We start from the raw sequence: 83,557 nt of genomic DNA, 5'->3' as shown, positions 1-83,557 counted from the left end.
CTGCAGGGGGGACCCTGTGGGAGAGTAGGACGCCGCCGAACAATTCTTGAGAAAACCCCGTACCGGGCCGGTACGGGGTTTTCTGCATTTCAGGGTCGGCTCGGCGAGGTGTACTAGCGTGGCCCGCATGAGTAGTTATGTGATCCGGTCCGTGCGCGCCGATGAGTGGGTTGCCGCGAAGGAGCTTCGGCTCGCGGCGCTGCGGGATCCGGTGGCGCACCTCGCCTTCCTGGAGACGTACGAGGCGGCCCTGGCCAAGCCGGACTCCTTCTGGCAGGAGCGGACGGCCGGGGGCGCCGAAGGGGCGGAGGGGACGCAGCAGATCATCGCCGAGGGGCCGGACGGGCGGTGGGTGGGGACGCTGACCGTGCTGATGGAGGAGCCCGGGACGGCCGACTGGGCCGGGTTTCCGGTCGAGCGGAAGCAGGGGCACGTGGTCGGTGTGTTCGTGCGGCCCGAGGAGCGGGGGAGCGGGCTGACCGAGGTGTTGTTCGACGCCGCGCTGGAATGGGCGTGGGCCCACGGGGCGGAGCGGGTGCGACTCATCGTGCACGAGGAGAACGAGCGGGCGCAGCGGTTCTACCGGAAGGTGGGCTTCGTGCCGAGCGGGGTGGTCGTGCCGCTGGGCGGGCACTCCGAGGAACGGGAGCTGGAGTTCGTCCTCGACCGTGTGTACGACTGAAGCTCTTACAGACGCCGTTACACCGGGAGTTCCGCGTTCGGCCAGCGGGTGCGGCCCTGTTCGCGGGACCGGAGCAGGGCCAGGGTCGGCAGGCCCCGGTCCGCTCCCGTGGCCAGCAGCTCCGGGAGCTGGGGAAGCGGAGCCACGGCGGCGACGTCGTCCAGGACGAGCGTCAGTGGTGGGTCGAGGCGACCGGAGGATGACCGTTCGGCCATGCGCCGGCCGCGCTCGACCACGCTTGAGGTGAGAGCGGTGAGCAGTGGCATCGCGCCCGGGTTCGTTCTCGGGTCCTCGATGGATTCACCCACCACATAAAGCGTGCCCCCTTCGTCGACGAAGGAATCCAGGGCGAGGGCGTCAGTTCGATTGGGTGTGCAGGCCTCGCGGATGTTGACCGTGAAGAGGGCGGACAGCGCCCTGCTCGCCAACTCCTGGGCGATGTCCCGGCGTTCGGTGTGCGCGGTGAGCGCGGCTTCGAGTTCGCCGGCCGAGCCGGGGGCCGCCTTCGGGTTCGTACGGAGGGTTCGTACGGCGTCCTGGACCTGCGCGCCCTGGCACCAGCGGTGGACGTGGCGGATGGTGCGGCCGTCGATGGCGGCGGCGTGCAGGTAGCTCCGGAGGAGCGTTTCGGCTACGTCGCTGAGGGCTTGGTCGATTTTTGCCGTGGGGCGGACCGGGGTCAGGAGCGCGGCGGCCCTTGTTGTCGCCGTCTGTTTGTCCTCGCAGCCCGCTGTGGGGGACCAGTGGAGGCGGGCCGGGGTGTCGCAGAGGTGGGTGGGGTCGTAGACGTGGACCGGGCCCAGTTTGGCTCTGGCGTCTTTGGTGTCCTGCCAGATGGTGGGGTTGGAGGTGACGATCAGGGCTGGGCCTTCCGCGTCTCGTACCGCCTGAGTCGCGGACGCGTGGCGGGATTCCGGCGGGGCGTACAGCACCGCGCCTTCGGCGCGGCTTGTTTCCCAGCCGCCCACCCGTTCACTGTTCGGTGCCGTTTCCGGTAGTACTTCGATCGGTTCGAGCTCCGGTTCTGGCGCCGCCCGTGGCACCGGGACCTCGCGCATCTCGGGGGCCGGCAGCGGCTCGGGCTCCGGCGCGCTCTCCTCCCGCCGTCTCGCCCTCACCGCTCTCCAGCGGGCCACCGTCCCCAGTACGAACACCGTCAGGACGATCAGGACCATCAGCTGGCCGATGAACAGGCCCCAGAACAGGCCGTATCCGGAGAGCTGGGCCTCGGGGGCGTCCGGCCAGGCGCCGGGGATGTCGTGCGGCTGGGCGATGAGCTGGCGCATGGCCGCGGGGGTGCGGGTGAAGGTGACGCCCGCGGGCCAGGAGCCGTGGCTGAACACGGCGGCCAGGCCCGTGGCCGTCCAGACCAGCAGGGTCATGCCGAGGATGAAGGCGAGTATGCCGACCAGCAGGCCGTCGGGGATGCCCCCCTGGCTCCCCTGGCCTCTCTCGCCTCCGCGTCCGTCGTACCGGCCGTCGTATCGGCGCTCGCGTTGGTCACCCGGTCTCATGGCCTGGTTCCCCTCCCCCTACGCCACTGTCGACTCGGAGTCTCCGAGGTGCTGTTCCACGAAGGCCGCCGCGCGCTCCTCCGCCTCCAACTCGGCCGCGTGCAGGGCGTCGTCCGCCAGTTGGTGGTCGATGGACGACTCCGTCATCGCGCGGTCGGTGAAGACCAGCGGGCGTTCGGTCTCCGTGATCAGGTGTTTGACGACCTGGACGTTGCCGTTGACGTCCCAGACCGCGATGCCCGGAGTCAGGGACGGGATGATCTCCACGGCCCATCTGGGCAGGCCGAGGACCCGGCCCGTCGCTCTCGCCTCGTCCGCCTTCTGGGCGTAGATCGTCCGGGTCGACGCCATCTTCAGGATGGCCGCGGCCTCCTTCGCCGCCGCTCCGTCGACGACGTCGGACAGGTGGTGCACCACCGCCACGAACGACAGACCCAGCCGGCGCCCGAACTTCAGCAGCCGCTGGAACAGCTGCGCCACGAACGGGCTGTTGATGATGTGCCAGGCCTCCTCGACCAGGAAGATGCGCTTCTTGCGGTCGGGGCGGATCCAGGTGTGCTCCAGCCAGACGCCCACGATCGCCATCAGGATCGGCATGGCGATGGAGTTGCGGTCGATGTGGGAGAGGTCGAAGACGATCAGCGGTGCGTCGAGGTCGATGCCGACCGTCGTGGGGCCGTCGAACATGCCGCGCAGGTCACCGTCGACCAGCCGGTCCAGGACCAGCGCGACGTCCAGGCCCCACGCCCGTACGTCGTCTATGTCGACGTTCATCGCCTCGGCCGACTCCGGCTCGGGGTGCCGTAGCTGCTCGACGATGTCCATGAGGACCGGCTGGCGGTCGACGATCGTCTCGTTGACGTAGGCGTGCGCGACCTTGAGCGCGAAGCCGGAGCGTTCGTCGAGGCCGTGGCCCAGCGCGACCTCGATGATGGTGCGGAGCAGGGCGAGCTGGCCGGTCGTCGTGATCGCCGGGTCGAGCGGGTTGAGCCGGATTCCCATGTCCAGGGCGGCCGTGGGGTCCAGCCGGATGGGAGTTATACCCAGCTCCTGCGCGATCAGGTTCCATTCGCCGACGCCGTCCTCGCCCTGCGCGTCCAGGACGACGACCTGGCGGTCGCGGAAGCGCAGCTGGCGCATGACGTACGTCTTCTCCAGGGCCGACTTGCCGTTGCCGGACTCGCCGAGGACCAGCCAGTGCGGCGCCGGGAGCTGCTGGCCGTACAGCTGGAAGGGGTCGTAGATGTAGCCCTTCCCGGAGTAGACCTCGCGGCCGATGATGACGCCCGAGTCGCCGAGGCCGGGGGCGGCGGTCGGGAGGTAGACGGCCTGGGCCTGGCCCGTGGAGGTGCGTACCGGCAGGCGGGTCGTCTCGACCTTGCCGAAGAGGAAGGACGTGAAGGCGTCGGTGAGGATGGACATCGGATCCCGCATGCGGCGGCCCCTACCTTCGAATGCCGGTGGCGAACGGGAGAGTGTTCACAAAGGCGCGATGGTGCTCGCGGTCGCACCACTCCAGTTTCAGGTACGACTTTCCGGCCGAGGCCCTTATCGTGCGCTTGTCGCGGGCCAGGGCCTCGGGTGTGCGGGAGGAGACGGTGATGTAGCCGACCAGGTTCACGCCCGCCGCGCCGCTCGCGAGGTCTTCTCCTCGCTGGTCGAGGCGGGAGTGGGCGGCCACGTCACGCGGGTCCACGGTGCGGTTCATCTTGGCGGCTCGGGAGGCCTCGGCCTCGTCGTTCGTCTTTTCGGTCAGCATGCGTTCAATGGCTACCTCGGTGGGCTCGAGATCCATCGTCACTGCGACCGTTCGGATGACGTCCGGGGTGTGGACGAGGAGGGGCGCGAGGAAGTTGACGCCGACGGGCGTCATCGGCCACTCCTTCACCCAGGCCGTGGCGTGGCACCAGGGCGCGCGGGTGGAGGACTCCCTCGTCTTCGCCTGGAGGAACGTCGGCTCCATGGCGTCCAGCTCGGCCGGCCAGGCGTTGCGCTTGGTCATCGCCTGGATGTGGTCGATGGGGTGGTCCGGGTCGTACATGGAGTGGATGAGGGAGGCGAGGCGGCCCTGGCCGAGCGGCTGACGCACCCGGATGTCGGCCTCCTGGAGGCGTGAGCAGATGTCGGTCAGCTCGCGGGCCATGACGACGGCCAGGCCGGCGTCCCGGTCGAGCTTGCGGCCCGCCTGGGGTCTGGCCGCCCGCGCCATCGCCTGCGCCTCGGCGGCGAGCTCGCGCGTGTAGTGCATACAGGCGACGAGGTACGCGCGGTGCTGCTCGCTGCTCGTCGACACCATCGACTGCAACTGGTCGTACGACTGCATCAGCCAGACCGGAGCCTTCTCGTCCCCGCGTACGGCGACGTCCTTGGCGTGGGCGTCCGGGTCGGCGGGGAGGGTGCGGGCGAGCATCTGGAGCCGGGTGACGAAGCCGTCGCCGTTGGCCACGTGCTTGAGGAGGGTGCCGAAGCGGTCGACGAGGGCTTCCTGGTCCTCGGAGTCGCGCAGGCCCACGCCCGGCCCCTCGATCTCGATCGCGGCCGTGACCGTACGGCGGTCCGCGTGCAGCAGTACGGCGATCTCGTCGGGCCCGAACGGGGCGGCCAGCCAGTTGATGCGGCCGATCCCCGGAGGCGGGCCGATCTCGACCTCGCGGCCGTCGAAGCTTGTGCCAGCCTCCATGACCGGGGAGCGGTAGGTGGCCGACTGTTTGAGGGTCCGCTTGTAGCTGCGGTTGATCTCGAACCACTTGTAGAAGGTGCGGCGCTTGAACGGCACGTAGACCGCGGCCAGCGCGACCATGGGGAAGCCCATCAGCAGCACGATGCGCAGGGACAGCACCGGGACGAGGAGCCCGCACATCATGCCGAGGAACGCGCCGCCGATGATGAGCGCGATCTCGCCGGTTTCACGATTCCGGCCGACGATCGCGTTCGGCCGGGCGCGGCCGATCAGATATGTACGGCGGGGCGTGACCGGATGGGACACGTGGGACTCGGTCGTCAACGCCCTTCACCTCCCGGGCTCTTGGTACTGCTGTTGCGGGTGTTGCTGGCGTGGGGAGTGTTCACCGGGCTGCCGCTCGCGCGGGGAGCGGGGGCGGCGGAGGGGACAGCTCCGCCGCCTCCGTTCGGGGTGCGCGTGCTGTGTGCGGCGACTCCGCCGGATACGGGGTTGGCCGGGCGGGCGGCCTGGCCGCCGCCTCCTCCACCGCCGTTGTTGTCGGCGCGGGTGCTGTGGGTCTTGATGCCCTGGGCGACCAGGGTCGCCGGGGAGCTGATGACGGCGGCGGCCTTGCCTTCGGCGCCCTGCATGATGCGGTTGCTGCGGGAGCTGGCGATCTCGTCGCCGAAGCCGGGGACGAAGCGGTAGATCATCGCGCTGGCGAAGATCGCGAGCAGGATGATGGCGAGGCCGGAGACGACGGCGGAGAAGGCGTCGGGGCCGTTGTCGGAGGAGAGCGCTCCGGCGAGGCCGAGCACGATCACGATCACCGGTTTGACGAGGATGACCGCGATCATGATGCCGGCCCAGCGGCGGACGTGGCCCCACAGGTTCTTGTCGACCATGCCGGCGTAGACGACGGTGCCGAGGAGGGCGCCGACGTAGAGCAGGGCGGCTCTGATGACCAGCTCCAGCCAGAGCACTCCGGCGGCGAGGATGCTGACCAGGGACACGACGATCAGCATGATCGGGCCGCCGCCGATGTCCTCGCCCTTTTTGAGGGCGCCGGAGAAGGTGCCGAAGAAGGTGTCCGTCTGGTCGCCGGTGGTTTTCGCGAGGACCTCGGAGACGCCGTCCGTGGCCGATACGATCGTGTAGAGGATCAGGGGCGTGAAGGCGGACGCCAGGACGGTCAGCCAGAGGAAGCCGATGGCCTCGGAGATCGCGGTGGTGACGGGCACGCCTCGGACGGCTCGCTTGGCCACGGCCAGCAGCCAGAGGAGGAGCGTGAGGATGGTCGACGCGGCGAAGACGACGGCGTATTGCTGGAGGAACTTCTGGTTGGTGAAGTCGACGTTCGCGGTCTCTTTGACGGCTTCGCTGAGCTTGTCGACGGTCCAGGAGGCGGCTTCGGCGCAGCCTTTTGCGAGGGAGGAGAGGGGGTCGACGGTGCTGGTGGGGTCGAGGCTTCCGCCTGTGGAGCCGCCGGTGGTGCCGGTGTCCTGTTCGCAGAGCTCCCTGGCGCGGCCGGAGAGGAGGTCGCAGTTGCCGCCCGAGGATGACGGTGACGGGGTCGGCGTGGGGGCCGCGACAGCCCGGGTGGCCAGCATCCAGACCGCGGTCTGTACGGCGGTGAGGGCTGCGGCGACCTTGAGTACGCGGCGCGGGCTACCGGGCATATGTGAACCCTCCGTACTCCTCGACGGCCTTGGCCATCTCGTCGGCGCTGGACGCCTTGTCGTCTCCGGGAACGGGCGAGGGACCGTCCTTCTGGGAGAAGCTGTCGACCTTCCAGTCGCCGTCCGCCCAGCGGAGCTGGAGTGTCATGGTGAACCAGTCGCTGGTGACGGGGTTGGTCGACTTTTCCCCCGCCGTGCCGTACAGCCCGGTGCACCAGACCTCGGCGGTGGCCGCGGTGTCCGAGTAGCTCGTGACCTTGGTGCCGATCGGCGCGGTGCGCGAGACGTAGGTGTTGCCCCCCGTCGCGTTGCCGTTCTCGTCCAGGCCGATGTTGCTCAGGAACTGCTTGGAGTACGCCTTGTTGAACTTGTCCTCCAGGGCGGCCTGCTTGTCGGCGACGAAGACCTGCTGGACGATCTCGGTTCTCCGGGCAGGTTTGAGGATGTCGGCCGACACCAACGTCACCGCGTAGTTGGCCGCCGCGCTCTGCGCACCCTGCTGGTCCCGGGCGAAGCCCGCCTGTACCGGCTTCGTCCCGCTTGCCGCCGTAGGCGCCACCTGCGGCTGGGACCCCGCGCTGTCGCTGGTCGTCGTAGAGGAATCGTCTCCTCCACGGTTCGCGAAGGCGATGGCGGCGATCAGGAGGACGATGACGCCGACGACCGTGATCAGGCTTCTGGAGGAGGAGCGGCCTCCTCGCCGGGCGCCTCCGTAGACGTCGCCGCCGGTGCGGTCGGGCAGGCGGGTGCGGGTGTGGCCTGTGCCGCCGAAACCGTCGGAGGGCTCCTGCTCGTCACTGAAACTCATGCCGCGAACGCCCCCTCGACGTCGTGCGGAAACACGTAGGAGTACGACGGTAGCCGTGCTGGTTCCCGCGCGGGCGCGGTGTGGTGACTCGACATCAGGGAAACGCAACCTCTGCCGGTGGGCACGACGGACGGGTGGGGTTGAGGGGGCACCGGGCGCGCCCGGCCGGACTGACAGCGCGTCGGCCGGACGCGCCGCCTACACCGCCATGCCGTACACGATGGTGAACAGCGTGCCCAGTGAGCCGATGATGAAGACTCCCGTCAGGCCCGCGATGATGAGCCCCTTGCCCTGTTCCGCACTGAAGGTGTCCCGCAAGGCCGTGGCGCCGATGCGCTGCTTCGCGGCGCCCCAGATGGCGATGCCGAGGCAGAGCAGGATGGCCACCGCCATCACGACCTCGATCATCACCTTCGCCTCGTTGCCCAGGCTGCCGAAGGGTCCCCAGTCCGGAGCGATCCCGCCGATAATGGTGTTGATGTCTCCCTCGTCGGCCGCAAAGAACATGTAAGTCACCGCCCCTGGTGGGTAGTTCCGCTTCCCCTGCACTTGCGCAGAGGTCAGGCCTCATTCTCGCTGAAAAATGACGCTACCGGATGTCGACTTGGCGTCATCGGTTGGCGGATTTCGTACGAATACCTTGCCACCGCCCCGCGTCGGTCACTCGAAAGTCCCTCGAACAGACGTGGGCAGTATGCAGAGAGTCGTATGGTCACTCTGTGTATCACGGCAGGTCACGCCGGGCAATGAGGCCTGAGCGGAACCTGGGGTTCGGTCACCGTGGTCTCGGGATGAAGGCTAACCCGGGCATGACGAACGGGCCGCGGCTGGGTGCCGCGGCCCGTTGTGACGAGGCCTGGTGACGGGCCCTGGTGACGGGTCCTGGTGACTGGGGGTCAGCCCGTGAAGGCGCTCACGCCCTGGGGGGTGCCCCAGCCGGTCGGGCCGTCATAGCCGGTTCCGGCGGTGCAGAAGTAGCTCGTGGAGCAGGTGCCGTTGTTGCCGGAGGTCACGTCGTTGAGCGCCGAGGTGTGCGCGTAGGGGAACTGGGCCGGGTAGGAGCCGCTGGAGGGGGTGCCGCCGAGGGCGTAGACGCTCGCGATGATGGGCGAGGAGGCGCTGGTGCCGCCGAAGGTGTACCAGCCGGCGGTGATGCCGTAGGAGTCGTAGACCGAGACGCCGGTCGCCGGGTCCGCGACGGCCGAGACGTCCGAGATCATGCGCTTGCTGCAGCCGGTGTCGGTCTGCCAGGAGGGCTTCGCGTCGTACGACGAGCAGCCGGAGCCCGTCCCCTCCGTGCGGCTGGTGCTCCATACGCTCTCGGTCCAGCCGCGGCTGGTGGAGGAGGTCGAGAGGCTGGTGCCGCCGACGGAGGTGACGTACTTGGAGGCGGCCGGGTATTCGGCGCCGTAGGCCGAGTCGCCCGCGCTGACGGTGATGGCGATGCCCGGGTGGTTGAAGTACGAGGTGTCGTACGACGTGTCCGACGAGGACTCGGAGCCGCCGTAGCTGTTGGAGACGAACTTGGCGCCGAGGCTGACGGCCTCGTTCACGGACGTGCCGAGATTGCCCATGCTCGAGGAGGAGGCCTCGACCAGCAGGATGTGGCACTGCGGGCAGGTGGCGCTGGCCATGTCCAGGTCGAGGGAGATCTCCTCGGCCCAGCCGCTGTCGGCGGTGGGGAGGGAGGTCGTGGAGCCGGTCTGGCCGACCTTCTTGAAGCAGCCGTTGGCGGTGGTGCAGGTGGAGAGGCCGTATTGCGAGCGGTACTTCGCGAGGTCGGCCTCGGCGTTCGGGTCGTCGTACGCGTCGACGATCGCGATGGTCTCGCCGGAACCCTTGGAGGCGGCGGCGGAGGTCAGGCCGTAGGCGGCCTGGATGTCTGACGGGCCGTAGCCGGAGGGGGTGGAGGCGTCGGCGGCCTTGGGCGTTTTGCCGCTGGCCTTCGCCTCATGCTGCTGGTAGGCGGTGAGGCCGCCGGTGACGCGGAGGGAATTGCAGGCCAGGTCGCCCTTCTTCTTGGGCGTGGCACAGGGGGTCGCCGCCCAAGTCACGGCGGAGGAGGTGGACCTGGCGGTGGCTTCGGGAGCGGCGCTCGCGTGGGCCGCGGTACTGACTCCGGCGAGGACGAGCGCGGCGGTGGCCGCGGCGGCGGAGCCGATGCGGGTCCATCTGGCGCGTAGGGAACTGGTGTTCGGGATGTGGGTACGCAACGTACAGCCTCCTGAGAGTGGTTGACAGGGGCGGTGCGGGTGGAGATGCCACCGGTACGTGGTCCCCGGCAGCGGGCGGCGGCCCGCCGACGACTGTTGCTTGTTGGGTACGTGACAACAAGATGGGCTGCGGAATCCTGACTTCCGCCTTACTGAAGTGGGGCGCGGGCTTACTGATCAATGGCCGGCGGATGGCCGGGTGATGGCCGCGACTTGACTCGGCACACAGGGGGCCGACAGGTGACGCACAGGTCGGTCAGCGGGGCATCAGGCCGTGGAGCAGATGGTGGATCAGGCCCTCGATGGTGTCGCCGGCGGTGTCCGGGTCGAGCCATCCGCCGGCCGAGAACGCGGCGACGCCATGGACGGCGGCGCCCGTGAGGTGCATGAGGTGCCTGGGGTCGCCCGCGATGATCTCGCCGCGTTTCTGCGCGTCCGCGATGACCCGCTCCAGGGAGCCCACGGTCCGGTCGACCCCGTCGGTCATCTGCTCGGAGGCGTCGGGGTCGTGCTTGCGGGCGTACATCAGCTCCAGGAGCTCGGGGTTGTCCATGGCGAAGCCGAGGTAGGTCCGGGCGAGGGCGGTGAGGCGGGGCTGGAGCGGGAGTGTGGGGTCCTCGGCGGCGGCCAGTGCCTCGGCCAGTCGGTCGTAGCCCGCCAGGGCCAGCGCGTTGAGCAGGGCCTGCTTGTCCTTGAAGTGGCGGCTGGGGGCCGCGTGGCTCACACCGGTCTCGCGGGCCAGCTCGCGCAGGGACAGGGAGCCGGCGCCCTTCTCCCGCAGGGTGCGCTCCGCGCTCTGGAGCAGGGCGGCGCGCAGGTCTCCGTGGTGGTAAGGGCGGTTCTCAGGCATGTGCGCCATCGTATCCCGATGTAGGCGCCACCAGCATTGTTGTCATCGTCTCCTTTGTTGTCATTGACATCATTGTTGGCGAAGTCTACATTCGGGTCATGGCTGAGAAGAGCAATGCAACGAGCAAGTGGAACGCGACCGACCTCCCCGCCCTCACCGGCCGCACGGCCGTCGTCACCGGCGCCAACAGCGGCCTCGGCCTCAGGACGGCCGACGCGCTGGCCCGGGCGGGCGCGCACGTCGTGTTCGCCGTACGGGACGTGGAGCGGGGCCGCGCGGCGGCGGCGACGGTGAACGGCAGCACGGAGGTGCGGCGCCTGGACCTGGCGGACCTGTCCTCCGTACGGGAATTCGCGGACGCCTGGGAGGGTCCGCTGAGCCTGCTGATCAACAACGCGGGCGTGATGATGATCCCGCAGCGGCGGACGCGGGACGGCTTCGAGATGCAATTCGGCACGAACCACCTCGGCCACTTCGCCCTGACGAACCTGCTCCTGCCGTACGTCACCGACCGCGTCGTCACCGTCGCCTCGGCCGCCCACCGCTGGGGCGGCGGCGCGACGATCGACTTCGCCGACCTGAACCTGGACGCGGACTACACCCCGCGTGGCGCCTACGCCCGGTCCAAGCTGGCGAACCTGCTCTTCACCCTGGAACTCCAGCGCCGCTTGACCGAGTCCGGCTCCCCGGTCCGCGCCCTGGCCGCGCACCCCGGCTACGCGGCCACCAACCTCCAGAGCCACTCGGGGAACCCGGCGGTCCGGGCCTTCATGCAGGTCGGCAACAGGCTCTTCGCCCAGGACGACCGGGCGGGCGCCCTGCCGACCCTGTACGCGGCGACCCAGGACCTCCCCGGCGCGAGCTATGTGGGCCCGGACGGGACGGGGGAGATGCGGGGCGCGCCGACCCTGGTGGGCCGTACGGCGGCGGCCAGCGACACGGCGGTGGCGCGGCGGCTGTGGACGGTGTCGGAGGAGCTGACGGGGGCGGTCTTCCCGTCGGCGGCGGTGGAGTCGGCGGCGGGGGAGTCGGCGGGGCGGGGCTGAGGCTGCCCCGACCGCCCGCGGCTATCCCGTGACCCCGTGCCGGACAGCCGCCGCCACGCGCTTCGGGTCCTCGCAGGCCAGCAGATCGAGCAGGAGTCCCCGGATCAGGGCCAGGGCCCGTGTCGCCCGCGCCTCGGCCAGCGTTCGCGGAGTCGACGGCTGGGCCCGCACCAGGAGGTCCAGCCACTCCCTCGCCGCCTCCCCGGCGAAGCCCGCCCAGGGGCCGGGGTCGTGGCTGAGGGAGAGCAGGAAGGCCTCGTACGTCAGCCGGAGCATGGGGCGTTGCTCGGGGGCGGAGACGAAGGCCCAGAGCCGGTCGACCGATGCCTGGAAGTCGGCGGGAGGGGCATCGAGGGCCGCCGCCATCAGGGTCACCTGCTCGTGCCGGGCCCGGGCGAGGAGTTGCCGCAGCAGCTCGTCCTTGCTGCCGAAGAGGTAGAGGAGCACCCGGGGGCTGGTTCCCGTGGAGGCGGCCAGGGGGCGCAGCGACAGGCCGGTCAGGCCGTGTTCGAGGAGATAGGCGTAGCAGGCGTCGAGCAGCTCGGTACGCCTGGCCGACGGCGGCGGTGACGGTGGTGGTTGTGACGGTGACGTACTCACCGCGCTAACGTAACTGAAACGAGTGTTTCAGTCGGCGGAGGTGGTGCATATGGGCGCCCACACGTACTTCTCGCTCACCGGGCGAACGGCGCTGGTGACCGGCTCGGTGCGTGGCCTGGGGCTGGAGATGGCGCGCGGTCTGGCCGGGGCCGGTGCCAGGGTGATCCTCAACGGACGTGATCCGGCCACGCTGGACGAGGCGGCCGGGCGGCTGCGTGACGACGGGCTCGACGTCACGGCCGCCGCCTTCGACGTCACCGACCGGGAGTTGGCCCGCGGGGCGGTGACCGGCCTCGGGGACATCGACATCCTCGTGAACAACGTCGGCCACCGTGACCGGCGCGGGGTCGGCGAGATGACGCCGGAGGAGCTGTCCCGGATGCTCGACGTCCATCTGACCTCGGCGTACGCGATGAGCCAGACCGTCGCCGGCGCACTCGCCAAGCGCGGCACCGCCGGCCGGATCATCAACGTCTCCTCGGTCATCGGGCAGCTCGGCCGCACCGGCGACATCGCCTACGCCACCGCGAAGGCCGGCCTCGACGGTCTGACCCGGGCCCTCGCCGCGGACCTCGGCCCCACCGGCACGACCGTCAACTCGGTGGCGCCGGGCCCCTTCGCCACCGAGGTCAACGCGCAGCTGGCCCAGGATCCGGAGTGGGGCCGGTGGTTGCGTAGCCGTACCACCCTTGGGCGTTGGGGGCGGCCGGAGGAGATCGCGGGGATCGTGGTGTTCCTGGCGAGCGACGCGGCGTCGTTCATCACGGGGCAGACGGTCGCGGTCGACGGTGGGATGACTACGAGGCTCTGACGTCTGAGGTCTCAGAGACCTCAGAGATCTCAGCCCTCCAGTCCCTCCACTCCCTCCACTCCCTCCACGAAGTGGTCGAACTCGCCTGCCTGTACGCCGAGTACGAAGGCGTCCCACTTGCGGCGGTTTGTCGTGACGACGGTCTCGGGGTCGCTGGTCTCGCGGAGGTAGACGGGGGCTTCCCCGTCGTCCCCTTCGCCGAAGGCGATTTCGATCCAGGGGCCGGGGCCGGTGGCCTCCGGCGGGGCGGCGCGGGTCCAGGTGAGGTCGGGGGGGACGTCAGACACGGGCGGTTTCCTTCAGTGCGGCGAGGAGGGCGTCGAAGGCGGCGGGGGTGGCGGTGAGTATCGCTGCGGTGGGGTCGCTGCTTTCGGTGAGATGGATCGTTTCGGCCGTGGTGGCTATGTGCACGCAGGACTCGCCTTCACCGCAGTACGAGGACTTCTGCCAGGACATATCTGCCTCTCAGAGGGACTGGATGACGGTGTGGATGAGGGCCCGCGACTCCAACTCGATCAGGCTGAGGGCCATCAGGCGGTCGAGGACCTTGCGGTACTTGTCGAGTTGCGCCTCGGCGTTCAGCAGGGCGATGCCGTGTGACTGGTCCAGTTGCACCGTGTCGAGCTGCGGTACGGGCCCGTGGACGTAGTAGATGGGCTGGCCCGCTCCTGGGTAGCCGCCGGCGTCGAACGGGATGACGTGGATCGAGATGTTGGGGTGATCGCTCATCTTGAGCAGGTGCTTCAGCTGCTGCTTGGCGATCTCTCGTCCGCCGAACCGCATACGCAGGGCGGCCTCGTGGATGATCGCCTCGTACGGGATCGGTGTCTTCCGGAAGAGCACGGCCTGGCGCTTGATGCGGAAAGAGGCTCGGTGCTCCACCTCGGGGGGCGAGAGCTCGGGTACGACCTGGCGGAACACCTCACGGGCATGGTCCATCGTCTGGAGCAGGCCGGGGATTCCCGAGGTGTGAGCGGTGCGCAACGCGGTGCCGTGGGACTCCAGTTCGGCCAGATCCATTAGCCCCGAGGGCAGGATCTCCCGGTACTCCTCCCACCAGCCTCGCCTGCGTTCGCCGGTCATACCGGCGATGGCCTCGACGAGTTCCTTGTCGGGGCACTCGTACTGGCAGGCCATGGTGCGCACACGGTCCGCGCTCACGGCAAGGCGCCCGGTCTCCATGTTGCTGACCTGAGCCTGCTTGATACCGAGGAGCCGAGCGGCCTCCGTCGACGTCAGCCCCGCGCGCTCGCGCAGCTTGCGCAGCTCGGCGCCGAAACGGAGTTGTCGTGCCGTCGGGTTGGTCCTCACGGGCATGCCCGTCGCTCCTCCGTACTAGTCGTCACCCACACAGGTGGTAGCCGTATTTATAGCTCCGAATGGGATGAAGAATATATGGCGGACCCGCTACTTTGAGTTCGGCGCCGCAGGCCCCAGAAGCGCACCGCCCGACGGGGCGGCAAGCCACTGGGTGAACGTCCAACTCCCCTCAGTGATCGGACACTTCCATGGCCACCGTATCCCCGTCCTGGGCCTACACCCTCCACCTCCCGCACGATCCACGCGCACCGGGGATCGCCCGCGCGACTCTCCGTACGGTTCTTGCCGCCCACGACCTCTCCCCCCTGACCTCCACCGCCGAACTCCTCGCCTCCGAACTCCTCACCAACGCCCACCTGCACACCGTCGGCCCGTACGCCCTCCGGCTCCGAGCGATGGGGTCCGGCCGTCTCCGGGTCGCCGTATGGGACGCCGACCCAAGGGTCCCTCCCGGATTCGGCGCCGTGCCTCCGGACGACGCCGAATCCGGCCGCGGCCTGCACCTCGTGCGTGCCTGCGCGGAAGCGGTGGGTGTTTCCGTGCTGGGGGAGGCGGGGGCGTCGCAGAGCGGGAAGCTGTTGTGGGCCGAGTTTCAGGAGGGGGGTGGCCTGCCGCTGTCGGCTGAACCGCCGCAGGACGCCGACGGTGGGCGGCCTGAATCGGCGCTCTAGCGAAAAGGGTCCGTCAGTAAACTGACGGACCCTTATGCAAGATCGAAGTGCGGTCGAACGAAGTATTGGTTGGATCATGCTGCACCGGCGCCTCGCCCGAGACTGCGAGACCCTGCTCGCCAGCACCGAAAAACGCCCTTTGAGATCCTGTCCTCAGCTCCGAGAACATCCGATCAGGAACCTTGCTCAGCCCTCAAGCGACATCAACCGGTGGACACGTCACAATGTCCTTATGTGCGCGGAGACTTGACGCCCGGGAGCCACGAGCGGCCGGACTTCGTCACTTGGAACACTGCACCCAACCGTAGTAGAGGCGGGTGTAGATTTTGTTGCCATTTTCGTCGGTCCCCACTTGTTGATCGAAATAATGCACCTCAGCCTTCTCCACGACTCCTTTGTTGATGTTGTAGCACTGGTCCTCAAGGCCACGGAGCTCGCCATTTGCCTCGTCAGCCGTCAAATAGTTGTTACCCAGTAGTTGCGTCGAAGCCTGCGCTGCCGTCGCGGACACACCCACGAGCCCAACGACGGCCAGTGCGACCACTGCAGCCTTGCGGGCCACCCGCCGCTTGAAGAGGCTGTTCTCCGTTGTTCGGGCAGTCATCATGTACCTCCATGTTTAAGCAGGAATTGGTGCCGGACGGTTCGTCCATGGTCATGCGGACTACCGCCCAAGCCTATTGAATTGCGATCATAATACTATCCCTCGATCCTGATGGTGCCAAGAGGGCCTTTTTTACGCCCAGTTGAGGAACGTCCTGGCTGCCTCGGGTACGCCAAGCCGAGGCATGGATCGGATCTCAGTAGGGTCGGGGACTGGCGGGGTGGCTTGATGGGAGTTCGCCAGCCCGTTGGGTGGCCGGGGAAGAGGTGAGGTGTACGGCGGACGCGAACTGCCTCGCCGCATCGGATCAGCTCACGTTCAGCCAGTAGGTCGCGCCTTGGAAGTTCCGCGGGATGTTCGCACCTTGCGATTTGATGACGCTGCCGTCGCACTTCGTACCGGTCCAGGTCTGGTAGATGAAGTAGCCGTCATCGACCGCATCGTCCACGGAGAAGTTTGTGTCCTTGTCCGTGCCCGGCTGCACGGGAACGCAGTGGCTTACCGTGGTGCTGACGAGGACACTGCGCGCGTTCGACGGGATCGAACTCCCTCGGATCACGATGTTGTGCGGGGCGGCCGCCGCGGGGTATGCGGCGAGTAGAGTCGCGGCAGCGGTCAGCAGGGGCAGCGCGACACCCAGTCCGACACGCCTGTAGGTCTTCACGGCACTCATGTTTTCCCCTTGATTTCTCGACCCTCCGCGGGCCGAAGGCAATGGAATGGACTCTGAATCTCTGGAGAGCGCCACGTCTCATGTCGTCACGCAGGTGGCGCTCTCGGCCGGCCGGCCTGAGTGAAGTCCTCTGACCGAGGCGGGCAGCTCTTTGTGGGAGCGGTGCCCCGTTGAGGCGACCGCGACGAAGCCTTCCGTGCCCGACGGCCGAGCTCTGCGCCGCCCGCCATCTGCCCGGCGTTGGAGGACCTGCCGCTGTCGGCCGGTCCGCCGCGGGACGCCGACGGCGGGCGGTCTGAATCGCCGCGCTGGCAATAAGGTCCCGTCAGTAAACTGACGGAACCTTGGCGCTGATCCGCAAGGCGGGATGTCCTCAGGTTACGTCTCGTACGTGCCTTGCTGATCGTGTATGCCGGAATCCGGAAGAACTCGTGTTATCGCAACTTGCAAGGCACTTACCCATGCCAAAATTCAAGCTTAGGGCATTTATAGGTACCTGTCGTCCCCTGGGGAATGGGGCAGTCATCCTCTGGCAGGTCGTATGCAGGAATGAAGTAGCCCGGATTGTCACCCGACTGCCACCGGTAGCCCGTTGTCATGTAGCAATTGCCCTTCTTAATGCTGTACGGACCCCACTTCGTCCATTTGCCGTACTGGTTGTACCCCTGCACGCTGATGGAGGGGCGGTCCTTATCGGCGCAGAAGCTTATCTGCGCTCCCCCGGAGCCGTCGGCGTAGGCTGTCCCGGGCGCCATTGCCAAGCCACTGAAGGCGGCTACGGTGAGGGTCACCGTAGCCGCCTTGCTCCACAGATGACGGACCATGAGGATTCCTCCCAATTCGGCGTTGCCGGCCTCGACCTTCTCTTGCGGTATGGCGAGACAGGCTTCACGTTTCGTTGAATGACGATCATAATTCTATGACTGGAAAACCGGCGAGTGCAAGCGGTCCGCGATGTCATCACGGCTGAGCCCAGGACTGCGTGACAATGCCCAACCCGGCCACGCCCAAGTCGAGTTGAGGGGTGCTCAGGCGAGGCTCGGGCGACGAAGAGGGCCGTCAGCTCTTGGCTGCGGCCGGAGGAAACCGACTCTGGGTGGCGTGTTGATTCCAACTCACGACGGTTTCTCCATGTGTGTGCGGCGCCGACATCCGGCAACCACGTTACGAAGAGCGTTGAACTCAAGCGGCTGACGGAGCGCGGAATCCTGGTCGAGACCGAGCAGGGCTTGTTCACCCAGCCGCGGCCGTAGCCGCCCGGCGACGCCACGGCCGGCCCGCTTGCCCCTGCCGAAAGGGTGAAACAGATATCAACTCACGTACCACCCTCTCAGGACTGCAACTGACCGAAGAGCGACGCCAGGTCGATGAGGCCCCAGGCCTCGGTGATCTTCCCGTCGACCACCTTGAACATACGGAACTCCAGCACCTTGATCGGCCGGCCGGTGGCGGGAGTGCCGTTGAAGGGCCGAGTGCTCGTACCGGCCCAGATGAAGCCGATCGCGAACCAATCGTCCTCGGCGATGACACGGACCGGCGTGAAGGTGATGTCGGGGAAAGCGTCGAAGACCGACGCCAGCACCGCGCGGTTGTCCTCGACGCCGGTGGTGGTGCCGTCGGCGGCGTACAAGCGGGCGTCCGGCGCGAACGAGGCCAACGCGCTGTCGGCGTCCCGCAGGTTGAGTTGCCTCATCAACTCATCGGCAAACTGGTGCAAGTCAGTGGTGGACGTTTGGGTTTCGGCGTTCGAGGAAGACACGTGCTTCTCCAATGTGGAGGGACGGAGCGGCTCCGTCCCGGTGATGGGCCGCCTATTGTCTTACGATCGTAATTCTATCGGGATTGATCAAGAGGCCGCAAGCGAGTTCCGAGGCGAGTGGGATCGTGTGGCGGCCCACCGGTCGAGCACCGACGCAGGCCGTCAGCGAGCGCGCCGCGTCGGCGATGACGAACACCTGACGATCACCCGGAAGACCAGCACTGCTCTCGCTGACCGTCTCTGACGCGCCTTGTCAAGCTCGACGTCCTCACCGGGGCCGAGGCCGGCAGCTTCACCAGGCCGGCTTCGCTTTGGACCAGCCAGTGCGCTGCCGTCAGCGACAACGCCCAACCCGACAATCCACAAATCGAGTTGAGGGGCGCTCGGGCGAGGCTTGGGCGACGAAGGTGGGCGTCAGCTCTTGGTCGTGGCCGGAGGGAAGCGGCTCCGGGCGGGGTCCTGAATCCAACTCACGACGGTTCCTCCATGTGGGGTGGGGGGAGGGGGAGGTCTGTCCTCGTGGGGAGGCAGACGTTCCCCGGCATCGCATACGCCGATCACGTCCGACCCTAGGGGCGAAGGGATCGAAGCGAATCCGTCACCGTGTCCGTCATGGAGCTGTCAGGGGGGCGGCCCCCTAGCGGCGGGGCGGCGAGGAGGCGGCGTCCTCGGTGGCCGCGCCGAGCGACGGTACCGAGACCGACCGGGGCTCGCGCCGCAGTGGCCGGCTCAAGCCGACCACGAGCGCGGTCGACGATGCGGGCCTGACCCGTTTCTCACCTTCGTGCGGAACGCTGGGTTCCGATGATGAAGCGCGCCCGACGTCCCGTCCTCAACGCCGTCATCGTGCTGCTCGCCCTCACCTCGGCCTCGGCCTCCGAGGCAGCCGCCGATGACGGCCTCGGCCCGCTCGGCGTGACCGTCGTCGCGGCGGCCGGTGCGCGGAGTGCGCGGGTCGGGGCGCTTTTCCCCGCGGATCGCAGTGCACCTCTCGCCGGCGGGCACTTCTGCAGCGCGTCCGTCGTGCACAGTCCGCGGCGGAATCTCATCGTCACCGCGGCGCACTGCCTGGCCGGGAGTACCGGCGACCTCGTGTTCGTGCCCGGGTACCGGGACGGCCGTGCGCCGTACGGGGTGTGGAAGGTCGGAAAGCGGTATCTGCCCGACGGGTGGGCCAAGGGGCAGGACGAGGACAGTGATGTCGCTTTCGCCGTCGTCGCCGACCAGGGCGGGAAAGGGGTCGAGGAGGTCGTCGGGGGTGGGAATCGGTTCTTCCCCGGTATGGCCACCGGGGCCACCGCCGTGACCGTCACCGGGTATCCCGACACCCGTGAGGTGCCCATCAGTTGCACCAACAGGCCGATCGCGCACAGCCGTACGCAGCAACGCATCGACTGCCCCGACTTCAGCGGTGGGACCAGTGGAAGTCCCTGGGTCGACGGGACCGGGGACGTCGTGGGGATCCTGGGCGGGCACGAGGAGGGCGGGGTCACGGCAGACGTCTCGTACAGCGTCGTGCTCGGGGCGGAGGCGGCCGAGCTGTACCGGGACGCGGCCCAGCCGAAGGCTGGCTGGTTGCGGCGGATTCCGGGTGGGAAGCTCCTAGACTGACGCGGGCGGACTCCCGGCGGGTGAGGGGCGGTTGACGGTGCGTAAGGCTTGGGTCGTGGCGGGTGCCGCCGTCGGGGCGGGGCTCAGCTTTGTGATGCTGCTCGTCGTCGGCGTGTACACCGTCGCCGGGAACGTCGCGGGCGGGGTGAGCGGAGGCGCCAAGACCCTGGCCAAGGGGGCCGTGCCCGCCGCCTATCAGACCCTCGTGCAGAAGTGGGGCAACCTGTGCTCCGCCATCAATCCCGCGCTGCTCGCGGCCCAGCTCTATCAGGAGAGCGGGTTCAATCCGGACGCGAGGAGCCCGGCCGCGGCGCAGGGGATAGCGCAGTTCATCCCGGGCACCTGGGCCACCCACGGCATCGACGGCGACGGTGACGGCGACCGTGACGTATGGGATCCGAACGACGCGATTCCGTCGGCCGCGCAGTATGACTGCACGCTCGCCTCGTACGTGAAGGACGTACCCGGGAATCTGACCGAAAACATGCTGGCCTCCTACAACGCGGGGTCCTACGCGGTGATCAAGTACGGGGGCGTGCCGCCGTACAAGGAGACCCAGAACTACGTGAAGACGATCACCACGCTGGAGGAGAGCTTCGCCGCTCCCGTCAGCCGGGTCGATCCGTCGAAGCAGGCCGCGGGGGCCATCTACTACGCCCAGAAGAAGCTCGGCACGCCCTATCTGTGGGGCGGCACCGGTACCGCTGCGCAGGGCGGACGGTTCGACTGCTCCGGGCTGACCCAGGCCGCGTACGAGACGGTCGGGATCAAGCTGCCGCGCGTCGCCAACGACCAGTACAACGCCGGTCCGCATCCCTCCCGCGCCGAACTGCTCCCCGGCGACCTGGTGTTCTTCTCGGACGACCTCACCAACTCCCGCGCCATCCGGCATGTCGGGATTTATGTGGGCGGCGGGTACATGATCGACGCGCCGCGCACCGGCGCCGTGATCCGGTTCGACGCCATCGACACCCCGGACTACTTCGGGGCTACCCGGGTCACCGAAGATGGCGCGAAAGCGCTCCCCACCACGGTGTGAGCCGAGCGTGAACCCCTCCCCTGAGCTGCGAGAACGAGTCTCTCTTCGATAACGTCTGCGTGATCATTCGGTGGAGTGTGGAACGTATCAACAGGAGCCGTGCGTTCCTGAGGACGTAGTGGATCCGACTTGGGTCCGCGTGGATCTACGTGGATCCACGTGGTCTGCAAACCACGGGGGTGAGCAGAAACGGCGCGCACGTGCGCGCCGGGAGAGACGACGAAGGGGCCGCGCGCCATGGCTGGACTCGCAGAATCCGGGTCGAACCCCGACGTTGATCTGCTGTACGACATCAACGGCCTGGCCAAGGACGCACCGCACTGGTTCGACAAGACCATGGAGTACGTCGGCGAGTACGGACTGCTGATCGCCATGGTGCTGCTCGTGGTGGGCTGCTGGTGGTCGGTGCGGCGGCGGGGCGGCGAGGAGGCGGCGTCGTCGGTGGCCGCGCTGGTCTGGGCCCCGCTGGCCGCGGGCATCGCGGTTCTGGTGAACGTGCCGATACGGGGTTTCGTGGAGCGGCCCCGGCCCTTCCGCACCCACCAGGGACTGGATGTCCTGATCTCCGGCAAGACCGACTACTCCTTCGTCAGCGACCACGCGACGATCACCATGGCGATGGGCGTCGGACTGTTCGTCGCCCACCGGAAGTTCGGGCTCTTCGGTATCGGGCTCGCGCTGCTCGAGGGCTTCTGCCGGATCTACATGGGCGTGCACTACCCGACGGACGTCGTGGGCGGGTTCGCGCTCGGCACGGCGGTCACGCTGCTGCTGTCGCCCTTGGCCATGGCCCTGCTGACGCCGGTGACGAAGGCGGTCGAGGCGTCGCCGCGGGCCGGGTGGCTGATCCGGGCCAGAGGGCGGGCGTACGACGGGCGGGACGCGGTGATTCCGGGGGCTCGGCGGGAGGCCGCGGGGGCGGCCGAGGAGCGGGACCTGGCGGCGTAGGCGGCGTAGCTCTGCGGGCGCCGTGGCGTACGCTCCGGTCGGCTCAGAGGGCTTGGGGGTACGTGAAGAAGCGGTTCGGGTCGTACTGCTTCTTCAGTGCCGTCAGTCGTGTTGCCGCGTCGCCGTAGTACGCCTTTCGCCAGTCCTTCAGCGTCGGGTCCGTGTAGTTCTGGTAGGCCGCGCCCGAGGCGTACGGCCGCATCGCCGTGTGGGCCTCGGTCAGCCAGGACTGGGCCGTCGAGCCGCTCGTGCCGGCGCGCCAGGCGGCGATGTACTGGGCCAGCATGCGGGAGCGGCGGTGGACGAACGCCGTGGCCGTGGGGGAGACGCGGTTCACGGCTCCGCCGAGCGCGGTGAAGGCGATGCTGCCCGAGCCGCCGCGCACCGACGTCATCTGCTTCAGCAGCGTCTGGACGGCGGTCGAGGAGAGCGAGCGGTCGTAGAAGTCGGAGCGGGCCGCGTATGTCTCCCGGCCCAGTGCGCCTTGCGGGGAGCGGCCGGGGGTGGTGCCGGGCAGGTGGCACTGGGCGCCGGAGGAGAAGGAGGAGCAGCCGGCGTAGATCTCCATCGCCTCCTCGTATCCGCGGCGCCGGAGGGAGACGCTGCTCGCCGGGGCGCCGGCCTTGTCGGCGAGGCGGTCGACCGCGTTCTGGAGTTCGCCGTACGTGCCGACGGAGAAGGCGGCGACGGAGACGGTGGTGTCGCTGCCGGAGGAGCCGGCCAGGTGCAGGGACGACCAGATCTCGTCCGGCTGGGTCGGCCCCCACTCCTGCCAGGCCTTCATCACGGCGGCCGCCCTCGACCACGGCCAGGACAGGTACGCGGTGACGGCCTGAGGTGCGGGGTGGGTCTTGAAGCGCAGTTCGGTTACGACGCCGAAGTTGCCGTTGCCCGCGCCGCGCAGGGCCCAGAAGAGGTCCTTGTTCTCGGTGGCGTTCGCGGTGAGTTGTTTGCCGTCGGCCGTGATGAGGGTCGCCTGGGTGAGGCTGTCGCAGGTCAGGCCGTACGCCCGGGACACGACGCCGTGGCCGCCGCCGAGGGTGAGGCCGGAGATGCCGACGGTGGGGCAGGAGCCGGCCGGGATCGTCACGCCCTTCGCGGTGAGGGCGCGGTAGACGTCGATCAGCTTGGCGCCGGCGCCGACTGTGGCGGTACTGCCGGAGGCGCGGACGCGGTTGAGCTTCGAGACGTCGATGACGAGACGGCCGTTGCCGGAGGACCAGCCGGCGTAGGAGTGGCCGCCGTTGCGGATCGCTACCGGGAGGGTGTGGGCGCGGGCGTAGGCCAGGGCCGTGCGGATGTCGTCGGGGTGGGCGACGTAGGCGACCGCGGAGGGCTTGAGCGTGTCGAAGCGGGTGTTGTAGAGCTGGTGGGCCGTGGGCCAGTTGGTGTCGCCGGGGCGGATGAGGGTGCCGTCGAGGTCGTGGGCGAGGGCTGTCCAGTTGGCGGGGGTGGTGCTGGTTGTTTTCAGTGGGGGGTGGGAGGGGCTCGGCGTGCGGGTGGCGGAGCTGGTGTCGGTGCTTGTGCCGCTGCCGTTCTTGCAGGCGGTTGCCGCCGCTGCGAGGGTGGCTGTGCTGCCGCCTATGAACGTACGACGGTCCATGTCCTGCCTTCTGTCGGCCCCTGGCTGGTTGTGGAACGAGACGGGGTGTTGGGGGCCGGGGTTCCATAGCGCGCGGGGGGTTGGTGCTGGGCGGGGGTGGGGCGCGCGGCCCGGCGCTGCGGGGTGCCGCCTCTTTGGGTCGGGAGCCGCCCCAGCGGCACGACTGCCCGCAGCTCGGGCAACTCGTAGCGTTGCGGCCTCAGTCTCCTATGTGGCCCTCTGCGTCTGCCCTCGCCAGGCTTCTCGCTCTTCGGGCCGGGCCGCGCCAGCCGCAGGTGCAGTGGGCTGTGCAGAAGCGGCCTTGTTCGGTCGTTGTCGTGTGGTGGGTCGATTGGTCGGGAGGTGGGGGATTCCTGTCCTGCTGAGCCACACCGACAACGTTACCCAGGCCGAGTAAAGGGCTGGTATGTGCGTGACGGGGTCAACCCGCCCCTCGTTATCCGGAACGACACGGGCCCGTGACGGACGTACCGGCTGGGGGTAGGCACACGATGGCGGAGCGGCAGCGAAGGCGGGTGGGCGGGGCGGTCGTCGCGGTGGGGGTCGTGGTCGGTGTCTGTCTCGGGAGCAGTGGGTGTTCCGGGACCGGGGCCGCCGCCGAGGACGATCGCGCGGGGGATCCGGTCGAGGTGCTGCACCGGGCCGCCGACACCCTGGTGAGCGCCGGGAGTTCGAAGGCACGTACGTCGATGGAGATGGCCACCGGCGGGACCCGGGTCACCATCCGGGGCGAGGGTGTGTACGACTTCCGGGAGCGGCTGGGGCACTTGAAGGTGCAGCTGCCGCAGGATCCCGCGGGCAGCAGCGAGCACCGGCCCATCACCGAACTCCTCGCGCCCGGCGCCCTGTTCATGAAGAACCGGGGAGCCGGTGTGCCCGCCGACAAGTGGGTGCGGGTCGACACCGGCACGCTCTCCGACGGGAACCTGGTGACCGGCGGGGCCACCGATCCGCTCGCCGCCGCCGAGGTGCTGCGCGGGACGCGGACGGCGACGTATGTGGGCCGGACCGAGGTCGCGGGGATCGCCGTACGGCATTACCGCGGGACCGCGGATCTCGTGCGGGCGGCCCGCGACGCGTCCGCCGCGAACAAGGGACCGCTCGCGGCGGCGGCGAAGGGCTTCGCCACGGCCGAAGTGCCGTTCGACGTCTACCTCGACGACGAGGGCCGCATCCGCAAGGTCCGCCACCGGTTCAGCTTCGTCAGCGGGGAGCGGAGCGGGGAGGGGGAGCGGCGGGAGGAGAGCGTCGCGGTCGCTTCCACGACCTTGCTGTACGACTTCGGGGCCGCCGCCGACGTACGGCTGCCGGCGGCCGACGACATCTACGCCGGCAAGATCGCCGAGGAGTGAGCGCGGTGCGTGGACGGGGGCGTGGATCCGCGAAGAGCGGGTAAGCGCGCTCGTGACGGGCGTCAAGAACTAGCCCGTCCGTGCCATGCGCGGTGTGTAGGCCGCTCCCTACTCTAGGAAGTCGGTGACGGCAGAGAAGAGGTGATGCGCGTGGCTCCGGTCGGCGGTACGGCAGTTCAGGACCACGTGGCCCTCGCCGAGATCGAGTTGTGCGGAGAGCTGATCATCGCGGCCTCGGCCGCCGACGAGGACCGGCTCAGCCTGGAGAGCATCGACGAGGTGCTGCGAGTGGCCGAGGAGCGGGACGCCTCCGGCGGTTGAGCCGGGGGGACCTCGAGTCTCCCGCGGCTGAGCCGGGGGCCCCCGAGTCTCCGACGCCAGGCCGGCACCCCGAGTCTCCGGCGGCTGAGCCGGGGACACCCCGAGTCTCCGACGCCAGGCCGGCACCCCGAGTCTCCGGCGGCTGAGCCGGGGACACCCCGAGTCTCCGGCGGCAGGCCGGGACATGAGTCTCCGACCCCAGGCCGGGGGCACCCCGAGTCTCCGACGGTAGGCCGGGGGCACCCCGAGTCTCCGACGGCGGACGGTCTCACGTCCGCAGCAGTCGGCCGATCGCCTTCGTCGCCTCCTCCACCTTCGCGTCGACCTCGGCGCCGCCCTTGACGGCGGCGTCGGCGACGCAGTGGCGCAGGTGTTCCTCCAGGAGCTGCAGGGCGAAGGACTGCAGGGCCTTGGTGGAGGCGGACACCTGCGTGAGTATGTCGATGCAGTAGACGTCCTCCTCGACCATGCGCTGGAGGCCGCGGATCTGGCCCTCGATGCGGCGCAGGCGCTTGAGGTGTTCGTCCTTCTGCTTGTGGTACCCGTGCACACCGCGGTCGTGGTCGGTCACGACTTCTTCGGTGGCACCGGTCTCGGTGGTCGTCATCGCGTCCTCCACGTCCTGCGGACATATACCCCAGCAGGGTATATGGTAACGAACTTTCCCGGGTATAGGGCAGGTGGCCGATGTGGCGAACGAAGGCTGGACTGGACCACTGGGCGGCCCCCCTGCCGAACACTCTGCACCATGGGCGACACTGGGGGACGGCCCATTAGCCGTGGCCGGATGATGCGCCTAGCATCAGCCTGACCGAAACCGAAGCATCCCGAGGACCCCACGTGCGCTTTCGTCTGACCCCCAGGGAGACGAGCTTCTATGACATGTTCGCCGCATCCGCGGACAACATCGTCACGGGCTCGAAACTCCTGATGGAACTGCTCGGGGCGGACCCGTCCGGCCGAGCCGAGATCGCAGAGCGTATGCGGGCCGCCGAACACGCGGGCGACGACGCCACGCACGCGATCTTCCATCAGCTGAACTCCTCCTTCATCACGCCCTTCGACCGCGAGGACATCTACAACCTCGCATCGTCCCTCGACGACATCATGGACTTCATGGAGGAGGCCGTCGACCTGGTCGTCCTCTACAACGTGGAGGAGTTGCCCAAGGGGGTCGAGCAGCAGATCGAGGTGCTGGCGCGGGCGGCCGAGCTGACGGCCGAGGCCATGCCGAGTCTGCGGACCATGGACAACCTCACCGAGTACTGGATCGAGGTCAACCGGCTGGAGAACCAGGCCGACCAGATCCATCGCAAGCTGCTGGCCCACCTCTTCAGCGGCAAGTACGAAGCGATAGAAGTGCTGAAGCTCAAGCAGATCGTGGACGTGCTGGAGGAAGCGGCCGACGCGTTCGAACATGTGGCGAACACGGTGGAGACCATCGCCGTCAAGGAGTCCTGACTCGTCCATGGACACCTTCGCTCTGGTCGTGACCATCGCGGTCGCGCTCTTCTTCACGTACACGAACGGTTTCCACGACTCGGCGAACGCCATCGCCACGTCCGTTTCGACCCGGGCGCTGACGCCTCGGGCGGCGCTCGCCATGGCCGCGGTGATGAACCTGGCCGGTGCGTTCCTGGGTTCCGGGGTGGCCAAGACCGTCAGCGAGGGCCTGATTCAGACGCCCGAGGGCTCGAAGGGGATGGGGATCCTCTTCGCGGCGCTGATCGGTGCGATCACGTGGAATCTCATCACCTGGTACTACGGCCTTCCCTCCTCGTCCTCGCACGCGCTGTTCGGCGGGATGGTCGGGGCCGCGCTGGCCGGCGGGACGACCGTGTACTGGGACGGCGTGCTGGAGAAGGTCGTCATCCCGATGTTCGTCTCGCCGGTGGTGGGCCTGCTGGCCGGCTACCTCGTGATGACGGCGATCATGTGGATCTTCCGGCGGTCGAACCCGCACAAGGCGAAGCGTGGTTTCCGTATAGCGCAGACCGTCTCGGCGGCCGGGATGGCGCTCGGGCACGGTCTCCAGGACGCGCAGAAGACGATGGGCATCGTGGTGATGGCGCTGGTCATCTCCGACGTCGAGGACTACGGCGACCCGATCCCGGTGTGGGTGAAGATCGCGTGCGCTCTGATGCTGTCGCTCGGTACGTACGCGGGTGGGTGGCGGATCATGCGGACGCTGGGGCGGAAGATCATCGAGTTGGATCCGCCGCAGGGGTTCGCGGCGGAGACGACGGGGGCGTCGATCATGTTCACCACGGCGTTCCTGTTCAAGGCGCCCATCTCCACGACCCATGTGATCACCTCGGCGATCATGGGTGTGGGGGCGACGAAGCGGGTGAACGCCGTGCGGTGGGGCGTTGCCAAGAACATCATTCTGGGGTGGTTCATCACGATGCCGGCGGCCGCGGTGGTGGCCGCTGTGAGCTTCTGGGTTGTGGACCTGGTGTTTCTGTAGGGGCCGCCGGTTGGATGAGCAGTGCAAACGGGCCCGCCCCCGGGGAAACCCAGGGGCGGGCCCTTGTCACCTCGCGGTGGCACCGCCATGCAGCACCGCGAGGGGTCTTCGGGGGCGGCTCAGCCGAAGCGGCCGGAGATGTAGTCCTCCGTGGCCTGGACCGACGGGTTGGAGAAGATGCGCTCCGTGTCGTCGATCTCGATCAGCTTGCCGGGCTGGCCGACCGCCGACAGGTTGAAGAAGGCCGTGCGGTCCGAGACGCGCGCCGCCTGCTGCATGTTGTGCGTCACGATGACGATCGTGAAGCGTTCCTTCAGCTCGCCGATCAGGTCCTCGATGGCGAGGGTGGAGATCGGGTCCAGGGCCGAGCAGGGCTCGTCCATCAGGAGCACGTTCGGCTCCACCGCGATCGCCCGCGCGATGCACAGGCGCTGCTGCTGACCGCCGGACAGGCCCGAGCCCGGCTTGTTCAGGCGGTCCTTGACCTCGTTCCAGAGGTTCGCGCCCTTGAGCGACTTCTCGACGACGTCCTGAAGTTCGCTCTTCTTGTACTTGCCGTTCAGGCGCAGGCCCGCGGCCACGTTGTCGAATATCGACATCGTGGGGAACGGGTTCGGGCGCTGGAACACCATGCCGACCTCGCGGCGCACGGACACCGGGTCGATGCCGTGCCCGTACAGGTCCTCGTCGTCCAGGAGCACCTTGCCCTCGACGCGGCCACCGGGGGTGACCTCGTGCATACGGTTCAGGGTGCGCAGGAACGTCGACTTGCCGCAGCCGGAGGGGCCGATGAAGGCCGTCACCGAGCGCGGCTCGACCGTCATCGAGATGTCGTCGATCGCCTTGTGGGCGCTGTAGTAGGCGGTGAGCCCGCTTACGTCGATTCGCTTGGCCATGTCGCTACTTCACTTCCAGAGAGTCGGTCGCTGTGGCCGCGTCAGCGACCGGTCTTGGGGGCCTTCCAGCGGGCGATGCCGCGGGCCGCCAGGTTGAGGATCATCACGAAGGCGATCAGCGTCAGCGATGCCGCCCATGCGCGGTCGTACGCCGCGCCCGAACCCGCACTGTTCGCGTACTGCTGGTAGATGTACAGCGGCAGCGACTGCTGCGCACCCTCGAAGGGGTTGGTGTTGATGAGCGAATTGCCCCACACCAGCAACAGTACGGGCGCCGTCTCGCCGGCGATGCGGGCGATCGCCAGCATGATGCCGGTGGTGATGCCGCCGATCGAGGTCGGCAGGACCACCTTCAGGATGGTGCGCCACTTCGGGATGCCGAGCGCCAGGGAGGCCTCGCGCAGCTCGTTCGGTACGAGCTTGAGCATCTCCTCCGTGGAGCGGACGACCACCGGCATCATCAGGATGGCCAGGGCCAGCGAGCCGGCGAAGCCGAAGGGCTGCATCTCGAACTGCAACATGATGGCGAGGATGAACAGACCGGCGACGATCGACGGGATGCCGGTCATCACGTCGACGAAGAAGGTGACGGCGCGGGCGAGGTTGCCGCGTCCGTACTCCACCAGGTAGATCGCGGTGAGCACGCCGATCGGCGCGGCCATCAGCGTGGCCAGACCGACCTGCTCCAGGCTGCCGACGATGGCGTGGTAGATACCGCCGCCCGGCTCGGAGTCGGCGATCAGACCCATCGAGTGGGTCAGGAAGTAGATGTCGAGGACCTTCACACCGCGCGCGACGGTCGTCCAGACCAGGGAGACCAGCGGGATCACGGCGAGCAGGAAGGCGACCCAGACCAGCGAGGTCGCGACCCGGTCCTTGGCCTGGCGGCGGCCCTCGACCCGGGAGGAGATCACGTACGTCCCCAGGACGAAGAGGATCGCGGCGAGCAGGCCCCACTGGATCCTGCTGTCCAGGCCGGCGGCCAGACCGATGCCCACGCCGAGGGCGAGGGAGCCCGCGGCGATGGCGTACGGCGACCACTTGGGGAGGGTGGCGCCGCGCAGGGTGCTCTTGGGCTTGTCGGCGATTGCGGTGCTCATGCGTTGGCCCCCGAGTACTCCTTGCGGCGGGCGATGATCGCGCGGGCCGCGCCGTTGACCAGCAGGGTGATCACGAACAGGACCAGACCGGAGGCGATGAGCGCGTCCCGGCCCAGTTCGTCGGCCTCACCGAACTTGCTGGCGATGTTCTGGGCGAAGGTGCCGCCGCCCGGGTCGAGCAGGCTGGCCTGGATCTCGAAGGTCGGGGAGAGCACGGTGGCCACGGCCATCGTCTCGCCGAGGGCTCGGCCGAGGCCGAGCATCGAGGCGGAGATCACGCCGGAGCGGCCGAAGGGCAGGACCGCCAGGCGGACGACCTCCCAGCGCGTGGCGCCGAGGGCCAGCGCGGCCTCCTCGTTCATCCGCGGAGTCTGGCGGAACACCTCACGGCTGACGTTCGTGATGATCGGCAGGATCATGATCGCGAGCAGGATGCCGACGGTCAGCATCGAGCGGGGCGCGCCCTGCTGCCACTCGAAGATGCCGGTCCAGCCGAAGTACTCGTCCAGCCAGCTGAAGAGGCCGTTCATGTTCGGGACGAGGATGAGGGCGCCCCACAGGCCGTAGACGATGGACGGCACGGCGGCGAGCAGGTCGATCACGTAGGAGATGGGACCGCTCAGCCTGCGCGGGGCGTAGTGCGTGAGGAACAGCGCGATGGCGACGGCGATCGGGACCGCGATGACCATGGCGATGATCGAGGAGACCACCGTGCCGAAGGCCAGGACGGCGATGCCGAACGACGGCGGGACGAGGCCCGTGTTCCATTCGAAGGTGGTGAAGAAGTTGGTGTCGTCCTTGCTGATCGCGATCGAGGCGCGGTACGCGAGGAAGCCCGCGATCGCGGCCATGATCACGAGCAGCAGGATGCCCGACCCGCGGGAGAGACCGAGGAAGATCCGGTCACCGGGTCGGGTGGCGCCGCGGGCCGCGCGCTTCTGCTCGGCGACGGTCGGCGGGGGAGTGGGGGGAGGGGCTTCGGTGTTCTTCGTGGTTATGTCCATCGGGTTCTCCGGTCTGCGGAGCCACACGTGCCGTGCGGCCCGGTGGAGCCGTACGCGCTGGGCGACGGCTCCTGGCGGCGGTGCACCGGACGGTGCGGTCCGGTCCGGGCCCGAAGGCCGTGGACCGGACCGCACTCAGGTCAGCTCAGGCTCTCGATGGTGGTGCGGACCTTGGCGATGATGTCGTCGGGCATGGGGGCGTAGTCGTTCTCGGCGAGGATCTGCTGGCCGGCCTCGGAGGCCATGTACCGCAGGAACGCCTTGGTGGCGGGCAGGGTGTCCGCCTTGTTGCCCTTGTCGCAGGCGATCTCGTAGGTGACCAGGACCATCGGGTAGGCACCCTCGGCCTTGGTCGCGTAGTTCAGCTCCAGCGAGAGGTCCTTGCCGGTGCCGACGACCTTGGCCTCGGAGATGGCCTTGGTGGCGTTGTCGACGGTGGCCTCGACGGGGGCGCCGGCGCCGGTGTCCAGGCTGACCGCCTTGACGCCTTCGTCACCGACGTACGACAGCTCGAAGTAGCCGATGGCGCCGTTGGTCTGCTTCACCTGCTGGGCGACACCGGAGGAGCCCGAGGCGGACTGGCCGCCCTTGGCCTGCCAGGCCTTGCCGCCCTCGTAGGGGAAGTCGCTCTTGGCCGTGGCGATCAGGTACTTGGTGAAGTTGTCCGTGGTGCCGGACTCGTCCGAGCGGTGGAACGCCTGGATCTTCAGGTTGGGGAGCTTGGCGTCGGGGTTCAGCGCCTTGATCGCCGGGTCGTTCCAGTTGGTGATCTCGTTGTTGAAGATCTTGGCGATCGTCGCCGAGTCCAGGGTCAGCTTGTCGACGCCGGCCACGTTGAAACCGACGGCGATCGGGCCGCCGACCATCGGGAGGTCGATGCCCTGGCCGCCGGAGCAGACCTTCTTGGAGGCGGTGACCTCTTCGGGCTTCAGCGCGGAGTCGGAGCCGGCGAAGGCGACCGTGCCCTGCGTGAACGCGGTGACGCCCGCGCCGGAGCCGCCGCCCTTGTAGTTGACCTGCACGCCACAGGCGGCGGTGAACTGCTTGACCCAGGCGTCGATCGCGTTCTTCTGCGCGGAGGAGCCGTCGGCGAGGAGCTGACCCTTGGCGTCGTCACACTTGATGCTGTCGGCCTGCGTGGTCGCGGAGGCGCTGCTGTCGCCGCCTTCGCTGGTGTCGTCCGAGCCGCACGCCGTGAGGGCCAGGGCGCCGGAGACGGCGAGAGCACCGAGAGCGAGGGCCCGCCGGTTCATGCGCTGAAGCTTCACTTGAGGGAGTTCCTTCCAGGAGCCGCCGTCCTGAATCCGGCGGCGTGCGAAGACTGAGTGATGCGAACACGCGGTTGGGAAACGGTCCGCAACGCGTAAGGCCGAAATTAGGCAGAACAGGTGAAGGCACCAATGGCCGTAAATGAACGGAGGGTGAACCCCTGAGGGCGGTGCGGTGAGGTCACGGAACGCTTACGTCGAGAACACGGAGTGATACCGCTCTTTCGCGCCAGATATGTCAGTTAAGCCAGATATGGCACGACTATGCCAGGTGGAGGGATTCCAGCAACGCGTCGACCAGGGTGCGGTCCCTCGGCTGGGTCAGGCGGGCGCGGGCCGCCGCCGGGGGCAGCCAGAGGATGCGGTCCACCTCGTCGTTCGGGGCGAACGCGCCCCCGGCGGCCTCGGCCGCCCAGTAGCGGACCTGCTTGGGACGGCCGTTCGCCTCGTAGTGCAGGGTGGGCAGCTCGGCGCCCGGTACGGCGCCGTAGCCCGACTCCTCCGCGACCTCGCGCAGCGCTCCGGACAGGGGGTCCTCGTCGCGCTTGAGCTTGCCCTTGGGGTGCGACCAGTCGTCGTACTTCGGCCGGTGGACGAGGCAGACCTCCAGCTCGCCGTCGACCGGCGAGCGGCGCCACAGGACGCAGCCGGCCGCCTGCACGGGATCGTCGTTCGTCTGAGTCTGGGTCACCGGTGGATCACCGCCTCCTGGAACGATGGGTCAGGGTGTGCGGACCGCCTGCTTCTGCCACGACTGCTGGAACGCGAAACGCGCCGCCTCCACCTCGTGCCGCTGGTCGGCGTGGAGCACGCCGAGCGCGTACGCCGTCGCCGGGGCGATCCGGGGCGTGCGGGCCGCCTGGGCGGCGGCCCCCGCCGCCTCCGCCGCGTCGCGGTGCCGGTCCAGGGCCTGGCCGGCCGCCAGCAGCCGTACGTCGACCGGCGCGGACTCGTGGAGCAGGACCTCGAGGGCGTAGCGGTGCAGGCGCAGCAGCAGGCGGACCTGGTGCCAGGGCGCGTCCTGCGGGTGCGGGGCCGGGTCCGGGGAGAGGCCGTGGATCAGCGCCTCCGCGTTGTAGGGGCTGCCGGCGACGACGAGGGGGAGCGCGGTGACGGCGTCGGTGAGGCGCTCCTCGGCCGCGGTGGCCAGCGGGTGCAGGCCGGTGCTGGGGGCGCCGGGAGTGAGCGGGACCTCGCTGGCCAGTAAGGCGATGTTGTCGGCGACCGCGTGGAAGCGGGAGGAGCCGAGGCACTGGAGGGCGGTGGAGTGCGCCCGGGTCCGGGCGAGGGTGAGCTGGCGTTCGAGCAGGGCGCCCGCTTTGGCCGCGCCCACGGTGAGGTTGCCGCGTTCCTGGGTGGCCGGCGGGCCGGTGTCGGACGGGGCCACCGAGCCCGACTGGGCGGGAAACACCGCCCCCGACAGCCGGTGCAGCGCCAGCAGCAGCCGCTCCAGGCGGGCCGCGTAGGCGTGCTCCATCGCCAGCGTGCCCGACAGCCAGGCCAGTTCGGGGCGCATGGCCTCCGACCAGTCCGGGTCGAGGAGCGGGCGGAAGGTGTGCAGGCTGCCGCTGATACGGCGGACCGAGCGGCGCAGGGCGCGGGCCGCGTCGACGGGGTCCTCCGGACCGTTCGAGCCGTTCGAGCCGATCGCCGTGCCGCCGCCGGTCTCCCGGTGCAGCCGCAGGGCACGGAGGAACTCCGTGGCCTGGGCCCGCAGGTAGCCCGCGAGGGCGTCCCCGGTCACCGCGCCGGCGTGCCTGGACTGGGGACCCGTCGGGTCAAGGTGTCGCTGTGCCACGCCGGCGCCTCCGGGCGTCAATGAGCATCTCCTGGACGTTGCGCAGGGGCTGACCGTCCCCGTCGGTCGCGTGCCGGGTCCACTCGCCGTCCGGACCCAGGTGCCAGGAGGCGGTGGTGTCGGACATACCGGTCTCCAGGAGCCGGTTGAGGGCCGCCCGGTGGGCCGGGTCGGTGACCCGCACGAGCGCCTCGATACGGCGGTCGAGGTTGCGGTGCATCATGTCGGCGCTGCCGATCCACACCTCGGGCTCGCCGCCGTTGCCGAAGGCGAAGACACGGGAGTGTTCGAGGAAGCGGCCGAGGATCGAGCGGACCCGGATGTTTTCGGACAGGCCCGTGACGCCGGGGCGGACCGCGCTGATGCCGCGCACCCAGATGTCGCACTGCACGCCCGCCTGGGAGGCGCGGTACATGGCGTCGATGATCGCCTCGTCCACCATCGAGTTGACCTTGATGCGGATGAAGGCGGGACGTCCGGCACGGTGGTGCTGGACCTCCTTGTTGATCCGCGAGATCAGGCCGTCCCTGAGGGACTTGGGGGCTACCAGCAGCCGGCGGTAGGTCTCGCGGCGGGAGTAGCCGGAGAGCCGGTTGAAGAGGTCGGAGAGGTCCGCGCCGACCTGCGGATCGGCCGTGAGCAGGCCGAGGTCCTCGTAGAGGCGGGCCGTCTTCGGGTGGTAGTTGCCGGTGCCGACGTGGCTGTAGCGCCGTAGCGTGTCGCCTTCCTGGCGGACGACGAGCGACAGCTTGCAGTGCGTCTTCAGGCCGACCAGGCCGTAGACGACGTGGCAGCCGGCCTCCTCCAGCCGCTTCGCCCACTTGATGTTGGCGTGCTCGTCGAAGCGGGCCTTGATCTCCACCAGGACGAGGACCTGCTTGCCGGCCTCGGCGGCGTCGATGAGCGCGTTGACGATGGGGGAGTCGCCGGAGGTGCGGTACAGGGTCTGCTTGATCGCCAGGACGTCGTCGTCCTCGGCCGCCTGCTCCAGGAAGGCCTGTACGGACGTCGAGAACGAGTCGTAGGGGTGGTGCAGCAGTACGTCCCGGGTGCGCAGGGCCGCGAAGATGTCGGCCGCGGACGCCGACTCGACCTCGGCGAGGTCGCGGTGGACGCCGGCGATGAACTTGCGGTACTTCAGCTCGGGCCGGTCGAGGCCGGCGATGCGGAAGAGGCCCGTGAGGTCCAGGGGACCCGGCAGCGGGTACACCTCGGCCTCGCTGATCTTCAGCTCGCGCACCAGCAGGTCGAGGACCTCGCGGTCGATGGACTCCTCGACCTCCAGGCGCACCGGCGGGCCGAAGCGGCGCCGCATGAGTTCCTTCTCCAGGGCCTGGAGGAGGTTCTCGGCGTCGTCCTCCTCGACCTCCAGGTCCTCGTTGCGGGTGAGGCGGAAGGCGTGGTGCTCGAGGACCTCCATGCCCGGGAAGAGCTCTTCCAGGTGGGCGGCGATGACGTCCTCGATGGGGACGTAGCGGCCCGGGGAGCTCTCCAGGAAGCGGGACAGCAGCGGCGGCACCTTCACGCGCGCGAAGTGGCGGTGGCCGGTGACCGGGTTGCGGACGATGACCGCGAGGTTCAGCGAGAGTCCCGATATGTACGGGAAGGGGTGCGCGGGGTCGACGGCCAGCGGGGTCAGCACCGGGAAGATCTGGTGCCGGAAGAGGGTGAAGAGCCTGGCCTGCTCCTTCTCCTGGAGCTCGTTCCAGCGGACGAGGTGGATGCCCTCCTCCGCGAGGGCGGGCGCGACGTCCTCGTGGTAGCAGGCGGCGTGCCGGGCCATCAGCTCGCGGGAGCGGGCCCAGATCATCTCCAGCACCTCGCGCGGCTGGAGGCCGGACGCGGAGCGGGTGGCGACACCGGTGGCGATACGGCGCTTGAGACCGGCCACCCGGACCATGAAGAACTCGTCCAGGTTGCTGGCGAAGATCGCGAGGAAGTTCGCGCGCTCCAGCAGCGGGGTGTTCGGGTCCTCGGCGAGCTCGAGGACGCGCTCGTTGAACGCGAGCCAGCTGCGCTCCCGGTCCAGGAAACGGCCCTGGGGCAGCTGCGGCCCGTCGTACGGCGACTCCTCGTACGCGTCGAGGTCGGCGTCGATGTCGGGTTCCAGGTCGGAGACGGCCCCCGACACGGTGTGGGTACGGTGCGCGGCGATGGAACCCACGGAGGGCTGGGCGTGCTGGATCTGTACCGGGGCGTTTGGCTGGCTCATAGAACCATTCTTCCGCGCCGACAGCGATACGGGCGCGTCGGACAGCGCGGGCGGGATCGTGGCGGCAACGCGCGCGTCCCCGTTCCCCGCGCTCCCCTCCGGGGGCGGCGGAGGCTCTGGCACAGCGGGCTTCATTCGCCGAGCCTCGCAAGCCCGTCTGAACCAATGGTTACGGGGACATGGCGTGTGGGACACCGGGGGGCGGCTCCCGGACGTCTACCTGGGCGGATACCTCGTCGGATACCTCTTCGGAGGTTGATGGTCCATAAAGTCGAGCGCCCTGTCATGAACCGATCGGCCGGGCTCGTCCGATGAGGAGACGTGAGCGAAACGAAAAGCGACGGGGAGCTGCTGCGGGCCATCGCGGCGGACGGTGACCGGCGCGCCTTCGAGGAGCTGTACCGGCGCTACGCGCCGTGGCTCACCGCACGGCTACGCGCCGTGGCTCACCGCACGGCTGCGCGGCCGCTGCCCCGACCCCGCGATCGTCGACGACGTCGTACAGGAGACGTTCCTCGCGGTGTGGCGGGGCAAGGCCCGCTACCGGGAGGACGGGACCGCGGCGGATCCGGCCGGGTGGCTGTGGCGCATCGGCTCGCGCCGCCTGGTCGACGCACTGCGCGGTGACGGGGCGCGCGGCCGGCTGCGGCAGGCGCTGGCGCGGCTGCGGCACCGGGACGAGGCGTCCGCGGAGGAACGCGTGCTCGCGGGGGTGGAGCACGGGGACCTCGCGGGCGCCCTGGTCCGGCTCTCGCCGGAGTTGCGGGCGGTCCTCCAGGCCACGGTCATCGACGGGCTGACCACCCGGGAGGCGGCCGTCCTGCTCGGGATACCGCCGGGGACGGTCAAGACACGGGCGATGCGGGCCCGTAAGCAACTACGGGAGGCGCTGGCATGACCTGGCATGTGTCCGAAGAGGATCTACGGGCCTACGCCCAGGGCGAGTTGGCGCCCCCCGTGCTGTGGTCCGCCGACGCCCACCTCACCGCCTGCGCACCGTGCCGGGCCGCCCTCGCCGAGGTGAGCGACCCCGTCGCCCTGGACGCCGGATGGGAGCGGCTCGACGCCGAACTCGACGCGCCCCGGCCCGGGTTGTTCGAGTCCCTGCTGGTGCGGCTCGGGGTCGCCGACCACACCGCGCGGCTGCTCGCGGCCACGCCCGTGCTGCGCGGCTCCTGGCTGGGCGCGGTCATCGCCGTGCTCGTGCTGAGCGTGGTCGCGGGCAACGTCGCCCGGACCGCCGAAACGCCCACGCTGTTCCTCGCCCTCGCGCCGTTGCTGCCGCTCGCCGGGGTGGCGCTGTCGTACGGGCCCGCGCTGGACCCGACGTACGAGATGGCCGTCGTGTCCCCGACGCACGGCTTTAGGCTGCTGATGATCCGTACGGTCGCCGTGCTCGTCGCCGGGCTCGGCCTCAACGGGCTCGCCACCCTCGCCCTGCCCGGGTACGGGCTGCGCGCCCTCGCCTGGCTGCTGCCCGCGCTCGCCCTCACCGCGACCGGGCTCGCGCTGACCGCCCGGCTGGGCCCGGTGCTCGCGCCCTCGCTGGTCGGCGGGGCGTGGATCGCGCTGATGCTGGCCGCGCAGGCGGCCCACCCGGCCGGCGGCGAGCCGCTCGCGCCGTTCACCGCGGCCGGGCAGGGGGTGGCGGCGGCGGTCGCCGCGCTCGCCGCCGGGCTGCTGTTCGCCGTACGGGACCGCTTCGACCGGTCTGGTCCTTTCGGCCGGTCTGGTCCTTTCGGCCGGTTTCGGGGGAGCGCCGTATGACTCCGCTCCGAGGGGAGCGCCGTATGACGTCCGCCGTTTTCCACTACCGCTACGGGAGTTCTGCATGACCCCCACCGTCTCCGCCTCCGGCCTCAGCCTCCGCTACGGCGGTACGCGCGCCCTCGACGACGTGTCGCTGCGGCTGACCCGGGGCGTCACCGGGCTGCTCGGGCCCAACGGGGCCGGAAAGACCACGCTGTTGCGGGTGCTGGCCACGGCCGTGCCCGCCGACCGGGGGGCCTTCATGGTGCTCGGCAACGACCCGGGCACGGCGCGTGGCCGGCAGGAGGTGCGGCGTGCGCTCGGGTACCTGCCGCAGACGCCCGGCTTCCACCCGGACTTCACGGCGTTCGAGTTCGTCGACTACGTGGCGATCCTGAAGGAGCTGACCGACCGGGCCGCCCGTCACCGCGAGGTGCGGCGTGTGCTCGACGAGGTCGATCTGGCCGAGGTGCGCGGCAAGCGGATCAAGAAGCTGTCCGGCGGTATGCGGCAGCGGGTCGCGCTGGCCGCGGCCCTCGTCGGCGACCCCGGCTTCCTCGTCCTGGACGAGCCGACCGTCGGCCTGGACCCCGAACAGCGCATGCGCTTCCGGGAGTTGATCGCCCACGCGGGAGAGGGGCGGACCGTGCTGCTGTCCACCCACCAGACGGAGGACGTGGCGATGCTCTGCCACCGCGTCCTGGTCATGGACGGCGGCCGCATCCGCTTCGACGGCACCCCGGCCGAACTGACCGCGCGAGCGGCCGGCCGGGTGTGGAGCAGCACCGAACGCGCCCCGGGCGCCAAGGCGGGCTGGCGCACCGGCACCGGCTCCTTCCGCAACGTCGGCGATCCGCCGCCCGGCGCCGAACTTCTCGAACCCACCCTGGAGGACGGCTACTTGCTCAGCGTCTCTGATCAGCTTAGGGAAACGTAGTCGGACGTAGTGTCCGGTACGTGTTCCCACCGGGGAGGAGTGGTGTGGGCGTGCAGGTGGAAACCCGCGCCCCGTGCTGCTCCTCGCGGATGGTGTGTGCTGATCGTTGTCACGCCCTGGTTCCGGAGGGCCGCACGAGGCAGCTCCCGGACCGTTGGAGCGTGTCCCTCCGGACGCTGGCCCGCCTGAGCGGGGGAGGGTGTCCGGCGTCGCCTGGGCGTCGGACATGCTGCTTTCGTCGGGCCGGTTTTGGACCTGTCCCGACTGGTCTGAGTGGCAGTCGGTGTGATGACTGCCTTGGTTTCGAGCTTGTCCACCACGGAGCGGATGACCATGTCACCGCTGGCGCGGTCGGTGACCGTCTTCGTCTGATGGGTGAGGCCGCGTGCGGCGATCCGGCGCCAGGCTCCCTGGTCCCGGTCGCCCTGCCAGCTGCATGACGGACAGATCGCCCACTTCCAGCCAGGAACCGTCGGACGGTCGGGAGACTTGCGGTGACGCAGCGGAACCAGGCACTGCGGGCAGTGCTTCGAGGTGTTCCGGGCCGGGACGGTCACCACGGCGATGCCAATCTCGGCGGCCAGGTGGCGCATCCGCTCCACGATCTGCCCGCGCACCGTCTGCGACATGCGGGTGTTGTGGTTGCGGCCCATCCCGCGGGCCTCCATCGAGCGGAGATCCTCGATGTAGATGACGGTGGCCCCGGCGCTGATTGCCTGGTCCACGGCCCATCGGGCGGCCGACCACGCCAGAGCGTCGTTCAGGTTCGACCGGCGAGCCGAGACGTGTCGGATTTCGTCGGTGAGAATCCGACGCCTGCCCGTCAGGGCGTGGTACTCCGCGTTGCTGATGAGGCGGTCGTAGTGGTCGGCCTTCGCGTGCAGGGCCTCGCCCTGGCGGCGCAGACGGTGCTGCTTCGACAGGACGCCGGATGCGCGGAACATGCCGCCCGAACCGAGAGTGGTGATCTTTCCGTCGTCGTGGAGCCGGGCCGCACCGGCACTGAGCAGGGTGTTCAGGCCCCAGTCCACACCGAGAGCGACCGTGTGGCCGGTGCGCTGCGTCTTTGGGACGGCATGCGTGAAGGCAAGGTCGGCCCGCACATGGTCCTGGTGGAGACGCAGAGTCGGCAGGTGCAGCACGGCACTGGCGGGAACGGTCGGCGCAAGTGCGACCGGACAGGCCACCCACGTCCAGTCCGCATACGACTGCGGATCCGAACGGGTCGGCAGCTGAAGTCGCAGCAGAGCCCGGCCCGGATCATCAGATCGTTCGATGCCGGCCTGCTGGTTGTCGCAGGCGGACAGAAGCAGCATGCGGGCAATGCAGGGTGTGCCTTCCAGCTCGAAGACGTCGGCCGGAAGCCGGTCGTGCTTCTGCTGGAAAGAGGCGATCTGCCGGGTGCGGGACGTGATGATGCTGGACGGAAGAGAGGTGCCACCTGGCACTGCCGCCCGGACGGCATCCCACTCGTCTGCGGTGCGCTTCTTCGGATCGGTGGGCCACGTCCTGAGGACACCGGCCGTCAGATCCGAACGCCACTTCGCGGAACGCAGGGTGCGTCCGGCCTGCTCCTGAGCCATGCGGACGATGCGGTCATTGACCTGGGCGTCGGAGCTGACGGTCCAGCCCAGGCGGCGCAGGGCCATCCAGGCGTTCGACGGCAGCCCGCGGCCCCCGGCGTCCTCACCGGCGGCCAGCACGTCCACGTCGGCGGTGTTCCAGTGCTCGGCCAGCAGGGCGGCGGCCATCCCGGACACCAGATCGGCAGCCCAGCCCACCCGCTCCGCCAGCACCGCAGCGGGCAGGAGTTCACCCGTCTTCTCCTCCACGCCCATGCGCAGCAGACCACGGGCGCAGGCGGTGCGGGCACTCTCGCCCTCAGCGAGCGGCAACTTCCGGCTCACCCGTGCCCCCTTCCCGCCCGCGATGCTGTCATCCGATCAACGACACTCCCCGCGGAAGGTCACGCATTCGATCCACGTACTCACACACGACACCGACCCCGAGCACACGGCATGACGCCGACGCATGACGAATCACTACGGATACCTAAGGAAATACGTGAGCCTCGATGGCTTCTGCCGCCTCCTGCTCGTCGTAGATGAAGGTTCCTTCGCCGCGGCAGTCGTCGCACTTATCCCAGACGAGCTCGGGTTCATCGTCGTCGGTGCCCCGAATGACTTGCACAGACCCGTCGCCGTCGCATTCGTAGCAGGGGAACTCGTACTCGCCGGGTACCAGTTCCATCGTGTTGTCCCTCCCCAGGAGCCTGTGTGGATTGTGGTCCTAGCCAGCCGCTGAGGTAGATCGTCACGGAACGTGCAGACGCACGATCTGACGCCGATTTTCCTCAAGCCCCGGTACGGTCCCGGGGACGCCGTACCGAAGGAGACCAACTGTGGCTGAGTACCTGACCGTTCTGACCACGACCGACGCCACCGAGAAGGCCCAGGCTCTGGCCGCCAGCGCGGTGGAGGCCAAGGTGGCGGCCTGCGCGCAGATTGATGGGCCGATCACCAGCGTGTACCGCTGGGAGGGCGCGGTGCAGACGGACCAGGAGTGGCGCGTGCTGTACAAGACGACCGCCGAGCGGTACCCGGAGCTGGAGGCGCACATCAAGCAGGCGCACGACTACGACACCCCGGAGATCATCGCCACCCCGGTCACGCACGGCAGTGACGCCTACCTCTCCTGGGTGAGCGAGGAGACGGCCAAGGGCTGATCAGGCGGCGAGTGCGGCGCGGATGTCCTCGGTGAGGTCCCGCGCCGCACTGTGCTGCTGGGGCAGCAGCGCCGCCATGGACGCCAGGCGCTGGCGGCCCATGGTCGTGGGCGTGGTGGTCGCGGCGTCCACGAACCGGCGCCCGACCTCCACGCCCCGGTCCACGTCGCCGGACAGCACATAGCCGGTGGCCGCGTCGGACAGGACCGCGATGGACACCTTGGAGTCGTCGTCCCCCAGGTGCGTCAAGGCGTCTTCGGTAGCCCGTCCAAGGTCGGGGTGGCGTAGCTGGAAGTACGTGGAGACCGTCAGGGAGTCCAGGCGGGGCCGCTGGTAGAAGCGAATCCACGCCTGTTCGGCCTCGGGGTTGGCGTAGTCAAAGGCGGTGGTCGCCCGGTCCAGAGCGCGCACCGCGCCCTCCCGGTCGCCGCTCGCGGCGGCTTCCTCCGCCTCCCGGGCGGCGAGCCAGGAGCGGGCAGCGGCGTACCCGGCGCCGCGTACGTGCTCCTGGGCGGCGGCCAGCATCTCCCGGGCCTTGTCCGCCGGTACGGCGTAGGAGGCGTAGCCCATGGCCAGGGCGACGACTGCCGGATGACCGGCCTCACGTCCGGCCAGAGCCGCCGTCTTGTAGTAGTGGCGGGCGGTGGCCATGTCGCCCACGTCGTAGGCCGCCCAGCCCGCGAGTGCGGCCGTCTCCCCGGCCGCGATGGTGAGCGCCTGGCGGTGGGGGCCGGAGCGGGGGATGAGTGCGGTCAAGGTCTCCAGGTGGCCGCCCAGGCGGTCGGCCAGCAGCTTGGCGGGGATGTGGTGTTCGCTCACGAACAGGTCCGCTGTCGCCTCCACCAGTTCGTCCGTGACTTGGCTGTCCACATTCGGACCGGCGAGTGCCGCCGCGAGCCGTCCCCATGGCTCGGTGGCGATCCCAGCGGCCAGTATCGAGACGCCGAGGAATTCACGTCGCTCCACGGGGGAAACCTCCTCTTGGTCCTCTAGTAATACCGATGTTGACACGAGCCTGCGATACCGGCGGCTGGCGGCCACCGCCCGCCGGACTTCCTCCACGGGGATGCCGTACCCCTCGGTGATCACGTCGTGCCAGTCCGGGATGGGGAGCCGCTTCTCCGTCTCCCAGCGCTTGATGTTCTCCGGGTCGACGAACCGGCCGCTGACCTGCTCCAGGTGTTCGGCCTGGTCGCGTCTGGTGCGCCCCGCCTGTTCGCGGAGAGCACGCAGCAAGTGGCCAATGCCGTCCGGACTCATCATGCGCTGCCCTCAAGTCTCGTTTGCAATGCCGGTTTTCATTCTGGCCCCCCATGCTGGCCCCCAGCCGGAAAACGCACCCTTTCCCGGCCCTCCCAGCCCCGCACGCGCAGTCGTTGGCTAGGTATGTGCCCACTGCTTAGCAGATGGACACGGTCCCCGCTCACGACCGACGAGGCTCTGATGACTGTGACCGCTTCCGCTCACCCCACAGGGCACCCGGGCTACACCGAGACCCTGCCTTGCGAGGAGGCCAGCGCATCGGCCGCCCGCAGCCTCGTGCGCACAGCGTTGACCGCTTGGGGGCTGGGGGAGCTGGAGGACCTGGCGGACGACAGTTGCGTGATCGTGTCCGAGCTGGTGGCCAACAGCTCGAAGCACACGGCGTCCCGGAACATCCGGGTCACCGTCAGCCGTCCCACCCCCAGGTGGGTCCGGGTCGCGGTCGTGGACAAAGCCCCGCGCTCTCTGCCCGCGATGCGTACCGCTTGCGCCACCGACACGGGCGGCCGGGGCCTGGTGGTCGTAGAGGCCCTGTCCGACCGGTGGGGAACGGACCTGCTGGGCTGGGGGAAACGGGTGTGGGCGGAGCTGCGGACGGACGTGAAGCCGTGACCGAGCAACCCGCCCAGGCCCTGCCGGACATAGCCCGGCTCCAGCCCGACAGCAGATGGCCATGGACTGCGCCCGCTGCGGCCGTCCCCTGGGAGCGGGCGGCCGGGTCTGGGGCGACACGCGACACCGTGGCCACCTGTTCCGCCTGTGGGTGTGCGCGCCCAACTGTCAGCCCCGCCCACCCGGTAGCGCGCCCTGAGCTGCTGCCCCGGCTGCGGTGACCGGACAGCCCACGGCTGGGGCGGCCTTGACCGCCTCCCTCCCCGCGTCCCCCGTCGGGGAGGGAGGCCCCCGCCCTCCGCTCCCGGAGCGCGGACCGTGCACGGACAGCAAGCCAAGCCCGAGGAGGCGTTCATGACCACCGACGTTCCCACCGTTCCACCCTTGCGCGAGCTGTTGACCCGGCCCAGCGTTGGGGAGGTCTTCGTGCACGCCGCTGCCCAGATCCACCGGGCCGCCGCCGACCTGTGGTCAGGCGCACCGGTGTGCCTGGAGCAGCACGTGCCCAGCGTCACCAGCTACGTGCACCGCGCCCGGGTGGGAGACCGAATCCTGTACGCGAAGGTGTCCGTCCTAGGCGTCTCCCTCGTGTCCCTGGTACGTGGCGCGTGCGGCAACTGGCCCAACGTCGCCCAGTCGCAACGCGAGTACGAGCAACGCGCGGACGGCCTGGTGGAACGGGAGGCCGTCCAGCTCCGGCTCCTGGCCGGCATGAAACAACCCCGAGTGTGTGCGCTGGCCGGGACGAGCCGGGGCGTGCTGTTCACGGAGCCGGTGACCGGCCCGACCCTGGGGGAGCTGCTGCTGGCATCCCCCGGGGACACGGCCGAGCTGCTGGCCGTGCCGCTCGCGGAGCTGCGCCCGCTGCATTACCCGGAGCTGGTGCGCCGTCTGGACCCTGGCGGGGTGATCGGGGAACGCAGCATCGCGGGCACGTTCCTGCGCAAGTTCAACGGCCTGTCCGGGACGGTGTACGTGGACCGCCTGGGCGCTGAGCGCTGCACCCCGGGCCGGCGCCAGGAGGTGGTGGAGCTGTTGCGCAGCGCCGTGGCGCGGCTGCACCGGCTGCGTATGCGCCTGGCCCCGGTCACGCGCACCACGCTGGCGTACGGGGACCTCAAGCCGGAGCACGTGGTGTTCCCGGACGGCCCCGAGGCGCGGCCGGTACTGCTGGACCCCGGGCTGTTACGGGCTGGTCCGAGCGTGGACGTGGCCAAGCTGCTCAGCCGTACCGTGCTGTTCCTGGCCGCCCGACAGCCGGACGCAACCACCGCCCGGCAGGTCGTGGAGGGGCTGGGCGTGTTTGGGCAGGCGCGGGCGCTGCGGCTGTCCCGCCAGGCGCGGCGGGTATGGCTGCGCGAGCTGCTGACGCTGTGGCTGATGGACACCACCAACATCCTGACCACGTACCTGTCCGCGCCCTCCGCGCTGCCGTTGCCCGCCCAGGGGCTGGCCCTGGTGGAGCGGGCCGTGGCGGTGTGCACGCTGGTGGACGTGGTGAGCGCCGACCTGGCGACCGGCGCGGACGTACGCGGCGTGTGGGACCGCGCCCTGGGTCACGCCCTGGCGGTGGCCTCGTGACCTCGCCCGCGCCCGCGCCCCCGGTGTCGGCGGTCGGCGTGGTCGGGGCCGGAGCGGTCGGGCAGGCCGTGGCCGGGGCGCTGGTGGCCTCCGGGCTGTGCGCCCGGCTGCTGGTCGCCTCCCGTACGCCGGAGCAGACTGCCGCCCTAGTGGCCGACCTGGACGACATGCGCGCGGCGGTCGGCTCCCCGGCGCGCCCGGCCGCCGTGCTCCTGGCCGAGCTGGTGGACTGCCGGGCTGTGGTGGTCGCTGTGCGCGCCCGGTTCACCAACAGCCACACCACGGACGTGCGCATGGGCGGAGCGCACGCCAACGCCCCCGTGGTCCGCGCTCTCGGGGCGGCACTGCGCGGCTACTCCGGCACGGTGCTGATGGTCACCAACCCGGTGGACGTGATGGCCCGCCTGTTCGCTGACGCCTCGGGCTGCGCGCGGGTGTTCGGCATCGGCTCCAACCTGGACAGCGCCCGCTACCGCCTCACCCTGGCCCGCCTGCTGGACGTACCGCTGGACGCCGTGGACGGCCACGTGATCGGGGAGCACGGGGACGCCGCCGTGGTGTGCGCCTCCGCCACCCGCGTCAACGGCCATCCCCTGCCCGTCCCCCTCCAGCAGGTACGCGACGAGCTGGCCGCCCGCCCCGGACGGATCAACGCCGGGATCGGGCGCACCCGGTCCGGACCGGCCGGTGCGGTCGTCACCGCGCTGCGCCTGGCGCTCGGCGTGGAGGACGGGCTGGTGGAGCTGTCCGCGCCGTACCGGGACGGGTGGCTGGGAATTCCGTTGCGGTTCACGGCCGGGCGTCCTCTACCGTGCCTGCCTGCCCTGGACGAGGCAGAGGCCCGCCAGCTCGACGCCGTCCACGCCAAACTCCGCGCCGCCTACCGGGCGTTGCGCGATACCCCATCCAGTTCCCTTCCGACAGTGAGGACCCCGTGACCACCTACGCCACCCGTCTGGAGGCCGCCGACGCGGCTGTGTCCGTGCTCTCCTCCACCCAGACCGTCACCGACTGGTCCCGCCGCTACTTCGGGCCGTGGTGGAACGCCGTAGACGTAGCTCCGGAGAGCGTGTGTGCCGCCCCGCTGGTCGTGTCCGACGTGGACCCCCAGCAGTACGCGGACGCCGCCCTGGCCGTGACCCAGGCCCCGCACACGAGCACCACGTACGCCAAGGCCCACACCCTGGTGGCACGGGACGAGGTGGAGGGCGTCATCACGGCCGTCTCCCCGGACGAGGCCCTGGCGTACCGCTCGGAGACCGCCACCGGGCGGCTGACCATCGTGGGGTGCGACACCGAGCCGGTGGCTACCGCCGCCGCCCGCCTGGCGCGAGAGGCCATGCGCGGCGTGCTGCTGCGCTCCGGCTGGTCCGTACTGCACGCCTCGGCCGTGGCTCTGGACGGACGGGTGATCCTGGCGTTCGGGTCCAAGGGCGCGGGCAAGACCACCAGCGCCGTGGCGCTGGCCGCGCGCCACGGGTGGGAGCTGCTGGCCAATGACCGCGTGTTCGTCCGCGTCAACGCCGCCGCGGGCGTGGACGTGCTGCCCTGGCCCTCGGCCGCCGCGCTCGGCCTGGGGCTACTGGACGCCCTGGGCTGGTTCGACGTGGCCCGGGAGCGGCTGGAGGCCGGGGAGTCGCTGCACCCCACCCAGGACCAGCGGGTGACGGACGCTCTGGTGGCCGGGCGTCGGGAACCGCTGTGGGACGGCAAGCGGGAGTTGAAGGCGCAGGTGTTCCCCGACCAGTTCCCCACCTGGTTCGGGCTGGACCTGGCGACCGGCGGGCAGGCTGCGGCGCTGATGTTCCCCCGCATCGAGCCCGGCGCCACCCCGAACCTGGCCGGGGGCGGGCGGACGCTGGGGGAAGGGGACTTCATGAGCGGGAAGACCGAGGACCGGTACCCCGACGTGTTCGAGCTGGCGCGCGTCGATGGAGGTGGCACCGCCGACGCGCGCCAGGCGGTCGCCGAGTGCCTGGCCGAACTCCCCCACCACGCGGTGGTCCTGGGCCACGACCTGGCCGCGAACGCCGACTTCCTGGTGAAGGTCGCCGCCGCGTAACCCGGCACGCATAGCCCACGGCCCCCGCTGCGACGGGGGCCGTCGTGCGTCCGGCCTCCCGGTTCCCCGGGTGCTACTCCTCCCGCGCCGGGCAGGATGACCCCATGCCGCCGAGAACCCGCCGCACGCGCACACCCCGGGGCTGGGACCTGTTCGAGGAGCCGTACTACAGCGAACCCGGGGCCGCCCCGCCCCGCCCGAGCCTGCCGGTCTTCACCCCGGACACGCTCCCGGACCGCTACCTGACGCGGAAGCAGGTGGAGGAGCTGGGACTGACGCCAGGGCGCCCCGTCGGGGTGCTGCGCTGGACGCCACCGGGTGCTGCCGTGTCGCGGGAGTGCGCGGTGTTCGACCGGCTGGCGGCACAGCCGACTCCCCCGCGCGAACCTGACCTGTTCGACGCCGTGAAGGAGGAGCAGCGCCGCCCACGAGGCCCTCGCGGCGGGCCTCCGGTCAGGCCTCCGCTCAGGTCTCCGTCCGGTACATCAGGTCCGTCTCGTACGTGACGAATCCCAGCCGCTCGTAGACCGACACCGCCGCCTTGTTGTCGGCGTCGACGTACAGCATCGCCGTGGGCAGGCCCTGGGCCGCGAGATGGCGCAGGCCGATCGTCGTCAGAGCCTTGCCCAGGCCGCCGCCCTGCGCACCGGGCCCGACGCCCAGGACGTACACCTCGCCCAGCTGCTCCTCCGCGTGGACCTTCGTCCAGTGGAAGCCGATCAGTTCGTCGCCCCGGAAGGCCAGGAAGAAGCCGGACGGGTCGAACCACGGCTGAGCCTTGCGGTCGTCGAGGTCGCGCTGGGTGAGGGAGCCCTGTTCGGGATGGTGGGCGAAGGAGGCCGCGTTGACGGCGAGCCAGGCCGTGTCGTCGGTGCCGGGGACGAAGGTGCGGACGGTCACGCCCTCGGGGAGCACCGGCTCGGGGAGGTTCAGGTCCGTCAACGGGCGCCGCATCTGGCGCAGTTCGCGAAAGAGGGTCAGCCCCAGGACCTGGGCCAGATGCCGGGCCGCGGAGTGGCCGCCGTGGGCCCACACCCGCAGCCGCTTCCCGGACGCGGCGAGCAGGGCCGCGCCGAGGGCCCGCCCGTGTCCGTGGCCCCGGTGCGCGGGGTGGACGACCAGTTCCGCGGCCGGCGCCTCCACCGGGTCGGTGTCCTCCAGCTGGGCGTAGCCGACGAGTTCGTCGTCGACGGAGAGGAGCAGGTGGGACACGCCCTCACGCGCCCGGCCCCGCAGCTGCAACCGGCCTTGTTCGGACACCGCTTGCCGTCCGTCGTTCCGGGCGGCCTCCGCGAGCAGTGCGAGCACGGCCTCGGTCTGGCCCGGGGAGAGCGCGGAGTGGGTTTCGATCGAGCGGGGGTTGCCGGACTGTGCTGCGGTGTCGTCGCTGGTCATGCGTACGAGGGTAAGGGGACGCCCCGGCAAAGTGGGGGCAAAGAAGCAACCAGGATGTAACCACGAACCCTCTGTCGCGCTACGCGCGTTGACCCTAGGCTGCGCCGGGAACAACGGGGCCACTTCCGCAGCAGAACCACAGGGGGGCGTATGCCAGCCATATCCCAGCCGCGCCAGGCCGAAGCCGTGCGCCGCAGACGTCGTACCTTCCGTCTGGTGGCCGCGGCCGCCGGACTCGCCACCGTCGGCGCCCTCGCCGCCGCGCTGCCGTCGGCGGCGAGCCCGGGCGAGAGCAAGGGCGGGCCGGGCGGTCACGCGCCGGGCCGCTACCAGGACGTACAACTGCTGTCCTTCAACGACCTGCACGGCAACCTGGAGCCGCCGTCCGGCTCCTCCGGCCGGGTCACCGAGACCCACGAGGACGGCACGACGACGACCATCGACGCCGGTGGTGTCGAGTACCTGGCCACGCATCTGCGCGAGGCCCGCAAGGGCAACGGGTACTCCATCACCGCGGCCGGCGGCGACATGGTCGGCGCATCCCCGCTCATCTCGGGTCTCTTCCACGACGAGCCCACCATCGAGGCGCTGAACAAGCTCGACCTCGATGTGACGAGCGTCGGCAACCACGAGTTCGACGAGGGCGCGCGCGAGCTGGCCCGGCTACAGAACGGCGGCTGCCACCCCACGGACGGCTGCTACTCGGACGAAGGCTTCGAGGGCGCCGACTTCCCGTACCTCGCCGCCAACGTCCTGGACGAGAAGACCGGCAAGCCGATCCTCAAGCCGTACTGGGTGTGGCAGAAGAAGGACGTCAAGGTCGGCTTCATCGGCGTGACCCTGGAGGACACCCCGGGCATCGTCTCCGCCGACGGCGTCAAGGGCCTCACCTTCAAGGACGAGGTCGAGACGATCAACAAGTACGCCAAGGTGTTGCAGAAGCAGGGCGTGAAGTCGATCGTCGCCCTCATCCACGAAGGCGGACTGCCGGCTTCGTCGTCGTACAACTACGACTGCGACTCGCCGGGCGCGGGCGACGGCGTCTCCGGCCCGATCGTCGACATCGCCAAGAACATCACGCCGTCGGTGGACGCGCTGGTCACCGGCCACACCCACACCGCGTACGTGTGCACCATCCCCGACCCGGCGGGCAAGCCGCGCATGGTCACCTCGGCCGCGTCCTTCGGCCGCCTCTACACGGACACGACGCTCACGTACGACCGTTGGACCGGCGACATCGCCCGTACGGCCGTGCAGTCGGCGAACCACGTGGTCACCCGGACCGTCCCCAAGGCGACCGACATGACCGAGCTGATCAGCAGGTGGAACACCCTCGCGGCGCCCATCGGCAACCGCACGATCGGCCACATCTCCGCCGACATCCCGAACACGGGCACGGAGTCGCCGATGGGTGACCTGATCGCCGACGCGCAGCTCGCCGCCGGCAAGGAACTGGACCCCGAGACCGACCTCGCGCTGATGAACCCGGGCGGTGTGCGGGCGGGCCTCACCTACGCGGCGAAGGCCGGTGAGGGCGACGGCGTGGTGACGTACGCCGAGGGCTTCACGGTGCAGCCGTTCGCCAACACCGTGAACCTCCAGGACTTCACGGGCGCCCAGCTGATCCAGGTGCTCAAGGAACAGGTGAGCGGCACGAACACCGCCTCGCCGAAGATCCTTCAGCCGTCGACCGGTCTGACGTACACCCTGGACCTGACGAAGACCGGCGCGGACCGGATCGTCACCGACTCCGTCAAGCTGAACGGCACGGCCATCGACCCGGCGGCCACCTACCGCGTCGCCACGAACAGCTTCCTCGCGGGCGGCGGCGACGGCTTCACCACGCTGGGGACGGGGACGAACGACCTGGTCGGGGGCGACGACCTGACGGCGCTGGAGCAGTACCTGACGGCGAACTCGTCGGCCACGAACCCGATCGCGCCTCCGGCGGCCAACCGGATCACGGTCGTGAGCTGAGTCGCATACGCCCACGTTGGGGTGTTCCTCGGCGGACAGCCAGGGTGCCGAGGAACACCCCATCACGATCGTGAGCTACATCGCATACCCCCGATAGAAGTTGCGAGTGAGGCCGGTACGCATGTTCGGATGAATGATGCGTACCTCCCCCCACCACACAGCGACGCATCCGAGCCCCGACCCGTACGAACGCGCCCATCCCAACCCGTACGACGAACTCGGTGCCCTCGATGACGGCCCCCTGGAGGAGTTAGCCGAAGAGGACACCGAAGAGGACACCGACGAGCAGGGGGCAGACCGGGCCTCCGGGCAGGAAGAGGACTGGGTCCAGCCCAACCACCGCCAAGGCGGCCGTCGCCGCAGGCGTGGTCGTTTCGCCGGGCTGCCGTTCGCGCTGAAGGCGGTGGTGGGCCTCGTGGTCCTCGCCGCCTTCCTCACCCTCGCCGACCGCTGGGCCGTGCTCTACGCCGAGCACCGGGCGGGGGACGCCCTCAAGGACCGCATGAAGCTGACCGCGGCGCCCGAGGTGAAGATCGACGGCTTCCCCTTCCTGCCCCAACTCGTCGACGGGCGGCTGGACTCGGTGCAGCTGACCGTCCCGGACGTGGCGGCCGGCCGGGTCACCTTGGCGGTGACGGCGACGGCACACGACATCACGCTCGACGGCGACGGGCCGACCTCCGTGCGCGGGGCCCGCGTTCCCGAGCTGAACGGTGACGCGCTGCTCTCCTTCGCCGACATGAACCGTGAACTCGGCGCCTCCCAGCTGACGTTCGAGCGTGCCGACCGCGACCGGATCCTGGCGCGCGGCAAGCTGCCGGTCGCCGGACAGGATCTGCGGCTGCGGGCCGACGTCCGCGTCGGGCGCGCCGGCGACCAGGGCATCGCCACGACGATCGGCGGCATGCGCCTGGACGTCGGGGACCTGGCGACGTACCGGCCCGGTGTCCGCGCCTCGGAGGGCCTGCACCTGACGCCGAAGTCGGCCGCCCAGCTGGCCCGCGAGACGCGCAAGGTGCGGGCGCTGCTGGGGGTGCCGTCGGTCGTACGGCGCATGGGGGTGCCCGACGCGACGGTCCGTGAGGCGCTGCGCAACGACGACAAGCTCGCCGAGCTGACCGGCTCCCCCGGCTTCGTCCGCCAGGCCATGCGGGTCAACCTCCTCGACCTGGCCCTCGCCAACCCGGAGGTGCTCGACCGCCTCGGCTTCGACCCGGCGCTCCTCGACTCCCTCTCCCGGCTCACCCGCCCGGTCCTCGCCGACCAGCTCTCCCTGGGCTTCCAGCTGCCCGAGCTGCCCCAGGGCGAGCTGCGGCTGCGGGACGTGCGGGTGGAGCAGGACGGGATCAGGGTCCGGCTGGCGGGGCAGGGGCTGGCGTTCGGCCGGTAATAAAGGCTGTGTGAGTTCCCGTTCGGTTCCAGGTGACTCCTGAAATTTTCTCTCAGGTGCAATTCATCGAGGTCTCAGCGGAATTGGCTTTTCCCGGCTCCGGCGTCCCGTAATGTTTTCCATGTCGAAAGCGAACGACGCGAAAGCAAAGAAGGAGAGCCGCATGAGCTTCCACAAGATCGCCCCTGTCAAGAAGGCCTGCAAGCCCGCTGCCCCGGCGCCCAAGAAGAAGGCCGTCAAGAAGGTCGCTCCGAAGCGTCGCCCGGTCGCGCACAAGGGCTGACCAATTCAAGCAATTCAAGCAATTCAAAGAATTCGAAGAATTCAAAGCGATTCACAGGCAGAGGAGATAAATTCCATGAGCTTTCACAAGGTCGCCCCGGTGAAGAAGACCCGCAAGCCCGCTCCGGCCCACAAGAAGGCCGCGCCGAAGAAGCACGCCCCGAAGCGCCGCCCGATCGCGCACAAGGGCTGAGGTCGGACGCCACGAGGCGGGGGCCCCGGCCGGCGAGCGCAGTGCGACTCGCCCCGGGGGCCCCGCCTCGGCCATGTCCGGAGCAGGAAAGGACCGGAGCGGGAAAGGAAGGGAATGATGAGAGCAGTCCGCGAGGCCTTCCGCCGCTTCTGGCCGCTGACGCGCGGCGACCGCAAGTGGCTGGCGGTGATCGTCGCGTGCGTGGTGGTGTCCGCGCTCGCCGAGACCGCCTCGATCCTGCTGTTCGCGGAGCTCACCGACAACGCGCTGAAGTCCGGCTCGCTCGCCGCCTTCTGGGGCCCGGCCGGGGGCTGGCTGGCCGTCGCCGTGCTCGGTGCGATCGTCGGCTACCTCGGCAACTCGCTCGCCACCTGGACCGCCGAGAGATTCGTCCTGCGCCTGCGCGCGAACGTCTTCGGCCATGTCCAGGACCTGCCCCCGCACTTCTTCCAGCAGCACCGCCGGGGCGACCTGGTCGAGCGCCTGACCGGAGACGTCGAGGCGATCGAACAAATGGTCGTATCCGGTGTCGTGGGCACGGTATCCGCCGCCTTCTCCGCCGTCTTCTACGCGGCCGCCGCCTTCTGGCTCCGCTGGGATCTCGCCCTGGCCACCTTCGTCCTCGCCCCCCTCTTCCTCCTCGCCGCCCGCCGCTTCTCCGGCCGTATCAGGCAGGCCTCCCAGGACGAGCGGGTCGCCGACGGCGCGATCACCTCGGTGGTGGAGGAATCGCTGGGCAACGTGGTCCTCACTCAGGCCTACAACCGCCGCCGCGACGAGGAGGTCCGCCTCGACCGCGAGGCCCGCGCCTGGATGAAGGCGTCCGTGCGCGGGGCGCGGCTGAGCGAGATGTACGAGCAGTTCGTCGAGGTCGTGGAGACGCTGTGCGTGCTCACGGTGATCGGCCTCGGCGTCTGGGAGATCTCCGCCGGCCGCATGACCCTGGGCCAGCTCCTGGCCTTCGCCGCCTTCATCGGCTATCTCTACCCGCCGATCCGCGACCTCGGCCGGCTCGGCCTCACCCTGACCGCGGCCACCGCGGGCGCCCAGCGCCTGGGCGAGCTCCTGGACGCCGAGCCATCGGTGAACGACCCCGCCGAACCGGTCCCGGCGTGGCCCGTCCGAGGCTGGGTGGGCTTCCACGGAGTGAGCTTCCGCTACCCGGGCGCGGCCCTCGGCTCCCTCGCCGACGTGACCTTCACCGCCGCCCCCGGCGAACTGGTGATCCTCACGGGCGCGAGCGGCGCGGGCAAGTCCACCCTGTCCAAACTGCTCACCCGCTTCTACGACCCCTCGGCGGGCGTGATCACCCTGGACGGCGTCCCGCTGCGGGACGTACCGCTGGAGTTCCTGCGCGAGAACATCGCGCTGCTGCCCCAGGAGACCCTGATCCTCAACGGCACGATCCGCGAGAACATCGAGTGCGGCCGCCCGGGCGCGCGCCAGGACGAGATCGAGCGGGCGGCCCGATCCGCCGCCGCCCACGCCTTCATCAGCCGCCTCCCCGACGGATACGACACCGAGATCGCCCCCGGCACGGCGGCCCTCTCCGGCGGCCAGCTGAAGCGGATCACCATCGCCCGCGCGATGCTCCGCGCCGCCCCGGTCCTGGTCCTGGACGAACCGACGGCCGGCCTCGACTCGGTCGCCGCCCGCCAGGTCGTCCAGCCGCTGCGCCGCCTGATGTCCGGCCGTACGACCATCATGATCACCCACGACCTGAGCCTGGCTCCGGACGCCGACCGCATCCTGGTCGTCGACGAGGGCCGCCTGGTGGAGGCGGGCACGCACGCGGAACTGGTGGCGCGGGGAGGGGCGTACGCGAGGTTGGCGGGACCGCTGCCGGAGGCGCTGGCCGCGGGCGGCGGGGACGACACGCTGACGCTCCGGCTCTGAGCGGCGGGCGCCCTCGTGTTCCCGACACGGACGACTTTGCAAAATCTCATTCAAGGCGCGAAAGTTTAATTAGTGACTATTTTGATGGAAATGTTCGGCCTTAACTTCACAATGAGTAATGACTCTATTGCGGCAAGTCGGACTTGAGGGGCAAATAGCCTGTCGCGCGGCTCGCGTTCGTCCAAATCGTCACCATGGGACGGTGATGACAGGTTGTGGGTTCGATGTGAAGATCTCGCTCATCTAGGGCGTAACTGCGCCAGTGAGGACTTCACATGCTTCCACCCGATGCAGGTGCGCTCGCCATCAGTATTCGTGAAGTGGTCGCTCTCGTGGAAGTTCTCGAGCATGCCCATGTTCAGATCGCCAGGCTGAGCGATGCAGATGAGAGGGTAATCAGCAACGCCAGCGGATCCCTCCTCATTCCCACGCTCTACGCGCGGGCCGGGTTGGCCGCAAGTTGGGGACGCGACCGGATTCCCCTGCTCGCCAGTGAAGTTGGGCTGCTTGAGGCCGCAGTGGTCAACCTCGAGTCCTATGAGGGAAACGAGGTGGTGCTGTGCTCCGGCTACGAGCTGCTCGAGGTTCTCGCGACTCGAAAGCAAGAACCTCGTTCCCTACGCCACATACACGGGATTCTGGCCTTCATTTACGATCCTGCTCGTACTCGCTGAGCGCGGCCTTGATGTCATCGGGTAGCCCTGACGAGCGATGATTACCGTTCGTGTCTCGATCGTCACTGCTCGGGCGTACGCTGCGAAGGGGGTCGATGTTGGCGGCGGCCCCAGGCAACGGTGAGGTGACATGGACGAACTCGTTGACGGGGCAGGGCAGTCGGGGCGGGCCGTGCTGGGGCGGACGCTTCGGTTTCTGCGCGAGAAGGAGGGCAAGTCGCTCGGCCAGCTGGCCGACGAGAGTGGGTACGACGAGAGTTATCTGAGCCGTCTGGAGTCGGGTGAGCGGCTGTCCAAGGTGACGGTCATGGAGGATCTGGACACGTATTACGGGGCCGGTGACCTGCTGGTCAGCCACTGGAGGGTGGCGCGGATCGACGCGTTCAAGGACAAGTACAAGGAGTTCATGCGGCTGGAGGCGACGGCCCGGATCATGCACAAGTACACGCCGAACGTGCCCGGGCTGCTCCAGACCGAGGCGTTCGCGCGGGAGGTGTTGTCTGAGCCCCAGACAACGGCCGAGGACGCCGAGGCGGTTGAGGAGCAGGTGGCCGCACGCCTGGGACGACAGCTTCTGCTGCGCAAGAACCAGGCGCCCAGCGTCCGCTTCGTCATCGACGAACTCGCCTTCCGCCGCCCTTCGGCCGATGCGGAAACTTGGGAAGGCCAGCTGCTGCACATCGAGGCCGTCGCGCAGTGGCCCAACGTCGTCGTCCAGGTGCTGCCGTTCTCTGCCGGGATCCACCACCTCATGGCGAAGGGATCGTTGACCCTGCTGTGGCAGAAGGACGGAAGTGCCGTGGCCTACACGGAAGGTGACAGCAGTGGTCTGCTGATGGACGATCCGGAGGATGTCCTGCGTCACCGTTTGTCCTACGATCGGCTGCGGGATCTGGCGCTGTCCCCGTCGGACTCGCTGGCGTTCATCCGGGACGTACTGGAGGAGCACAGATCATGACGCACGCCCCCGACCTCAGCACCGCCGTCTGGCGCAAGTCGAGCTACAGCGACGGGGGAGACAACAACTGCGTCGAGGTCGCCGACGGCTACGCCAGCCTGGTCCCCATCCGCGACAGCAAGGTCCCGGACGGCCCGCTGCTCGTGTTCGGTGCGACGTCGTGGGCGTCGTTCGTGACAAAGGTCAAGCGCGAAGTGCGGTGATCGTGCAGTGCGTCACAGGGCGTCTGGACCCAAGTTCCTTCGCAGGAACCGCAGTTGATGCCACAAGAGCTGCTCGCTCATCGCCGTTCCCAGCGCTTGGTGACCCACCCCGGGCAGGAGCAGCACCTCGTGCGGGCGTCCGGAGGCGAGGAGTGCCTTCGACAGTCGTAGCGTGTGGGCGGGGTGGACGTTGTCGTCGGCGAGGCCGTGCATCAGGAGCAGGGGGCGAGTCAGCTGCGGTGCCGCTGTGACCAGTGAGGATGCCTGGTAGCGGGCGGGGTGTGCGTCGGGGTGGCCGAGGAACCGTTCGCGCCAGTGGGCCGCGTAGAGCCGCTGGTCGGTGACGGCGGCTCCGGCGACCGCGCAGTGGAAGACATCCGGGCGGCGCAGTACGGCCAGTACGGCCAGGGAGCCGCCGAAGGACCAGCCGCGGATGCCGACCCGGTCGAGATCGAGTTCGGGGTGGAGCCGGGCGGCTTCGTGGAGCGCGGTCACCTGGTCCTCCAGGACCGGTCCGAACAGGTCGCCATGGACCTCCCGTTCCCAGTCCGGGCCGCGCCCTGGTGTGCCGCGCCCGTCGGTGACCAGGACCGCGAAGCCCTGTTCGGCGAGCCACTGGGAGACCAGGGAACGCCAGTCGAGTTCAGCCGTGACCCGCTGTCTGCTCGCGCCCCCGTACGGGTCGACCAGGACCGGCAGCCGTCCGCGGCCCGGGCGGTGCCAGGAGGGCAGGTGCAGCATGGCGCGCAGGTGGCGCGGTCCGAGGACGAGCCGCGTCGCATGGACGTCGAGGACTGGTCGTTCGACGAACGATGCGATGGGGACGGGAGGTTGTGCGTCCCGCCGGACCGTGGTCCGTCCGCCCGGCCGATCCGTGGACCGGGCGGTGTGTACGAGGGTCCCCGCGCGAAGGACACCGGAGTGCACGCCGGACTCTGTGCTCAGGCGCTGGGTGCCGTGTCCGGGGCGATGTCTCCACAGGTGGGTCTCGGTCGGCTCTTCCGACGCGGTGAACAGCACGTCCTCGCCGTCCGTGCCGAGTACGGCGCGGAGTTGGAGGCCGGGTGCCGTGACAGTGGCCCCGTCCACGGTGAGGTAGCGAGTTCCCTCGCGGTCGAGATGGGCGACGACCGACCCGGAGGGGGTGCGGGCCGGCAGGCCGGGCACGAGCTGGACCCAGCACCGGTCGTGCTGCTCGTTCAGCACACTGGTCCGGCCGTTGTCCGGGTCGATGGCGAGGAACCGGACGGTGCGCTGGTCGCGGGACTGGACGACGGCGTAGGGGCCGTGCGCGTCCCAGCCGGCGCCCACCACGTACTCGAAGGCGTCCCGATCCCAGTGGGCCTGGCTGCGCGAGCCGTCGAGCCCGATGATCCAGAGGGTGACCTCGGCATTGGCCGTGCCGGCCGCCGCGTAGCGCACCGCGAGCGGCGCCTTGCGGGGATCGGCCGGGTCGGCAAGGTGCCACAGCTCGACGTCTGCGACATCCGTGCGAGCAACCAGCAGCCGGGGTTCCTCCGGCGCCCACCAGTGGCCGCGCGGGCTGCTGCCCGAGGTGCTGCCGGTGTGCTCGGCGATCCCGAAGGTGACGTCCGGCCCGTCGGGCACCGCGATCGGGCGAGCGAAACCGTTCGTCCTTCGCGGTGTCGAACTTCGCGCTGTCGAAGGTCGCGCCGTATCTCCGCTCACCTCGGCTTCGATCACCCGCAGGGCGCCGTCGCAGACGTACGCGATCCACCGCCCGGCCGGATCCGGACGCGGGTCCATGACCGGGCCCCGAGCCGGAAGGCGCCGGACGGTCCCCGTACCGACGTCCACGGTCCACAACTCGCCGGCCAGGGCGAAGGCGGCCAGCCGCACCGCCCGGTCGGTGGCGTAAGCCGAAATCCCGGCGGCTGGTTCACGCGCGGCGTCGAGCAATCCGGCAGGATCGGCGAGGAGCCTTTCCGCGCCTGAGGGAACGTCCAGCGCCCACAGGCAGGACACCGGATCGTCCCCGGCACGGCTTCTCAGGAACAGCACGGTCGCTCCATCGGGAGCGACCGCGAACTGCTCGGGCGCTCCGCGCACGAAGCGCCGCGTGCGGCCCAGTTGACCGGGCAGAGAGACCATCGCCATGAGCGGGAACCTTGCCATGGCTACCTGTGTGGCTACGTGAGAGTAGAGGCGGTTTCGCCTTTCTCCCTGCAACGTTATAGGTACACAGCGTCGCGCAGGACTCCGAGACTGATCAGACGCGCCTTCCGCATGGCGTGCCGGCCTAGTTCGCAATAGGCATGAGTGAACCGGAAGGGAATTACATGCGAGTTGCACGGATGGTCGCAGGATCGACAACCATCATCACCGCTGCTCTCGGGCTGAGTATGGCGACCGCCGGCCCCGCCGCAGCCGCCGACAGCGGCAGCTGGCGTGCTTACGGCAACACGAACCCGATCACCTCCAGCTCCAGTACGTGGCATTGCGCCGGCACCAAAGCGCTCGCCACCGATGTGGGCGCGCAGGTCTGCGCGATCAGATCGTCCGGCGGGGGCGCCGTACAGGGGGCGGTGATCGTGCGTAACAACCGATCCAGCCTCTACTCCGTCCAAGCAGGGATGGACCTGTACAACTCATCCGGCAAGCTGGGCGCCTGGGTTTGCTCGTCCTCAGGGGTCGGGGCGAACTCGTGGTCGGTGTGCTTCGGGGAAACCATCTCCCAGAGCGGCTCGGTGGACTCGGTAGGGATCGCCAACGGCGTGAACCTCGGCATATCACCGAAGGTCTGAACGAGAAGAGCGTGACGGTGATGGTCCCGGGACCAACGGGACCATCACCACACCGGCACTGAACAGTGCTGTCGATTTCCTGCGACCTGATCCAAACGACAGGCCCTACACGAGCTCCGCCGCCAGCAGCCCAGCGGTCTCTGCCACCAGCGGGTCGTCGGCCGGTGCCGCTTCCTCCGGTTGGGTCGTCAGGACGGACAGGACGATCGGTGTGCCGTCCGGCGGCCAGGTGATGCCCACGTCGTTGGAGCCGCCGTACCGCGCGCTGCCGGTCTTGTCGGCGAGCAGCCAGTCGGCGGGGAGGCCCTTGCGGAACTTCTCGGTGCTGGTGGTGTTGCGCAGCAGCCAGTCGGTGAGCCGTTCCCGGTCCCGGGGTGCCAGTACGTCGCCGAGTGTGAGGCGGGCGTAGGTCAGGCCGATGGCGTGCGGGGTGGTGGTGTCGGTCGGGCGCCAGGGTTCCGCGGAGTTGAGTGCGGGCTCCCATCGGTCGAGGCGGGTGATGCCGTCGCCGATCGAGCGGCAGAAGCGGGTGATGGCGGTCGGTCCGCCCAGCTCTCGGAGCAGCAGGTTGGCCGCGGTGTTGTCGCTGAAGCGGAGGGCCGCGTCGCACAACTCGCCGACGGTCATTCCGCCGGCGATGTTCTCGGGCTTCCCGGTGACCGGGGCGTAGCCCGACTCCTCGACGGACTCCTGGGTGTAGCGGATGCGCTTGGCCAGGTACTCGCCGTCGCGGTCCAGGTCGCGCAGGACGGCCGCGGCGGCGAGCGTCTTGAACACGGAGGCCATCGGGAAGCGTTCGTCGGCTCGGTACGACACCGTCCTGCCGGTGCGCATGTTGCGGGCGAACACGCCCAGCCGGGCGGTGTGTTCCTGCTCGAGTTCCCTCAGCCGCGAGCCGATGCCACCCGCGGCGGGTAAGGCGTGGGCCGTACCGCCGCCCAGTGCGAGGGTGGCGGACAGTGCGGTGCCCGCGCCCAGAGCGAGTGCGGTACGACGGGACGGACGGGACCGATGGGACGGACGGGGTCCGTTCGAGTACGTGTGCAAGGTGTCTCCTCTGAGGTGATCACTTACGTACGTCAAGACGCCCTGGCGGCACGGCCTGGTTTCGTCCGCCGCGGAGCCCGCGCCGTCTCAACCCCCCGACCGCCTGCCGCGACCGCGACCTCCGTACTCGCCCGGACGAACGCGGCCACCGCCCGCGACCGCGTCCGTTCGGGCCACGCCAACAGGATCGAGCTGCTCGGCGCGTCGAGCACCGGCACACACACCACGTCCGACCGCGCGTGGCGCCGTACCGATTCCGGGACCACCGCGATCAGCCGGCCCAGGGCGATCAGTTGCATCAGCTGCCCGGTGTCGCGCACCTCCGGACCGCTCGCCTCATCGGAACTCGGCTCGGCCCAGCGGGGAGTCGGTTCGCCGTCGAGGTCGGCCAGCGTCAAGGCGGCGCGGTCGGCCAGTCGGTGGCCGCGGGGGAGAACCGCCACCTCGTCCTGGGTCAGCAGCGGTTCGGTGTCGAACCCGCCGAGGTCGTCGTGCGGGGCGTGCAGGAACGCGAGGTCGACGCGCCCGTCGCGCAGCATCCGCGCCTGCTCGCCGATCCCGCACACCACCACCTCGACCTCGATGGCGTCCGGGTCCCGCTGGTACACCGGCATGATCCGCTCCAACAGGCCCGCGTCCCCATCGGGCTTCATCACCACCAGCAACCGCGGCACGTCCCGCCCCGCCCGCTGCGCCCGCCGCACCGCGGCGGCGACCGCGTCGAGCGCCTTGTGGCACTCGGCGAGAAAGACACTGCCCGCCGGTGTCAGACGCACCGCGCGGCTGGTGCGCTCCAGCAGCACCACGCCCATCCGCCGTTCGAGCCGCTGGATGGCGCGGGACAGCGGTGGCTGCGCCATGCCGAGCCGCTGGGCCGCGCGGCCGAAGTGCAACTCCTCGGCGACGGCCACGAAGTACGTGAGCTCTCGCGTCTCCACTGCGTCCATACCCGCACGGTAACTGCGTCCGTACCCGCACGGTATCGGTCGAGACCACATCGGTGTTGGCTCGTGCGAGCCGCACCATGGTGGCCTGGAGTCATGAATGACACCAAGATCACCAGCGAAACCGTGGTCACTGAATCCGTGGTCACTGAATCCGTGGTCTCTGAAACCATGGTCACGATGGTCACCGGCGCCAACAAGGGCATCGGCCGTGAGATCGCCGCCCAGCTCGCCGCCCTCGGGCACACCGTCGTGATCGGTGCCCGCAGCGCCGAGCTCGGTGAGAAGGCCGCCGCGGAACTGCGTGCCACCGGCGCCGACGCCATCTCCGTCGTGCTCGACGTGACCGACCCCGCCTCCGTGGCCGCCGCCGCCGAAGCCGTCAAGTCCCGATACGGCAGGCTCGACGCCCTGGTCAACAACGCGGCTGTCGCCCTTCCCCCGGGGAGCGACATGACCGGCCAGCGCCCCCGCTCCGCCGACCTCGGCGTCGTCCGCCATATCTTCGACACCAACTTCTTCGGCGTCATCGCCGTCACCAGCGCCCTGCTGCCGCTGCTGCGCCGCTCGAGCGCCCCGCGCATAGTCAACGTCTCCAGCCGCGGCGGCTCCCTGTCCGTCATGGCCGACCAGGAAGCCTGGGCCGACGACCAGCCCCCACTCTCCGCCGGCTACAGCCCGTCCAAGTCCGCACTGACGGCTCTGACCCTCCAGTACGCCAGGGATCTGCGCCCCGACGGCATCCTGGTCAACGCCGTCTGCCCCGGCTTCTGCGCCACCGACCTGAACCACCACGCCGGCCACCGCACCCCCGCCCAGGGCGCCGTGGCCGCCGTCCGGATGGCCACCATCCCCGCCGACGGACCCACCGGCACCTTCACCGACGACCAGGGAACCGTGCCCTGGTAAAACGGTGATACGCCGTATCTGTGCGGTACGCGGTTCGTGCGCGTGAGTCCGTCGAGGTGAGGCCGTGGCATGAGGGCGATCGTCGTGGGAGCGGGTATCGGGGGACCGCGACGCTGAGCCTGCGCCGGGCCGGCTGCGAGGTCACGCTCGTCGAGCAGGCGCCGCGGTTCACCGAGGTCGGTGCCGGGATCCAGCTCGCGCCCGACGCGACCCGAGTGCTGCGCCGGCTGGACCTGCTCGACGCGGTCGCCGCACAGGCCGTCCACCCCTCCCACGTGAGCTTCCGGACCTGGTCCGACGGCGCCGAGATCTGCCGCTACACGCTGGGCCGGGAGGCCGAGGACGCGTTCGGGGCGCCCTACCTGCTACTCCACCGCGCCGATCTGCACGAGGCCCTGGCCGCCGCGGTGCCGTCCCCGTCGGCCAGTAGGAGAAGTTCACGGCCTGCACCGGGATCTTGTTGCCGAAGTGTCACCTGATGACCACCAGGTGACCGCCACTCGCCGGTCGGTTTGTCGGATCGCAGGAAACGATGGGAGACGTCACCGCTCGCAACCAGCCGCCGACACGCCGCGCGAAACACCCGAACCGCGCTGGAAGGACACGCCATGACCGCGCCCAAGGCTCCGACTGCACCAGGGGTGCGGTCCTGGTGGGGAATCCCGTACGCCACCGCCGAGCGGTACCACCGCCCCGTGGTCGCCGATTTCGCTCCGGACCACCCCTACGACCGCAAGGGCGTCGTCGCTGTCCAGCCCGACAGCGGCGACTGGCTCGAAGCGGACAGCGGGATGGGCGAGGACTGCCTGAACCTGAACGTGTGGGCCCCTGAGCAGCCGGCCGGCAAGGCGCTTCCGGTGGCCGTGTACATCCATGGCGGCGGATTCGAGTACGGCGCGAACACGCAGTTCACCTCGAACGCCGCCGGTCTCGCCGCGTCGGGGCGCGTGGTGGGGGTGTCGATCAACTACCGGCTCGGCGCGCTGGGCGCGCTCTCCCTCTCCCAGTACGGCGGCGCCCTGGCTGAGGCCAGCAACCTCTTCCTCCAGGACGTCATCGCCGCGCTCACCTGGATCCAGCGGAACATCGCCCACTTCGGCGGCGATCCCGACAACGTCACCGTCTACGGCCACAGCGCCGGCGCCTATGCAACCTTCGGGCTGCTCGGGGCCTCCTCCGCCGACGGCCTGTACCGGCGCCTGGCCGGGTTCTCCGGCGGGCCCGCCCGCAGCATCCCGGTCTGGTGGGCCGAGGAGCTCGCGGAGCGGTTCGTCACCGAACTCGGCGTCGCGGGCAACCCGGAGAAGCTGCTCGACCTCGACGCGACCTCCCTGAGGGACGCCCTGAGCAAGGTCGCCCCGACGGATCTCGGAGTCCGGGGCGGGATGGACAACCAGGCCACCGGCGTCGTCCTGGACCTCGGGCAACCCGGCGCGGTGGTGCACGCCCATCCCATGGACGTCCTGGCCTCGGGCGCGCACCGCAATGTCGACGTGCTGCTGAGCATGGCCAGCGACGACATGGGCTGGTGGGTGGCGAACGACCTCGACCGGTTCGACCCGCACACCGTCGACCGCATCGTCGACGAGGTCGCCCGGTGGCGCATTCCCCGCTCCCGCGCCAAGAAGATCGTCAATTCCCATGGCCAGGACGGCCGCACCCCGGCCGAGGTTCGCGCCGCGCTCATGGCGGACTACCTCTTCGCGCTCCCCGCCGCTCGCGGCGCCCTGGCGCACGCTGCCGCGGGCGGCACCGCTCATCTGCTGATGATCGGGCCCGCCGAGGGCGCGCCCGCCGTGCACGGCACCGAGATGTACGCCCTGGTCGGCCAGGAAAAGCCGGGCCGCAGCCCCGAGCAGGCAGAGCGTGACACGCGTATCCGCGACATCGTCCTCGACTTCGTCACCGGCGAGCAGACCCGCCTGTGGCCCGCCGTCACGGACCGGCCCACCTCCGCAAGCGTCGGCAGCCCTCCCTTCGAGGCCGGCGCCCACTACCAGGCGGCGCTCGACCTGTGGGAGGGCATCGACCGCCCCTGACGGCGATACGGACCAGCGCACCACGGGCGCGAACAGAAGAAGGAGCTCGGCATGAGCCGACCGACAGCAGCCGCCGGCGCGGTACCGGCGACGATGCGGGCCGTCGTCGTCACCCGGCCCGGCGGCCTCGACGCACTGGAGATCAAGGATGTGCCGGTGCCCGTCCGCAAGCCCGGCTGGGTGCGGATCAGGGTGAAGGCGTTCGGCGTCAACGAGTCCGAGGTCACCACCCGCAAGGGCGAGTCGGACGCGGAGGTCACCTACCCGCGTGTGCCCGGCATCGAGGGCGTCGGCGTGGTCGATGAGACCGACGAGGACAGCCGGCTGCGGCCGGGACAACAGGTGGCCACCATGATGGGCGGCATGGGCCGCTCGTACGACGGCGCGTACGCCCAGTACGTGACCGTCCCCGCAGGGCAGGTCATCCCGTTCGAGACCGGCCTGCCGTGGGAGGTCGTCGGTGCGCTGCCGGAGATGTTCCAGACCGCCTACGGATCGCTGACCACCGGCCTGGACCTCAAGGCCGGGCAGACGCTGTTGATCCGCGGCGGCACCTCCACGGTCGGGCTGAGCGCGGCCACGATCGCGAAGGACCTCGGAGCCACCGTGCTGTCCACCACCCGCAGCCCGGAGAGGGCCGGGGAACTGCGGGCCGCGGGTGTCGACCATCCCCTCATCGACAACGGGACCATCGCCGACCGGGTGAGTGAGCTGGTGCCGGACGGTGTCGACGCCGCACTGGAGCTGGTGGGCTGCTCGGTCCTCGCCGACACCCTCAACGCCGTCCGCCGGCACGGCACGGTCTGCTTCACCGGAGCCCTGGCGGGCCAGTGGACGATCCCCGATTTCACCCCGTTCATGATCCCGGGCGGGGTGCGGCTGACCTCCTACGGCGGTCAGGCCGCCGATCTGCCGGCCGACGTCTTCGCCGGCCAGCTCCAGGCCATCACCGAAGGGCGCCTCAAAGTCCCGGTCGCGAACGTCTACCACGGCCTGGAGCAGATCCGTGACGCCCAGGCCGGCGTCGAGTCCGGCACCACGCCGGGCAAACACGTCGTCGTCCTGGACGACTGAGAACTGATCGCGGGACGCGACAAGGTCACCGCACACATCGACTCGATCTGCTCGCACCTTGCGACAGTGCCCGGTCACTCGCCCGAGCCTCCCGGGCATCGCTGAGCGAGGCGCCACTTCGAGGGCTCGGGGCGCGGTCAGTTCTTCGTAGTCGCGGGAAACAGGAGCTCCACGGCCGTGATGATGGCAGCTCGGCGCGCCGCCAGGAACGTGGCGCGACCCTCGCCGGACGGGGGCGGCAGGTCAGGCTGTGCAGCCCAGGCGGTGGCGAGCTGGTGGACGAAGACCAGGATGTCGACCGGGTCCCAGTGGGCGTCCAGCCGGCCGGCTTCCTGGGCCTCGCGGAGTTGCTCGACCTTGCGGGCCACTGATTCCCGGAAGGAGTCGTAGGGGAGGGAGTCGCCGGCGTGGAGTTCCAGTTGCCCCCAGCTCATGAGCCGGAAGCGGTCGGGGTGGTCGGTGAAGTAGTCATGGAGGCGGCCGGCGTAACCGGGCAGGTCGGTGGGGTCCATGCGGGTCGCTTCGGTCACGGCCGCGAGCTCCTGGGCGGAGACGAAGCGGTAGAGGGCCACCTTGCTGGAGAAGTAGGCGTAGACGCGTTCCTTGCTGGTCCTGGCGGCCTTGGCGATGCGGTCGATCCGCGCCCCGGCGATCCCGTGCTGGGAGAACTCGGCCTTGGCGGCACTCACGATGCGGTCGTGGACCGAGTCTGCGCGGGTTGAGGCACTCATGCTGCCACGCTACCCGACCAAACCGTTTGGTTTGCCGCTGGGCGGCGGTCGGCGTAGGCTAAAACCGAACTGTTTGGTTTGATACAAGGAGATCCGCATGCACCAAAGGACACTCGGCACCCAGGGCCTGACCGTCTCGGCGATCGGCTACGGCTCGATGGGCCTGACCATGGGCTACGGCCCTGGTGACGAGCAGGAGGGGGTCGCCGCCATCCGCCGCGCCCACGACCTGGGCGTCACCTTCTTCGACACCGCCGAGCTCTACGGCTGGGGCACGAGCAACAACGAAGTCCTGCTCGGCAAGGCGGTGAGCGACTTCCGCGACGAGGTCGTACTGGCCACCAAGTTCGGCTTCGCGCAGACCGAGCAGGGCCTGGGCCTCAACAGCCGCCCGGACAACATCCGCACCGTCGCCGACAACAGCCTGCGCTACCTCGGCGTCGACCAGATCGATGTCCTCTACCAGCACCGCGTCGACCCGGACGTGCCGATCGAGGATGTCGCGGGCACCGTCAAGGAGCTGATCGACGCGGGCAAGGTCAAGTACTTCGGCCTCAGCGAGGCCGGCCCGCAGACCATCCGCAAGGCGCACGCCGTGCAGCCGGTCTCGGTCCTGCAGACCGAGTACTCGCTGTTCGAGCGCGACGTCGAGCAGCTCTTCCCCGTCCTCCAGGAGCTCGGCATCGGCTTCGTCCCCTATTCGCCCCTCGGCCGCGGCTTCATCACCGGTACCGCGAAGCCCGCGGGACAGTACGACGCCACCGACTTCCGCAACACCAACCCGCGCTGGCAGCCCGGCAACTTCGAGAAGAACGTCGAAGCCGTCGAGCGACTCGGCCGGCTGGCCACGGCCAAGGGCATCACCGTCTCCCAGCTCGCCCTGGCCTGGCTGCTCGCCCAGGGCGAGCACATCGTCCCGATCCCGGGCACCCGCAGCGCCGCCCGCATGGAGGAAAACGCCCACGCGGCCGACGTCACCCTCACCAAGGCCGATCTCGCCGCGATCCACGAGATCCTCCCGACCGGCGGATTCGGCGCCCGCTATGCCGAAGAACACATCCCCAACTGGGTCTGACCCCAGCCCGAGTGGACCTCCGAATCGATCGGCAGTCCCGTACGGTCAGTGGCCGCAGGCCGCCGCGCTCTGCTCACGGATCGGTCGTGGTGTCGCGTGCCGCGAAGGCGGCCGGGGTGAGGCCGGTGCGGTCGCGGAAGAAGCGGCCGAAGTTCGCGGGGTCGGTGAAGCCGAGGTGAACGGCCGCCGTCCGGGCGTCCCACCGGGCGCCGGGCTTCGAGGAGGCGTCACCTGTCCCGGTCTCTCGCCGCGGGAGACGCGTCGCAGTTCAGCTACGAGATCGGCAACATCGTCTACTGGTCACCCGGTCCCGACATCGCGATCTTCTATGACCACGACGGCCAGTCCATCCCCGGCCCCGGCATCGTCATCCTCGGCGAAATCGACTCGGGGGCCGATGCTCTCAAGAAGTACGACGGCACGGTCGACGTCACCATCGAGGCCGTCGACTGAGACCCAGCCGGAACCACCGAGATCGTCAACCAGGGAGAGGAGGGGGGACGGTCGTGGCCTTGCCGGAAGCGAAGGCGGCCGGGGTGAGGCCGGTGCGGTCGCGGAAGAAGCGGCCGAAGTTCGCGGGGTCGGTGAAGCCGAGGTGGTCAGCCACCGTCCGGGCATCCCATTGGGCGCCTCTCAGCAGGCGGCGGGCTTCCAGGAGGCGCCGCTCGTCGATGAGTTCACGTACCCCCTTGCCGGTGGCGTCCCGGGCGGCGCGGCTGAGGGTGCGGACCGAGCAGCCGAGCAGCTCGGCGTAGTCCGCGGCTTGGTGCAGCTCGCGAAAGTGCAGCTCCAGGGCGTCCAGGAAGCGTCCGTACCTGTCGGCGCGGCCGGTGCCGGCCGTGGCCGTGCCGATGGGGGCGATGCCCGGGGAGTTGGCCAGGCGCAGTAGCAGCGATTCGAGCAGGCTGCGCCGCAGGGCGTGGTGGATGTCGAGGGGGCGGCGCCCCAGTGCGCGGTGTTCGTCCAGGAGCTGGAGTGCCGTCTGCTGGAGCCAGGCGGTGTCGTCGGGGTGCGGGCTGAGCACGGCAGGGGCCTCGTGCGCGGTGAGCGGGGCCAGGAGACGGGCGAGGTCGGGCCGCAGCACGTCCGGTTCGAAGAGGATGAACGGGCCGCGGGACGTGCCGGGCGGATGCCAGCACTGCGCATGCCCCGGACGCACCCACAGCCACTGGCCGGGGACGACGGTCCGCGTGACGTAGTCGACGTCATGCAGCAGCTCACCCTCGGTGACCAGGATCAGGTAGTGGAAGGTGGCCCGGCCCGGACGGGGCGGGTTCCACGGCCAGTCGTCGTGCTGGGCGAAGAAGTCCTCGACGGTACTCACCTCAAGGCCGTAGGGAGTACCGACCGGGGGCTGGAAACCGTACAGCGGAACCGGGGCCAGTCCGGCTGCGGTTCCGCTCGGGTGGGGGTGTCGCTTGTCGACCATCACGTGTCTGCAGTCTACCGCCCCTCCGGTCGGCTTCGACGGAAGGATGGAATGTGCCACCGCGCCCGGCGCGCCCTCCGCGTCCTTTGCTGCCACAGTCCGTCACCACCTGAGAAGGCTCACCGCCCATGAACGCATCGACCCTGCACGAGACCGCCGCCGACCGCGCGGAGGAACTGCCCGGAGCCCGGCTGGAGCATCCCTTCGGCCCGGACTGGGAGGTCTTCAAGGTGCGCGGCAAGGTGTTCATGCTGATGACCGAGGTCCCCGGGCGGCCCGTCGTGATCCTCAAGGCGGACCCCGGCGAGGCCCACGCCCTGCGGCAGCAGTACAGCCACATCACCCCCGGCTACCACATGAACAAGAAGCACTGGATCACCCTGGAGAGCGGGGAAGGCGTGGACAAGAAGCTGGTCGAGGAACTCGTCACCGACTCCTACCGGCTCGTGGTCGCCCATCTGCCCGAGGCCGAGCGGCCCGTCGACCCGCACACCTACGGCACCGGCACGCGGGCGGCCCGGTGAGCGCGGCCGGCGACCGGCTCCAGGACACCGCCCGCCAGGCGGCCCTGGCCCTCCCCGACGTCAGCCACGGATACCCCTTCACTCCCGGACTCGACGTGTACAAGGTCGCGGGGAAAGTGTTCCTGATCGTCACCGACGACCCGGACGAACAGATCATCACGGTCAAGTGCGAACCCGAACACGCCCGCGCTCACGTACGCGGCTACGCCTCGATCACACCGGGCCGCTATCTCGACAAACGGCACTGGATCTCGCTTGGGCCGGGACCCGGCATCACCGAGCGACTGGTCACCGACGCGGTCGAGGATTCCTACGACCTGGTCGTCGAGCGGCTGCCGCGACCAGCTCCTTGAGTGTGTCGGGCGCGACGCCGGCGGGTGCCGGTGGAGACGCGGGCCTCCCTGGCGATCTGGGCCAGGGAGGTCTTGTCGTATCCCCGGGCGAGGCCTCTGTACGCGTGCCCCGCTCGCGCGGTGGAACGCCGGGCGGGTGACCCTGCTGGGCGACAGCGCCCACGCGATGGCCGTTCCAGGCCCAGGGTGCGGCGCAGGCGATCCTGGACGCGGCCGTGCTCGGCGACGTCCTCGCGGGGGCGACCCCGGCCGAGGTACCCGACGCGCTCGACCGGTACGTATGCCGACGGCTGGCGACCGCCACGAACGCTCAGTCCGGTGCGGCCCGGGCGGGCGAGGAGTTCCACCTGCCCGACGGCCCCGAGGCCCGGGCGCGGAACGCCCGCATGGCGGCTACGCGGCCGAGCACCGCTTCCTGCCGCAGGCGACCGTGTGGGCGGCCGACGTCCTTGACGAGCAGGCGCCGTCGTGAGCGGCCGCCACGAGAGGGATTCCCCGGTTCACGGCGAAGACGCCGGAGCCGCAGCCGGGTCCTCGCCCGTCGTGGCTCTTCGGTTCTGGCGGCTCAGATGAACGGCGTGCGCCAGGGTGCCGACCGCGGCCACGCCGCTCAACAGGGAGCCGATGGACGCGATCAGGACGCCCCCGTCGCCGCCGCCTCCCCCCGGGATGGCGATGACCGTCTGGGTCACGACCGGATCCGGGGGCGGGGACGCGGCCGATTCCCCGGTCGGGCCGGTCGGTTCTCCCGTCGGTTCTTCCGTCGGTTCATCCGTCGTGCCTCCGCCGGAGCCGCCCGATCCTCCGCCGGAGCCGCCCGATCCTCCGCCGGAGCCGCCCGTGTCGGTTCCCTGACCCCGCGGACTCGACGCGGTCGGCGGCTGCGTGGTGTACCAACTGGTCGTCGACTGCGGGGCGTCGGCGTTTCCGCTCTCCTCCTGCTGTGTCGCCACCACGAGGAGGGACACGGCGCCTGCCAGGAACACGAAGGCCAGAGAGACCCACAGGGCGATCCTCTGGCGCGGCTTCTGCAACATAACTCCCCCTCACCTCCAGCGTAGGCGCGGCTCCTCAGAACGGCTCCGCCGCCGCAAGGATCCCCGCCGGCAGATACGGCGACGTCACCCCGATGTTCCAGCCCCGGCGGCGGGCATGGCAGGTCAGGGCCAGGATGTCCAGGTTGATCGCGGCGTCGCAGTCCGTGGCGCGGTCGGCGACCCGGTGATGGTCGCGGTGGGCTTCGAGGGCGTCGAGGAGGGCCAGGTTGAAGCTTTCCTCGTCGCCTTCGACCAGTTGGGAGAAGAGCACCGCCGGGGGCGGGAGGAAGGTCTGGTCCTTCGCCTTCTCCCAGTCCCGCAGCGCGCGCTCGGTGGCCGGTTCCGGGTCCTGGCCGCGCAGGTAGTCGTGCACGGCCTCGCGGTACGAGGCGAAGAGGGACCCGTCCTTGCGGGCGCGCGCCGGACCGGCGAGGACCAGCGGTGCCAGGTCCTCGCGGCGGCCCGTGATCAGGGCGAAGTCGACGGCCTTGTGCCAGGCGTCGGGCCCGGCGTCCTCGTCGAGGCCCCCGGGATACGTCACCGTCGTACCGTCGATCGTCACCTCGACGTCGGAGCCGGGTTCGGCGAGCGTCGTACGGAAGAGCGCGGCGCCCAACTCCGCGGCGAGCCGCAGGTTTCCGAGCTGGAGGTCGGTGGCGTCGGCGGAGTGCGAGGCGCGGGTCTTGAAGAGGATCTCCTGGTCGGTCATCGCGTGCGCCAGATGCCAGACGGCGAGCCGCTCCCCGGCCACCGGCGTGAAGGCCTCCCTGGTGTACCGCTCGAACTGGGCCGCGCTCTCCAGGGTCAGCGGCTGCGGATCCACAGGACGCTCGAACTCGACCACACCGGCGCTCAGTTCGGCGCCCGCGTCGGCCCGCCGGTCACGGCCGTACGCCCCCACCCGGGGCGGCGCGGCCTCGAAACCGGTGACCAGCGCGCGCGGGAGGTAGTCCGTGTCGACGGGCGGCGGCCAGCCCTCGCGGCGGTGGGCGAGGGCCGTCAGGGCGAGGGGGAGGAGCGGCAGCAGGGTGCTCGGCGAGGCACTCGGGCCGGGGAGGGCGGAGTACGGGAGCAGCAGCCGCACCACCGCCCTGCCGAACGCCTCCTGGTCGCCGGCGGTCAGGGCCCGCAGGGCGTGCAGCGCGGTGGCGTGCGGCAGGGCGGTCAGGTCTCGGGCGGTCAGGTCTTCGGGCATCTCGGCGACGAGCTGCGCGTCCAGAGCCTGGATCCGGGCCAGCGCCTTGTCGATCGCGGCGAGCTTCTCCTCGCGGGACGGCGGGTAGTTCGCGCCGTCGTCTCCGGTGTCGCCGATGACGTACGCCAGGAAGCCGTTGATCAGCTCGGCGTCGGGGCGTCCGGACCGGCCCTTCTGGGGCCGCTCGCGGGCGAAGTGGAAGGCCTCGCCGTGCCATTCGGCCTTGTCGGCGAGGACGGCCAGACAGAAGGCGTCGAGCCACTGGCCGGCGCTGATCGACTCGGGACCGCCCTCCGACTCGACCCCGGGGTCGTACGACATGCCCCAGTTCACGTAGGTGAGGAACACCTGGAAGTGGTGGTGCGGGTAGTACGCCGCGTAGGCCACGGCTCCGGCGGCGGCCTCGGCGGCGTCCAGCAGCACCGCTTTCGCCTCCGGGGTGTGGAGGTCGGGCGTCTCGACGGAGAGCGCGCCCAGGTACGCGACGAACTCCTCGGCCAGCGTCCACCATTCGTACGTCGTCACCGGCCCGGCCTTCGACATCGACCGCACCTGTGAGCCGATCCGGTTGACGAAGTCCTCACGCACCGCGGAAACCGCCGACTCGCCGACCCGGTGCCGCTCTATTCGCACTGTTGCGCTCCCGCGTTGTTCCCTGTGGCTCCGGCCGTTTCCATGATCCGGCCCCAGCCTAGATCGAAGGTCGCTTCGATCGGGGCCGGGGCCGGGGAAGACGGTAACGGGACGGGAACCGGACGTCAGGAAGCGGCCGGTGTCCAGTCCCCGAGCCAGTCCGCGACCTCCTGGCCGGAGGCCTGGGCGTCGGTCAGCTGCGGCCGGTCGGAGCTTGCCGATCCCGAGCCCGCGCCGGTGTTCTTGTACTCGGCGAAGCGGTCTTCCTTCCAGGAGAAGCCGCTCATGTCCGTCCACGGGGTGGACTTGATCGCGGCGCTGAGGCTGGTGTTGCGGACCGTGGTCTGCGGGTCGAGGGAGGCGTCACCGCCGGCGTGCCAGGGGCGGCCCAGGTAGAAGGTGCCGGATGAGACGTTGCCGTTCACCGTGGAGTTGGCGATCAGGATGCCCTTGCGGTTGGCGGCCGTGCTGGGGGCGGTGATGTAGCCCGCCGAGGTGCCGTTCCAGCGCTTCTTCAGGGTGATGACCGACTTGTCGATGACCGCCGTCGCCCGGCCGAAGATGAAGTCGACATTGCCGGTGACGTAGGAGTTCGAGACGTACACGCGGCCGAGCTTGTCCTTGGCGGCCGTGTCCAGCAGGAGCGTGTCCTGGTCGCCGTTGACGATGACCGAGTCCAGGACGACCTTGTCGGCGGCCGTGCGCAGGGCGACGGCCTGGTGGCCGGAGAGGGACTGGTTCGCGGCCTCGTCGAAGTCGTTGGTGATGGTCAGGTTCCGGGCCTGGAAGTCGTCGGCCTCGACGGCGACGCTGGCGCTGCCGGAGGTGCCGTACGTGCCGCCGCCGGGCTTGGGTGTGCCGCTCGCGTTGTTGTAGACGATCACTGTGTCGTTACGGCTGGCGCCCGTGCCCTGGATCGTGACGTGCGGCTTGTTGGAGGGGACTTTCACCAGCTCGCGGTACGTTCCCGGCTTCACCGCGATCACCACCCGCGAGGGGTTGTTCGCCGGCACGGCGTTCACCGCGGCCTGCACGGTCGAGTACTGCCCGCTGCCGTCCTTGGCGACGGTGAGGGTGGTGGCAGCGGCAGCGGTGGTCGTTGCCGTCGTACCGATCGAGTTGCGCGGCCCCACCCCCGACTTGAGAAGCTTGGGCACGTCCGCCGTCTTGTCGAGCGTGTAGGAGTAGTACGACTTCGGGTCGAAGGCCGTACCGCCGCTCTCGTTGCGCCCGGTGGTGGAGACGAAGGTGTTGCCCTTCTGGACGATCGCCGCGGTGCTGTCCTTGGTGACGGGGTTGTTCATGCCCTGGAAGTAGGAGTTCTCCAGGACCATCTTGGTCGCGCCGCGCGAGTAGTTGCCGTAGGACGACTTGATGTCGGTCCCCGCCAGGTCCTCCAGGAAGTTGTTGTAGAGGTGCGCGTGGGCGGCGTTGTCCGTCGAGGGGTTGCGCTGCTCGGTTTCCTGGATCCAGTTGTGGTGGATCGTGATGTCGGTGACGACGTTCTCGGTCCAGCCGATGCCGAAGGCCTTGTTGTCGTGGCTCAGCTTGTTCCAGGACACGGTGACGTTCGTGCTGTCCTTGCGGACGTCGATGAGCCCGTCGGCCATGTTCCGCAGGTCGTTGTGGTCGATCCAGACGTGGTGGGCGCCGTCCATCTGGATCGCGTCGAAGTCGTGGTCCTTGTCGTTCCAGACGCCCTGGTACGCGTCCCGGATCGTCAGGTTCCGGATGATCACGTTGTGGACGCCGGTGCCGAGGAAGAAGCCGCCGCCGACGATCTGCCCGGAGGTGCCGGCCCCGACGATGGTCTTGTCGGACTTGACCTTGATCTCTTTGCCGACCGGGTCCATCTTGATGGTCGCGGCGACGACGATGACGTACGGCTCGGCGGCCGTCGCGTACTTCTCCAGGTCGGCGAGCGTCTTCACGGTGACCGTCTTGCCGTCCCGGCCGCCGTACGTGCCGTTCTGGCCGAGGGAGTTGACGGAGGCGAAGCCGTCGGCGGTGTCGGCTGCCCAGGCGGGCGCGGCTGCGGTGGCCGCGGTGGCCGCGGAGGCCGTTCGCTGAGTGTCCTCGCCGAAGACGCCTAAGACGCCTAAGTCCGTGCCGTAGGCCATCGTGCCGGCAGCGGTCAGCGCCAGGGGGACGCCGACCGCCAGCACGGTCTTCCTTCTGCGGTGACGAGGCTTGCTGCGGGTTTCAGTCACGACTGCTTCCGATCAAGTCAAGTGACGGGGGGATCAGGTCACTTGCTTGTCGGAGCTGGGGAGGGAAAGGTTGCCGCGCTCCCGATTACTCGTCCACTCGTCTACTCGTCGTTTACTGGGCGCAGGTCTTCGGATCCAGCTTCTCCTCCACCTTGTCCTCACGGCCGTCGGGCTGGCCGTTGGGGAGAAGCTTGTCGGAGGTGCCGTCGATGTAATAGCCGTACGAGTAAATCGTGTTGTACCCGCGGTCGCGCCAGCTGTGCACCGTCTTACGGCCGTCGCCCTTGTTCCATTCGTAGTCCTCGACGTAGAAGACCGGGTTCACGCGCACCACCCGCTGGTACGGCGTCCAGGTCACGGCGACCTGGGTGCACGGCGGGATCGTCTTCTCGCTGCGGCGCTCGAAGGACGAGGTCTTCTCCCAGCCCCACTCGTAGCCGGCGGTGCCGCCCACGGTGCCCGAGAAGATGCTCTTCGCGATGGAGAGGCTGATCGAGGCGCCGACGCTCTTCCTGGCGAACGTCTTGGTGCTGTAGCCGCTGACGAAGGTCTCCTTGTCGTCCTTCGAACCCCGGTTGCCGATCCACGGCGAGGTCCGCTCCGGCTCGCCCTTGATGGACCAGGTCGAGGACTCCGCGTAACCGCACCAGCCGCGGAAGAGCTCCCACGGCCCGGCAGGCTCCCACAGACCGAAGACGTCCTCCAGGTACTCGTCCCGGGTCTTGAACTCGCCGGTGTCGACGTTGAGGGCGCCGTAGACGCCCGTCAGGCTCCCTTCCTGCTCGCAGAGCCGCTCGATCATCAGGTCGGTGTCGCCGGGGTCCGTGCCCCGGATGTTCGTCGCGCCGCCCGGCCCGCTGCCGGCCGCCTGCGCGGAACCCGTGCCGGCCAGCAGGCCGGTCAGGGCGAGGGCGGTGGAGGCCGCGATCAGGGCGCTCTTCTTGAGGGTCGATATGCGCATGCGTCGCATGGGGGGAGGCTCACATTCCTGTGTGCTGTGCGCGCAGATGCTCGGGCACCTGTCTGACAGCCAGGAAGATTGCAGAGAACTCACGGGTAGGGTCGGAAGTGCGTGAGGGATGACAGGACATTGACAGGAAGGTGGGTGAGCCTGTCGGTCTTTGCCTGATTGCGGCCTGCCTACGTGAGTAACTCCGCGAGCTCGTCCGCGAATTGGACGAGCGACTCCCGTCGCAGCCCGCCCCGGGCGACCCCGAACCCGTGCCGGCGCCCGTGGAACGCGGTCTCGACCGCGTGGAACTGGGCCCAGCGCCGGACGCGTTCACGGTCGAGTTCCGCGGCCTCGGCGAAGACGTCCAGAGCCCGGTGGACCGCCTTGGACAGGTCGGCCGCCTCGAGGAGGGCCACGAAGCGTGACTTGAGCAGGGTGCCGCCGTCGTAGGCGGGGTCCCCGGCGTAACCCTTCGGATCGACGGCCAGCCAGGGTTCACGGTCGGCGCGCAGGATGTTGCGGGCATGGAGGTCGCCGTGCACGAGGGTGTCCGGCCGGCCGGGGCCCAGCTCGCGGACGGTCGCGACGGCGGCGTCCAGTACGCGCCGCGGCAGGGTGTGCGTCAACTCCTCGTCGTCCGAGCGCAGTTGACGCTCCCACTCGTCGACGCGCTCCCGCAGCCGGGGCAACTCGGGCGGCGCGGGGACGGCCAGCCGCCGGTTGAGCCGCCCCGCGACGGTCATGATGCCGTCCTCGTCGCCCGCCCCGATCTCCCCCAGGGTCTGCGTCCGGGCCCGCTCCAGCAGCATCGCGAACCGCTCGTCGTCCCGCTCGTACAGCAGGACGGCACCCCGCCCGCCCCACACCGCGAACGCGTCCGGTTCATGGACGTTGCCGGGATGCGGAAACGACACCTTCAAAACAGCTGGTACGGCGGGCTCTGCGCCCCGGCGCAGCACCGGGACGATCACCCCGACACCACCGTGCACGACCTCGCCGTCCGGCACACACTGCCACCGGTCCAGCAACTCCCCGACCAGCGCCGGGAGTTCGGCGATCCAGGCCGCTCCAGCCGCACCCTCACGCTCGACGGTGCTCCGTACGAAGTTCTCCGGTACCGCGATCATGCGGGCACCTTACGGGAGCGACACCGAGGCGGGGAGGGAGTGCGCGAGGTGCTCAACTGTGCGCAAGCCGACCAGGATTATGACAAACATCGGTCATGAGTCTGCCCGACTCTGCCTCCATATGGCTGAAGTCGGTCAGCCGCTGCTACTTTCTGCGCGTGACATCGAGCAAGCGGCGTGCGCGGATCGTGAAGTCACTCCGGGTGGCGGGAGGCGTGGCGTCCGTACGCGAGCTGGCGGACCGACTCCAGGTGAGCGAGTCGACGATCCGCCGCGACCTGACCCTGCTGGACCGCGACGGCGAACTCATCCGCACCTACGGCGGCGCCGCCCTGTCCCTGCGGGCGAGCTCACTGCGCGCGAGCACCGCGGCCACCGCCGAGAAAGCCGTGGGCGAAGAGCCGTTCGATGTCGCGGCATCGCATGACATGGCGATGAAGGAGGCGATGGCCGCGCGTGCCGCCGAACTCGTCGCGGACGACAGCGTGGTCGTGCTGGACATCGGCACCAGCACCCCGTTGATCGCCCGTCGGCTGCGGGGCCGCCCGGTCACCGTGATCACCAGCAATGTGGCCGTACTGGACGAACTGCGCGACGACGACACCGTACGGCTCGTCATGCTCGGCGGCGTGCTGCGCCGCAACTACCAGTCCATGGTCGGCTCCCTCACCGAGACGGCCCTGCGGCAGATCAGCGCCGACTTGGTGTTCCTGAGCTGCACGGGGGTGCGCGCCTCGGGCCACGTCGTCGACGACATGGCCGTAGAGACGCCCATCAAGCAGGCGATGATCGAGGCCGCCGACCGCGTGGCGCTGGTGGCCGCCGCGACCAAGTTCCCCGGCACCGGCAGCCTGCGCCTGTGCTCCCTCTCCGACGTCGACGTCCTGGTCACCACCGCCGGCGCCGACCCTCAGACGCTGGACATCTGCCACCAGGCCGGCGGAACGGTGATCCAGGCCTAAGGAGCAGTTGCGGCCCGCTCTACTCAAGGAGTTCCGGACATGCACAGATGGCGCAGTTGGCCTCGAAGAATGCCTCGAAGAATGCCTGGAAGGATATGGACCCTCGTGGGCGTCACCGCCTGCGGTGTCGTGGTGTCCCTGCTGGCGACCGCCGTACCGTCCCAGGCCGCCCCCTCCCCTTCAGCTCCCGCCACCGCTCGTATCAGGGCCACCGCGGCCGTGGACGCGATGATGGGCTTCTACGACGCCGAGACCGGCCGTTGGCAGCCCGAGTCACCGTGGTGGCAGTCGGGCAACGCCCTCCAGGCGCTGCTGGACTACATGGCGAAGACCGGCTCGCGCAGGTACATGCCGCAGGTCAAGAACACCATCGCGATCCAGCGGGCGCCCTTGGAGTGGTGGCCGGAGGGCGGAGGCGAGTTCAGGGCCGATTCCACCGACGACACCGGCTGGTGGGCGCTGGCCATGACCCGCGTGTACGACCTCACCCGCGACAAGAGGTACCTCGACATCGCCGAGCTGGACGAGGCCTACATGCGCGACTACTGGGACGACACCTGCGGCGGTGGCATCTGGTGGGACATCCCGGCCAAGAGCTACAAGAACGCGATCAGTATCGAGCTGTACATCAAACTCGCCGCGTCGCTGCACAACCGGATTCCCGGCGACAAGGTCTACCTGGCCCACGCCCTCGAAGCGTGGCGGTGGTTCAAGGGCAGCGGGATGATCAACGGCGATCACCTCGTCAACGACGGCCTCAACACCCAGGGCGGCGGCTGCGCCAACAACGGGGGCACCACCTGGACCTACAACCAGGGCGTGATCCTGGGCGGACTCACCGAGCTGTACAAGGCCACCGGCGACAAGAGCCTGCTCGCCGACGCCCGCGACATCGCCGACGCGGTGATCGCCAGTCCGTCCCTCACCCAGCACGGCATCCTCACCGAGCCCTGCGAGCCGACGGGCACCTGCAACGCCGACCAGGCTGCCTTCAAGGGCATCTTCGCCCGCGACCTCGGCGAACTCGACAGCGTCCTCACCGGACACCCCTACCGGAACTACCTGCGCACCCAGGCCTCCTACGCGTACGCCAACGCCCGCAACAGCGCGCACCAGTACGGCCTGAGCTGGTCCGGCCCGTTCGACCAGGCAAGCATCGGGAGCCAGTCGTCGGCGGTGTCCTTGCTGACGGCCGTTCTCTGACACGCGACGTTCCCGTGGTGATGTAGGTGATGTAACAGAAAGGGAGGCGTGAGGCGTCAAGGCCATGTGAGCGCAGACGCGTTACAGGGAGGGTTACTCACATGGCCATGGCCAGATCGTCACAACGGTCGGCGGAGATCGAGGCGTTCATGCGGGACGTGAGCCCCCGCCTCTTCCGCGCCGCCCTGCTGGTCTGCGGCGACTGGCACCTCGCGGAGGACCTGGTGCAGACCACCCTGGGCAAGGCGTTCGTCTCCTGGGGCCGGGTCCGCAAGGCCGACAGCCCGCACGCGTACGTGCGCACGATCCTGATGCGCACGTATCTCTCGCACGTCCGGCTGCATCGGACGACGTACGAGAAGCCCGTAGGCGAACTGCCCGAACAGCCGACCGCCGCCACCACGCACGACCCGGCCCTGCGCCTGGCGCTGACCCAGGCACTGGCGTCGCTGTCGCCGCAGGACCGGGCCGTGGTGGTGCTGCGCTACTGGGAGGACAGAAGCGTCACCCAGACCGCGACGGAACTCGGCCTGAGCGCCGGGAACGTACGCATCCGGAGCATGCGGGCGCTGTCGACTCTCCGTACGTCGCTGGGCGACGAGCACGACGTTCTCGCGGGTCGTTGACCGAGACCAATGGGGAAGGACTGAAAGTTTCATGGATCAGATGGATCAGATGGATCAGATGGAGCGGGACGAGCTGGAGTTCGGCCCCCGACTGGAACACATGCTGGACGCGTACGCCGCCGAACTGCCCACCCCGGCAACGGATCTGGTGAGCGGGGGACTAGCACGAGGCCGACGACTGAAGAGGCGAAGGCGGACCCTATGGACCGCGACCGCGCTCACCGTTGCGACAGGCCTGGCGGGCGGGGCGTTCGTAGCGGGGATGCTGCCGGGCGATGCGGGCAGCGCTACGGTGCACCAGGCAGCCGCCGACACCACCGTGACCATCCCGGACTTTTCCCTGACGGCAGCCCAGGCATCCGCACCGCCGGGCAAGGTAGCGGTCACGGGGAAGGCAACGGTCGCAACACTCCGGGATCTACTGCCCGGAAAGCCCACGACAAGCGGCTACGACTGGTGGGAGAGCAAGGAGGGCGCGGATTCGGCGAGCGCCGGTGGACGACTACTCGTCGCCGCCGAGGGAGGCCAGGCGGAGACGACGATCAGCCTCCAGGGCAGCTTCCAGCTAACGGCGTTCGACGCACTGAGCAAGGAGGAGGGAGGGTCGGGGCAGGACAAGACCGGACAGACGGCACCGGACAAGTCCGCGGCGGCGAAGGAGGCCTCCGGGTCGGAAAAGAAGCTGCGCCCCGCGACGAAGGCGGAGCTCCAGACCTTCTACTCCTGCGCGGACCGAGCGGAAGCCGGCGTCACCCTGACCTCCTGCAAGGCGCAGAACCTGGACGACGGCTCGGTACTGATCAGCTACGAGGAGAGGTCCGGCACACTGACCCGCCGCACGGCCGACCTCCTACGCAAGGACGGCACCAGGATCGTCGTAGTCACGTCCAACGGGACGGACAGCAAGCGAGGCCCGGCGGACATCAGCACCCCACCCCTGACCTTGCCACAGCTCACCGACATCGCCGAGAGCCCGAACTGGCAGGCGTGGGTGGACCCTTCGGTGAACGACGGAGCGAAGAACATCTCCTGACCGCCAGCCCCGCCAGCCCCGTCACCACCGGCCTCGACTGACCGCGACCCGGAGTACCTCCTCCAGAGACTCGGCCGCCCTGGTGAGCGCGAACCGCACGGCCCGCTCACCTGCCTTGGGATCACCGAGCACGGCTCTGGCCCCCGCGAGCACCTGTTCCCCGGACTCCAGTTGAGCCGCTTCGACGTCGTCGGCCAGCAGGGAGAGTCTGCTGTGCGGGTCGTCGGCGCTGAGGTAACACGGTTTGCCTTCGGGGGTCGTCCAGGGCAGGAGACGGAGCTTGCCGGTAGTCGGTGATTCATCCGGGGTGATCACGCGGGGACCTCCATTCCGCGGATGCGGAGCTTGTGCTCGCGGCGTTCTTCCGGGGTGAGGAGGTACGGGCGTACGAGCGGGGTGTCGCGCTCGAAGGCCGATACGTCGAGAGGGCGGCCGGATCGTGGCGAATCGGGGGCGAGAGCCAACGGCGGATCTCCGGCCCGATGTTGGGCCCGGGCAGCTCGGTGCCGGCCCTGGGCGGGCAGCAGTGCCCGCACGATGGCCAGCAGCAGCAACTCGCAGAATCCGGCGATGTGTTCCCTCACGTCAGCGCTCCCTCTGTGGCTTTGACGAGCGGTGATTACCGTTCGTGCCTTGATCGTCACTGCTTGCACGTACGCTGCGGAAGAGGGCTGGCGTTGTCTGGGCGCCAGGCAACGAGGAGGGGTGACATGTCCGAACACCCGGTCGGAGAAGGGGAATCGAAGCGCGTGGCTCTCGGGCGAACGCTGAGGTTCCTGCGGGAGAAGGCCGGCAAGTCGCTGGGGCAGCTGTCCGAGGAGACGGCGTACGACAAGAGCTATCTGTACCGCCTGGAGACGGGTGAACGGCTCTCGAAGCGTGCGGTCATGGAGGACCTGGACAGATATCACGGCTCCGGTGACCTGCTGGTCCGCCTGTGGCGGGACGCGCGCAAGGAGGTCATCAAGGACAAGTACAAGGCGTTCATGGAGCTGGAGGCGACGGCTCGGGTCATGTGGATGTTCCAGCTGCGCGTGCCGGGCCTCTTGCAGACCGAGGACTACGCCCGTGCGGTGTTGTCAGGGTTGTCCGGAGCCCAGACAACGGCAGGCAACGGCGAGGAAGTCGAAGAACAGGTGGCCTTGCGCATGGGACGGCAGGAACTGCTGTACCGCGATCCGGCACCGAGCGTTCGCGTGATCCTGGACGAGGGAGCGCTGCGGCGCCCGGTCCCCGACGCGAAGGTGTGGGCGGACCAGCTGTCGCACCTGCTGGACGCGGCGGAACTTCCGAATGTCGCGCTTCAGGTGCTGCCCTACGCGGCCGGAGTGCACGACCTCATGGACAGCCACCTGTGGCTGCTCTGGCAGCGAGTCGGCGACCCCGTTGCCTACGTGGAAGGCAACGGCTTCGGCGAACTGATCGATGATCCGGACAAGGTTTTGTCCTTTCGCTTGTCCTACGATCTGGTCAGGGACGCGGCTCTGACTCCGGTGGAGTCGACGGCGTTCATCAAACGCCTTCTGGAGGAGTGCAGATCATGAACCGACCCCTCGACCTCAGCACCGCTGTGTGGCGCAAGTCGTCCTACAGCGACGGGGGCGGCACGAACTGCGTCGAGGTCGCCAACGGCTACGCCGACCTGATCCCCGTCCGCGACAGCAAGGTCCCGGCGGTCCGCCCGCTGCTCTTCTCAGCGGCGTCATGGTCTGTGTTCGTGGACGGGGTCAAGGATGAGGCAGGCCTGCACACGTTCAGGTGACGCAGGTCAAAAGGCCTGACCTGCGAGGACGCGCCTCCCTCATGGTTGATCTTCCGGCCGAATGGACGGCCGGAACCCGAACGACTGATGTGGAAAGTACGAGGCGGTTATGGGCGTAGACACAGCGCGTCGAAGGAGGACATCGGTCATGGCTGCTCACGCTACGGAATCCGAGTCGGTCGTCGTCCCTCCCATGCCCGAGCGGACCCCGAAGGCCCTGCGCGAGGCCATCGCCGAGCACACTCCCGCACTGCTCCCGGATTTTGACGAGCACTGGAAGTGGGCGATCGCCGATGCCTACGACCTCGGTCCGGTGCCGGCGTTCATGGCCCTCTGGTGGGGTGAGTACGCCCTCGCCCGCGACCCCAAGCTGGACGCGCATGTTCGCGATCTTGAGCACCGAGCCGCCTACGAGTGCACTGACATCGAGGAAGCCAAAGCCCTCCTCGAAGAGGCGTCGAAGATTCACTACCGGGTCCGAGAACTGGAGCCCGGCGAGTGACTGATGGGTTCATGGGGCCGCCCTGACAGGCGGACTGGCGATCGACGCGCTCGACACCTTCGAGGCACTGCCCGACCATGTTCGTGAGATCGTCCTCGCAGCGCGCGCCGAACTGGTCACGGCGAAAGACCTGTATTTCCATGGCATCGATGCTGATGCCGGACTTCCCGAGGACATGAGGGTCATGCCTGGCCGGTCCACTGATCCGAAGGGCCGCCACATCTGTTCGTTCGACAACGGAAACGGCTGGCTGAAGTACTCCTTCGTCCGCCGAACCGAAGATCCCCAGATCGTGGTCGAAGAGGTCTTCTGGCAAGAAGCTGAGCCTCTTACACCGCCCCTGACGGAGGAGTAGGCGCCCCCAGCAGTCGTACGGTCACCATCGTGCCGCCGCCCTGCGCGTGGGCCAGGCTGACCTCGCCGCCGGCCTGCTGGAGCGTGCGGGCCACGATGATCGGTCGAGGCCCGAGCCGGGCATCGCGCGGGCGCTCGGAGAGCGCCAGAAGCGGTCGAAGACGTGGGGGAGTTCGTCGGCGGAGATGCCGGGCCCGTGGTCGCGGACGGTCAGCTGCGCCGAGCAGACGGCGTACGACAAGAGCTATCTGTACCGCCTGGAGACGGGGAACGGCTTTCAAGACCGGCCGCGCTTGGCGACCGACTAGGCTCTTGACCTGGGCATTCCTCGTCACCGCGCATCAGCGGTTCAAGATCCTGGCCGGAGGTGGCCGCAGACAGTCTCGTGTGGGCGGGCCCGCTAGCCCTCTGGCAGGGTTCGTGGAGTGCAGAGCCGGAGGGCTAGGTTCCCACGAAGTGCTGCCACGCTCTGAAAACACAGGCGGGCAGCAATCCTCGCGTAGTACGGTTGTGGCTGGCCACCACACGGGGGGTGAGCTGGCGATGTTCCGCTAGTGATAGGTGATCCATGCCCAACCCCTTCCCGTCCCTGAAGGCAATGGCCATGCTCAGGGTTCTGACTGCGCTCGGGTACGTAGTGACACGACAGTCGAGCTCGCATCGCCGGCTTGAGGCTGACGGTATGCCGCCGCTCACTTTTGCTTTCCATGATCGAGTTAGCTTGCCGCCCGGCGTGGTGCGAGACATCCTGGTGAAGCAGGTTGGTCTGACCCAGAGCGAGGCGCTGAAGGCGGTGGGAGCGAAGTGACACCCCTGACACCCTGGTTGATCCACATCATGCTTCGCCAGACAGACGACGGTCTTTACGCCACGTCTCCCCAGCTTCCGGGCTTCATGTACGGGCGGAAAACCCTCTCCGCAATGCACTCTGAACTCCAAGATGCAATTGCATTCCACTTGGGCCAAGAAGGCCCATTCCAAGTCGTGGAGCATCACGAGCGGCATTACGATATCTCCGATGGAGAACTGGTAACGCGCCTCGCCCAGGATGCGCACGCCGCGGATCGACAGATTGTTTACGAGCGGCTAGGTAGAACGATTCGCGACTCTCGACAGGCGAAATCGCTGATTCAGGGAGTACCTAACGCCGTTGGGGAAGTTGTTTACGTATGCTCAGTCCCATCAGACACATTGGGCTGGCTTAGCGAGCAGCTTTCTGAACCGGATGACGCTTTTTACGCCGCCGTCACCGTTGGCGAAGAAATGCTAATGACCCTTCCGTTTGCTCACGGAGAAGCTTACAGTGGGGCAAGCGATATCTACACAGCTGGCACGCGAGGCTACGATAAGGACACGCGCTTGAGTGAAATCATTCAAGAAACGCGTATCGTGACTCCGGTTCACCAAACTATCGACGCCGATGCGTAGCTTGAGCAATGATCAGTTCACTCAGTCGCGTCCTGCCTCCGCGGAGTCGCCCCCTAACGGCCGAGTGGAAACCGGTAGCCCTCTAGATCCTGCAGGGAGAAGTCGACTGAGACGGAACGCCATGAAGGGCCCGGTCCATTGGCGGTTTCTAGGGGTCGTCGCAACACGTGGTCGGTTTGATCAGGCCGTGAGTAGTTTATGCAGGCGCTCGGCTGGGGTTTCCCAGCCGAGCGTT

At 69.2% G+C, this 83,557-nt stretch carries 82 protein-coding genes and 6 pseudogenes; 46 read left to right on the top strand and 42 right to left on the bottom strand.

Features of this window, described 5'->3' with window-relative positions; all coding sequences use genetic code 11:
• The first annotated feature begins 127 nt into the window (after nt 1–127).
• Complete coding sequence (locus tag AB0I77_RS47110) at nt 128–682, top strand: GNAT family N-acetyltransferase (RefSeq protein ID WP_363289114.1); 555 nt, start codon at nt 128–130, stop codon at nt 680–682.
• 17 nt (nt 683–699) lie between these two features.
• Here AB0I77_RS47110 and AB0I77_RS47105 read toward each other — a convergent pair whose 3' ends face one another.
• From AB0I77_RS47105 to AB0I77_RS47070, 8 genes are all read right to left on the bottom strand, one after another.
• Nucleotides 700–2,196, bottom strand: coding sequence for a type IV secretory system conjugative DNA transfer family protein (locus tag AB0I77_RS47105; protein WP_363289113.1), 1,497 nt, complete (start codon nt 2,194–2,196; stop codon nt 700–702).
• A gap of 18 nt (nt 2,197–2,214) precedes the next feature.
• Nucleotides 2,215–3,630 (bottom strand): ATP-binding protein, encoded by a 1,416-nt coding sequence (locus AB0I77_RS47100; protein ID WP_363289112.1) that lies wholly within the window; start codon nt 3,628–3,630, stop codon nt 2,215–2,217.
• 10 nt (nt 3,631–3,640) lie between these two features.
• On the bottom strand, nt 3,641–5,200 hold the full coding sequence (locus AB0I77_RS47095; protein ID WP_363289111.1) for an SCO6880 family protein: 1,560 nt from the start codon (nt 5,198–5,200) through the stop codon (nt 3,641–3,643).
• The gene (locus tag AB0I77_RS47090; protein ID WP_363289110.1) at nt 5,197–6,537 is read right to left on the bottom strand and encodes a hypothetical protein; all 1,341 of its coding nucleotides are present in this window, start codon (nt 6,535–6,537) and stop codon (nt 5,197–5,199) included. Before AB0I77_RS47090 ends, AB0I77_RS47095 begins: the two co-directional genes overlap by 4 nt.
• The gene (locus tag AB0I77_RS47085) at nt 6,527–7,345 is read right to left on the bottom strand and encodes a hypothetical protein (RefSeq protein WP_363289109.1); all 819 of its coding nucleotides are present in this window, start codon (nt 7,343–7,345) and stop codon (nt 6,527–6,529) included. The genes AB0I77_RS47090 and AB0I77_RS47085 overlap by 11 nt, the downstream gene beginning before the upstream one ends.
• A gap of 198 nt (nt 7,346–7,543) precedes the next feature.
• Nucleotides 7,544–7,852, bottom strand: coding sequence for a hypothetical protein (locus tag AB0I77_RS47080; RefSeq protein WP_095752152.1), 309 nt, complete (start codon nt 7,850–7,852; stop codon nt 7,544–7,546).
• 389 nt (nt 7,853–8,241) lie between these two features.
• Nucleotides 8,242–9,558 carry a S53 family peptidase gene (locus AB0I77_RS47075; RefSeq protein ID WP_363289108.1) on the bottom strand — a complete coding sequence of 439 codons (1,317 nt, stop codon included), beginning with the start codon at nt 9,556–9,558 and terminating at the stop codon, nt 8,242–8,244.
• Between the two features lie 256 nt (nt 9,559–9,814).
• The gene (locus AB0I77_RS47070) at nt 9,815–10,417 is read right to left on the bottom strand and encodes a TetR/AcrR family transcriptional regulator (protein ID WP_363289107.1); all 603 of its coding nucleotides are present in this window, start codon (nt 10,415–10,417) and stop codon (nt 9,815–9,817) included.
• Between the two features lie 89 nt (nt 10,418–10,506).
• On the opposite strand from AB0I77_RS47070, the gene AB0I77_RS47065 reads away from it, so the two are divergent.
• Nucleotides 10,507–11,454, top strand: a complete 948-nt coding sequence (locus AB0I77_RS47065; RefSeq protein WP_363289106.1) for an oxidoreductase — start codon at nt 10,507–10,509, stop codon at nt 11,452–11,454.
• 21 nt (nt 11,455–11,475) lie between these two features.
• On the opposite strand, the gene AB0I77_RS47060 is transcribed toward AB0I77_RS47065, so the two are convergent.
• Nucleotides 11,476–12,054: a TetR/AcrR family transcriptional regulator gene (locus tag AB0I77_RS47060; protein WP_363289105.1), complete on the bottom strand. Its 579-nt coding sequence runs from the start codon at nt 12,052–12,054 to the stop codon at nt 11,476–11,478.
• A gap of 49 nt (nt 12,055–12,103) precedes the next feature.
• Between AB0I77_RS47060 and AB0I77_RS47055 the strand changes: the two genes are divergently transcribed.
• A complete protein-coding gene (locus AB0I77_RS47055; protein ID WP_363289104.1) occupies nt 12,104–12,865 on the top strand; it encodes an SDR family oxidoreductase in 762 nt (253 codons plus the stop codon).
• 29 nt (nt 12,866–12,894) lie between these two features.
• On the opposite strand, the gene AB0I77_RS47050 is transcribed toward AB0I77_RS47055, so the two are convergent.
• The 3 genes from AB0I77_RS47050 to AB0I77_RS47040 are packed head-to-tail and all read right to left on the bottom strand — an operon-like array spanning nt 12,895 to nt 14,182.
• Complete coding sequence (locus AB0I77_RS47050) at nt 12,895–13,152, bottom strand: DUF397 domain-containing protein (protein WP_363289103.1); 258 nt, start codon at nt 13,150–13,152, stop codon at nt 12,895–12,897.
• Nucleotides 13,145–13,321: a DUF397 domain-containing protein gene (locus AB0I77_RS47045; RefSeq protein ID WP_363289102.1), complete on the bottom strand. Its 177-nt coding sequence runs from the start codon at nt 13,319–13,321 to the stop codon at nt 13,145–13,147. The genes AB0I77_RS47050 and AB0I77_RS47045 overlap by 8 nt, the downstream gene beginning before the upstream one ends.
• A 9-nt stretch (nt 13,322–13,330) precedes the next feature.
• A complete protein-coding gene (locus tag AB0I77_RS47040; protein ID WP_363289101.1) occupies nt 13,331–14,182 on the bottom strand; it encodes a helix-turn-helix transcriptional regulator in 852 nt (283 codons plus the stop codon).
• Between the two features lie 191 nt (nt 14,183–14,373).
• Here AB0I77_RS47040 and AB0I77_RS47035 point away from each other — a divergent pair, with 191 nt between their 5' ends.
• Nucleotides 14,374–14,856: an ATP-binding protein gene (locus AB0I77_RS47035; protein WP_363289100.1), complete on the top strand. Its 483-nt coding sequence runs from the start codon at nt 14,374–14,376 to the stop codon at nt 14,854–14,856.
• Nucleotides 14,857–14,887: 31 nt separating this feature from the next.
• Nucleotides 14,888–14,986, top strand: a pseudogene (locus AB0I77_RS47030) (IS5/IS1182 family transposase); the annotation flags it as partial.
• 150 nt (nt 14,987–15,136) lie between these two features.
• Here the strand turns inward: AB0I77_RS47030 and AB0I77_RS47025 are convergent.
• The 3 genes from AB0I77_RS47025 to AB0I77_RS47015 all read right to left on the bottom strand — a co-directional run bounded on the left by AB0I77_RS47025 (nt 15,137) and on the right by AB0I77_RS47015 (nt 17,892).
• Entirely contained in the window at nt 15,137–15,463 is a 327-nt protein-coding gene (locus AB0I77_RS47025; RefSeq protein ID WP_363289099.1) for a hypothetical protein, read from the bottom strand.
• A gap of 304 nt (nt 15,464–15,767) precedes the next feature.
• On the bottom strand, nt 15,768–16,133 hold the full coding sequence (locus AB0I77_RS47020) for a hypothetical protein (RefSeq protein WP_363289098.1): 366 nt from the start codon (nt 16,131–16,133) through the stop codon (nt 15,768–15,770).
• A 1,330-nt stretch (nt 16,134–17,463) separates the two neighbouring features.
• Complete coding sequence (locus AB0I77_RS47015; RefSeq protein WP_363289097.1) at nt 17,464–17,892, bottom strand: ester cyclase; 429 nt, start codon at nt 17,890–17,892, stop codon at nt 17,464–17,466.
• 807 nt (nt 17,893–18,699) lie between these two features.
• Here AB0I77_RS47015 and AB0I77_RS47010 point away from each other — a divergent pair.
• The 3 genes from AB0I77_RS47010 (at nt 18,700) to AB0I77_RS47000 (ending at nt 21,490) form a co-directional block, all read left to right on the top strand.
• The gene (locus tag AB0I77_RS47010; protein ID WP_363289120.1) at nt 18,700–19,503 is read left to right on the top strand and encodes a trypsin-like peptidase domain-containing protein; all 804 of its coding nucleotides are present in this window, start codon (nt 18,700–18,702) and stop codon (nt 19,501–19,503) included.
• 31 nt (nt 19,504–19,534) lie between these two features.
• Nucleotides 19,535–20,542 carry a bifunctional lytic transglycosylase/C40 family peptidase gene (locus AB0I77_RS47005; RefSeq protein WP_363289096.1) on the top strand — a complete coding sequence of 336 codons (1,008 nt, stop codon included), beginning with the start codon at nt 19,535–19,537 and terminating at the stop codon, nt 20,540–20,542.
• A 237-nt stretch (nt 20,543–20,779) separates the two neighbouring features.
• A complete protein-coding gene (locus AB0I77_RS47000; protein ID WP_363289095.1) occupies nt 20,780–21,490 on the top strand; it encodes a phosphatase PAP2 family protein in 711 nt (236 codons plus the stop codon).
• 43 nt (nt 21,491–21,533) lie between these two features.
• On the opposite strand, the gene AB0I77_RS46995 is transcribed toward AB0I77_RS47000, so the two are convergent.
• On the bottom strand, nt 21,534–23,093 hold the full coding sequence (locus AB0I77_RS46995; RefSeq protein WP_363289094.1) for an FAD-binding oxidoreductase: 1,560 nt from the start codon (nt 23,091–23,093) through the stop codon (nt 21,534–21,536).
• Between the two features lie 491 nt (nt 23,094–23,584).
• Between AB0I77_RS46995 and AB0I77_RS46990 the strand changes: the two genes are divergently transcribed.
• Together AB0I77_RS46990 and AB0I77_RS46985 are read left to right on the top strand one after the other, a co-directional pair.
• Entirely contained in the window at nt 23,585–24,445 is an 861-nt protein-coding gene (locus tag AB0I77_RS46990; RefSeq protein WP_363289093.1) for a hypothetical protein, read from the top strand.
• Nucleotides 24,446–24,589: 144 nt separating this feature from the next.
• Entirely contained in the window at nt 24,590–24,766 is a 177-nt protein-coding gene (locus tag AB0I77_RS46985) for a hypothetical protein (RefSeq protein WP_363289092.1), read from the top strand.
• 268 nt (nt 24,767–25,034) lie between these two features.
• On the opposite strand, the gene AB0I77_RS46980 is transcribed toward AB0I77_RS46985, so the two are convergent.
• Nucleotides 25,035–25,373, bottom strand: a complete 339-nt coding sequence (locus AB0I77_RS46980) for a metal-sensitive transcriptional regulator (protein WP_363289091.1) — start codon at nt 25,371–25,373, stop codon at nt 25,035–25,037.
• 233 nt (nt 25,374–25,606) lie between these two features.
• On the opposite strand from AB0I77_RS46980, the gene AB0I77_RS46975 reads away from it, so the two are divergent.
• Complete coding sequence (locus tag AB0I77_RS46975) at nt 25,607–26,227, top strand: DUF47 family protein (RefSeq protein ID WP_363289090.1); 621 nt, start codon at nt 25,607–25,609, stop codon at nt 26,225–26,227.
• Nucleotides 26,228–26,234: 7 nt separating this feature from the next.
• On the top strand, nt 26,235–27,233 hold the full coding sequence (locus AB0I77_RS46970) for an inorganic phosphate transporter (protein WP_363289089.1): 999 nt from the start codon (nt 26,235–26,237) through the stop codon (nt 27,231–27,233).
• Nucleotides 27,234–27,352: 119 nt separating this feature from the next.
• On the opposite strand, the gene pstB is transcribed toward AB0I77_RS46970, so the two are convergent.
• From pstB to AB0I77_RS46935, 7 genes are all read right to left on the bottom strand, one after another.
• Nucleotides 27,353–28,129 carry a phosphate ABC transporter ATP-binding protein PstB gene (pstB, locus tag AB0I77_RS46965; RefSeq protein ID WP_363289088.1) on the bottom strand — a complete coding sequence of 259 codons (777 nt, stop codon included), beginning with the start codon at nt 28,127–28,129 and terminating at the stop codon, nt 27,353–27,355.
• A 41-nt stretch (nt 28,130–28,170) separates the two neighbouring features.
• Entirely contained in the window at nt 28,171–29,229 is a 1,059-nt protein-coding gene (gene pstA / locus AB0I77_RS46960; protein ID WP_363289087.1) for a phosphate ABC transporter permease PstA, read from the bottom strand.
• Nucleotides 29,226–30,233: a phosphate ABC transporter permease subunit PstC gene (gene pstC / locus AB0I77_RS46955; protein WP_363289086.1), complete on the bottom strand. Its 1,008-nt coding sequence runs from the start codon at nt 30,231–30,233 to the stop codon at nt 29,226–29,228. Before pstC ends, pstA begins: the two co-directional genes overlap by 4 nt.
• 140 nt (nt 30,234–30,373) lie before the next feature.
• The gene (gene pstS, locus AB0I77_RS46950) at nt 30,374–31,501 is read right to left on the bottom strand and encodes a phosphate ABC transporter substrate-binding protein PstS (protein ID WP_363289085.1); all 1,128 of its coding nucleotides are present in this window, start codon (nt 31,499–31,501) and stop codon (nt 30,374–30,376) included.
• Nucleotides 31,502–31,763: 262 nt separating this feature from the next.
• Nucleotides 31,764–32,192: an NUDIX hydrolase gene (locus AB0I77_RS46945; protein WP_363289083.1), complete on the bottom strand. Its 429-nt coding sequence runs from the start codon at nt 32,190–32,192 to the stop codon at nt 31,764–31,766.
• A 30-nt stretch (nt 32,193–32,222) separates the two neighbouring features.
• A complete protein-coding gene (locus tag AB0I77_RS46940; RefSeq protein WP_363289082.1) occupies nt 32,223–33,299 on the bottom strand; it encodes a CHAD domain-containing protein in 1,077 nt (358 codons plus the stop codon).
• Nucleotides 33,280–35,511 (bottom strand): RNA degradosome polyphosphate kinase, encoded by a 2,232-nt coding sequence (locus tag AB0I77_RS46935; protein ID WP_363289081.1) that lies wholly within the window; start codon nt 35,509–35,511, stop codon nt 33,280–33,282. The genes AB0I77_RS46940 and AB0I77_RS46935 overlap by 20 nt, the downstream gene beginning before the upstream one ends.
• Nucleotides 35,512–35,832: 321 nt before the next feature.
• On the opposite strand from AB0I77_RS46935, the pseudogene AB0I77_RS46930 reads away from it, so the two are divergent.
• The 3 genes and pseudogenes from AB0I77_RS46930 (at nt 35,833) to AB0I77_RS46920 (ending at nt 38,197) form a co-directional block, all read left to right on the top strand.
• Nucleotides 35,833–36,409 (top strand): annotated as a pseudogene (locus AB0I77_RS46930) (RNA polymerase sigma factor).
• Nucleotides 36,406–37,278: a zf-HC2 domain-containing protein gene (locus AB0I77_RS46925; protein WP_363289080.1), complete on the top strand. Its 873-nt coding sequence runs from the start codon at nt 36,406–36,408 to the stop codon at nt 37,276–37,278. Before AB0I77_RS46930 ends, AB0I77_RS46925 begins: the two are co-directional and overlap by 4 nt.
• A gap of 64 nt (nt 37,279–37,342) precedes the next feature.
• A complete protein-coding gene (locus tag AB0I77_RS46920; RefSeq protein ID WP_363289078.1) occupies nt 37,343–38,197 on the top strand; it encodes an ABC transporter ATP-binding protein in 855 nt (284 codons plus the stop codon).
• Here AB0I77_RS46920 and AB0I77_RS46915 read toward each other — a convergent pair.
• Nucleotides 38,179–40,104: a zinc ribbon domain-containing protein gene (locus tag AB0I77_RS46915; protein WP_363289077.1), complete on the bottom strand. Its 1,926-nt coding sequence runs from the start codon at nt 40,102–40,104 to the stop codon at nt 38,179–38,181. The genes AB0I77_RS46920 and AB0I77_RS46915 overlap by 19 nt on opposite strands.
• A gap of 145 nt (nt 40,105–40,249) precedes the next feature.
• On the bottom strand, nt 40,250–40,447 hold the full coding sequence (locus tag AB0I77_RS46910) for a hypothetical protein (RefSeq protein WP_363289076.1): 198 nt from the start codon (nt 40,445–40,447) through the stop codon (nt 40,250–40,252).
• Between the two features lie 151 nt (nt 40,448–40,598).
• Between AB0I77_RS46910 and cutA the strand changes: the two genes are divergently transcribed.
• Nucleotides 40,599–40,922 carry a divalent-cation tolerance protein CutA gene (cutA, locus tag AB0I77_RS46905; protein ID WP_363289075.1) on the top strand — a complete coding sequence of 108 codons (324 nt, stop codon included), beginning with the start codon at nt 40,599–40,601 and terminating at the stop codon, nt 40,920–40,922.
• Here cutA and AB0I77_RS46900 read toward each other — a convergent pair whose 3' ends face one another.
• The gene (locus AB0I77_RS46900; RefSeq protein ID WP_363289074.1) at nt 40,923–42,185 is read right to left on the bottom strand and encodes a helix-turn-helix domain-containing protein; all 1,263 of its coding nucleotides are present in this window, start codon (nt 42,183–42,185) and stop codon (nt 40,923–40,925) included.
• A gap of 180 nt (nt 42,186–42,365) precedes the next feature.
• Here AB0I77_RS46900 and AB0I77_RS46895 point away from each other — a divergent pair, with 180 nt between their 5' ends.
• The 5 genes from AB0I77_RS46895 (at nt 42,366) to AB0I77_RS46875 (ending at nt 46,946) form a co-directional block, all read left to right on the top strand.
• Nucleotides 42,366–42,797 (top strand): ATP-binding protein, encoded by a 432-nt coding sequence (locus AB0I77_RS46895; protein ID WP_363289073.1) that lies wholly within the window; start codon nt 42,366–42,368, stop codon nt 42,795–42,797.
• A 354-nt stretch (nt 42,798–43,151) separates the two neighbouring features.
• Nucleotides 43,152–44,378 carry a hypothetical protein gene (locus tag AB0I77_RS46890; RefSeq protein WP_363289072.1) on the top strand — a complete coding sequence of 409 codons (1,227 nt, stop codon included), beginning with the start codon at nt 43,152–43,154 and terminating at the stop codon, nt 44,376–44,378.
• The gene (locus tag AB0I77_RS46885) at nt 44,375–45,316 is read left to right on the top strand and encodes an NAD(P)-binding domain-containing protein (RefSeq protein ID WP_363289071.1); all 942 of its coding nucleotides are present in this window, start codon (nt 44,375–44,377) and stop codon (nt 45,314–45,316) included. Before AB0I77_RS46890 ends, AB0I77_RS46885 begins: the two co-directional genes overlap by 4 nt.
• Nucleotides 45,313–46,440, top strand: coding sequence for an isopentenyl transferase family protein (locus tag AB0I77_RS46880; protein ID WP_363289070.1), 1,128 nt, complete (start codon nt 45,313–45,315; stop codon nt 46,438–46,440). Before AB0I77_RS46885 ends, AB0I77_RS46880 begins: the two co-directional genes overlap by 4 nt.
• A 104-nt stretch (nt 46,441–46,544) precedes the next feature.
• Nucleotides 46,545–46,946 (top strand): hypothetical protein, encoded by a 402-nt coding sequence (locus tag AB0I77_RS46875; protein WP_363289069.1) that lies wholly within the window; start codon nt 46,545–46,547, stop codon nt 46,944–46,946.
• On the opposite strand, the gene mshD is transcribed toward AB0I77_RS46875, so the two are convergent.
• Nucleotides 46,906–47,835: a mycothiol synthase gene (gene mshD, locus AB0I77_RS46870; protein ID WP_363289068.1), complete on the bottom strand. Its 930-nt coding sequence runs from the start codon at nt 47,833–47,835 to the stop codon at nt 46,906–46,908. The genes AB0I77_RS46875 and mshD overlap by 41 nt on opposite strands.
• 150 nt (nt 47,836–47,985) lie before the next feature.
• Here mshD and AB0I77_RS46865 point away from each other — a divergent pair, with 150 nt between their 5' ends.
• The 6 genes from AB0I77_RS46865 to AB0I77_RS46840 all read left to right on the top strand — a co-directional run bounded on the left by AB0I77_RS46865 (nt 47,986) and on the right by AB0I77_RS46840 (nt 55,408).
• Nucleotides 47,986–49,812, top strand: coding sequence for a bifunctional metallophosphatase/5'-nucleotidase (locus AB0I77_RS46865; RefSeq protein ID WP_363289066.1), 1,827 nt, complete (start codon nt 47,986–47,988; stop codon nt 49,810–49,812).
• 136 nt (nt 49,813–49,948) lie between these two features.
• Entirely contained in the window at nt 49,949–51,202 is a 1,254-nt protein-coding gene (locus AB0I77_RS46860) for a DUF2993 domain-containing protein (protein ID WP_363289119.1), read from the top strand.
• A gap of 592 nt (nt 51,203–51,794) precedes the next feature.
• Nucleotides 51,795–53,573, top strand: coding sequence for an ABC transporter ATP-binding protein (locus AB0I77_RS46855; protein WP_363289118.1), 1,779 nt, complete (start codon nt 51,795–51,797; stop codon nt 53,571–53,573).
• A 275-nt stretch (nt 53,574–53,848) separates the two neighbouring features.
• Nucleotides 53,849–54,247 carry a hypothetical protein gene (locus AB0I77_RS46850; RefSeq protein ID WP_363289065.1) on the top strand — a complete coding sequence of 133 codons (399 nt, stop codon included), beginning with the start codon at nt 53,849–53,851 and terminating at the stop codon, nt 54,245–54,247.
• A gap of 130 nt (nt 54,248–54,377) precedes the next feature.
• Complete coding sequence (locus AB0I77_RS46845) at nt 54,378–55,205, top strand: helix-turn-helix transcriptional regulator (protein WP_363289064.1); 828 nt, start codon at nt 54,378–54,380, stop codon at nt 55,203–55,205.
• On the top strand, nt 55,202–55,408 hold the full coding sequence (locus AB0I77_RS46840) for a DUF397 domain-containing protein (RefSeq protein ID WP_363289063.1): 207 nt from the start codon (nt 55,202–55,204) through the stop codon (nt 55,406–55,408). The genes AB0I77_RS46845 and AB0I77_RS46840 overlap by 4 nt, the downstream gene beginning before the upstream one ends.
• 12 nt (nt 55,409–55,420) lie before the next feature.
• On the opposite strand, the gene AB0I77_RS46835 is transcribed toward AB0I77_RS46840, so the two are convergent.
• Entirely contained in the window at nt 55,421–57,544 is a 2,124-nt protein-coding gene (locus AB0I77_RS46835; RefSeq protein WP_363289062.1) for a prolyl oligopeptidase family serine peptidase, read from the bottom strand.
• Nucleotides 57,545–57,684: 140 nt separating this feature from the next.
• On the opposite strand from AB0I77_RS46835, the gene AB0I77_RS46830 reads away from it, so the two are divergent.
• Entirely contained in the window at nt 57,685–58,173 is a 489-nt protein-coding gene (locus AB0I77_RS46830) for a hypothetical protein (protein ID WP_363289061.1), read from the top strand.
• 105 nt (nt 58,174–58,278) lie between these two features.
• Here AB0I77_RS46830 and bla read toward each other — a convergent pair whose 3' ends face one another.
• Nucleotides 58,279–59,220: a class A beta-lactamase gene (gene bla, locus AB0I77_RS46825; protein WP_363289060.1), complete on the bottom strand. Its 942-nt coding sequence runs from the start codon at nt 59,218–59,220 to the stop codon at nt 58,279–58,281.
• A gap of 32 nt (nt 59,221–59,252) precedes the next feature.
• Nucleotides 59,253–60,158 carry a LysR family transcriptional regulator gene (locus AB0I77_RS46820; RefSeq protein ID WP_363289117.1) on the bottom strand — a complete coding sequence of 302 codons (906 nt, stop codon included), beginning with the start codon at nt 60,156–60,158 and terminating at the stop codon, nt 59,253–59,255.
• A gap of 102 nt (nt 60,159–60,260) precedes the next feature.
• On the opposite strand from AB0I77_RS46820, the gene AB0I77_RS46815 reads away from it, so the two are divergent.
• From AB0I77_RS46815 to AB0I77_RS46800, 4 genes and pseudogenes are all read left to right on the top strand, one after another.
• Nucleotides 60,261–61,073: an SDR family oxidoreductase gene (locus AB0I77_RS46815; RefSeq protein ID WP_363289059.1), complete on the top strand. Its 813-nt coding sequence runs from the start codon at nt 60,261–60,263 to the stop codon at nt 61,071–61,073.
• 69 nt (nt 61,074–61,142) lie between these two features.
• A pseudogene (locus AB0I77_RS46810) lies at nt 61,143–61,486 on the top strand (FAD-dependent monooxygenase); the annotation flags it as partial.
• Between the two features lie 195 nt (nt 61,487–61,681).
• Nucleotides 61,682–63,112, top strand: coding sequence for a carboxylesterase family protein (locus AB0I77_RS46805; protein WP_363289058.1), 1,431 nt, complete (start codon nt 61,682–61,684; stop codon nt 63,110–63,112).
• 51 nt (nt 63,113–63,163) lie between these two features.
• Nucleotides 63,164–64,186 (top strand): zinc-binding dehydrogenase, encoded by a 1,023-nt coding sequence (locus AB0I77_RS46800; RefSeq protein WP_363289057.1) that lies wholly within the window; start codon nt 63,164–63,166, stop codon nt 64,184–64,186.
• A gap of 137 nt (nt 64,187–64,323) precedes the next feature.
• On the opposite strand, the gene AB0I77_RS46795 is transcribed toward AB0I77_RS46800, so the two are convergent.
• Nucleotides 64,324–64,917 (bottom strand): TetR family transcriptional regulator, encoded by a 594-nt coding sequence (locus AB0I77_RS46795; protein ID WP_363289056.1) that lies wholly within the window; start codon nt 64,915–64,917, stop codon nt 64,324–64,326.
• 97 nt (nt 64,918–65,014) lie between these two features.
• On the opposite strand from AB0I77_RS46795, the gene AB0I77_RS46790 reads away from it, so the two are divergent.
• The gene (locus AB0I77_RS46790; RefSeq protein ID WP_363289055.1) at nt 65,015–65,992 is read left to right on the top strand and encodes an aldo/keto reductase; all 978 of its coding nucleotides are present in this window, start codon (nt 65,015–65,017) and stop codon (nt 65,990–65,992) included.
• 73 nt (nt 65,993–66,065) lie between these two features.
• Here the strand turns inward: AB0I77_RS46790 and AB0I77_RS46785 are convergent.
• Nucleotides 66,066–66,203, bottom strand: a pseudogene (locus tag AB0I77_RS46785) (AraC family transcriptional regulator); the annotation flags it as partial.
• A 20-nt stretch (nt 66,204–66,223) separates the two neighbouring features.
• On the opposite strand from AB0I77_RS46785, the gene AB0I77_RS46780 reads away from it, so the two are divergent.
• Entirely contained in the window at nt 66,224–66,445 is a 222-nt protein-coding gene (locus tag AB0I77_RS46780) for a cyclophilin-like fold protein (protein ID WP_363289115.1), read from the top strand.
• 25 nt (nt 66,446–66,470) lie between these two features.
• Here the strand turns inward: AB0I77_RS46780 and AB0I77_RS46775 are convergent, their stop codons facing one another.
• Nucleotides 66,471–67,316 (bottom strand): AraC family transcriptional regulator, encoded by an 846-nt coding sequence (locus AB0I77_RS46775; RefSeq protein WP_363289054.1) that lies wholly within the window; start codon nt 67,314–67,316, stop codon nt 66,471–66,473.
• Between the two features lie 233 nt (nt 67,317–67,549).
• Between AB0I77_RS46775 and AB0I77_RS46770 the strand changes: the two genes are divergently transcribed.
• From AB0I77_RS46770 to AB0I77_RS46760, 3 genes and pseudogenes are all read left to right on the top strand, one after another.
• Nucleotides 67,550–67,945: an MmcQ/YjbR family DNA-binding protein gene (locus tag AB0I77_RS46770; RefSeq protein WP_363289053.1), complete on the top strand. Its 396-nt coding sequence runs from the start codon at nt 67,550–67,552 to the stop codon at nt 67,943–67,945.
• The gene (locus tag AB0I77_RS46765) at nt 67,942–68,298 is read left to right on the top strand and encodes an MmcQ/YjbR family DNA-binding protein (RefSeq protein ID WP_363289052.1); all 357 of its coding nucleotides are present in this window, start codon (nt 67,942–67,944) and stop codon (nt 68,296–68,298) included. The genes AB0I77_RS46770 and AB0I77_RS46765 overlap by 4 nt, the downstream gene beginning before the upstream one ends.
• A gap of 91 nt (nt 68,299–68,389) precedes the next feature.
• Nucleotides 68,390–68,770: pseudogene (locus AB0I77_RS46760) on the top strand (FAD-dependent monooxygenase); the annotation flags it as partial.
• A 28-nt stretch (nt 68,771–68,798) separates the two neighbouring features.
• Here the strand turns inward: AB0I77_RS46760 and AB0I77_RS46755 are convergent.
• From AB0I77_RS46755 to AB0I77_RS46735, 5 genes are all read right to left on the bottom strand, one after another.
• Nucleotides 68,799–69,335 (bottom strand): hypothetical protein, encoded by a 537-nt coding sequence (locus AB0I77_RS46755; protein ID WP_363289051.1) that lies wholly within the window; start codon nt 69,333–69,335, stop codon nt 68,799–68,801.
• A gap of 34 nt (nt 69,336–69,369) precedes the next feature.
• Nucleotides 69,370–71,163 (bottom strand): Imm49 family immunity protein, encoded by a 1,794-nt coding sequence (locus AB0I77_RS46750; RefSeq protein ID WP_363289050.1) that lies wholly within the window; start codon nt 71,161–71,163, stop codon nt 69,370–69,372.
• Between the two features lie 125 nt (nt 71,164–71,288).
• Nucleotides 71,289–73,373, bottom strand: a complete 2,085-nt coding sequence (locus tag AB0I77_RS46745) for a pectinesterase family protein (protein WP_363289049.1) — start codon at nt 73,371–73,373, stop codon at nt 71,289–71,291.
• Nucleotides 73,374–73,485: 112 nt separating this feature from the next.
• Complete coding sequence (locus AB0I77_RS46740; RefSeq protein WP_363289048.1) at nt 73,486–74,334, bottom strand: hypothetical protein; 849 nt, start codon at nt 74,332–74,334, stop codon at nt 73,486–73,488.
• Between the two features lie 179 nt (nt 74,335–74,513).
• Complete coding sequence (locus AB0I77_RS46735; RefSeq protein ID WP_363289047.1) at nt 74,514–75,452, bottom strand: aminoglycoside phosphotransferase family protein; 939 nt, start codon at nt 75,450–75,452, stop codon at nt 74,514–74,516.
• A gap of 158 nt (nt 75,453–75,610) precedes the next feature.
• Between AB0I77_RS46735 and AB0I77_RS46730 the strand changes: the two genes are divergently transcribed.
• The 4 genes from AB0I77_RS46730 (at nt 75,611) to AB0I77_RS46715 (ending at nt 79,276) form a co-directional block, all read left to right on the top strand.
• Entirely contained in the window at nt 75,611–76,414 is an 804-nt protein-coding gene (locus AB0I77_RS46730; protein WP_363289046.1) for a DeoR/GlpR family DNA-binding transcription regulator, read from the top strand.
• Between the two features lie 81 nt (nt 76,415–76,495).
• Nucleotides 76,496–77,617, top strand: a complete 1,122-nt coding sequence (locus tag AB0I77_RS46725; RefSeq protein WP_363289045.1) for a glycoside hydrolase family 76 protein — start codon at nt 76,496–76,498, stop codon at nt 77,615–77,617.
• 101 nt (nt 77,618–77,718) lie between these two features.
• Nucleotides 77,719–78,243, top strand: a complete 525-nt coding sequence (locus AB0I77_RS46720) for a SigE family RNA polymerase sigma factor (protein ID WP_363289044.1) — start codon at nt 77,719–77,721, stop codon at nt 78,241–78,243.
• Between the two features lie 31 nt (nt 78,244–78,274).
• A complete protein-coding gene (locus tag AB0I77_RS46715; protein ID WP_363289042.1) occupies nt 78,275–79,276 on the top strand; it encodes a hypothetical protein in 1,002 nt (333 codons plus the stop codon).
• A gap of 21 nt (nt 79,277–79,297) precedes the next feature.
• Here AB0I77_RS46715 and AB0I77_RS46710 read toward each other — a convergent pair whose 3' ends face one another.
• Both AB0I77_RS46710 and AB0I77_RS46705 read right to left on the bottom strand, forming a co-directional pair.
• Entirely contained in the window at nt 79,298–79,591 is a 294-nt protein-coding gene (locus tag AB0I77_RS46710; protein WP_363289041.1) for a hypothetical protein, read from the bottom strand.
• Nucleotides 79,588–79,860, bottom strand: coding sequence for a hypothetical protein (locus tag AB0I77_RS46705; protein ID WP_363289040.1), 273 nt, complete (start codon nt 79,858–79,860; stop codon nt 79,588–79,590). Before AB0I77_RS46705 ends, AB0I77_RS46710 begins: the two co-directional genes overlap by 4 nt.
• A 126-nt stretch (nt 79,861–79,986) precedes the next feature.
• Here AB0I77_RS46705 and AB0I77_RS46700 point away from each other — a divergent pair, with 126 nt between their 5' ends.
• The 3 genes from AB0I77_RS46700 to AB0I77_RS46690 all read left to right on the top strand — a co-directional run bounded on the left by AB0I77_RS46700 (nt 79,987) and on the right by AB0I77_RS46690 (nt 81,540).
• Entirely contained in the window at nt 79,987–80,820 is an 834-nt protein-coding gene (locus tag AB0I77_RS46700; protein ID WP_363289039.1) for a helix-turn-helix transcriptional regulator, read from the top strand.
• A complete protein-coding gene (locus AB0I77_RS46695) occupies nt 80,817–81,038 on the top strand; it encodes a DUF397 domain-containing protein (protein ID WP_363289038.1) in 222 nt (73 codons plus the stop codon). The genes AB0I77_RS46700 and AB0I77_RS46695 overlap by 4 nt, the downstream gene beginning before the upstream one ends.
• A gap of 148 nt (nt 81,039–81,186) precedes the next feature.
• Nucleotides 81,187–81,540: a DUF6247 family protein gene (locus tag AB0I77_RS46690; protein ID WP_363289036.1), complete on the top strand. Its 354-nt coding sequence runs from the start codon at nt 81,187–81,189 to the stop codon at nt 81,538–81,540.
• Nucleotides 81,541–81,869: 329 nt separating this feature from the next.
• Here AB0I77_RS46690 and AB0I77_RS46685 read toward each other — a convergent pair.
• A pseudogene (locus AB0I77_RS46685) lies at nt 81,870–82,108 on the bottom strand (ATP-binding protein); the annotation flags it as partial.
• 354 nt (nt 82,109–82,462) lie between these two features.
• On the opposite strand from AB0I77_RS46685, the gene AB0I77_RS46680 reads away from it, so the two are divergent.
• Complete coding sequence (locus AB0I77_RS46680) at nt 82,463–82,702, top strand: type II toxin-antitoxin system HicA family toxin (protein WP_363289035.1); 240 nt, start codon at nt 82,463–82,465, stop codon at nt 82,700–82,702.
• A gap of 113 nt (nt 82,703–82,815) precedes the next feature.
• The gene (locus tag AB0I77_RS46675; RefSeq protein WP_363289034.1) at nt 82,816–83,322 is read left to right on the top strand and encodes a hypothetical protein; all 507 of its coding nucleotides are present in this window, start codon (nt 82,816–82,818) and stop codon (nt 83,320–83,322) included.
• Nucleotides 83,323–83,557: the final 235 nt, after the last annotated feature.

The organism is Streptomyces sp. NPDC050619 (genome assembly GCF_040654815.1).
Classification (GTDB): domain Bacteria; phylum Actinomycetota; class Actinomycetes; order Streptomycetales; family Streptomycetaceae; genus Streptomyces.
The sequence above is the reverse complement of the archived record's forward strand: the minus strand, read 5'-3'. Positions and strand labels throughout refer to the sequence as shown.

What these genes read in the sequence shown, in the direction of transcription:
- AB0I77_RS46835 (WP_363289062.1), bottom strand. Translation starts at nt 57,544, where the DNA reads ATGGCAAGGTTCCCGCTCATGGCGATGGTCTCTCTGCCCGGTCAACTG.
- AB0I77_RS47085 (WP_363289109.1), bottom strand. Translation starts at nt 7,345, where the DNA reads ATGAGTTTCAGTGACGAGCAGGAGCCCTCCGACGGTTTCGGCGGCACA.
- AB0I77_RS47045 (WP_363289102.1), bottom strand. Translation starts at nt 13,321, where the DNA reads ATGTCCTGGCAGAAGTCCTCGTACTGCGGTGAAGGCGAGTCCTGCGTG.
- AB0I77_RS46675 (WP_363289034.1), top strand. Translation starts at nt 82,816, where the DNA reads ATGCACTCTGAACTCCAAGATGCAATTGCATTCCACTTGGGCCAAGAA.
- AB0I77_RS47025 (WP_363289099.1), bottom strand. Translation starts at nt 15,463, where the DNA reads ATGATGACTGCCCGAACAACGGAGAACAGCCTCTTCAAGCGGCGGGTG.
- AB0I77_RS46875 (WP_363289069.1), top strand. Translation starts at nt 46,545, where the DNA reads ATGCCGCCGAGAACCCGCCGCACGCGCACACCCCGGGGCTGGGACCTG.
- AB0I77_RS46850 (WP_363289065.1), top strand. Translation starts at nt 53,849, where the DNA reads ATGCTTCCACCCGATGCAGGTGCGCTCGCCATCAGTATTCGTGAAGTG.
- AB0I77_RS46995 (WP_363289094.1), bottom strand. Translation starts at nt 23,093, where the DNA reads ATGGACCGTCGTACGTTCATAGGCGGCAGCACAGCCACCCTCGCAGCG.
- AB0I77_RS46865 (WP_363289066.1), top strand. Translation starts at nt 47,986, where the DNA reads ATGCCAGCCATATCCCAGCCGCGCCAGGCCGAAGCCGTGCGCCGCAGA.
- AB0I77_RS46735 (WP_363289047.1), bottom strand. Translation starts at nt 75,452, where the DNA reads ATGATCGCGGTACCGGAGAACTTCGTACGGAGCACCGTCGAGCGTGAG.
- AB0I77_RS46900 (WP_363289074.1), bottom strand. Translation starts at nt 42,185, where the DNA reads ATGATGAGTCCGGACGGCATTGGCCACTTGCTGCGTGCTCTCCGCGAA.
- AB0I77_RS47100 (WP_363289112.1), bottom strand. Translation starts at nt 3,630, where the DNA reads ATGCGGGATCCGATGTCCATCCTCACCGACGCCTTCACGTCCTTCCTC.
- AB0I77_RS47035 (WP_363289100.1), top strand. Translation starts at nt 14,374, where the DNA reads ATGGCCACCGTATCCCCGTCCTGGGCCTACACCCTCCACCTCCCGCAC.
- AB0I77_RS47110 (WP_363289114.1), top strand. Translation starts at nt 128, where the DNA reads ATGAGTAGTTATGTGATCCGGTCCGTGCGCGCCGATGAGTGGGTTGCC.
- AB0I77_RS46770 (WP_363289053.1), top strand. Translation starts at nt 67,550, where the DNA reads ATGAACGCATCGACCCTGCACGAGACCGCCGCCGACCGCGCGGAGGAA.
- AB0I77_RS46920 (WP_363289078.1), top strand. Translation starts at nt 37,343, where the DNA reads ATGACCCCCACCGTCTCCGCCTCCGGCCTCAGCCTCCGCTACGGCGGT.
- AB0I77_RS47020 (WP_363289098.1), bottom strand. Translation starts at nt 16,133, where the DNA reads ATGAGTGCCGTGAAGACCTACAGGCGTGTCGGACTGGGTGTCGCGCTG.
- AB0I77_RS46790 (WP_363289055.1), top strand. Translation starts at nt 65,015, where the DNA reads ATGCACCAAAGGACACTCGGCACCCAGGGCCTGACCGTCTCGGCGATC.
- pstB (WP_363289088.1), bottom strand. Translation starts at nt 28,129, where the DNA reads ATGGCCAAGCGAATCGACGTAAGCGGGCTCACCGCCTACTACAGCGCC.
- AB0I77_RS46815 (WP_363289059.1), top strand. Translation starts at nt 60,261, where the DNA reads ATGAATGACACCAAGATCACCAGCGAAACCGTGGTCACTGAATCCGTG.
- AB0I77_RS46695 (WP_363289038.1), top strand. Translation starts at nt 80,817, where the DNA reads ATGAACCGACCCCTCGACCTCAGCACCGCTGTGTGGCGCAAGTCGTCC.
- AB0I77_RS47105 (WP_363289113.1), bottom strand. Translation starts at nt 2,196, where the DNA reads ATGAGACCGGGTGACCAACGCGAGCGCCGATACGACGGCCGGTACGAC.
- mshD (WP_363289068.1), bottom strand. Translation starts at nt 47,835, where the DNA reads ATGACCAGCGACGACACCGCAGCACAGTCCGGCAACCCCCGCTCGATC.
- AB0I77_RS46980 (WP_363289091.1), bottom strand. Translation starts at nt 25,373, where the DNA reads ATGACGACCACCGAGACCGGTGCCACCGAAGAAGTCGTGACCGACCAC.
- AB0I77_RS46985 (WP_363289092.1), top strand. Translation starts at nt 24,590, where the DNA reads ATGCGCGTGGCTCCGGTCGGCGGTACGGCAGTTCAGGACCACGTGGCC.
- AB0I77_RS47065 (WP_363289106.1), top strand. Translation starts at nt 10,507, where the DNA reads ATGGCTGAGAAGAGCAATGCAACGAGCAAGTGGAACGCGACCGACCTC.
- AB0I77_RS46800 (WP_363289057.1), top strand. Translation starts at nt 63,164, where the DNA reads ATGAGCCGACCGACAGCAGCCGCCGGCGCGGTACCGGCGACGATGCGG.
- AB0I77_RS46845 (WP_363289064.1), top strand. Translation starts at nt 54,378, where the DNA reads ATGGACGAACTCGTTGACGGGGCAGGGCAGTCGGGGCGGGCCGTGCTG.
- AB0I77_RS46830 (WP_363289061.1), top strand. Translation starts at nt 57,685, where the DNA reads ATGAGTGAACCGGAAGGGAATTACATGCGAGTTGCACGGATGGTCGCA.
- AB0I77_RS46680 (WP_363289035.1), top strand. Translation starts at nt 82,463, where the DNA reads ATGCCCAACCCCTTCCCGTCCCTGAAGGCAATGGCCATGCTCAGGGTT.
- AB0I77_RS46925 (WP_363289080.1), top strand. Translation starts at nt 36,406, where the DNA reads ATGACCTGGCATGTGTCCGAAGAGGATCTACGGGCCTACGCCCAGGGC.
- pstA (WP_363289087.1), bottom strand. Translation starts at nt 29,229, where the DNA reads ATGAGCACCGCAATCGCCGACAAGCCCAAGAGCACCCTGCGCGGCGCC.
- AB0I77_RS46970 (WP_363289089.1), top strand. Translation starts at nt 26,235, where the DNA reads ATGGACACCTTCGCTCTGGTCGTGACCATCGCGGTCGCGCTCTTCTTC.
- AB0I77_RS46935 (WP_363289081.1), bottom strand. Translation starts at nt 35,511, where the DNA reads ATGAGCCAGCCAAACGCCCCGGTACAGATCCAGCACGCCCAGCCCTCC.
- AB0I77_RS47010 (WP_363289120.1), top strand. Translation starts at nt 18,700, where the DNA reads ATGAAGCGCGCCCGACGTCCCGTCCTCAACGCCGTCATCGTGCTGCTC.
- AB0I77_RS47090 (WP_363289110.1), bottom strand. Translation starts at nt 6,537, where the DNA reads ATGCCCGGTAGCCCGCGCCGCGTACTCAAGGTCGCCGCAGCCCTCACC.
- AB0I77_RS47055 (WP_363289104.1), top strand. Translation starts at nt 12,104, where the DNA reads ATGGGCGCCCACACGTACTTCTCGCTCACCGGGCGAACGGCGCTGGTG.
- AB0I77_RS46805 (WP_363289058.1), top strand. Translation starts at nt 61,682, where the DNA reads ATGACCGCGCCCAAGGCTCCGACTGCACCAGGGGTGCGGTCCTGGTGG.
- AB0I77_RS46755 (WP_363289051.1), bottom strand. Translation starts at nt 69,335, where the DNA reads ATGTTGCAGAAGCCGCGCCAGAGGATCGCCCTGTGGGTCTCTCTGGCC.
- AB0I77_RS46700 (WP_363289039.1), top strand. Translation starts at nt 79,987, where the DNA reads ATGTCCGAACACCCGGTCGGAGAAGGGGAATCGAAGCGCGTGGCTCTC.
- AB0I77_RS46690 (WP_363289036.1), top strand. Translation starts at nt 81,187, where the DNA reads ATGGCTGCTCACGCTACGGAATCCGAGTCGGTCGTCGTCCCTCCCATG.
- AB0I77_RS46890 (WP_363289072.1), top strand. Translation starts at nt 43,152, where the DNA reads ATGACCACCGACGTTCCCACCGTTCCACCCTTGCGCGAGCTGTTGACC.
- AB0I77_RS47000 (WP_363289095.1), top strand. Translation starts at nt 20,780, where the DNA reads ATGGCTGGACTCGCAGAATCCGGGTCGAACCCCGACGTTGATCTGCTG.
- AB0I77_RS47040 (WP_363289101.1), bottom strand. Translation starts at nt 14,182, where the DNA reads ATGCCCGTGAGGACCAACCCGACGGCACGACAACTCCGTTTCGGCGCC.
- AB0I77_RS46840 (WP_363289063.1), top strand. Translation starts at nt 55,202, where the DNA reads ATGACGCACGCCCCCGACCTCAGCACCGCCGTCTGGCGCAAGTCGAGC.
- pstC (WP_363289086.1), bottom strand. Translation starts at nt 30,233, where the DNA reads ATGGACATAACCACGAAGAACACCGAAGCCCCTCCCCCCACTCCCCCG.
- AB0I77_RS46715 (WP_363289042.1), top strand. Translation starts at nt 78,275, where the DNA reads ATGGATCAGATGGATCAGATGGATCAGATGGAGCGGGACGAGCTGGAG.
- AB0I77_RS46895 (WP_363289073.1), top strand. Translation starts at nt 42,366, where the DNA reads ATGACTGTGACCGCTTCCGCTCACCCCACAGGGCACCCGGGCTACACC.
- AB0I77_RS46910 (WP_363289076.1), bottom strand. Translation starts at nt 40,447, where the DNA reads ATGGAACTGGTACCCGGCGAGTACGAGTTCCCCTGCTACGAATGCGAC.
- AB0I77_RS46795 (WP_363289056.1), bottom strand. Translation starts at nt 64,917, where the DNA reads ATGAGTGCCTCAACCCGCGCAGACTCGGTCCACGACCGCATCGTGAGT.
- AB0I77_RS46855 (WP_363289118.1), top strand. Translation starts at nt 51,795, where the DNA reads ATGAGAGCAGTCCGCGAGGCCTTCCGCCGCTTCTGGCCGCTGACGCGC.
- AB0I77_RS46990 (WP_363289093.1), top strand. Translation starts at nt 23,585, where the DNA reads ATGGCGGAGCGGCAGCGAAGGCGGGTGGGCGGGGCGGTCGTCGCGGTG.
- AB0I77_RS46720 (WP_363289044.1), top strand. Translation starts at nt 77,719, where the DNA reads ATGGCCATGGCCAGATCGTCACAACGGTCGGCGGAGATCGAGGCGTTC.
- AB0I77_RS46725 (WP_363289045.1), top strand. Translation starts at nt 76,496, where the DNA reads ATGCCTGGAAGGATATGGACCCTCGTGGGCGTCACCGCCTGCGGTGTC.
- AB0I77_RS47080 (WP_095752152.1), bottom strand. Translation starts at nt 7,852, where the DNA reads ATGTTCTTTGCGGCCGACGAGGGAGACATCAACACCATTATCGGCGGG.
- AB0I77_RS46860 (WP_363289119.1), top strand. Translation starts at nt 49,949, where the DNA reads ATGCGTACCTCCCCCCACCACACAGCGACGCATCCGAGCCCCGACCCG.
- AB0I77_RS47070 (WP_363289107.1), bottom strand. Translation starts at nt 10,417, where the DNA reads ATGGCGCACATGCCTGAGAACCGCCCTTACCACCACGGAGACCTGCGC.
- AB0I77_RS46740 (WP_363289048.1), bottom strand. Translation starts at nt 74,334, where the DNA reads ATGCGCATATCGACCCTCAAGAAGAGCGCCCTGATCGCGGCCTCCACC.